Below are 102,625 nucleotides of genomic sequence, written 5' to 3'. Positions count from 1 at the left end.
GCGTCTTCCCGGGTGATCGGTAGGGGCCCCGCTCCCGGACCGCGTGCCCCTCCGGCGGATCCTCCGCCCAGGAGTCCTCGGCGATCGAACAGGTGCGGGGATGCGCCCCTTTCCGGGAGGTTACAGTCCCGGAAGTCGGTAGTTCTGTTCGAAAAATGTCGGTGCTCGTCCGTATTCTTTGGGTATGGCTACCGTCATGAAGCCCCCTGCCAGCCCGCTGACGACCGCCGAGATCGCCGCCCTCGCCCTGTCCCTGGCACACCTGGGCTCGGGCCCGCAGGCCGCCGCCGCCCGGCACGGCCTCCGCCACGCCTTCGAGCACCTCCAGCTCGACGACGACGTCACCGCCACCACCCTCGCCACGCTGACCGAGCCGCTCCCGGCCGCCGTCGCCGACCGGGCGCGGACCATCGCGAGCGCCATCACCTCCCGGCTCGTGATCCGCCTGCACTACCGCGACGTCTCCGGGCGGATCACCGTCCGCGACGTCGACCCCGTGACCTGCATGGTCCACCGCGAGCACTGGTATCTCGTGGGCATGTGCCGCATGCGCGGCGCGATCCGGGCCTTCCGGTTCGACCGCATCATCGCCACCGAGCCGACCTTCGTCCCCGCCCGGCCGCACCCGGCCGAGCGCTTCCTCCCCTTCCAGGGCAAGCGCGCGGCGTGACCCCGGCAAGCGGCGCGGCCCCTTGCGGGCCGCGTCCGCTGACGGACCGCGGTGCACCCCCCTGAGACGCCGGAACGCCGCCCCGCGAGCGCGAGGCGGCGTTCATCCGTGCGGGTCCACGGCCGTGCGGGTCCACGGCCGTGCGGGTCCACGGTCGTGCGGGTCCGCGGCGCGGGGCCGCCGCCCTGTTTCCGGAGACTCCGGCCGGGGTCAGCCGCCGCAGCAGCCGCCACCGCAGCAGCCGCCCCCACCACCGCCGGCGGGGCGGGGCGCGGCGGCGCCGCCGGTCACGGCGACCGTGGACAGCAGCCGGACGGTGTCCTCATGCCCCTCGGGGCAGGGCGCGGGCGCGCCGGACTCGGCCATCGGGCGCGACAACTCGAAGGTGGACCCGCAGGAACGGCAGCGGAAATCGTAACGAGGCATGCCATCAGATTACTCAGGCGGCCGGGTTCCTCCCACGTCCCGGAAGGGGCGCGGCCCGGTCGTCACGGGGGCGTCACGGCGTGCGGCGCGGTCACCCCGCTCACCCGAACGCGATCGAGGCGTAATCGGCGACCGGCCGGTAGCCGATCGCCTGGTAGACGGAGTTGGACACCTGGTTGGCCAGATCGGTGAAGAGCAGCACCTCGGCGGCGCCGGCGTCCTGCGCCGCGCCCGTCGCCGCGCGGGTGACGGCCTCGCCGTACCCCCGGCCGCGGAACTCCGGCGGCGTGTAGACCGGGCCGATCCGCGACATGGCGGCGATCGGCGCCGAGAAGGCCGCGCACGCGACGGGACGGCCGCGGTCCTCCCACAGGACCAGTTCCTCGCGGCCGATCCGGCTGGAGACCACCGGGGTCTGGTCCGCCGGCCGCGCGCCCATCGCCTCCAGGTGGAAGTCGGCGAACCAGGCCGCGAGCAGCTCCCGGTAGGCGGCGCCCGCCGTACGGGCGGCCCCGGGGACCGGGCGCCGGGGCGGGGTCACGGACTCCAGCCGGTGGAGGCGCTCGGGGACGCGCCGTGCCACCGGCCGCCACCAGGAGGCGGCGAACGCCTCCGCCTGCGCCAGCGGCCCGCTGACCTCGGGGACCGTCCGCTCGGCCTCGATCAGCGCGGTGGCGAGGGAGCGCACGGCGTGGACGGGGGCGTCCGGCACGATCAGCCCGCGCTGCGGTGTCTGGATCACCGCGGCGACCGTCTCACCGTCCTCCTCCAGCAGGCCCAGCAGCAGGTCACCGGTGTGGAGGCCTGCGCGGATGCCGCGCAGGACCGTGAGCGGGGCGGTGTTGCGGATCGGGTCGCGGAGCAGCCACGGCTCCGCCGCCCCGGCGAACACCTCGACATCGGAGATGAAGGTCCAGGCCATGCACCGATTGTGCCGACCCGGGCCCCGCCGGGGCGAGTGGATATCAGGCCGCGGTCTCCTCCAGGTAGGGCGCCCACTGGGGGTCGCCCACGACGTGCGCGCCGATCAGCCGCCAGTGGGCGCCGCGCGGCACCGCCGGGGCGACCTCGAGCGTCCACCCCAGCTCCTCCAGGAGCCGGTCGGCCTTGCGGTGGTTGCACGTCGTGCACGAGGCCACGCAGTTCTCCCACGTGTGGGGGCCGCCCCGCGAGCGGGGGATCACGTGGTCGATGGTCTCGGCCTTCTGACCGCAGTAGACGCACCGGTAGTCGTCCCGGCGCATCAGGGCGGTCCTGGTCAGCGGGATCCGCGACCGGTAGGGGATGCGGACATAACGGCGAAGCCTGATCACCGACGGCACGTCGACCGTGCGGCTCGCCGAACGGAGCACGGAGCCCCGCCCGTCGCGGTGCACGACGTCGGCCTTCTCCCGGAGCACCAGCACGACGGCGCGGTGCAGGGAGAGGGTGGTCAGCGGCTCGAAGGTGGCGTTGAGCAACAGGACCTGACGCATCAGCGGGCCTTCCCCGCGGTGCGTCGCGTCATCTCGTGGGGCACGTCGCGTGCCCCGGCTGGCGGCCCCTCTTGGGGCCCGGGCGCTTCCGTCACGTGGACCTCCGCCGGACGGCCCAGCGGATGGTCACCACGGCGCCGTCCTGGACCAAGTCTGACTTCTGTTTCGGCCTGCCCGCCACTGATAAATGACGGGAGGGGCTCCTGGTGCGTTTTATGCCCGCATTACCTGTTCTTCACTCCTCCGAAGCCCGTTCGGTAGCGCCCGGGGCGCAAGCCGTACCCCACCGTCCCGCCGGAGGTCGTAGGGTTCCTGCCATGACGCGACAGCCGTACCCGCCCGCCCGCCGTGACGACGTCGTCGATGAGCTGCACGGCACCCCCGTCCCCGACCCCTACCGCTGGCTGGAGGATCCCGACGCCCCGGAGACCGGCGAGTGGCTGGCCGCGCAGGAGAAGCTGCTGGCCGCGGAGCTGGGCGCGCTGCCGGGACGCGAGCGCTTCAAGACCCGGGTCGCCGAGCTGCTGAGGTCCGGCAGCGTCGGCGCCCCGGTCTGGCGGGGCGAGCGCTCCTTCTTCATGCGGCGCACCCCCGACCAGGAGCACGCGGTGCTCTACACGGTGGATCCCGGCGGCGCCGAGCGGGCGCTGCTCGACCCGATGGCGCTCGACCCGTCCGGGCTGACCACGCTCGACGCCTGGCAGCCCGACAAGGAGGGCCGCCTGCTCGCCTACCAGATCTCGGTGGGCGGCGACGAGGAGTCCAAGCTCTACGTGATCGACGTCGCCACCGGGGACCGGATCGAGGGGCCGATCGACCGGTGCCGCTACTCGCCCGTCGCCTGGCTGCCCGGCGGCGAGGCGTTCTACTACGTGCGCAGGCTGCCGCCCGCCGAGGTGCCCGAGGGTGAGGAGCAGTACCACCGCCGGATCTACCTGCACCGCGTCGGCGCCTCCACCTCCGAGGACGTGCTGATCTTCGGTGACGGCATGGAGAAGACCAACTACTACGGGGTCGGGGTCTCACGCGACGGCCGGTGGCTGTCCGTCTCCGCCTCCCGCGGCACGGCGCCCCGCAACGACCTGTGGGTCGCCGACCTGGAGGCCTCCTCCGCCGGAGCGCCGGAGCTCGTCGTCGTCCAGGAGGGCGTCGACGCCCAGACCTCCCTGCACTTCGGCCGGGACGGGCGGCTGTACGTCTTCACCGACCGAGACGCCCCCCGGGGCCGGGTCTGCGTGGCCGACCCCGCCACCCCGCAGGCCGAGCACTGGCGCGACCTGATCCCGCAGGACCCCGAGGCCGTGCTCTCCGACTACGCGATCCTCGACGACGTGGACCGCCCGGTCATGCTGGCCGGCTGGACCCGGCACGCGATCAGCGAGATCTCCGTGCACGACCTCGTCACCGGCGAGCGGATCGGCGAGGTGCCGACTCCGGGCCTGGGCACGATCGGCGGCATCAGCGAACGGCCCGAGGGCGGCCACGAGGCATGGTTCGGCTACACCGACAACACCACCCCGCCGACCGTGCAGCGCTACGACGCCCGCACCGGCGAGACCACCCTGTGGGCCGCCTCCCCGGGCGCCGTCGAGGTGCCCGCCGTCACCACCGAGCAGGTCGTCTACCGCTCGGCCGACGGCACCGAGGTCCACATGCTGGTGATCTCCCCGCCCGGCGCCGAGGGTCCCCGGCCCACGGTCCTGTACGGCTACGGCGGCTTCGGCATCTCGATGACCCCCGGCTACTCCGCCTCGATCCTGGCCTGGGTGGAGGCGGGCGGCACCTACGCCATCGCCCAGCTGCGCGGCGGGGGCGAGCAGGGTGAGGAGTGGCACCGGGCCGGGATGCTCGCCCACAAGCAGAACGTCTTCGACGACCTGCACGCGGCGGCCGAGCACCTGATCGCCGCCGGCGTCACCACCCCCGACCGGCTGGCCATCTCCGGCGGTTCCAACGGCGGCCTGCTGGTCGGCGCCGCCCTCACCCAGCGCCCCGACCTGTACGCCGCGGTGGTCTGCTCGGCCCCGCTGCTCGACATGGTCCGCTACGAGCTGTTCGGCCTCGGCGCGACCTGGAACGTCGAGTACGGCACGGCGGACAAGCCCGACGAGTTCGCCTGGCTCTGGTCCTACTCCCCGTACCACCACGTCCGGGAGGGCGTCTCCTATCCGGCGACGCTGTTCACCGTCTTCCAGTCGGACACCCGGGTGCACCCGCTGCACGCCTGGAAGATGTGCGCCGCCCTGCAGCACGCCCAGGCGGCCGACCGGCCGGTCCTGCTGCGCAACGAGGCCGAGACCGGTCACGGGGCCCGCGCGGTCAGCAAGACCGTCGACCTCGCCGCCGACCAGCTCACCTTCCTCGCCCACCACACCGGTCTGACCGTGTAGGCGTGCGCGGGGACGTGGGGCGCCGGACCGCCCGGGACGGCGGGAAACCGTCGGCGGGAGCGGTTACCGTCGGGGCATGGACGACACCCCGGCGACCGGCGGCCTGACGTTCGTCGCGGGCACGCCGGGAGCCGCCCTGCGGCCGTACGTCAGGCGGATGACGGCCTACACCGAGCGCCACGACGCACCGCTGGCGCGCCGGGAGCCGCCGTTCGCCGGCATCGTGGTGATCTTCGGCCTCGGCGCCCCGCTCGACCTGAGAGGTCCGGGCGGGGCGCGGCGGCTGGCCTCCTTCGTCGCCGGGCTCCACGACACCTACGTCGACACCCTCACGACCGGGACGGCCGAGAGCGTGCAGATCGACCTGACCCCGGCGGGGGCGCGGCGGCTGCTCGGGGTCCCGATGAGCGAGCTGGCCAACCGGGTGGTCTCCCTGGAGGAGGTGCTCGGCCCGTGGGCGGACGCCGCACTGGAGCGGCTGGCCCGGGCCGGCGACCCGCGCGGCCGCCTGGCGCTCCTGGACGGACTGCTCACCCGGCGGATCCACGCGGCCCCCGCCCCGGACCCCCGGGTCGGCTGGGCCTGGGACCGGCTCGTCGCCACCGGCGGTACGGCGGGCGTCACGGCGCTCGCCCGCGAGCTGGGCTGGAGCCACCGGCACCTGGTCGCCCGCTTCCACGACCAGATCGGGCTGGCGCCCAAGACCGCCGCCCGCGTGCTCCGCTTCGAGCGCGCCCTGGAGCGCCTGCGCGCCGGGGCCCGCCCCGCGGAGACCGCCGCGGCCTGCGGCTACTACGACCAGGCGCACATGAACCGCGACTTCCGGGCGATGGCCGGAGCCTGCCCGGGCGAGCTCCTGCGCTCCCTCGCGGAGGAGCCGTTCCCCGTCTGAGGGGCCGTTCCCCGTCTGAAGGGCCGGCGGGGTGATCCTCCCGCGGGCGCAGGTCAGATTCGTCCAAGACCTCCGCGTCCCCGCCGGGACACACTGCCGGTGACCATGAAGAGTGAGGAGGGACGACCATGCGAACGGTCTATCCGCTGGTCCGCTACCGCGACCCCGCCGCGGCGATCGAGTGGCTCGCCGAGGCGTTCGGCTTCGAGGCCGGAGAGGTCTCCACGGACGGCGAGGGCGTGATCGTGCACGCCGAGCTGACCGCCGGCACCGGAATGATCATGCTGGGCGCCGGCGAGCCGGGCGGACACGGGGTCTACGTGGCGGTCGACGAGCCGGACGCCCACCACGACCGGGCGGTGGCCGCCGGGGCCGTCGTCACCACGCCGCTGACGGACCGGCCGTACGGCTCCCGGGAGTACGCCTGCACGGATCCCGAGGGCTGCACCTGGTACTTCGGGACCTACCGGCCCTGACCCGCACCGGCTCCGCCCGCGGACCGGGGCCCGGACACGGCGGCGGGGAGCGGGCCTACCGAGGGAAGACGATCGTCTTGTGGCCGTCGAGCAGCACGCGCTGCTCGGCGTGCCACTTGACGGCCCGGGCCAGCACGAGGCACTCCACGTCCCGGCCGATGGCGACCAGGTCCTCCGGGGAGTGGCTGTGGTTGACCCGGGCGACCTCCTGCTCGATGATCGGCCCCTCGTCCAGGTGCGACGTCACGTAGTGGGCGGTGGCCCCGATCAGCTTCACCCCGCGGGCGTGCGCCTGGTGGTACGGCCGGGCGCCCTTGAACGACGGCAGGAACGAGTGGTGGATGTTGATCGCCCGCCCGGCCAGCTTCGCGCAGAGGTCCTCCGAGAGGATCTGCATGTAGCGGGCCAGCACCACCAGGTCCGCCTGGTAGTGCTCGACCAGCGTCAGGATCTCCGCCTCCTGCTTCGCCTTGGTCTCCGGCGTGACCGGCAGGTGGTGGTAGTCGACGCCGTGGGACTGGGTGAGCGGGCGCAGGTCGGGGTGGTTGGAGACGACCGCGACGATGTCGATGTCGAGCAGGCCGGAGCGGGCCCGGTGGAGCAGGTCGTTCAGGCAGTGGTCGAACTTGCTGACCATGATGAGCACCCGCGGCCTGACCGCCGTGTCGCGCAGCTGCGTCTCCATCCCGAACTCGGGGGCCAGCGCGGCGAGGGAGGCTCGCAGTTCGTCCCCGGGCACCGGGGCGGAGAACTGCACGCGCATGAAGAACCGCTTGCTGTCCGGGTCCCCGAACTGCTGGCTCTCGGTGATGTTGCACCCGTGCCCGGCGAGCAGCCCGGAGACGGCGGCGACGACACCGGGGCGGTCCGGGCAGGACAGCGTCAGGACGTACTCGGCAGCACTCATGGCTTCACACCTTCGAGGAGGTCGGATCGTACGGACGCCGCGAGCGGGTCCGGCGGGGTCGGCGAGATCGCAGCGCTCCTCTGCCCGGCCGGCGCAGGCTCGTCCCGGCGGTCGCGGGAACGAGGTTACCCCTGTTCGCCCGGGGAGTGATCCTCCCCCTCCCTCCGCTGGGAGACGTTGCCCCGCATATCGCCATGGGGCGCTATATTTCACCGGCTCCGGGTATCTCCTTTTGATGACGCATTACCCCCGGGATACGGACGGAGACGGTACGGACGAGAACACCGAGCCCCCGCGCGGAGCCCGCGCCGGAGAAGCCGGAGACGGCCACGGCTGACGCGGGGTGGGAACCGTGAGCCTGGCCGCGCTGACGGCGCTGGCCGCACTCTTCGCGATCATCACGGGGGTCAACGACGGCGGCGCGCTGCTGGCGACCGGCCTCAAGATCCCCAGCATCCGGCCGGTGACCGGCGTGCTCATGATGATGACCGCGGTCGCGCTGGTCCCCCTGGTGACCCACCAGGTCGCCACGACCTTCGCCACCCGGCTGACCACCGCGGAGGGCGCCGAGGGGCAGGTCATCATGTCCGTCGCGGTCCTGTCCGCGCTGCTCGTCGTCGTGGTCCTGAGCAACAGGGGCCGGCCCACCAGCCTGACCCTCGCCATCGTCGGCGCCCTGACCGGGGCCGGACTGGGCCTGGGCGTGCCGGTCTCCACCGAGGCCGTGCTGTTCGTCCTGGCCACGGCGCTGGCGGCGCCGTTCGTCGGGGCGCTGCTCGCGGTCCCGGTCCGCCACCTGCTGGCACTCCTGGGCAACGCCCGCCTGCTGAGACGGTGGCACCGGGCCGGGTTCACCCTGCAGTGCCTGGCCTACGCGGCCAACGACGGCCAGAAGATGCTGGCCGTCTTCATGCTCGCCCAGGGCTTCTCCGGCGCGCCCCTGCCCACCTGCGTCGCGATGGCGGCGATGTTCGGGGCCGGCGCCGTGTACGGCCTGCCGCGCGCCGGCCGTACGCTCAGCCGGGAGATCATCGCCTCGCGGCCGCTGCACGGAGTGACCGCCGAACTGGCCAGCGGCACCGCCGTGATCGGCTGCGCGGCGCTCGGCGCCCCGGTGAGCATGACCCAGACCATCGCCGGCGCCCTGATCGGCGCGGGCATGGCCGAGAGCGCCGGCCGGGTGCGCTGGCACGCCGCCGTGAAGATCGTTCTAGCCTGGATGCTGACGCTGCCGGTGAGCGGCCTGCTCGCCGCGGCGGGGGCACTCGTCGCCAGAGGAGTGATCGCTTGAAACGCCTGCGCCGGGTCCGGAACATGATGACCGGTCACATGGACAGCGTGCTCACCGAGGCGCTGATCGGGCAGCTGGAGGCGACCAAGGAGGGCGCCTGGCTGGCCATCGCGATGATCGGCGGCGAGACCCGCAGGGTCGACGCGCACGAGAGGATGCGCGAGATCGAGCACCGGGGCGACACCCAGCGCGCCCGCCTGGTGGAGGAGCTGTCCGGCGCGCTGATCACCCCGATCGACCGCGAGGACATGTTCCGCCTGTCCCGCTCGATCGACGACATCCTCGACTCCCTGCGCGACTTCGTCCGCGAGTCCCACCTCTACCGGGTCCGGGAGCAGCGGCGGTTCGCCCCCATGCTGGACCAGGTGATCTCCGGCATCGAGGCCCTGGAGACCGCGGTCTACGACCTCGCCTCCCGTCCCTCCGCGGTCCCCAGGGACGCCCTGGAGGTCAAGAAGGTCAGCGGCATCCTCCAGCGCATGTACCAGTACGAGATCGCGCGGATCTTCTCCGGGGAGATCACTTCCGAGACCATGAAGGAGCGCGAGCTGGTCCGCCGGCTGGAGGTCGTCGCCGCCGCCATCGGCGAGGCCGCCGACGCCATCGCCGACGGCGCGATGAAACGCTGAAGGGCGGTCTTCCCCGTGAGCGACTCCCCGGTGGACGACCGGCCCGCGGCGCGGGTGGTCTGCGTGGACGGGCGGGGCGGGATCCTGCTGCTGCGCTGGCGGGACTCGGTGAGCGGGCAGGTCTTCTGGGAGCCGCCGGGCGGCGGGATCGACCCGGGTGAGACGCCCTTCGAGGCCGCCCGCAGGGAGCTGGCCGAGGAGACCGGCCTGCCCGCGCGCGCGGTGCTGGAGCGCTGGCTTCCGGTGCGCCGGGACTTCACCTGGCTCGGTGTGCGCTACGTCAAGACTGAGCGGTTCTACCTGGCCAGGTTCGCCGGCACGCCCCGGGTGCGGCCCGGCGCGCTCACCGCCGAGGAGCACGGCGCCTACCTGGGCTCCGGCTGGTTCCCGCCCGCGGAGCTGGCCGGGCTGACCGACCCCGTGCAGCCACCGGAGCTGGCGGAGGTCGTCTCCCGGCTCGTGCTGCTGGGCTGACCGCCCCGCCCCACGTACCCGGGCGCGCAGGATCGTGCGGGCCGTGTGGACGGTGCGGACCGTACGGCGTCGTGCGGGCCGTGGACGGTGCGGACCCGCGCGGCGTCACAGTCCCGAACTCAGGCCTCTGGTCGCCCGGCCCAGTACGGCGGCGCCGCCGGGCAGTCCGGCGAGGCCGAACAGCCGGTTGCGCAGGGCGATCCGCCAGGCCCGGCGCGGGACCATCCAGTGTGCGGCGGCGCGCCCGCTCCTCTGTTTGGCCAGCACGAACGGGCGCATCCGCCGCTCGTAGCGGTCCAGCGCCGCCCCGACGCCGGCGCCGAGCAGCTCGACCGCCAGCGTGTGGGCCCCGCCCATCGCCATCGACGAGCCCTGGCCGGCCATGAGCGAGACCGCGTGGGCGGCGTCGCCGAGCAGGGTGACCCGTCCCCGGGTCCAGCCCGGCATCCGGATCTGGGCGACGTCGTCGTAGTAGGGGTCCCGGGGGCAGTGGGCCAGTATCCGGTCCACCAGCGCGCCCATCCCCCGGTACCGGCGCAGGATCTCCGCCCGGGCGTCGGCGGGCGGGGCCGCCTGAGGAGCGGCGTGGACGAGGAACGCCGCCAGCCGCCCGTCCCGTACCGGGTACAGTCCCGCCTGCCGGCCCGGTACCCCAACCAGTACGGCCCTGCGGCCCGTCTCCGCCGCCAGGACGGCGTCCTCGAGCAGGTAGGAGGCGGTGTGGTAGCCCAGCGAGTGCAGATAGCGGCGCTCCGGGCCGAAGACCAGCCGCCGGACCTCGGAGTGCAGGCCGTCGGCGCCGACCAGCAGGTCGGCCCGGTGGGCGGTCCCGTCGGTCAGCTCGACGTCCACCCCTGCGGGGGCGTCCCGGACCGCGGCGATGCCGGTGCCGTACCGGATCTCGGTGCCGGGGTCCAGCGCCGAGCGCAGGATCGTCTCCAGGTCCCCGCGCATGACACTCAGCACCCGGCCGCCGAGCAGCGCCCGGGCGGTCGCGTAGCGCAGCCCGGCGCGCCGCCTGCCGTGCCCGTCGGCGTAGACGAGCTCGTCGATGCCGGCCGCGACGGCGTGCAGCTCGGGGAGGACGCCCATCCGCTCGGCCACGTCGTAGCCCGCGCCGAAGAAATCGATCATGTATCCACCGCTGCGCGGCCCGGGCGCCTTCTCCAGGAGGACCACCTCGGCTCCGGCGCGCCGGAGCCACCACGCCAGGGTGAGACCGGCGATCCCGGCCCCGCAGACCGTGACCCTCATCGCGGTCCTCCTTCCCGGATGAACAGACCGTCCCGGTAGACGCTCATCACCTCTTCGGCCCACCGCGCCGCCCCCTCGGCCGAGAGGGGGTCGGCGCCGAGGACGCCGGTGAGCTGCTCCCGCAGGAGCAGCAGCATCAGGTCGCCCGCCACGACGAAGGCCGCCCGGACCTCCGGGTCGCGCCCCGGCGCCAGGACCCCGCGTGCGGCGAGCGCCTCCAGCGTCGCCCGGCCCGCCTCCAGCCACCGGCGGAACACCCGGTCACCGGCGGGGTCGCCGGACAGCAGCAGACGGCGCAGGTAGGCCGGCACGGGCGAGCCGGGTGGGAGCTCCCGCAGCAGCGCCTCCGCGAAGGAGGCCCCGTCGGCCGTGTCGAGCCCGCCCGCCGCCGCCCTGGCGAACAGCCCGTCGAAGACCGCGGCCACGTGCTCGTCCACCGCGGCGCGGAGCGCCTCCTTGGAACCGAAGTGGTGGATCACGAGGCCGGGTGAGACTCCGGCGGCCGCGGCGATCCGCCGGACGGTCACCGAGTCCGGGCCGTGGGCGGCGAACAGCTCCAGCGCCCGGTCCCGGATGACCGCCCTGGCGGTCCGGTCCTCATCCATTGAACGCATGTTCAGTATGCTAAACACTTGTTCAGTTCAGAGCAAGCTCTCAGCCGAAGGGCTACGGAGTCACGGGTGGCCGACCAGAGGAGAAAACATCACCTGGAAGGAGAAGAAGTCATCCAGAGGGAGAAAGATCTCTACCGGAGGGAGAGCGGGTACGGCCCCCTCAGACCGGGATCGTAGGGGAAGTTCCCCCCAGGGGGAAAGGAGCGCACTCCGGGAGAGGTTTTCTCCCCCGCTCCGCAGGTGGGGTCATCGCGCCCCGGCAGGTGACCGTCCGCCGACATGGCGAAGGCGCCCGTCCGGTGCGGGGCACGAGAGGCCCCGGACGGGCGCCCGGAGTGTTCCAGCCGATCTGCTGCGCTTCTTCACCCCTGGTGGGTGGCGCTGGCGGCACCACTCAGCCTGATGACGCCAGGCTTGTGCACGATGACCTTCCTCATCGCACCCCCTTGGAATCGCTGCGGAGAACAAGCATTTCAGGATTTCCGCGGACCGCAACGGGGAACGGCGGATCCGTGCCGCATCGGCATCACTGCGGCAGTGCGGACATCACACCCGTCAGATCCTTCTCGCCGTACAGCACGACGCAGCCGCCGCGCTCCTCCCTGCGGATCTCACGCCAGCCGTACTTGCGGTAGAGCTCGATCGCGGCGGGCTGGTTCAGGGTGGTGTCCCCGCGCAGCCGCGTGTAGCCCAGCTCGACCGCCCGCCCCTCCAGGGCCGCGACCATCCGGGCGCCGTACCCCCGCCGCTGGTGCTCCGGGTGGACCCGCAGGCGGCACATCTCGGCGGTCTCGTCGTCGACGCGGCGGAGCCCGCCCATCGAGACGACACGGCCGCCGGCCTCGCCCACCAGGAACTCCCCCCGGTCGGCGAGGTAGACCTCGTTGATCTTCGGGAAGTCGTCGTCGTACCAGACGCCGTCTCCCGGCGCGAGACCGACCTGGGCGAGGCAGATCTGGTGCAGCGCGCAGACCGCCTCGAGGTCGGACCAGCGGTAGCGCCTGATCCTGAAACGGTTCATGGACCCACCGGTGATTCCACCTTGGCCAGCGACGCGGTGCGCAGCACCTCCTGGTAGGTCTGGAGCCCGGCGTGGTCCGGCGCCTTGGCCGCGATGGCCTTGGCGACCTCGTTGGCGCGCTGCAGGACGATGTCCGTCCGGCAGCCCTCGCCGAGCCCCTGGATGGTGGCCGTGGCGATCGACACCGCCTCCTCGACGTCGCCCTCCATCAGCTTGCACCTGGCCCGGTCGAGCCTGATCAGCGTGGGGTCGAGCCAGTCGGACGGGCCGTACTTGGTGAGGGCCTGCTCCAGGATGAGGTCGGCCTCCATCGCCTGCCCCAGCCGGACCAGGGCGTCGCCCTGGTGGAAGTAGAGCTGGCGCTCGGTGTAGCCGAAGGCCGCGTCCTCCTTCTGCTCCGCGGTCATCTGGGAGAACGCCGCCCGGGCCCGGGAGAGCGCCTTCTTGGCCTGGTCGACCACGTCCTTCTTCCCCGCTCCGGAGAGCATCGCCAGCGCCCGGGCCTCGACGACCGGCGCCATGGCCTGGGCCGCGCACGGGGTCTGGCCCGCCAGGTCACCGCTCTTCTTGGCGAGGTTGAGCGCCTCGCGCGGGTCCCCGTAGTAGAGCGGGACCAGAGACTCGCGGGCCGTGACCCATGCCCGCAGCGCGCGGTCACCGGTCTCGTCCGCCGCCATCCTGCCCGTCCTGAAGAAGGAGCGGGCCATCCGGTGGTCGCCCAGATTGATCATGATCATGCCGCTGAGGCCGGCCAGCTGGGCCGCCATCCGGCAGAGCCGCTCCTGCAGGTCGACCGGCTGCCGCCGCTCCATCGCCTTGCGCACGGCGCTGAACTCCAGCAGCACGTCGCAGAGCAGGCGCAGGGGCGGCGTGTTCATGTACTGCCGGCCGAAGCCGACGGCGGCCTCCTCCCACTGGTCGAGCATCGCGGGTGAGACGGTCGCCGACACCAGAGTGTTGTCCATCCTCCGGCGTATGTTCTCCACCGATCCCAGCACCTGCCCGTCCAAGGCGACACTGCCGCCGGCCAGCAGGCCCAGAAGCGTTCTCCGCAGCACGTTCTCGTCCTCCTCGCCCCCGTCCACCGAGAGATCGCCGTCGACCTGCGGGGCCGACAGCTCACGCGGACCTGGGGAAGTATCGGGTTTCTCATCTTGGAGATCGCCTCGGACGACGCCGGACATCTTGTGGCCGTGGCCGCAGATGCACGGGCCCTCATATCCGAGAGCGACCGGTTCCACCCGGTAGACGGAACAGAGGTAGTGGAGATATTCGGGACCGGGCCGTTTCAGCCCGCTCTCGTAGGCGGACAGAAGCGTCTCCCCGATGCCTGGCGCCGGCTTCCCGTCGCGCTCGAACAGCGCCCGAACCTGTTCGATCACGTCGGCGAGCGCGATGCCGTGCGCGAGACGGTGTCCCTTGATCCGCGTGGTCCCGAACTGCGGACCGCACTTCTCGTGGATCTCCTCGGCGATCTGCGCCGAGCCCCGTCCCGTGGCCAGGCCTCGAGCCCGGATCCGCCGTGCCAGCTCTGTCTCTCTGTGCTGCCTGCCGGACATACCGGCCCCTCTCTCGTGACCAGCTGGGCGGGCTGGCGCACTCAACATGTCCTGACCGGTCCTCTCCCATTGACTCAGCGTGACGGCGTTGTCGCGCTGTGCCTACAGAGAATGATGGACCACCTTTGGCTCATCCGGAACCGACGTATAGAGCCGTTGGCTAAGGATCGTCTCCCCCCGGAATGCTTCTTTCAACCTACTTGGGAGAACCCCCACCCTGATCTTGGGTTTCGTGGCGTTGACCCTCGCGCCACTGTGAGACATCTTTGGCCAACCAGCACTGATTCGCCTGGCACGCGAACGTCGTTCGGTGCAGCCGGGTCATGGAGGAGGGGACTGAGGTGCAGGGAGACGACTTCGGGCACCTGGAGCGATTGGTGTCAGAACTGGACGCCCGCGGGCTGCACGCCCGGGTGGTGCGGAGCCGGACGGGCCGCGTGTTCGTCCGCGTGATCAACCCGAACGCGACCAGCCTGGCGGAGAACGTCACCTGCCGCGCCCAGACCACGGCCAGCCGTCCGGACTGGTACTACTGCTGGTCCTGGGGCGAGAGGATGCACACGGCGGACGACCCCGCCGGTGCCGCGACCAAGGTCGCACGCGTGCTCGCCGCGGTGGGAGAGTGACCACCGCGGTGGGCGGGCGCGGAGCGCAGCCGTGCCCGCCCACCGCGCCCGCCGCGGCCCGGCCGGGCCGGCGGGGTGACCGGTGCGGAGCGTCCTCGGACGCTGGTCACTCCGCCGGCCTCGGACTTCCGAGCCACCGCCCGGGTCCCCGGGCGGTGATCGGGGAGATCCCTCCCGCGTAGCGGAACGGGACACGCTTCCGGGTGCGTGCCCCGTTCCGTGCCGTACGTCACCGGAGCGTCCGGATCCGCCCCCCGCGGCCCCGGACCGGGCGCCCCCGTCTTCCCCGGCGATGTGACGGCGGCCGGTCGGATCGGCGATATTGGGATGTCGTTGACTTCCCCGTTACCGATCCGACCGATCCGGGAGGGATCCTCTCCGTGTTCCCGCAGACCCCTGCGCCCACCCCACTGCCGACGGCGACACCGACGCCGGCGGTGACACCCACCCCGGCGGTGACGCCCACGCCCACCCCGACGGTGACGCCCACGCCGACGCCGAGTCCCTCCCTGGACCCGACCGCCCTGATGGACCCGGCGACCGTCCTCAACGGGTTCAGCGGAGTCTGCACCGGCAAGAACGGCGAGGGCGACGTGGTCTGCGAGTTGCTGGCCTCCGTGCTGCCCGCCGAGAAATGGGCGCCCGTGATCGCCGGACTGATCACCATCGCGGTGATAATCGTCGTCGCGATGGTCCTGCGCAACATCGCCCACCGGCTCATCACCCGGGTGGTACGGCGCGCGTCCGCGGGCGGCGCATCGATCGCCGGGCGGCTGCGGGGCGGCAGGCAGACGGTGCAGCCGGAGGGGCTCGACGCCGTCGCCGCCGAGCGGCGCAGGCAGCGGGCCGAGACGATCGGCTCGGTGCTGCGGCCCGTCGCCACCATCGTCATCCTCGGCACCGCGGCCCTGACCGTCCTGGAACGCCTCTCCGTGCCGATCGCCCCCCTGCTGGCCAGCGTCAGCATCATCGGCGTGGCCCTCGGCTTCGGCGCCCAGGAGCTCGTCAAGGACTTCATCGCCGGCATGTTCATGCTCCTGGAGGACCAGTACGGCGTGGGCGACGTGATCGACGCGGGACCCGCCACCGGCACCGTCGAGGCCGTCACCCTGCGCATCACCCGCCTGCGCGACGCCGACGGACGGGTCTGGTACATCCGCAACGGCACCATCACCCGCGTCGGGAACGAGTCGCAGGGCTGGTCCCGCGCCACGGTGGACGTCCCGGTCGCCTACACCTCCGAGGTGCCGGCCGTGCGCGAACTGCTCGGCCAGGTGGCCGAGGAGATCTGGAACGACCCGGCCTTCCGCGACACCGTCATCGTCGAGGAGCCGCAGGTCTGGGGGATCGAGCAGATCTCCGACACGGCCGTCGTCTTCCGGATCAGCGCCAAGACGATCCCGTCCCGCCAGGCGGAGGTGGCCAGGGAGATCCGCCTCCGGGTGAAGAGCGCCCTGGACCGGGCCGAGATCACGATCGCCGGCTGACCCGGCCTCCCCGCGCCCGCCTGCCGGCCCGCGACCGCCACCGGCCCGCACGGTCCCATTCAGACCGGCAGGCGGTTCTCCCGGCCCGGAGCCGGTTCCCGCCGTGCGCGCCCGGAGCGGCCCTCCACCGCCCCGGGCGGGTGCGGGCCGGGTGCGGGCGGCCCCGGGCGGACGCACGCCCCGCCGCGGACCCTTTAGTCTGTGACCGTGTCAGGTACCACCGAGGAATCCCAGTCCTTCTTCGACGCGGTCGGCGGAGAGGAGACCTTCCGCCGCCTGGTCCACCGCTTCTACGAAGGTGTCGTCGACGACCCCCTGCTCTGGCCGATGTACCCCGCCGAGGACCTGGCGGGAGCCGAGGAGCGGCTGAGCCTGTTCCTGATGCAGTACTGGGGCGGGCCGAACACCTACAGCCAGCGGCGCGGCCACCCCCGGCTGCGCATGCGGCACAGCCCGTTCGTCATCGGCGCCGCCGAGCGGGACGCCTGGCTCCGGCACATGCACGAGGCCCTGCTCTCCCTCCAGCTCCCGCAGGAGTCGGCGGACCGCCTCTGGGACTACCTCGTCTACGCCGCGCACAGCATGGTCAACGCGCCCGACGCATGAACACCGCCGCACCGGGGCAGCCCATCTCCATGGAGATCCCCTGGTGGCGTGATGCCGTGGTGTACGAGATCTACGTCCGCAGCTTCGCCGACGCCTCGGGCGACGGCGTCGGCGACCTGGAGGGCGCCCGGCGGCGCCTGCCGTACCTCGCCGAGCTCGGGGTGGACGCGATCTGGCTGACCCCCTTCTACCCCTCCCCCATGGCGGACGGCGGCTACGACGTGGCCGACTACCGGGACGTGGACCCGCTCTTCGGCACCCTGGCCGACTTCGACGCGCTGGTCGCCGACGCCCACGCCCTCGGCCTGCGGGTGCTCGTGGACGTCGTGCCCAACCACAGCTCCTCGGCCCATCCGTGGTTCCAGGCGGCGCTGCGGGGCGAGGGGCGCGACCGCTACATCTTCGGGGACGGCGGCGACGCCCCGCCCAACAACTGGCAGTCGACCTTCAGCGGCCCGGCCTGGACGCGGCTGCCCGACGGGCAGTGGTACCTGCACCTGTTCGACTCCTCCCAGCCCGACTTCAACTGGCGCAACCCCGAGGTGCACGCCGAGTTCCTCGACGTCCTGCGCTTCTGGCTGGACCGGGGCGTGGACGGCTTCCGGATCGACGTGGCGATGGGCCTGTACAAGGCCGAGGGCCTGCCCGACCTGCCGCCCGACGACCAGTCGTTCAAGGCCGCCTCGCCCATCTGGGGGCGCCCGGAGGTCCACGAGGTCTACCGGCAGTGGCGCAAGCTGCTCGACTCCTATCCGGGCGAGCGGATCGCCGTCGGGGAGGTGTGGACCGACTCCGCCGAGGACCTCGCCCTCTACACCCGCCCGGACGAGCTCCACCAGAGCTTCAACTTCGCCTGGCTGGAGGCACCCTGGTCGGCCACGGCGTTCCGCAAGGTCATCGACGAGACCCTGGCCACCGGCGAGGCCCACACCTGGGTGCTCTCCAACCACGACGTGGTCCGGCACGTCACCCGCTACGGCGAGGGGCTGCCGCACTCCACCACCGGCCTCGCCCGGGCCCGCGCCGCGCTGCTGACCATGCTCGCCCTCCCCGGCTCGGCCTACCTCTACCAGGGGGAGGAGCTCGGGCTGCCGGAGGTGACGGACATCCCCGCCGAGGCCCGGCAGGACCCGATCTTCATCCGCTCGCAGGGCAGCCTCCCCGGCCGGGACGGCTGCCGGGTCCCCCTGCCCTGGTCGGGCACCGTCGCGCCGTACGGCTTCTCGCCCGAGGGCGTCACCCCGTGGCTCCCCCAGCCGGCCGACTGGGTCGCGCTGACCGCCGAGCGCCAGGCGAGCGACCCCGGATCGACGCTCGCCTTCTACCGGCAGGCCCTGCGGACCCGGCGGGCGCTGCGCGGCTCGCTCCCCGACCGCGTCGACTGGGTGGAGTCCCCCGCCGACGCTCTCGTCCTGCGGCGCGGCTCGCTGACGTGCGCGGTCAACTGCGGCACGGAGGCCGTTCCCCTCCCGCCGCACGAGCGGGTCCTGCTCGGCAGCGCCCCGGTGGACGGGCACCTGCTCCCGCCGGACACGGCCGTCTGGCTGCACACTCCCTGAAGCCGCCGGGAGGGTCGCAGGCCCCGGTCAGTTCGCGGACGTGACGTGCCTGACCAGGGTCTCGGCCTCCTCCGGGCCCAGCCCGATGCCGAAGACCTCCTCCAGTACGGCGTGCAGCTCCCCGGGCTTCAGCTCGTTCCCGTCGAGTTCGAGGCCCTGCAGCCGGTGGCGCTCGCCGGGGGTCGTCCGCTGGACGATCACGTGCCGGACGAACGGGGAGGCGGGGGCGGTGGAGGTGTAGTGGTTGGACACCTCGAAGTCCACGGGGTGGTGCACCTCCAGCCGGAAGGCGTACAGCTCGGCCCAGCCGTCCGGCCTGAGGGTGCTCAGCACCCACTCGTCGCCGGCCCTGCCGAGCCGCCAGCTCCACGGCCCCACCTGGGAGACCGCGCCGTCGGCGAACGGCAGCGGCTCCAGCAGCCCCTCCCCGCCGAACCCGACGTCGACCAGATGACGCGTGCCGCCGGCCTCGGCCAGCAGCATGGCGTGGGTGCGCGGCCGCCTGCGCTCGCCGAGCGGCCCGACCCTGGCCAGCAGCCGGGTCACCCGGTATCCGAGCCGCTCCAGCACCGCCGCGAAGAGCAGGTTGTGCTCGTAGCAGTAGCCTCCGCGCCGGCTCTCCACCAGCTTCGCCTGGATGCTGCCGATGTCGAGCCGTACACCCCGGTCCAGGAGCACGTCGAGGTTCTCGAAGGGGATCGCCGTCACATGGGCGCGGTGCAGCTCGCGCAGGCTCTCCACGGTGGGGGCGGCGGGGACCGGGCGGCCGATCCGCCGGAGGTAGGCGTCCAGGTCGAGGAGCCCGGCCCCCCACTCGGAGGCGGGGGTGTCAGAGGCGGGGGTGTTGTCCGTCATGCCCCCATCATGGTCGCCCGGGCGATCCCGTCGCGACCCGGTGTCCGGGTCCTACCGGCCCTCGACGAGGAACCGGCGCAGATAGGCGACCTCGTCCTCGCTCAGCCTGCGGGCGGCCGCCTTCGCCACGTCGTAGGCGACCATGACCGAGCGGGCCTGGACGAAGACCTGCTCGTCGTCGCGGACCTCGTAGCCGAGCGTGAAGCGCACCGGGCGGATCTCGCTGACCCAGATCTCCACCTGGACCGGGTCCGGCCGGAACATCAGGGGCCTGCGGTAGTCGATCTCGTGGCGTGCGACGACGAGCCCCTGGAACGGGGCGGCGATGCCCTCCCGGTGGGGGGTGAGGTGGAACAGCCCGATCCGGGCGTCCTCGAGGTAGTCGAAGAAACGCACGTTGTTGACGTGGCCCAGCACGTCGATGTCGGCGAACCTGACGGGCCGGGGGAAGACGTACCGCCGGCCGCGGTCGGTCTCGCTGGTGGTCTGTCCGAGCACACCGAGAACCGTAGCGCTCCCCGGGCCGCCGCCCTGCGGCGGGGTCCGGGGAGCGTGTGCGGAGCGGTTCAGTCGCGGGTGAGCTTGCGGTAGGTCACCCGGTGCGGGCGGGCGGCCTCGGCGCCCAGCCGCTCGATCTTGTTCTTCTCGTAGTCGGCGAAATTGCCCTCGAACCAGAACCAGTTCGAGCCCTCTTCCCAGGCCAGGATGTGGGTCGCGATGCGGTCGAGGAACCACCGGTCGTGCGAGGTGATGACCGCGCAGCCGGGAAAGTCGAGCAGCGCGTTCTCCAGGCTGGAGAGCGTCTCGGTGTCGAGGTCGTTGGTGGGCTCGTCGAGCAGGAGGACGTTGCCGCCCTGCTTGAGGGTGAGCGCGAGGTTGAGGCGGTTGCGCTCGCCGCCGGAGAGCACCCCGGCCTTCTTCTGCTGGTCCGGGCCTTTGAAGCCGAACGCCGCGATGTAGGCGCGGGACGGCATCTCGACGTTGCCGACCTTGATGTGGTCGAGGCCGTCGGAGACGACCTCCCAGACGTTCTTGCCCGGGTCGATGCCGCCCCGGCTCTGGTCGGCGTAGGAGATCTTGACCGTCTCGCCGACGACGATCTCTCCGCTGTCCGGCGTCTCGCCACCGGTGATCATCCGGAAGAGCGTGGTCTTGCCGACGCCGTTCGGGCCGATCACGCCGACGATGCCGTTGCGCGGCAGGTCGAAGGAGAGGTCGTCCATCAGCAGCCGGTCGCCGAAGCCCTTGGTGAGCTTCTCGGCGCGGATGACCGTGGTGCCCAGGCGGGGGCCCGGCGGGATCTGGATCTCCTCGAAGTCCAGCTTGCGGTGCTTGTCCGCCTCGGCCGCCATCTCCTCGTAGCGCTGCAGACGGGCCTTGCTCTTGGCCTGGCGGGCCTTGGGGTTGGAGCGCACCCACTGCAGCTCCTCCTCCAGGCGCTTGCGGCGCTTGGCGTCCTTCTGGCCCTCGACCTTCAGCCGGGAGGCCTTGGACTCCAGGTAGGTGGAGTAGTTGCCCTCGTAGGGGTAGCAGCGGCCGCGGTCGAGCTCCAGGATCCAGGTCGCCACGTTGTCCAGGAAGTAGCGGTCGTGGGTGACGGCCAGGACGGTCCCGGGGTACTTCTCCAGGTGCGACTCCAGCCAGTTGACGCTCTCGGCGTCCAGGTGGTTGGTGGGCTCGTCGAGCAGGAGCAGGTCGGGCTGCTCCAGCAGGAGCTTGCAGAGCGCGACCCGGCGGCGCTCGCCACCGGAGAGCTTGCTGACGTCGGCGTCCGGCGGCGGGCAGCGGAGCGCGTCCATCGCCTGCTCGAGCTGGCTGTCGAGGTCCCAGCCGTTGCGGTGGTCCAGGGCGTCCTGGAGCTTGCCCATCTCCGCGAGCAGCTCGTCGCTGTAGTCGGTGGCCATCAGCTCGGCGATCTCGTTGAATCGGTCGAGCATGGCCTTGGTCTCGGCGACGCCCTCCTCGACGTTGCCGAGCACGGTCTTGGATTCGTTGAGCGGGGGCTCCTGCTGGAGCATGCCGACGGTGAAGCCGGGCATGAGCCGGGCCTCGCCGTTGGACGGCTGCTCCAGGCCTGCCATCATCCGCAGCAGCGTCGACTTACCGGTGCCGTTGGGGCCCAGGACACCGATCTTCGCGCCCGGCAGGAACGACAGCGTCACGTCGTCGAGGACAACCTTGTCGCCATGCGCCTTGCGCACGCGCTGCAGTGTGTAGATGTACTCCGGCATGCCTTCTAGCTTAGGGCCTGCGGACCTCAGCTAGGGGCGGCCTCCTGCCCGGACGGCGGAGCGGTGGGGGGAACGGAGGCGGCCGGGAGGTAGACCCGGTCCCGGCCGAGCTCCTTGGCGTGGTAGAGGGCCAGGTCGGCCACGGCGAGCAGTTCGATCAGGTCGTTGCCGTGCACGGTCATGACCGCGATGCCGGCGGAGATCGTCACACTGATCATCTCACCGTCGACCGGGATCGCCATCCGCCCGATGCGGGAGCGCAGCCGCTCGGCGACCCGCCGGGCCTCGGTCACGTCGGCTCCGGGGAGCAGGACGACGAACTCCTCCCCGCCGAATCGGCCCACGACGTCGTAGTCGCGGAGCTGGCTGCGGAGCGTCGAGGCCACCCCGACGAGGACCTGGTCGCCGATCAGGTGACCGTAGGTGTCGTTGACCCGCTTGAAGTGGTCGATGTCGATGATCAGGAGTGCGAGGGGGTCGCCGGTGCGGCGGGCCCTGACGATCTCGGTGTCCGCCTCGCGCTGCCAGGCTGCGGCGTTGAGCAGGCCGGTCTTCGCGTCGGTGCGGGCCGCCGCCTGGAGTTGCGCGTGCAGCAGGCTCCGCTGGAGCAGCACCACCGGCGGCAGCGCCAGCACCAGCAGCGCCAGGCTGATCCCGCAGGTGATGGCCACGATGACGCCGAGGCAGAGCTCGACCACGTCGAGCGTCAGGCTCTCCCGGTCCCAGAGCACCTCGCGCCAGCCGCTGTCGGGGTTGGCCATGTGGGCGGCGACCGCGATCAGAGCGGTGTTGAGGACGGTGAACAGCACGGCGGCGCCGATCGCGACGGCGATCGGCCACGCCCGGCCGGTGCTCAGCTCGGCCGGGTCGCCGACGCCCAGATGGAACAGCGCCGAGGCCGCGCACCCGGAGAGCCCGATCGCGGCCGAACTGAACACCCTCCGGTAGACGACCGTCTCCCGCACCCGCTTCTGCAGCAGGATCTGGAGCGGGATCGGGGCCAGCAGCGCGTAGACCGGGGGCAGGAGCAGCGCGACGGGCAGCCACCAGGCGGAGAGCAGGTCGCGGGCGACGCCCGCGGGCATGCCGAGCCTGCGGGTCGCCTCGATGCAGACCGCCCCGCACGCCATCAGGGCGGCGAAGGCCAGCGTGTCGGACCAGCGGAAGACGCTGGCCGTGGCGGAGAATGCGATCGCGGCCACAGCCAGCGCCACGACCCCGCAGAGGTAGACGACCAGCGGGCGGCGCTGCCCCAGCAGGGGCCACCGACCGGCCAAGGTCGTCACGCCGTCGCGCGGCTTGACCGAGGTATGACTGGGCGCCACCATGCAGTCCCCCTCTTTGGCTAACGATGTGTAACACAATAATTGCGGAGTGTGCGCCGCGCGACGGGAACCGCTACCTTTGACGGAGCGAGCTGACATATCGGGTGGCTCGCGACGGATATCGCTCTCTCCGCTACCGGACCATGTGGGAAAGGAGCAGCCATGCTGCGGGGCGTGACCTGGACCTGACAGGTGCCTCGGCGTCCCTGACAGGTGCCTCGGCGTCTGAGACGAACCACGACCATCGGCCGTCTCCCCGGTTCCCCTCCCGCTCGCGGGTGAGGCACCGACCGCGTCCGGCCGGTGCCCCCTCTCCCCACCCCGCGACCCGTGTCCGGGACCTCCGGTGACGCGTGTCCGGGTCGGCTCAGGGGCGGTGCCCCGCCGTCAGGCCGCCATCCGCATCCCGGCCCGCCATGACCTGCCGCCCTTCGTCCCCGGGGCGGGCGTCCCGACGTCCTCTCCCTCGAGGTCCGCCGTCCCGTCCCCGCCCTCGGCGGCCCCGGCGTCCTCGATGCCCCCGATGCTCTCGGCGGCCCCGGTGCCCGCCTGGGCGGCGTCGCTCTCCGCACCGCCCCGCACGGTGCCCGCCGCGGTCGCCTCCGCGGAGGCCGCACCCCCCAGCGACCAGTCGAGCGTCTCGCGGTCGAGCTCGCTGCGCTCCTCCTCGCCCAGCAGCGGAGCGCTCCCGGCCCGCTGCGGTTTGCTGAAGCTCCCCAGCCCCCAGCGGAGGTCGTGCCCGAGCGCGCCCGCCTCCACCTCCGCCATGAACCGGCGCTCCCCCTCGTGGACGAACTCCCGGATGCGCAGCCTCCCCTGGACGACGACCGGCTGCCCCACCCGGACCGACTGGGCGACGTTGTCGGCGAGCCCCCGAAAGCACCGCACCCCGAAGTAGGTCGTCTCCCCGTTGCGCCACTGCTGGTTCTCGCGGTCGAAGTAACGGCCGGTCGACGCCACCTTGAGCGAGGTGACCCGCGACCCGTCGGGGAAGGTGTGCTGGCGCGGCGGGGCCGCCACGTTCCCGGTCAGCGTGACGTAGATGTCGTTCATCGTGCCTCCCATGAGAGCGGGCGGGCTGCCCGCGGTGTGAGAGACACAGTGGCCCGCGCCGCCTCCGGCGGGAGTCAGCGAACCCTGCTCTGTGGACGGCCGGGCGGCTTCCCGGCGGCCTGTGGACGGCCGCCGGAGGAGCCGGGAAGGGACAGGCCGCCTCCGGCCGTCCCGGGCGGAAGTCCCCGTCAGCCCCGCACGGCGCGCAGCGCCGCGTAGAACTCGTTGCAGCGGGCCAGCTCGCGCTCCACCGGCTCGATCACCATGCTCTCCGCCACCGCCGTGACCCTGCGGCGCATCTCGCGCTCCAGCCGCTCACGCTCGGCCGCCGCGCCCAGCACGACGATGTTGCGGCTGGCCACCGCCGTGAGCAGGCCCAGCCCGAGCACCGAGAGCATCATCAGCCCGACCCAGGGCAGCGAGGCCGCGTCCCCGAAGGCCTCCAGGCCGCCGGGGATCTCGCCCACCTCGAACACCCCGTACAGCAGGGCCGTGCCGACCCAGGCGACACCCGCGACGAAGAGCACGACCAGCAGGTACTGCCAGACTCGCAGCAGCCGCCACGAGGCCGGGACCCGGTCCAGGCGGGGCGCGACCTCCGTCAGCTCCTCGGACAGCACCTGCGGCAGCTGGGCCGAGCGGGAGCGCGCGGCGTCCCGCACCGCCTCCCGCCAGGACTCGTGCATGCCCGCGGTGAGCCCGTCGGACAGGGCCTGGACCGCGTTGTCCACCTCCGCCGGCTGCGCGCTCACCGAACCGCCGGTCAGACCGCGGATCTCGTCCTTGAGGTCGTTCAGGCGCAGGCTGGCGAGCGGGTCGGGGCGGAGCCTGGCGGCCCAGCGGGCGTACGGCCAGCCGACCCACTCGGCCGACCGCACGCCGTACACGTTCTCCATCGCCTCGCCGACGGCCGGGACGCCGACCGCGTCGCAGAGCGCGTCGGTCAGGCCGATCCTGCGGGCGTCGTCGACGGAGACGGCGCCCGGCGGGACCTCCTCGGGCGGCATGGCCTCCGTCAGGCGCCCGACCAGCCGCTCGAGGTCGGCCTCCAGCCGCTGGATGGCCGCCCGGCGCCTGGCCACGGTGTCGGCGAGCACGGCCCGCAGGTCGCCGACGCCCCGGCCGGTGGTCGCGGACGTCGGCACGATGACGGGGCTCTCGACACCCTCGCGGCGGAGCAGGTCTCCCAGGTCCGCGACGCACTCGGAGAGCTCCTCGGGGCTCAGCCGGTCGGCCTGGTTGAGCACGAAGACCGTCACCGCGTCGTGCCCGGCCAGCTCGGTCACGTAGCGGCGGTGGGTGGAGGCGTCGGCGTACTTCTGCGGGTCGAGCACCCAGACCACGAGATCGGCGACCTGGATCAGCCGGTCGGCCTCGTGGTCGGTGAGCGCCCGGATGGAGTCGTGGTCCGGCAGGTCGAGCAGGATCAGCCCGTGCAGCCCGCTCTCCCCCTTGTCGAGCGCGCTGGCCCGGGCGAAGCGGTGCCGCCACTGGATCTGCAGCCAGTCGAGCAGCGGCCCGGCGCCGTCCAGGCCCCAGACGCAGGCGTGGGTGCGCGCCGTGGTGGGGCGGCGTACGCCGGTGGGCGACAGCTCCAGGCCGGAGACCGCGTTGAACAGCGAGGACTTGCCGCTGCCCGTGCCTCCGGCGAGGGCGACCACCGTGTGCTCGGAGGAGAGCTTGAGACGGTCGCCTGCGCGCAGCAGCAGCTGGCCCGCCTCCGTGAGGGTCTTCGGATCGATCCGGCCCGATCCCAGCTCCACGATCCGGGCCACCGCGGCGAGACGGCCGCCGAGACCCTGCCGGGCCGGGGTCGTGCCGATGGTGCTGCTCATCGTCGCTCAGTGCTCCTCGTTCGACGCGCGGCCCGCGGCGCCGGCGGGACGGCGTCCCGGGCCGGGCCGTCCACCGTTCCTGGCGCGGGCACGGCGCTCCCTGCGCCCGCCACGCGGGGCTCGCTCCTCATCGGGCGACCTCAAGGTTGTACATGGCCTGGTAGAGGCGGGTGGCCGCGGACTCGTCGGGGACGCCGGCCCCGTCGAGGACCTGCGTGTAGCGCGAGATCTCGTCGTCGAACAGCGCCCCGATCCGGGCACGCAGGTCGCTGCGGGCCTTGGCGCTGATGTTGCGCAGGGACTCCGCGCCGAGCAGCGCGTGCAGCAGCCGCTGCGGCAGCGCGCTCTTGCCCGCGACCTCGACCTCGGCGGTGCCGTAGCCGAACAGGCCGATCGCGAAGATCATCGCCAGGGACTCGGCGTCGAACGAGACCAGCCTGGCCACCGACCGCTTGGTCACGCCCTCGGTGCGGATCAGCTCGACGAGGTGCTCCTGCCAGGCCGCCACGGTACGGCCGGCCCGGCGCGCGAACTCCTCGGAGGGGCGGCCGAGGCCCGGGGAGGCGGCCAGGGCCTGGCCCGCGGCGGAGCGGTGCCGCCAGCGCGAGACGGTCTCCTCCGCGGCGCGCTGGGCCGCGGAGACGACGACCGACTCCAGTCCGGTCCTGAGCGCGGCCTTCAGGGCGCTGAGCCGCTCGGGCCCCTGGTGGCTCGCCTTCCCGGCGAACCTGCCGGGCCTGCGCAGGCGCAGGGTGCGCATCAGGTCGCCCGAGCCGGTGAAATCCTGCCACCTGGCCATGACCTCGCCGCGCAGCAGCGAGCCGTTCCTGGTGGCCTCGTCGAGCTCGGCCAGCGCTCCGCCGTACGCGGCGTCCAGGTCGCCGCGGAGCTCGGTCCGCACGGCCAGCTGGGCCTCCAGCTGCTTGATCAGGGCGGGGACCCGGTTCCGGAAGCTGTCGAGCACCCCGGTCATGGTCTCCCGTACGGCCTGCACCCGCCGCCGCTCGTCCACCGAGAACTCGGTCAGCCAGAGCCTGAGCTCGGTGACCTCGTGGTCGGGGAGCATCCCGCCGACGGCCTTGCTCTCGTTGATGACGAAGCGGTCGACCTGGCCGAGGCCGTACTCGGTGAGCATGCGCACGAAGTGCTTCGCGACCACCTCGCGCGACCTGGGCGGGACCCGGGAGAGCACGATCGCCAGCCGGGCGCCGCGCTCCTTGGCCAGCCGGAGGAGCTTCCAGGCCGGGGCGTCGGCGTAGCGGGCGGCGGTGGTGACGAAGATCCACAGGTCGGCCGCGTCGAGCATGCGGTGGGCGATCTCGTGGTGCGTCTCCACGACCGAGTCGATGTCGGGGGTGTCGAGCAACGCCACGCCCGGGGGCAGGCGCTCGGTGGAGACCAGCACGATCCCGTCCGTCCCGGTCCCGGGGTCGGCGGCGTCCCGTCGTTCCAGGGCGCCGAGCGGGCCGCCCTCGGCGAACCACCCGTGGTCGTCGGGGTGGCAGGCGAGGACCGGGACGCCGGTGGTCGGCCGCCGGACGCCGGTGGCGCTGACGTCGGCGCCCGCCAGGGTGTTGAGGAGGGTCGACTTGCCCGCCCCGGTCGATCCCGCGATGACGATGAGCGCCGGCGCGGTGCTGACGCCGATCCGGGGGATCACGTAGTCGTCGAGCTGCGTCAGGAGCTCGTCCCTGGCCCGCCTGGCCTCCTCCGCTCCGGGCAGGTCGAGACCGAAGGCGAGGTCGGTGACGCTCTCCCGAAGCGCCGCCAGTGCGCCGGTCAGCGCCTCGGAGGCCTCCGGGGGCAGCTCCGCCTCCCGGGTCCGCTCCCCCGGCGCGGCCGCCCCGTTCCGGGAGACGGCGCCCGCCTCGTCTCCCTGCGGCTGTCCGCCCTCTCCTCGCTCCTCGGACTCCTCGCCGTCCGCGAGCCCGCCGTCCGCGGCGACGACCGGGACGTCCTCTCCGTCCTCTCCGTCCTCTTCGCTCTCCGCGGCCGCGGGGTCGTCCCCGCCCGCGCCGTCCACGTCTCCGGCCGCGGCACCGTCCGCCGTGGCCCATGAAAGACCGGGACCGTCCTCTGAGGCGTCCGTCCCAGGGAGTTCCCCGCCGGCGTCCGCCACGGCCGCCGGCTCTGCGGAGGCCTCGTCCTCCGAGGGCCCGGCCTCGGAGTTCTCACCCCCCGGGGCCTCACCCCCGGGGCTCTTGCTCTCATCCCCCGAGGCCTCGGCCCCGGTGCTCTCGTCCCCGGCGCCGGCCGGCTCCCCGTCGTCCCCGTCGTCCTCGGCGTCCCCGTCGTCCTCGGCGGAGTCCTCGGTGGAGTCCTCGGCGGAGCCGCTCCCGGCCCCCTGCTCGGGCGCGACGGCGGCGCCGGCCGTCTCGTCGGCGTCGAGGCCGATGGCCTGGAAGGTCAGCGTCCGCTCGCCGGGGGACTCGGCGTCCTCCGGGGCCCCGGCCGCCTCACCGCCGGCGTCGTCGCGCCGGTGAACGTCCTCGGGCGAGGACGTGGGCTTGTTGGCAGCCGATTTCACGGAACCCGCTCCGCTCGAACCATCTCGACCTCCTGGCCGACTTTCACGACGTCGCCGACGATCACGATCGCCGGTGGCCGGACCCCCGCCGCGGTCACGCGCTCCGCGACGGTGGACAGCGTGGCTCGGAGAGCTCGCTGGGTGGGAAGAGTACCGTCCTGTACCACCATTACGGGAGTTTCCGGCGAACGTCCTTCCCGGACGAGCGTCTCGGCGATCGCCTCGATCCGTTCGACGGCCATCATGAGGATCAGGGTTCCGGCCGACCTGGCCAGGCTCGGCCAGTCGACCGTGGACCTGGCGTCGCCGGGCGGGACGTGCACCGAGACCACGTGGAACTCCTGGCTGACCCCCCGGTGCGTGACCGGTACGCCCGCCGCGGCGGGCACCGCGACCGGGCTCGTGATGCCCGGGACGACGGTGACCGGGATGCCGGCGCGGGCGCAGGCGAGCATCTCCTCGCCTCCCCGGCCGAAGACGAACGGGTCTCCGCCCTTGAGGCGGACGACGAACTTGCCCTGCCTGGCGTGCTCCACCAGCAGCTCGTTGATCTTATCCTGGGCCAGGTAGCGCCCGTAGGGGATCTTCGCCGCGTCGATCAGCTCGACGTCCGGCGGGAGCTCGTCGAGCAGGGCCTGCGGGGCCAGCCGGTCGGCCACCACCACGTCGGCCTGGGAGAGCAACTGCCGTCCGCGGACCGTGATCAGGCCGGGGTCGCCGGGCCCTCCGCCGACCAGCGCGACGCCGACCGGCTTGGTACGGCTGCGCCGGGCGTCGACCGTGCCGTCGCGGAGCGCCTCCACCACGGCATCCCTGATCCCCGCGGCCCTCCTGGGGTCTCCGCCCGCGGTGACGGCCACGCCGATCTCACCGACCCGCCCGCTCGCGGGGGTCCAGGCGGCGGAGGCGTCCTTGTCGTCGGCGCGCACGCACCAGACGCGCTTGGCCTCGGCCTCGGCGGCCACCGCGGCGTTCACCGCAGGGTCGTCGGTGCAGGCCTGCACCAGCCAGGCCCCGTCCAGGTCGCCCACCTGGTACGGCCGGGCCTCCCAGGTCACGCGGCCGGCCGCGATGAGCTCGTCGAGGGCGTGGGTGACGCTCGTCGAGACGATGGTGACGAGAGCACCGGCGTCCAGCAGGGCCGGAACCCGCCGCTGGGCGACACGGCCTCCGCCCACGACGAGAACCCGCCGCCCGGAAAGACGCAGACCGAGCAGATAGGGCGACATGGCGACAGATCTCCCGTTTACGACGAATGGTGAAGCAGCGTGCGTTAGGAGGTAAACCTACCGGCTCTCGGTGCGTCGTTTGCTTCCAGCTTGTTAACAACGTTGACCTGCTCCCCGCCCCGAAAGAGACGGTAGGCGCGCCGTTGCTCCAGCGCGGCGGCCGTCCCCTGAGGGAGACCGGGTCGATGCCCGCTCTGGAGGCCGAGGCCTTCTGCGGACCTTCGGCGGAAAACCGGTGACCCCCTTCCGCGGACCGGCCGGAGCCGGTCCGCGGAAGGTCAGGCGTCCTTCTCGGTGACACCGGCCGAGTCGAAGGTGGCCACCTCGTGCATGACCCGGGCCGCCGCGCAGACCAGGGGGTGCGCGAGCAGCCCGCCGGTCCCCTCGCCCAGCCGCAGCTCCAGCTCGACCAGGGGGCGCAGGCCGAGGTGCGCGAGCGCCACCGCGTGGCCCGGCTCGGCCGAGCGGTGCCCGGCCACGCAGTGGTCCACCGCGTCCGGGGCCAGCGCCGCGGCGGCGAGGGCCGCCGATCCCGCGATCACGCCGTCCAGGATGACCGGCACCCGCAGCGCCGCCGCTCCCAGGACGAACCCGGCGATCGCGGCGTGCTCCAGGCCGCCGACCGCGGCGAGCGTCCTCAGCGCCGCCTCCGGACCGGCGCCGCCCGCCGTCCCCGCAGGGCCGTCGGACAGCCCGTTCACCCGCAGCGCCCGGCGGACGACCTCCACCTTCCTGGTGAGGGTCTCGTCGTCGACCCCGGTCCCCCTGCCGGTCACCTCGGCGGCGTCCCGGCCGGTGAAGGCGCAGATCAACGCGGCCGAGGCGGTGGTGTTGGCGATGCCCATGTCCCCGGTGACCAGGCAGCGGGCCCCCTGGCCCACGAGCCTGCGGGCCACCGCGATCCCCGCCTCCAGCGCGGACACGGCCTGCCGCCCGGTCATCGCCGGCCCCTGGGACAGGTCCGCGGTGCCGTACGCGACCTTGTCGACGACCAGGCCCGGCGCGGGCGGCAGGTCGGCGGCGACGCCGACGTCCACGACCGTCACGGCGGCGCCGACCTGGTTCGCGAAGGCGTTGGCCACGGCGCCGCCGGCCAGGAAGTTGGCCACCATCTGCCGGGTGACCTCCTGCGGCCAGGGGCTCACGCCCTGGGCGTGCACCCCGTGGTCGGCGGCGAAGATGGCCAGCGCGGCGGGCTCGGGGATCGGGGGCGGGCTGACGGCGGCGATCCCGGCGAGCCGTACGGCCACCTCCTCCAACGCGCCCAGGGCGCCGCGGGGCTTGGTCAGCCGGTCCTGGTGGGCGCGCGCCTCGGCGACGGCGTCCGGATCGGCGGGCCGGATCTCGGCGAGGGTCTGTTCGAGGGTCGTCATGTCCCTCAGTGTCCCTGAAAAATCTCCGGAAAGCTCAGCGGGGGCCGGCGCCGAGCGCCTCCTCGTAACGTTCGACGACCACGTCGGCCAGGCCGTCGCAGTCCCCGATGACCTCCGCGCAGCGCACGTCCAGCTCGGGGTGACCGGCGGCGTACGCCATGGCCTGGGCCCAGACCTTCTCCAGCAGGCCTCCGGCGAACATCAGGTAGGGCAGGACGATCACCCGCCGGGCCCCCAGCCGGCGGCAGCGCTCGATCCCTCCCGGGACGCCGGGCGGGGTGACGGAGGCGAAGGCGGTCTCCACGGTGAGGTACTCGGGGACGAACGTCTCCCAGAACAGCCGCGAGACACCGTGCACGTCGGCGTTGACCGTCGGGTCGGTGGAGCCGTCGCCGACCAGGACCACGGCGGTGTCGCCGGGCTCGACCCGCTCCGGCTCGTCGTCGAGCGGTCCGCCGGCGGGAGCTCCCGCGGGGACGAGACGGAGGCGGGGCACCTCGGCGGCCGCGTCCGCCAGCCGTTCGGCGAGCAGCGCGAGGATGCGGGGGTCGCGGCCCAGGGGGCGGCCGTGGTCGCAGTCGAGCGTCGGATGGCGCTCCTGCTCGCGGGCCATCGCCGCGGAGACCTCGGTGCCGATCCGCAGGTCTCCCGCCAGGCTCAGCGGGAGCACCACCAGGCGGTGGTGACCGCGTGCGACCAGCGAGGTGACCGAGTCGCTCAGACGCGGCCTGGCCCGGGTGACGAACCCCCCGGAGACGTCGGCGGCGACGCCGTCGAGACGGCAGCGGAGCCGGTGGACGAACCGGCCGAACTCGGCGGATGCGCCGTCGTCGAGCGAGCCCTGCCCGATGAGCAGCAGCGGCGGCTTCATGAAACAGGACTCCAATGACCTTGACCTGGAAATACGCAACGGCGATCGCCGAGGATAGTCCATGACGGCCCGCTCGGGACAGGTCACGGAGCGGTGATCTCCCCCAGATCGCGGCCGCCGCCGCGGTCGCCGTGGTCACGGTCTTCTCCGTCGTCACGGTGGCCGTCGCCGTCGTCACGGTCGTCGCCGTCGCGGTGGTCGGAGTACACGACGAAGACCGGTCCCGCGGCCGGGAGGCGGCGCGCTCCTCCGCTCCCGGGCACCAGCCGGGCCGACCGGATCTCCACGCCCTCGGCCCGGCGGCCGTGCCCGCGCAGGACGTCCAGCGCGGTGAACGCCTCTTCGGCCGCGGGGAGGGCGCAGACCAGGGAGCGGGGCCCCGCGGCCGCGCAGGCCGCGATCACCTCGGGGTCCGCGCCGCGGAGGAGGACGGCGTCCGGGGCGGCCAGCGGCTCCAGCGCGGCGGGCGCCCGCCCCCTGGCCAGGGCGACCTTCACCCCGTGCGCGAGGACGTTGCGGCGCAACCTGGCGCAGGCCTCCTCCTCGGACTCCACCGCGATCACGGCCGCGCCGAGCAGGGCGCACTCCACCGCCACCTCCCCGCCGCCCGCGCCGATGTCCCAGACCAGGTCACCGAGGCGGGGGCCGAGTCTGGCCAGCACGAACGCCCGGACCTCCGGGCTCAGCGCGCCGCCGGAGCCGCCACCGGGACCGGCGCCGGGGCCGTCGAAGTCCCGTGCCCAGCCGGCGGGGCCCGGCCGGGCCCCGGCCACCCACACGGGCCCGGCGGGGCCGCGGTGCAGCGGGTCCAGGACGAGCACCACGTCGGGGTTCTTCCACGGCCGCGTGGTGGCCTCCCCCATCCGGCTGTGCACGACCCGTTCGTCCGGGCCGCCGAGGTCCTCGCAGACGATCAGGGCGCGGGGGGTGGTGGGGGCCAGTTCCCTGGCGATCTCGGCGGGGCCGACCCCGGGGGAGACGAGCACGGCGACCTTGGGGTGGGCCCGGCAGGCGTTCGCCACCCGGTCGAGCCGGTCCCCCGTCACCACCAGGGCGTCCTCCCAGGACAGCCCGGCCCGGGCGAAGGCCCTCGTCACGAGGGAGGGCCCGGGGAGCACCTCGGGTGCCAGGCCGCGGGCGCGCAGCTCCGCGACCACGCCGAAGAACCCGGGATCGCCCTCGGCGAGCACGACCAGCCGGCCGCCGGACTCCCGGTGGGCGTCCACGGCCCGGCGGAGGGGGCCGCCGACCACCCTGGCCCGGCCCGGCAGCGGGCGCAGGCGCGCCAGGAGCCGGTCGGGTCCGGTGAGCAGCGTGGCCTCCTCCAGCCGGGTCCGTGCCCGTGCCGGAAGCTCCCGTCCGCCGACCCCGACAACTGTGATCATCGATGCTCACCGTCCTCGCCCTCCAGGGTGACGGCACGGCGCCCATCAGGCCAGTCCGGCTTTCCGGTGGGCTCTCCGGCGGGGCTCGCCGGTGCGGGGAGGGCGTCCCCGGGGGAGGCGCGTCCTCCCTCCCCCGCCGGGGAGGCGCCTGGCGGCGCACCGGCGCAGCCTGCATGTTTGCTCCGGACCGGCCGGGTATGGGTGTGGATTATCCGCAGCGTGAGAGGGGTGACTCCTGATGGAACGCGGCAGTGCCAAGCACGGTTCGCGACTGGACGAGCAGCAGAAGCACGAGACCGAGGGGATGACCCGTAGCGGAGGCACCACGCATGCCGAGGAGTGGAAGGAACCCGAGCCCATGCCCGCTTCCGGCGAGGGCGGTCTGTCGCGGTCCGCGTCCCGGCCGTCCGACCGCGAGCCGGGCGCCCCGGAGGGGATGACCTACGAGGACGTGGAGCGCCGGGGCAACCTGGCCAAGTGGATCAGCGGTACCGGCGTCTTCCCCGCCGACCGCGACACCCTGCTGGCCCGGGCCGAGGAGCAGGGCGCGCCGGACTCGGTGATCGCCGCCGTCCGGTCGCTGCCGAACGCGACCTTCACCAACATGGCCGACGTCGCGCAGGCGCTCGGATACGGCACGGAGGAGCTCGGGTCCGTCACGGACAAGAAGGATCAGGGATGAAACTGGACATGCTCCGGCCCCTGTACGAGCGGGAGGGGCCGTACGCATCGGCGTACCTCGACACCGACCGTGCCGTGGAGCAGGGCGGCGACCAGGTCGAGCTGCGCTGGAAGGCGCTCAGCGAACAGCTGGCGGACACCGACAAGCCGACCCTGGCGGTCATGGAGAAGCTGTTCACCGACGTGAACGCGGCCGCGCCGGGCCGTGCGGCGTTCGCCGCCGGGGGCGAGATCCTCTACACCGAGGCGCTGGCCGAGCCGCCCAGACGGGCGACCGCGCGCTGGTCCCCGCTCCCGCACGTCATGCCGCTGCTGGCCCAGCGGGGTGAGAACGTGCCGCACGTGCGGGTGATCATCGACCACCTGGGCGCGGACGTGGTCACGGTCGGTCCGGGCGCGCCCCGCCGTACGTCGGTGCAGGTGCAGGACTGGCCGCACCAGAAGACCGCGCAGGGCGGATGGTCCCAGCGGCACTACGAGAACAACGTGGAGGAGACCTGGGCGCGCAACGCCCGGGCGGTGGCCGAGGCGGTGGACGAGGAGGTCCGCCGGATCGGGGCCGTGCTGGTGGTCGTCGCGGGTGATCCGCAGTCCCGGCCGCTGCTGGTGGAGAAGCTCGGCAAGGAGGCCTCCGACCGGCTGGTCGTGGTGGACCACGGGAGCCGGGCCACGGGCAGTGACCCGTTCCCGTTCAACCAGGACGTGGAGTCCGCCATCGACTCCTGGCTGGAGGGGCGGCGCACGGAGCTGCTGGAGCGCTACCAGGAGGGCTCCACGAAGGAGCTGGCGGTCTCCGGCCTGTCCGCCGTGGCCTGCGCCCTGCGTGAGGGCCGGGTGGACACCGTGCTGATGGTCGACCGGCCGGACTCGGACGCCCTGGTGTGGATCGGCCCGGAGGGCGGCCAGCTGGCGGCGGAGCGCGAGGAGATGCAGGAGTGGGGCGTGGCCGAGCCGCGGCAGGACCGCGCGGACGCGGCGCTGGCCCGGGCGATCTCGGCGACCGACGCCGAGCTGTGGTTCGTCCCCGAGCTCGACGCTCCCGGCGAGATCGCCGCGGTGCTCCGCTTCTGAGCTCCGGCGGCGCTTCCGAGATCCTGCGACGCCGCCGCGTCTTCTGGACTCCGCTTCCGAGGCTTCCGAGGCTTCCGAGGCTTCCGAGTTCCTGCGACGCCGCCGCGCCTCCGGCCGCTCCCGTGCCCTCCTCACCGGCCGCTCCTCTCACAGGCCTCCGGCCGGTCCGGTCTCCTGACCTCCGGCCGGGCCGGGAGGGGGGACGGGGAGCGGCGGGATGACGGTGGGCGCGGCGTCGCCCGCCTCGAACGAAGGGGCGTCAAGCGACGGAGCGTCGGGCAACGTGGCGTCGAGCAACGTGGCGTCGAGCGGCGGTACGGGGAAACTCGGCGGGGTGACGGAGTCGGCGACGCGGCAGGAGGCCCCCGAGCAGGCGGTCAGGGCGTCGAGCTGGCGCTCGAACCGGGCGATCACCGACTTCGGCACCCTGGCGGCGAGGTTGCGCAGCTGGTAGGGGTCGGCGAGGAGGTCGTAGAGCTGGTATTCGCCGGTCTCGTAGCGGACGAAGGTGTGCCGGGCGGTGCGCATCGCCGTGTAGGCCGGGATCACCACCTGCCCTGTCGGCCTGGTGGGCCGGTGGAACTCGACCAGCACGTTCCGCCGCCAGGAGAGCGGGGTCCGGCCGCGCAGGAGCGGGAGCAGGGAGCGGCCCTCGACGAAGGCGGGGAGCCGGGCTCCGGCGAGCGCGGCGAAGGTCGGGGCGAGGTCCACGGTGGAGGCGACCTCGCGGACGGTGCGGCCGGGCCGGACGCCCGGCCCCCGCACGTACAGCGGCACCCGGATCGACTCGTCGAACGGGGTGGTCTTGCCCTGGGGTAGGCGGTGCTGACCCAGGTGGAAGCCGTTGTCGGAGCCGAAGAACAGATAGGTGTTCTCCAGTTTCCCGGCCGCGCGCAGGGTCCGGACCAGAGAGCCGACCAGGTCGTCCACGCCCAGCATGGCCCGGAGCCGGTCGCGGTACATCTCGTCGATCTCCGCCGTCCGCTCCGGGGTCAGCCTCTTGCGGCCGCGCAGCCACTCGGGCTCGGCGGAGACGTCCTCCTGGTCGAAGGAGGGGCTGCGCGGGGCCGTGTGTCCGGCGAAGGCGCCGGCGTGCCGGTGGGCGTGGTTGGCCGGCAGGTGCGGGGCGACCGGCGCGAGGTAGAGGAAGAACGGCTCGTCGCCCTGGGAGACGAACGCGTCGGCCTTCGCGCTGAGCACGTCGGTCAGGTAGTCCTCGGGCTCGTGGCCGTAGGCCCTGAGCCTGCCGTTCTCGTTGAGCGTGTAGCCGTACTCGTCGTACAGCCCGCGGACCGGGACCTGCCACTCGTCCCAGCCGCGGGGCACGTGCGTGGCCGGGACGGCGCCGCCCGGGTAGTGGTTGAGGTACTTGCCCATCAGGCCGGTGCGGTATCCGGCCCTCTTCATCCAGACCCCGATATTGGAGCGTTCCAGTCCTTTCCCGTGGAAGCGCTCGAACCCTCCTTCGGGTGCCGTGTTGGTCAGAACGCCATGGCTGTGGACGTACTGGGAACGCAGGATCGACGCCCGGGACGGGCAGCACCAGGAGTTCGGCACGAAGAACCGGTCGAAACCGGTACCCGAGCGGACGAACTCGTTCCAGATATTCGGAAACTTCTCCAGGTCTCCCACCCCCAGGTCGTCCACCAGGACGAACACGACGTTGGGCCGGGGCACCACCTCGGCCGCGGCCGGAAAAGCCGTGGACGCACCCAGGGTGAGCAGGGGAAACAAGCAAAGAGCCTTACGGACGGTGTTCAGCACAGTCTCACGTTTCCCCAAAGCCCCGCTCTCGACACCGGGCCTTTCGCCAAGTGAAATAGAACCTGTTCCAATACGAAGTCGTACCCGGACGGAAGGCGCGACCGTGAGCACCGATCTGAAGCTCGGCCTGAACCTCGGCTACTGGCAGCGCGACCCCCACGACGCGACCGCGCTCGTGCAGGCCGCCGAGCGCCTGGGCTACGACTCCGTCTGGACCGCCGAGGCCTACGGCAGCGACGCCTTCACCCCCCTCGCCTGGTACGGCGCGCGCACCTCCCGCATCAAACTGGGCACCTCGGTCGCGCAGATCTCCGCCAGGACCCCCGCGGCCACCGCGATGACCGCGATGACGCTCGACCACCTCACCGGCGGCCGGCTGCTGCTCGGCATCGGCGCCTCCGGCCCCCAGGTGGTCGAGGGCTGGTACGGCGCGCCGTTCGCCGGGCCGCTCGCCCGCACCCGCGAGTACGTGGAGGTCATGCGCCGGATCTGGCGCCGCGAGGGACCGGTGACCGCGGACGGCGAGCACTACCCGCTCCCGGCGCGGCCCGGGGACCACCCCGGGGTCACGGGCCTCGGCAAGCCGCTGAAGCTCATCACCCGCCCGCTCCGCCCGGACATCCCCCTCTACCTCGGCGCGGAGGGACCGCGGAACGTCGCCCTCGCCGCCGAGATCGCCGACGGCTGGCTCCCGCTGTTCGCCTTCCCCGAGAAGATCGAGCAGATGTACGGGCCGTCGCTGGCCGCCGCCCGGCCGGGATTCGACATCGCGGCCATGGTGATGACGGTGGTCACCGACGACGTGCGGGCGGCGCTGGACGGGGTGAAGACGATGCTCACCCTCTACATCGGCGGCATGGGGGCCCGCCACCGCAACTTCCACGCCGACATCATCGGCCGGATGGGCTACGCCGACGCCGCGGCGCGGGTCCAGGAGCTCTATCTGGCCGGGCGCCGGGACGAGGCGTTCACCGCGATCCCGGACGAACTGGCCGACGGCATCTCCCTGGTCGGCCCGCCCGGCCGGATCCGCGAGCGCCTGGAGCCGTGGCGCAAGAGCCCCGTGACCAGTCTGCTGGTCATGGGGCCGCTCGACGAGTCCTCCCTGCGCACGGTCCGCGACCTGGTCCTCGGCTGACGGCTCCGCGCACGGTCCGCGACCCGGTCCTCGGCCGACGGCCTCCCGGCCCGGTCCCCCGCCCGGCGTACGGCCCGGCGCCCGGCGCCCGGTCCGGTTCTCAGTCCGGGCACGGCGCCGGATTCTCGGTGACCGACCGGAGCACCGGGGCGCTGGCCGCCCCCGCCCCGATCACCCCGGCGAAGCCGAGGACCACGCACGCGAGCAGGATGGCCAGTCCCCTGGCGTTCACCCCGGTGATCGCGAACGGGAGCGCGCAGAACACGCCGACCGCGATGGAACCCCCGCCCATGACGGTCAGCGGGATGAGCGTCTCGGCCCGCCGGGCCCGGTCGAGGAGCCGTAGCGGGGTGCCCGCCAGATGGAGCAGCGCGTAGGTCTGCCGCCGGTCGAGGACCGAGGAGACGGCGGTGATCCCGGCGCTGACGGTGGCGACCAGGAACGAGACCGTCAGCACCACGACCGTCCCGGTGCCGATGTCCTCGATCAGCGTCAGGCCGAACCGGTCCTCGTCGGCGGCGGAGGTGGCGCTCCGGCCGGGGACCAGGCCGTCGAGCGCGGTGCGGGCCCGGTCGGCCTGCGCCGCGTCCGGGCGGGCGGGCGCCGTACCGCCGTCCGCCCGCGCGCCGTCCCCGGCACTCCCGGCGCCTTCACCGCCCCCGGCCTCCCGGGCGCTCCCGGCGCCTTCGGCGTCCCCTGCCTCCCGGGCGTCGCCGGCGGCCGTCCCGGTGCCGAGCGCGACGACGAGTGTGCGTTCCCTCCCCTCTCCGGCGACCTCGGTCCTGGCGCGCACGCCCGCCGCAGCCAGGCGTTCGCGCGCCTCCCCCGCCAGTTCCCCGGCCCGCTCCGCCGGGACCGTGATCCGCAGCCGTGTGGAGTCCGCCTCGCCGAGCAGGTCGGACGTCGGACTCAGCAGCAGCATGAAGCCCGCGACGAATCCGGTCAGGGCCACCCCGCTCACGGTCCGCCAGGCCGCCCTGGGATCGTCCACCAGCCGCCGTCCGGCCAGCAGCCGGGCGGGCCCGCGTGCCAGGCGCACGGTGACGCGGCCGATCACACCGACCACCCACGGCCCGGCCAGGTTGATCGCCAGGAAGGCCAGGCCCAGCACCCCCGCGATCACCCCGGCGCCGGCGCCCGCGCTGAGCGCGGGCACCGCGGCCAGTACGGCCAGCAGCGCGACGACCCGGACGAAGCGCATCGCCGGTGGTGTCTCCCGCCTCGCCACGCCGAGCGGGCTGACCACGACCCGGCGCAGGCCCGCGACCGCGGACAGGCCCACGAGGAGCGGCACCGTCGCCGGCACGGCGAGCGCGTAGGGCAGGCCCGGCCACAGGTCGGCGGCGAACCAGGGGCCGCCGCCGATCTCGATCCGGGTCAGGAGCGGGATCAGCAGGCCGTACAGGAGCGCGCCCGCGACCGCCCCGGCGGACGCGGTGATCATCGCCTCGGCGGCGGTCATCGCGACCACCTGGCCTCCGGTCGCGCCGACCAGCCGGAGCGCGGCCAGCCGCTGGTCCCGGCGGGCCACCGTGAGCCGGGCCGCCGCGCCCCCGAACACCAGCAGCGGCACGACCATCAGCACGGTGGCGATCAGCGCGAGCGCCTGGTAGCCCTGCGCGTCGAAGGACGGCTTCCCGGTGAAGTCCGAGATCCGCGTGGGCGCGACGCCCTCGCGCGGCCCGTCCGTCTCCCGCCCGTCCCGCCCGTCCCGCCCGGCGAGCACCGCGGCGTCCGGCGCCCATCCCCGCACGGCGACCAGCTCACCGGGGTGGACCAGCCCTTCGTCCCCGACCGTCCCTCCGCCCTTCCCGGCGAACCGGGCGGCCAGCTGGTCGTCCGGGAGCCTGTGGGCGAGCTCGGCCAGCGCCGGGGAGAGCCAGACCTCTCCCGGCGCGGGGAAGCGCTCCAGCCCCGGCGGCACAGGCGCGTCCGGGGTGAGCGCGGCGAGCTCCACGACGGTGATCCGCTCCTCGCGCACGTGGTCGGTGCGCACGGCCTGGACGGCGACGGCCTCCCCTCGCGCCGGGACCGGGTTGCGCCACGCCTCCCGGTCGCTCCGTCCCTGGAAGGCGAGGTTGACGGAGACCGCGAAGAGCAGCAGCGCGGTGGAGACCGCCACCGCCACCGCGGTCAGCGCCGCACCCAGCATGCTCCGGCGCCCGCCGCCGCGCAGCAGCCGCCAGCTGAGCCCCGGCAGCGTCCTCAGGGCCCCCAGGGTCCTTCCGGCCATCACGCGCCCACCCCGGTCAGGATCCGGCCGTCACGGACCTCGACCGTGCGGCCGCACCAGCGGGCCACCTGCACGTCGTGGGTGACGACCACCAGGGAGGCGTCGTTGCCCCGGGTCGCCTCCACCAGCAGGCGCATCGTGTCCTGGCCGGTGGCGTGGTCGAGCGCGCCGGTCGGCTCGTCGGCGAAGACCACCGCGGGCCGGGTGACCAGCGCGCGGGCGATCGCCACCCGCTGGGCCTGGCCGCCGGACAGCTCGCCGGGCCGCCTCCCCTCCAGCCCGGCCAGGCCGAGCGGGCCGAACCACTCCCGGGCCCGCCGTACGGCCTCGCCCCGGGACGTCCCGCCGAGCATCAGCGGCAGGGCGACGTTCTCGTCGGCGGGGAGCTCGGGCAGGAGCTGACCGAACTGGAAGACGAACCCGAACCGGCTGCGGCGCAGCGCGCTGCGCTCCCGCTCCCCCATCGTGTCGATGCGCTGCCCGAGCAGGCGCACCTCCCCCTCGTCCGGCTTCATGATCCCCGCCAGGCAGTGCAGCAGGGTCGACTTGCCCGACCCGCTCGGCCCCATGACGGCCACGGCCTCGCCGCGCCCGATCGCCAGTGCGGCGCCCGCCAGCGCCACGGCCGGTCCGAATCGCTTGACCAGGCCGGATCCTTCGAGAACAACAGTCATGCCGAGCACTCTCGCGGGCGGCGGGGAGCCGGCGGATCGGCCGGGGGTGCGATCCGGAGGGTCCGGGATCGACCGAAAGTCGGATCAGCCCGGAACCTGGCAGAATCAGCCGGGTGACGATTCGGGTGCTCATCGCCGACGACCAGGAGCTGGTGCGGACCGGCTTTCAGATGATCCTGGACGCCCAGCCGGACATGGAGGTCGTGGCGACCGCCGGGGACGGCGCCGAGGCGGTCGAGCAGGCCCGGCGCCTACGGCCCGACGTGTGCCTGCTCGACATCCGGATGCCCCGGCTGGACGGTCTGGAGGCCACCAAGATCCTGGCCGGGCCGGGCGTCCCCGACCCGATGCGGGTGGTCATCGTCACCACCTTCGACCTGGACGAGTACGTCTACGGGGCGCTGCGGTCCGGGGCGACCGGGTTCCTGCTCAAGGACAGCGGGCCGACGCTGCTGATCGAGGCCATCCGCGCCGCCGCCGCCGGGGACGCCCTGGTCTCCCCGTCGGTGACCGTGCGCCTTCTGGAGCACCTGGCCCACCCCCCGGCCGGCCGTTCCCGGCCGCCCGCCGAGCCGCTGACGGAGCGGGAGCTGGACGTGGTCCGGCTGGTGGCGCGGGGCCGGACCAACCAGGAGGTCGCCGCCGAGCTGTTCGTCTCGCTCTCGACGGTCAAGACCCACCTGGGGAGCATCCAGGCCAAGCTCGGGGCGAGGAACCGCGTGGAGATCGCCGCCTGGGCGTGGGAGTCCGGCGTGGTGAGTTGATTGGCGCGGCGGCAGGCGGGATAGAAGAAGGGCAAGCCCTTCAGCGCATGCCCGGGGGGAGATTCACATGCGCCCTGTCCCGCCGCCGAGCACGAGGTTCGCCTCGCTCGTCCACGCGGCCCTCGCCCTGCAGGTGACCGCGGTCGCCGCACTGACCGTGTTCGAGCAGGTGCGGGGCCGGCGGCTGGCCCGGGAGATCATGGCCCTCGGCGGCGATCCCCGCGCCCCCGGCGCGCAGGCCCTCGGCGGAGCGGTCACGACCTTCGCCGTCCTGGTCCTCGCCGTGGCCGTGACCACGGCCGTCGCGGCCGTCGCCTACCTGGCCTGGCTGGTGCGGGCCACGCGGAACGCCGGCGCCGCCTCCGGAGCCCCCGCCGCCTCCCGGACCCCCGCCGGCTCCCGTGCGCCCTCGGTGGCTCCGGTCGTGGCGGGCTGGCTCGTGCCGGGGCTCAACCTGGTCGCCCCGCCGGTGCTGCTGGACCGGGTCTGGCGCGACTCCCGCCCGCAGGCGGACCACCGCGGCCGCTGGCTGGCGCTGCTGGCCGCCTGGTGGCTGAGCTGCCTGGCCGCCCTCGTCCTGCTGCTCCGGCTCCCCTTCGTCCCCGGGGGCCCGGACCTGACCGGCATCGGCCCGGCCGAACTGGCCGCCGTGGCCGCGGCCGCCCTGCTGTGCGGGCTGACGGTCCGCAGGGTCACCCGGATCCAGACGGAGAGCGCCCTGCGGTTCCGGACGACGGCCGGGCGGTTCGACCCGGAGCTGCCGGGCCTGGCCTACCAGGGCTTCTGACCGCACGGCCCGCCCCGCCTTCCGCCCCGCCTTCCGCCCCGCCTCCTGTCCCGCCCTCCGCCCCGTCCCGGCCGCTCCCCTCACTGCCGCTCCCGCCTCGGGCCGAGCCCGCGCGGGGATCTCGGTACGCTGAGCTCCCCATATGACGGCATTTGCGGTTAGGTATCACGGTGAACAACCTCACTCCGGGCGAGCCCCTGCAGATCGGGCGATACCGCGTGCTCAGCCGGCTGGGCCGGGGCGGCATGGGCACCGTCTACCTCGGCGAGGCCCCCGACGGCCAGCGGGTCGCCCTCAAGGTGATCAACTCGGAGTACAGCCAGCACGAGCAGTTCCGGATGCGCTTCCGGCGGGAGGCCGACGCGGCCCTGCGGGTCCGCCGGTTCTGCACGGCGGCGGTGCTGGAGGCCGCGCTCGACGGGGACCAGCTCTACGTGGTGACCGAGTTCGTCCCCGGCCCGAACCTCGAGGAGGCCGTACGGTCGGGCGGCCCGCTCCGGGGCTCCAGCCTCGACGCGCTCGCGGTCGGCGTGGCCACCGCGCTGACCGCCATCCACGGGGCCGGGGTCGTGCACCGCGACCTCAAGCCGTCCAACGTGCTGCTCTCCCCGGTCGGGCCCCGGGTGATCGACTTCGGCATCGCCCGCGCCCTCGACACGCTCAGCGGCGTCACCGGGACCGGCGAGATCATCGGCACCCCCCGCTACATGGCCCCCGAGGTGCTGCGCGGCGAGCCGGTCTCCCCCGCGTGCGACGTGTTCTCCTGGGGCTGCCTGGTGGCGTTCGCGGCGAGCGGCCGGGCGCCGTTCGGCGGTGAGGCGCTGCACGCGGTGCTCTACCAGGTGCTCAACACCGAGCCGGTGCTGGAGGGCATGGAGCCGGGCCTGCGCGGGCTCGTGGCCCTCGCCATGGAGAAGGATCCGGCCCGCCGGCCCACCGCCCAGCAGCTTCTCGACCACATGGTCGGCCGGTCGGCCGCGCCCGAGCAGACCGCGCACTCGGTCCAGGCGGCCTGGCAGCAGAGCCCGCCCACGCTGCGGGAGACCGTCCCGTGGGGGGAGGCCGGGCCGCAGGAGCAGCCGGGCGCGCAGACCGGCTGGAACCGCCAGGACGCGCCCGCCGGACCGGGCGTGCACGGCGGCCGTACCGTTCCCGGCGGACGGCAGGGGCCGGTCGCGTATCCGGGGGCGCGTCCCGGGCAGCCGGGACCTGGTCAGCCGGGGACCGGCCGGCCCGGGCAGGCGGGCGCCGCCGCGGCGACGACCCGGCGCAGGAAGGTGATCGCCGGGGCCGCGGTCGCCGCCGTGGCCGCGGCCGCCCTCGGCGCAGGCGGCTACCTGGCGATGACGTCGGGCGGACCGCCGGACGACCTGCCCCTGCTCTACCAGGACGACTTCACCCAGAGCGGCACCGGCTGGAGCGGCGGCGCCTACGACGGCCAGACGTCCCGGTACGGCTACGCACCCGAGGGCTACTACGCCATGGACGTCGACGGGGACGACGCCGTCCGCCGGGAGACCGCCCCGATCCCCTTCGTGCCCGCACCGCCCACCCCCTCTCCCGGTTCCACGGCCAGCCCCACCCCCGTCACCCCCGCCCGGCTGCTCCTCGGCGTCACGGCCGGGGTGCGCGGCGGCAGCAGCGGCACGGGCGAGTACGGGCTGTTCTGCCGTGGCGAGGACGACATCAAGGCGACCCGGTACGAGTTCCTGCTCGACACCTCGGGCAGGGCCCGCATCCGCAGGACCGTGAAGAGCGCCGGAGGCGACCTCGCCGAGCCCGTCCAGCTGGATCTGGACAAGGGCAAGCCCGTCCGGATCCAGGCCGAGTGCTCGGGCGGCGCCGAGGGGGTCCGGCTCACCATGTGGGTCGACGGGACCGAGGTGCAGTCGGTCCTGGACGGCAACCCGCTGCCCAACGGCGAGGTGGGCATGATCGCCCGGGTCGGGGAGAAGAGCGGCGCCACGCTCAAGGCCTCGTTCGACAACTTCACGCTCCACGGCCCGGCCTCCGCCGGGCAGCCCTGAGCGGGTGAAGAGAATGACCGATCCGAGGCTGGGGAGGATCGAACCAGCCGTTCCAGCGAAGGAGTTGCCGCGATGCGCGCCATAGTCGTCTCCGCCACCGGCGGTCCCGAGGTCCTCGCCTACTCCGACTATCCGGACCCCGGCCTGAACCCGGGCGAGGTGCTGGTCGACGTCGCCGCCAGCGGGGTGAACTTCATCGACGTCTACCACCGGATGGGCCGCTACCCGCTCTCGCTGCCCTTCGTGCCCGGCAACGAGGGCGCCGGCACCGTCGCGGCGGTCGGCGAGGACGTCGAGGGCGTCTCCGTCGGCGACAAGGTGGCCTGGGCGAACGTGATGGGCAGCTACGCCGAGAAGGCCGTGGTCCCCGTCTCCCATCTCCTCATGGTCCCGGAGGGGGTGGAGGCCGAGCTGGCGGCGGCCGTCACGCTCCAGGGGCTCACCGCGCACTACCTGACCCACTCGGTGCACGAGGTCAGGCCCGGCGACGACGTGCTGGTGCACGCCGCGGCCGGGGGCATGGGCCTGCTGCTCGTCCAGATCGCCAAGCTCCGCGGCGCCCGGGTGATCGGCACGGTCTCCACCGAGGAGAAGGAGGATCTGGCCCGCCAGGCCGGCGCCGACGAGGTCCTGCGTTACAAGGGTTTCGCCGACGCGGTCCGCGACCTGACCGGTTCGGGCGTGCACGTCGTCTACGACGGGGTGGGGGCGACCACCTTCACCGAGAGCCTCGCCGCCCTGCGCCCGCGCGGCATGATGGCCCTGTACGGCCAGGCCAGCGGCCCGGTCCCGCCGATCGACCCCCAGGTCCTGGCCCAGGAGGGCTCGCTGTTCCTGACCCGCCCCAGCCTCGGCGCCTACATCGCGACCAAGGACGAGCTCGCCTGGCGGGCCTCCGACCTGTACGGCTGGCTGGCCTCCGGCAAGCTGCGGGTGCACGTCTCCCAGCGCTACCCGCTGGCCGAGGCGGCCCGGGCCCACGAGGACCTCGAGGCCCGCCGCACCACCGGCAAGCTCCTGCTGATCCCCTGACCGCTCCCGGCGCGGCCGCACCCGGCTCGGGACGGCCGCGCCCCCTCCCCGCACACGGCCGCCGCCCCCTCCCGTGAGGCGGCGGCCGGGCGCCCTCCCGGCGGCTCCCCGGCTCCCGCGGGTCCCGGTCTCCCCCGCGGGTCCCGGCTGCTCCGGGCCGGCGGGAGCGCCCGCGCCGCCGTACGTCACTCCGGTGCGTCCCGCTCCCCCAGCCCGACCGGGAACGCGTCGAAGTGCACGATGACGCGGGCGGTGCCCGGGGCGTCCTCGGGCCGGTCCTTCGCCTTCTCCCGGTGGGCGTCGACGACCCGGGCGACCTCCCGGACCAGGTCCGCCAGTTCCTCCCGGGTCAGGCGCAGGACGGCGCGCAGGTCCAGCGTGGCCTCGATCCACTCGCGCGGGGTGCTCCGCGACTCCTCCAGCCAGCGGCCGAGGTCCTCGCCACGCCTGCGGACGATGTCGGCGAGCACCAGCTCGGCGGCGTCCCTGGTGTCGGGGTCGCGGCGGAAGCGATCCCCGTCGAAGCCGAACGGACGGGCCCGCCACCAGCGCTCCTTCCCCTTGCCGCGCTCCGGGGCGTCCTCGATGAGGCCGTACCGGGCGAGGCTGCGCAGGTGGTAGCTCGTCGATCCGGTGCTCTCCCCGGTCCTGGCGGCGAGCTGCGTCGCCGTGGCGGGACCGTCGCGCTCCAGCAGCTCCAGCAGCCGGAGCCGTACGGGATGCGCGAGCCCTTTGAGCGACGAGGCGTCGAGTTCACGGCTCTTGTCATCCATCGTTTGCAGCCTTCTCTTTGCAAAGAATCATTTGCATACTTCCCTTTGCATACACGTTACCGGGAGCAGGCATGTCACGACGATCCTTCCGCCGGTTGTGGACCTCCTCGGCGCTGTCCAACACCGCCGACGGCGTCGTCGTCGTCGGCCTGCCGCTGCTGGCGGTCGCGCTGACCCGCTCGCCGTTCCTGGTCGCGCTCGTCAGCGCGGCGGCGACGCTCCCGTGGCTGCTGCTCTCACTGCACGCGGGTGCGCTGGCCGACCGGCACGACCGGCGGCGGATGATGATCGTGGCGGCCTGGGCGCGGGCGGGCGTGCTGGCCGCGCTCACCGCGGCGGCCTGGCTGGGCGCGCTGCACCTTCCGGTGCTGCTGGCCGGGGCGCTGCTGCTGGGGGCCGCCGAGGTCTTCGCCGACACCTCCGCGCAGTCCGCGGTGCCGATGACCGTGCCGCGCGAACGGCTCACCGGCGCCACCGGCAAGCTCGTCGCAGCGCAGACTGTCGGCAACAACTTCCTCGGCGCCCCGCTCGCGGGCGTCCTGGCCGGGATCGGCGCCGCCGTCACGCTCGGGGTGCCCGCCCTGCTGTACGCGGCGGCGGGCGGGGCCGCGCTCGGCATGCGCGGGCGCTTCCGCGTCGAGAACCCCTCCACCCGCCCGCTCCGCGCCGACATCGCCGAAGGACTGCGCCACCTGTGGAACCACCGCGTGCTGCGGAGCCTGGCCGTCTTCGCGGGCGTGCTCAACTTCGCCAACGACGCCTACTTCGCCGTCTTCGTGCTGTGGGTCGTCGGCGAGGAGTCCCGGGTGGGTCTCACCCCCGCCGGGTACGGCGTGCTCGCCGCGCTCCTGGCCGTGGGCGCGGTGGCGGGCTCGCTGGTGGCCGAGCGGCTGGCCCACCGGGCCGGGCAGGTCAGGACGGTGATCACCGTCAACCTGGTCAACGGCTCCCTGCTGCTGGTCCCCGTCCTGCTCCCCACCGTGGCCGCCGTCGCCGTCACCGCCGTGCTCCTCGGCCTGACCAACGGCGTCTCCAACACCATCCTCGTCTCGCTGCGGCAGCGGCTCGTCCCCGAAGCGCTGATGGGCCGCGTGCACGCGACCGTCCGCCTGATCGGCATGGGCTCCCGGCCGCTGGGCGCGGCGGCGGGCGGCCTCCTCAGCGCGGCGGCCGGGCTCCCCGCCGTGTTCTGTGCCGCCGCCGTGCTGTGCGTCCTGACCGTCCTGCTCGTCTCCCGCACCGTCACGACCCGGTCGGTCGCCGCCGCCGAGACCGAGGCCGCCGTCGGGCACGCCGTCGCGCCCTCTCCTGAGGCCTTCCCCGGCTCTTTCCCGGGGCAGTCGCGATGAGGGGCCTTGTCCGCACCGCTCAGGTCCGCCGCTCCGGCCCCAGAGGCTGGGCCGGCCAGTCGAGGAGGCGGGCGCCCAGCACGGCGGTCTCCAGAGTGAACCGCTGGGTGGCGTCGTCGGGCGAGAAACCGGTGAGGCGGCGGACGCGCTCCAGCCGGTAGGTCACCGCCCGGGTGCTGACACCGAGCCGGCGGGCGGCCGCCGCCTGGTTGCCCTGGACCGCGAAGACGGCCTCCAGCGTGTCGAGCAGCGGCCCTGGGCCGCCCCTGGCCGTCAGCAGCGGACTCAGCACGGTCGTGACCAGGTCGTCGATGGCCTCCCGGTCCCGCAGCAGGACGGGGAAGACCAGCAGGTCGGCCGCCTTGAGCACGGAGGCGCGCAGCCCCAGCCGGTCCCCCAGCTCGATCGCGTTTCCCGCCTCCCGATAGGAGGCGACCACGCCGCCGGGCCCTCGGTGCGCCCGTCCCACCCCGATCCGCCAGCCGGATTCGAAGGCCTGCCGCACGTGGTGGGCGAACTCCCCCGTCGCCGCGGTGAGGCTGCCCGGCGCGACGCAGACCAGCAGCCCGTCCCGGGCCGCCACCAGCACGTTGTGCGAGCCGAACCGTGCGGTCAGAGCCTCCTCGATCCGCCGCACCACCGGATCGCCGTCCCGCAACGCCCCGGCCTCCCCTCCGCCGGTCCTGCCGGCCCTCCCACCGGGCCGGTCGACGCCTCCGCCGGACCGGCCGTCCCTCGCGCGCACCGCACCGGACGCCTCCGGACCGAGACCGGCCTGCGCCGGGCCGGACGCCGCGGAGCCGCCCCCGCCGACGCCGGGCCGGGCGGGTGCGGCCGGACGGGCCACCGCCACCACGTAGGACTCCGCGAGCCGGAGACCGAAGTGCTCGGCGCGCTCGGCGAGCCGTTCGGCCCGCCCGTGGAGCAGGTCGTCCACGAACTCCCGGCGGGCCGCCTCCTCCTGCCGGATCGCCAGCCGCTGGGCGTCCTCGTAACCCTCCATCAGCGCGGAGACCGCCCGCCGCAGCGCGGTGAGCACGGACGAGGGGAGCGCGCCCGCGGAGCGCTCAGCCGGGCCGGAGCCGCCCGCCTTCTCCGGACCGGCCTGCTCGGCCATGGCCAGGGCGGCGTCGACCAGTTCCCGCAGCGGCAAGCCGATCTCGGCGGCCCGCGCCCCGGCCGCCCGGTAACCGCCGAGCACCTCCCTGCCGGGCAGCCTCCCCGTGGCGGCCGCCTCGCGCAGCGTCCGGAGGTGGCCGCCGAGCAGGCCGGCGGCCACCCCCGCGGCCTCGTCCATCAGATCCCCACGTCGCGCCGGTCGAACAGGAGCACCGCGGCGGCCAGCAGCACCGCGGTCGCTCCGGCCAGCACGAGATAGTCCCCCACGGGGAGGCCCTCGTAGAGCGGCCGGCCGTCCAAGTAGTAGTGGAACGGGGAGATCCAGCGCAGCCAGGAGATCGCGTCCACGTTCCTGCCCATGGTCTCCACGACGTAGCCGCCGACCGCGAGCGCCCCGACGACCGCCGTCGCCGCCCCTCTGCGGCCGGTGGCCGCGCCCACCGCCAGGGCGAGCGTGCCGAAGAACAGGCCGAGCAGGAAAGCGCCGGTGTGCGCCGCCAGGATCCTGCCCGCGGGGACGTCCATGTCGACCGCCGCCGCCAGGCCCCAGGCGAGCAGGAAGGTCGCCGCGGCGACGGCGAGCAGCCCGAGGGCCACGGCCGCGAAGCGCTCGGCCACCAGCCGCCTGCGGTCGACGGGGAGCGTGACGGTCAGCTCCAGCGTTCCGGACTCCTCCGGCCGGGCGATCGCCCGGTTGCCCAGGACCGCCGCGCAGCCGATGAACAGCATCGGCCCGAACAGCTGGTAGACGACGCTGTGGAGATATCCGAGCCCGGAGGTGAAGTCCTGGAGCCCGCCCAGCAGGTCGCGCAGCACGTCTGGATACTTGGCCAGGGCCTGCGCGCCGTAGATGTCCTGGTTCTCGGAGATGTTCGGATAGATCGACAGATAGAGCGCGAAGAACGCGCCGATGCCGACCGTCCAGCCGATCAGCGACCTGCGGTAGTCCCGCAGGCTCTTAGCCAGCAGCGCGGGCATGGCGTCCCTCCTCGTCGTTCTCGCTGTAGTACGCCAGGAAGATCTCTTCCAGGTCGGGTTCGGCGCTGGACAGGTGCACGACGGTGAACCGCGCCGCAGCCTTGATCAGCGCGTCGGGCCGGCCGTCGAGGGTGCAGCTCAGGCTCGCGCCGTTGATCCGCAGGTCCCGCACCCCGGGGAGGTCCTCGAACGCCTCGGCCGGCACCGGGGCGTCGAAGTGGAGCTCCAGGCGGCGCACCGCCTTCTCCTTCAGCGCCGCGACCTCCTCGACCGCGACCAGTCTCCCGGCGCGGACGATGCCCACCCGGTCGGCGACGTCCTCCACCTCGGCGAGCACGTGCGAGGACATCAGCACGGTCCGGCCCGAGGCGCGCACCTCACGGACCATCGCGAGGAACTCCTGCTGGACCAGCGGGTCGAGGCCGCCGGTCGGCTCGTCCAGGATCAGGAACTCCGGCTCGTGCATGAACGCCTGGATCAGGCCGACCTTCTGCTTGTTGCCCTTGGAGAGCTTGCCCATCGGCACCGACAGGTCGGCCTCCAGCCGCTCGGCGAGCTCCGTGATCCGGCCCGGGCGCACACCGCCGCGCACCCCGCCCAGGAAGGCGAGGTACTCGCCCGCCCGCTCCCGGCCCTCCAGAGCCAGCTCACCGGGGAGATACCCGATCCGCGCCCGCACCCGCGGGTCGCGCGGGTCCGTGCCCAGCACTCTCGCCCGGCCGCGGGTGGGCCGGATCACGTCGAGCAGGAGCCGGATGGTGGTGGTCTTGCCCGCGCCGTTCGGGCCGAGATAGCCGAACACCTCTCCGGGGAGGATCTCCAGGTCGAGATCCTCCAGCCCTCTGCGCCTGCCGTAGAACTTCGTCAGTCCTTCGGTCTTCACTACCGCTGTCATGCCTCAGATCGTGCCCTGCCGCCGCTGGCCGGACCATGACCGGTTCTTGACACTTGCCCCCGTCTTCGTTGCCCGGTTCCGGAACGCTCCGCCGCTCCGGAGCGCCCCGTGGCCTCCGTACGCCGCCGGGCGCACCGGAGCCGTGGACGCGCACCCCGGTTCCCCTGCGGTGACCGCCGCCGCCGGCGGCGTCAGCCGCGCAGGACCTTCCAGAGCACGGCGGGGCGCATGAGCGCCGACGGCGGGTCGTACAGGCCGCTCACCCGGCTGAAGGCCACCGCCACCTCCGGATCGCGCCCGGCGACCCGCTGCATCCGGCGCAGGTAGCCGTCGAGCAGGCGGCTGCCCGGGGTCCTGCGCTCCCCGGCCTCCCGCAGGGCCAGGTCGGCCCCGGTGGACATCCGCCAGGCGGGGTCGAGCACCGCGGCGGCGGCCGCGAAGTGGCGGCGGGCCAGATCGTCCGTGCCGTCGCGCAAGCAGTCGCGGAGCGCGAGCGCCCCCAGCGCGCCGATCGTCATGCCCTGGCCGTAGATCGGGTTGAAGTTGCAGACCGCGTCGCCGACGACCAGGAGCCCTTCGGGGAAGCGGTCCAGCCGTTCGTACCTGCGGCGCACGCTCGTCGGGACCCGCACCGTGCCGATCCCGCCCAGCGGCTCGCCCTGCCGTACCGCCCTGGCCACGTCGGCCGGGGCGGCCTCGTCGAGCCAGGAGAAGAAGCCCTCCGGGTCGTCCGGCGGGCGTACCCCGGCGCTCCCGCAGAGCGTCACCAACCACCGGTCGCCCTCCACCGCGCAGAGCGCGGCCCCCTTCAGGTGCCCCGGATGGGTGCCGATGATGATCATCCGGTCCCCGTTCAGGGCTTGGCCGGGGATACGGAGGTACCAGGTGGAGTAGGCGACCTCGACCCTGACCGTCTCCTCCTCCGGCCGGTCGAAGCCCATCTCGTCCAGCCAGGCGAGCGTGCGCCCGCCCCGGCCCATCGCGTCCACGACGAGGTCCGCGGCCAGCTCCCGTTCCCCGCCGGCGCCGGCGACCCTGACGCCGGCGACCCGGCCGGGTCCGGTCACGACCCCGGTGACCTGGGTGCGGTCGGCGACCGTCAGGCGGTCCAGCGCGCGCGCCCGCCGCCGGACGTGGTCCTCCAGGAACGGCCGGGTCGCGGAGACCCCCCGCGCCCCGGTGGGCGTCCGGGCGAACTCGTGACCCCCCATGATCATCCGTATGTCGGCGATCATCTCGTACGGCACCGCCCCGCCGGCCGCCATCTCCGCGGACAGGCCGGGGAAGAGCTCCTCGATGGCCTGCAGGCCGCGGGGGAGCAGGGCGTGCGCGTGGAATCCCTGGGGCACTCCCCTGCGGGGGCCGTCGCCGTCCAGCGGGTCGCGTTCGACCAGGGTCACCCGGTCGTAGAAATCCGTCAGGACCCGGGCCGCGAGCAGCCCGCCGATCCCGGCTCCGAGGACGACCGCGTGCTCTCCTGATCTTCGCGCCATGAGGCGCAATCTGCCGGAAAAGCCGGAAGATATCGAGACTTGACGGAAAGCAAGCGATCACTTATCGGGCTGCCCCGCCCAGGACCGGGCTACCAGTCCTGGGAGAGCCCGGACATGCGGCGGAGGTACTCGTCCTCGTCGATCTCACCGGCCGCGTAGCGCCGCCTCAGGATCTCCTTCGGATCCTCGGCGGCGAACCTTCGGCGCACCCGGGAGACATGGAACATGAGGGCGAGGCCGAGCACCACCGCGACGACCACCGCGATGACGAGGAGCACCACCGCGAGCCGGGCGATCACCGTTCACCGTCCATGCCCCCATTCTGCGAGAAATCCGGCGCCCCGTGCAGGGGGCCGCCGGGCGGGAGCAGCGGCAGACCCTCGGGGGCGCCGCCCTCCAGCAGCCGGAGCAGGGCCTCGGTGTCCACGTGCCGCTCGACGAGGTCACCGAGGGCGTCCAGGCGCTGCTCGCGCAGCGCGGCGAAGCAGGTGTCCGGCGCGGGCGTGAAGTCACGGCCGGAGGCGGCGGCCACCTCACGCAGGAACGCCCGGCGGAAGTCGTCGTTCTCCAGCGCCCCGTGCCAGGTCGTCCCCCAGGCGGTACCGGACCGGCAACCGTCCAGGAACGGCTCCGCCCCCTCGTCGGGCGTCACCACGCCGTGGTGGATCTCGTAGGCGGCCACGCGGCAGCCGTACGCCTCGCCCACCGGGCGGCCCAGCGTCTTGTCCGGAGCGAACTCCACCTCCGCGGGCAGCAGCCCGAGACCTTCCACCAGCCCGGCGCCCGACTCGACGTCGTCGCGGATGCTCCGGGCCAGCATCTGGTAGCCGCCGCAGACGCCCAGCACCACCCGGCCGCGCAACGCCTCGGCCAAGCCGCGGGCCCGCAGCCACGCCAGGTCGGAGACCGTGGCGCGGGAGCCCGGCAGCACCACCAGATCGGCGTCGTCCAGCTCGGCGGGGGACGTCACGAAGCGCACCACCACCCCCGGCTCGGCCGCCAGCGCGTCCACGTCGGTGAAGTTGGAGATGCGCGGCAGCCGGACCACCGCCACCCGCAGCGTCTGCCTGCCGTACGGCGTGCGCGCCGCGGCCGTCGGCCGGCCGTCCAGGGCCAGGGAGTCCTCGACGTCGAGCCAGAGGCCGTCCAGCCACGGCAGCACCCCGTACACCTCGCGGCCGGTCAGCTTCCTGAGCATGTCGAGGCCCGGCTCGAGGAGCTCGCCCGCCCCCCGGAACTTGTTGATCACGAATCCGGCGACGAGCGCCTGGTCGGCGGGCTCCAGCAGCGCCACCGTCCCGTAGAGCGAGGCGAAGACCCCGCCCCGGTCGATGTCCCCGACCACGACGACCGGCAGGTCCGCGGCCCGCGCCAGGCCCATGTTGGCGATGTCGCCGCGGCGCAGGTTGATCTCCGCGGGACTGCCCGCCCCCTCGCAGACCACCACGTCGTAGCGGTCCCGCAGCCGCGCCAGCGCCCCGACCGCGATCTCCCGGAGGTGGTCCTTGACCTGCCAGTACTCCATCGCGTCGACGTCGGCGAGCGGCCGGCCCATGACCACCACCTGGCTGCGCCGGTCGCTGCCCGGCTTGAGCAGGATCGGGTTCATGTCCGCGCTCGGCTCCAGCCCGCACGCGGCGGCCTGCACCGCCTGGGCCCGGCCGATCTCCGCGCCGTCGGCGGTGACGAAGGAGTTGAGCGACATGTTCTGCGCCTTGAACGGCGCGACCTTGACCCCCCGCCTCGCCAGCCACCGGCAGATCCCGGCGGTGACGACGCTCTTGCCCGCGTCGGAGGTCGTCCCGGCGACCAGCAGCGCGCCTCTCATCCCCTGTGCCCGCCCTTCCCTCCGGCCGCCGTCCCCGGCGCCGGGCTCCGCCGTACTCCGCCCGGGATCGCCTCCCGCACCGGGCGGAGTACGGCACCGCCGCCTCCCTCCCGGCCCGGGAACGCCCCGGCACGGCCGCGCGGCGCCGTATCCCGTCCTCCTCCCGGACCGGAACCGTGCCGGCCCGGGACCATGCCGATCCGGGACCGTGCCGGCCCGGTCGCGCGGCGCCGCGGCCCGTCCGGCGCGGCGGTCACCCGCGCAGCGCGACGAGGACGGCGATCCCCGCAGCGGCGAACCCTACCGCGCGCGCCAGCCGTACCGAGCGTCGGATGTCCGCGGCCGACGGCCTGGGCCCGTCGCCCATCTCCGGCCGGTGCTCGGTGCGGGTCCCGTAGACGTTCACGCCACCGAGCGTGACGTCGAGCGCACCGGCGAACGCCGCCTCGCACCGGCCCGCGTTGGGGCTGGGGTGGCGGTGGCCGTCCCTGCCCAGCACGGCCGCCGCCCGCCGGGCCGAGCCGCCCACGAGCGGGGCACCGAGGGCCGCGAGCAGCCCGGTGAGGCGGGCCGGTACGGCGTTGGCGACGTCGTCGAGCCGGGCCGCGGCCCAGCCGAACCGCTCGTAGCGGGCGTTGCGGTGCCCGACCATCGCGTCCAGGGTGTTGACCGCCCGGTAGGCGAGCAGGCCGGGGACCCCGGCCACCGCCCCCCACACCAGCGGCGCCACCACGGCGTCGGAGGTGTTCTCCGCGACCGACTCGACCGTGGCGCGGGCCAGCCCGGCCTCCTCCAGGTGGGACGGGTCCCGCCCGCACAGGTGCGGTAGCCGCCCCCGCGCCCCGGCGAGGTCGCCGGCCTCCAGGAAGTCCGCCATGGCCGCCCCCTCCCGGCCGAGCGTGGTCCCGCCCAGCACCGCCCAGGTGGCCGCGGCGCTCACCGCGCCCCGCGCCCACGGGTTGCGCGACCGGGAGGCGGCGGCGCCGAGCAGCGCGACGGAGCCGACGCAGAGGACGACGTGGACGGCGCCGGCGGCGCGGGTGTCGCCGTACGTCCGGCGCTCCAGCGCGGCGGCGGCCGTGCCGAACAGCGCGACGGGGTGGCCGCGGCGCGGGTCGGCGAAGACCGCGTCGAGCGCGACCCCGGCGAGCATGCCGAGCGCGTGGGCCTTCCCGCCGAGGGGCGCGCTCCCCACGGGCTTCACGGTCTTCAGGAATCTACTGGTCTTCACGGTCTTCACGGTCTTCACGGTCTTCACGGTCTTCGCGGGCACGGCCGTCTTCCTGGACGAGATGGGCACTTGCTAGACGAGGTGGACGTGGAGGTCGTCCTGGTGGGCGTCGAGCCAGGCGGCCGCCCGGCGGATGCGCTCCCCCGCGCCCTCGGCCCACATCCGGGCCCAGCCGCCGCCGGTGGCGGCTCTGGCCCGCATGATGACGTAGGACCGGCTGAAGCGGAGCCGGGCCAGGTCGAGGAGACGGCGGCGGTCACGGGACGGCAGGCCGTACGCGTCGCAGAACAGGCGCAGCCGCGGCCCTGCCCGCAGGTCCCGCTGGATAGGGTCGAGATCCATCGGGTCGGCGAGGGGCGCCCAGTGGCGCAGAGCGGTCACCACGTCGAACAGCCGGGTCGTCGGCCGGGCCAGGTCGAAGTCGATGAGCGCGTACGGCCGGCCGTCGCGGAAGAGCACGTTGTCGAGATTGACGTCGCAGTGGCCGACCAGTTCGGGGGGCCGGTCGTCGTTGGACCCGTCCTCCCAGAGCGCGTCACGGGGCGGCCGGAAGGTCGCGGCGGCGTCGTGAAAGCGCCGCAGCAGCCCGGCCAGGGCGGCCAGGGCCTCGTCCGTCACCGCGTACGGCGGGAGCGGGCGGATCCCGGACTCGCCCTCGAGATAGGTGAGGACCTCCCGCCCCCGCTCGTCGATGCCCAGCACCCGGGGCGCCCCGTCGAACCCCGCGGCCTCCAGGTGCCGCAGCAGCGCGTGCACGGACGGCGTGGACGGCCGGGTGGGCCTGCGCACGGTGTCGCCGACGCGCACCACCCCTTCCGTCACATCACCGCCCAGCAGGGGGATCTCCGCGCGGGACGTGGCGACGAACATGGCAATTGAGCCTAGACCTGTCCATCCGGTGATCGCGCCTGTTCCCTCCTGTTTCCGGCCGGGTTCCGTCCTGTTTCCGACCCGGCCGGTGACCCGGTCGCACTCCCGCGGGGCGGGTCCCGGACGGCCGGAGACACTCCCGCCGGGCAGGCCGGTCCCTCTGGAGGAGTGCCGCCCCCGCCGCCGTTCCCCCCGTCCGGAGCCGCTCTCCCCTCCCGGGGCGCACCGCCCGGACAGTGCTCCGGCGCTCCCCGGAGGGTGATCTTCACGACACGGTGAGAAAACCGATGCATGGGCACTCGCCGGATCATGCACAATTAGGCAGGAGCGCCCTTAGCTCAGCTGGATAGAGCACCGGACTTCTAATCCGACGGTCGCAGGTTCGAATCCTGCAGGGCGCGCTTTTGATCATGGTCTGACCTGCGAAAACTCGGAGGACAGACCTGTACCGCTTCAAAATCCATCACGTAGGGCTTGAGCTGGGCGTTCTCCGGAACGGCTACGCGGCTCGGTGGTACTCGTTGATCAGCCCGCCGAGCACCTTCCGGCGTTCGACCCGGCCTTCCATCGGCACAACAGCCTGCCCGTCATGATCGGGTGGCCGCTGCGCACGGGACTGGTGCGGCCGATGCCCGCTGTAATGAGCGGCATACTCGCTCAGCACCGACCGCAGATGCCGTTCGCTGTAGATCAGCATGCGGTCGGTGCACTCGGCCCGTACGGTGCGCACCCACCGCTCGGCATAGCAGTTGGCCCGCGGTGTGCGCGGCGGAGTCTTGACCACCGTCACGCCCGCGCCGGCGAAGACCTCATCGAAGACATCAGTGAACTTGGCATCTCGGTCGCGGATGAGGAAGCGAAACGAGCCGATCCGGGTCCCCAGGTCCATGAGCAGATTGCGGGCCTGCTGAGCCGTCCAGGCTCCGGTCGGATGGGCGGTCAACCCGAGGATGTGCACGCGCCGGGTGGCCACTTCCATGACGAACAGCACGTACAGACGCTTCAAGAAGACCGTGTCGACGTGGAAGAAGTCGACGGCCAGCAGCCCTTGTGCCTGGGTGCGCAGGAACGTTCGCCAGGAGGTGTCGACGTTTCGGGGAGCCGGGCCGAAGCGCCTGCCTCGCAGGATCCGGCGTACGGTCGCCTCGCTGACCTGGTAGCCGAGCCGGACCAGTTCACCATGCACCCGGCGATATCCCCAGACCGGGTTCTCCCGCGCCAGGCGCACCACCAGGTCCCGGATCTCCTTGCTCGTCCTCGGCCGTCCGGACCGGTGCGGATACGTCCACCGATCTCGGACCAGGCGGCGGTGCCAGGCCAGCAGGGTGCCCGGCGTCACCAGCCGGTGAGCCCGCGCTGCGGGTGGTAAAAGCCGTGCCAGCGCGGCCAAGATCGCCCGATCGGCCCAGTCCGGCTTCGGCCGGGTGGCTTGCCTCCGCAGTACCGCCACCTCATGCCGCAACACCATGATCTCGGCGTCCTTCGCCGCCTCGCCTCGGCTCAGCAGCACCAACCAGCCGAACAACCGAATCGTGATCAGATACAGGAGACGGAGAGACACGAGAACCGATCTTGCCCGTACCACCGCATCAGGTCGATCCGCAGGTCAAGCACCCTGCGACAACTTTTGAAGCGGTACAGGTGCGGCTTCGGGTGGCTGTCCCACCGTCGCGTGTTTTTCCTGGTCAGCCGTCTGGTCATCATGGTCACGGCGGCCCCGTTCAGGTGTGCCTCGCTGTGCTCGGGCTTGCGTTCGTGTTATTCCGCTGCCGTGATTATCCCGATGGCGGTCGCGGTCACTGTGGCGCCGGGCCACCTCAAGAGGCAGGGACCGACGGAAGAGGGCCCAGATCGCGGATGACCCCGGCCAAGGCCCGGATGGGCTCGCTCTCAGCCTCGCTCCGCCACACCAGCGCGTACGACAGCGGCTCCATATCGGTGACCGGCAGGTAGGCGATGTCCGGCCGTACCCAGTAGCGGATGACGTGGGCGGGGAAGAGCACGACAAGCCCGCCCATGCTGGCGAGGGTCATGGCCTCTTCCGCGTCCCGCACCACGGGACCGCGCTCGATCTGACGGCCTCGCCGGGTAAGCCGTGGGGCGTAGGCGTCGTACCAGTAGCCGGGCCCGGTGTCGGCGTGCGGGTGTTGGAAGTCGGAGACCATCTCCAGCGAGACCGACGCGCGCGGGGCGAGCTGGTGGTCGGTGGCGACGGCCAGCACGCGCTGCTCGGCGAACACGACCGGCCCCACGGTGAGGTCGGGTTCGTCGACGGGGAGCCAGCTCACCAGGACGTCGATGTCTCCGCGCCGCAGCGCGGGAAAGGCTTCGCCCACCTGGGCGCTGTGGACGCGCAGCTTCCACAGCGGGTGGCGCAGGCGAAAGACGTCCCAGTAGGGGCGCAGGTCGTGGGCGTTGAGCGGGAGCATGCCGACCCGCAGGATGCCGGTGATGCCCTGGCCGGCGAGCTGGGCGCGTTCCATGCTGTCCTTCAGCCCGGCATACAGCGGCCGGAGGTCGTCCCGGAGCTGCCGCCCGACCTGTGTCAGCCGAACCGTGCGGTTGTTGCGCTCGAACAGCGGAGCGCCGACCTGCCGTTCCTGCTTCTGGATCGCCTGGGTGACGCGAGCGGGTGACAGACACAGCCGGGTGGCGGTGCGGCCGAAGTGCAGTTCCTCGGTCAGGGTCAGGAAGATCTCGATGTCCCGCAGTTCCACGCCTGACCTGCTCCGTTCACTCCCACTGAAGGTGATCTTTCGAGGTTCGTCGTTGTTCTGGGTGTTCACCGTACTTGATCCTCGATGCGTACGATTCGCCTGGTCGAGGGAGCACGTGGATGGACGTCCTGGTTTGCGGTGCCGGCATCGCCGGGGCTGCACTGGCGTACTGGCTGCGCCACCACGGGTTCACCCCGACCGTGGTGGAGCGCGCCCCGCGGGTGCGCGCGGGCGGGTATGCGGCGGGCCTGCGCGGCGAGGCGCTGGACGTGCTGGACCGGATGGCCCTGCTGGAGCGGGCCGAAGCGCTGGACCTGCGGCTGGGTGATACGGCGATGGCGGACGAGTGCGCCGCGCTGCCCGTGGCGGTCCGTGCGGGCGATCTGGAGATCCTCGGGGACGACCTGGCCGGCCTGCTATACCAGGCCACCCGCCGGGATGTCGAGTATGTCTTCGGCGACTCGATCGCCACACTGGAGCAGACGGTCGGCGACGTGCGGGTCACCTTCGACCGGGGCCGACCGCGGCGCTTCGACCTGGTGGCCGACGCTGACGGGCTGTATTCACGGACCCGCTCGCTGGTTTTCGGGCCGCCCGAGCGCTTTGTCCGGAACCTGGGCCTCTACACGGCGGTCTTCGGCCTGCCCGGCCATTTCGGCGCCGAAGACGGCGGCCGGGTCCACCGCGTACTGGGCAAGGCGGCCGCGGTGCCCGGCACCCGCGACGGCGCCCGAGCCCGGTGTGCGGCGCCGGCCTCGGGCCGCGGCGCCTCCCAGGCGTTGATCAGCGCCTACATCCTGGCCGGCGAGCTGGCCGCCGGCGGCGGCCACGCGCGGGCGTTCGCCGCCTACGAGCGGGAGATGCGCGGCTTCGTCGCCGAGCACCAGCACCTGGGGCGCGAAGGCGCCGACCAGTTCTTCCTGAGCACACCTCCGCAGGAGGGGCTCGATCGCACGACGGCGGCCCGCCCGCACGTGATGCGGCTGAAGGACTATGTCCCCGGCTTCGCCGCGGAGCGGCCTTCACCCGGCCGGGCCGCCCGCTGACCTGGCGCTGCCGTGTCAGCGGCGGCGTCAGGGCGGCGACGGCCCGATGTCGGGCCATTCGCGAGGGTGAATGCACGAACGCCGGATCTGAACGGAACCGGCGGACCAATCATGACGACAAGGAGATAAGGATCATGGCAATCGGCGGAAACGGCTTCTCCGAGCAAGGGCTGCGCAGGCTGCGTGAGGTGCTGGCACGGCATGTCGACTCGGGGAAGATCCCCGGCTTGGTGGCCCTGGTCAGCCGCGGCGGCCAGACCCACGTGGAGACGCTGGGCACGATGCGGCACGACGGCGGCGCGCCGATGCGCCGCGACACGATCTTCCGGATGGCCTCCACCTCCAAGCCGGTCTCGATCGCGGCGGCGATGGTGCTGCTGGACGAGTGCCGACTGCGGCTGGACGACGTGGTCGACCCGTGGCTGCCCGAGCTGGCCGACCGGCAGGTGCTCAAGAGCATCAACGCCGAGCTGGACGCTATCGTGCCGGCGCGCCGCCCGGTCACCGTCCGCGACGTGCTGACCTCCACCTTCGGCCTGGGCATGGACATGACCGCGCTGGGCACCCCGATCCTGAACGCCATCTTCGAGCGGGGGCTCACCCCGAACCTGCCGACCGAGGTTCCGGAGCAGGACGAGTGGATGCGCCGCCTGGGCGAACTGCCCCTGATGCACCAGCCCGGCGAGCAGTGGCAGTACCAGATCAGCAGCGACCTGGTCGGCGTGCTGGTGTCCCGGGTGACCGGCCAGAGCTTCGAGGACTTCCTGCGCGAGCGCATCTTCGAGCCCCTGGGCATGAAGGACACCGGCTTCCACGTACCCGCCGACCAGATCGACCGGCTGCCCACCCTGTACGCCCCCGACCCCGCCACGGGCGAGTTCCTCGCGTGGGACGAACCCGAGGGCGGCAGGTGGAGCAAGCCCCCGGCATTCCAGGGCGGCGGTGGCGGCCTGGTCTCCACCGCCGACGACTACCACGCCTACTTCCGGATGCTACTCAACGGTGGGGTTCACGAGGGCCGGCGGATCCTGTCGCGGCCGGCGGTGGAACTGATGACCACCAACCGGCTCACCCCGGAGCAGAACGCCGCCCGTACCGCGCTGGCCCGCAACGCCGTGCACATCTCCTTCGGCCAGGGCCAGCAGGGCGGCTGGGGCCTGGGCATGGCGGTGCGCACCTACCGCGGCGACTACGCCCCGATCGGCCAGTTCGGCTGGGACGGCGGCAGCGGCACCTCCGCCTACGCCGACCCGGCCAACCAGCTCACCGGCATCCTGCTCTGCCAGCTCGGCTACAGCGTGCCCAACCCCGCCCACCTGATGAGCGACTTCTGGACCACCGTCTACCAGGCTCTCGAAGACTGATGCGAGGAGTGAGTGTCATGCGTGTCTGGTTCATTACGGGCGCGTCCAGGGGACTGGGCAGGGCGTTCGCGGAGGCTGCGCTGAGCAGGGGAGATCGCGTCGTGGCCGCGGCCCGCGACATGGCGCCGCTGGAGGGCCTGCGGGCCCGCCATCCCGACACCCTGGCGTGCGTTCCGCTCGACGTCTCCAACCGCGCCGCGGTGCACGAGGGTGTGGATCGGGCGGTGGCCGCGTTCGGCAGACTCGACATCGTGATCAACAACGCCGGCGCGATGTTGTACGGCATGGTTGAAGAGGCCACGGAGACCCAGATCCGAGCCCACTTCGACGTCAACGTCCTCGGGCAGATCTGGGTCACCCAGGCCGTGCTGCCCCACCTGCGCGCCCAGGGCTCGGGCCACATCCTCCTGGTGACGACGATGGGCACGGGCGGCGGGATGGCCTCGGCCGGCCTGTACGCGGCCGGCAAATCGGCCATCGACTCCCTCGGCCAGGCGCTGGCCATGGAGGTCGAACCCTTCGGCGTCAAGGTCACCATCGTCCAGCCGGGCGGCTACGACACCGGCCTGTTCACGATCGGCACGACGGCCACCACGCCCGACCCGGCGTACGACCCGCTGCGGGCGAAGCTGACCGAGATGTGGGGCGACGAAGCTGCTCCCGACCCGAGCACGGCCGCGCCGGTCGTCATGCGGCTCGTGGACCTGCCCGACCCGCCCCTGCGGCTGATCGTCGGCAGCCGGTCCTTCGATCTGGTTCAGCAGATGAACCAGGCCAGGGCCGAAGAATACCGCGCCTGGGAACACCTCAGCCGCCTGGCACCCGGCTGACAGCTCCGTCCCGATTCGCGCGTTCCGACGCGACGAACGACACGATCGAAAGGTCATAGATGATAAAGCACCACGATGCCGCACGGCCCGCGGAAGAAGACCTGCGAGAAGAGCGGCCGGCGGGGGACGCCGACGTGATCGTCGTGGGGGCCGGTCCGACGGGTTTTATGCTGGCCGCCGAGCTGCGCCTGGCCGGAGTGCGGCCGCTGGTCCTGGAACGACAGCCGCGCCCCCGCGACACCCCGAAGGCCGGGGGTCTGGGCGGGCAGATCCTGGAGCTGCTGCGCTACCGGGGCTTGCTGGAACGTTTCGAAGCGGCCTGCACCGGCCCTGCGCCGGCTCCCCGGTTCCCGTTCGGCGGCGTGCACCTGGATTTCACCCAGCTGCCGGATCCCCCGATGCGCGCCCTGCCGCTGCCGCAGCAACTACTCGAGCGGCTGCTCGGCGAACGCGCAGGCGAACTCGGCGTCGACCTCCGGCGAGGACACGAGGTGACCGGGGTAAGCCAGGGCGACGACGCGGTCACCGTGGACGTGCGCGGCCCGGACGGCCCTTACCGGACGAGCGCGCGGTACCTCGTGGGGTGCGACGGCGCGCACAGCCGCATCCGTGACTGGGCTGGCATTCCGTTCCCCGGCACCACCTATCCCGAGGTCAACCGCCTGGCCCAGGTCACCCTGCCCCACACGGTCACCGTTCTGGGCAACGGCGATCTCGGCGTCCCCGGCTTCGGCAGGATCCGCGCCGGTTTCACCCGCACGAACCATGGCCTGCTCGGCGTCGGCTCCTCACCCGGCACCCAGTCCGTCTCCCTCTACACCATCGAGGACGAGAGCACCGAGTACGACGACGACGTCCCCATGACCCTGGCCGAGTTGCAGGACAGCGTCCACCGCGTGCTCGGCGCACACCTGCCCCTGGCCGGATCGACCCGGTTGTCCCGGTTCACCTTCAAGGCCCACCAGGCCGAGCGATACCGTGCCGGTCGCATCCTGCTCGCCGGCGACGCGGCGCATCTGTTCCCCGCCACCGGAGTGGCGCTCAACGCCGGCATGCTGGACGCGGTCAACCTGGCCTGGAAGCTGGCCGCCGACCTCCACGGCACGGCCCCGGCCGGCCTGCTGGACACCTACCACACCGAACGTCACCTGGCCGGCGCCCGCACCCTGCTGCACACCCGAGCGCAGGTAGCCCTGCGGCGCGGGCACGACGCGGCCGCCGAAGCACTCCGCGACGTCTTCACCGAACTGCTCACCGACGAGCAGCCGCTACGCCGGATGGGAGCCCTCGTCGCCGGCACCGACATCCGCTACCCGATGCCCGGCTCCCACCTCCACCCGCTGACCGGCACCTTCGCCCCCGACCTCACCCTGCACACCGACCAGGGCGTCACCAGCATCGCCGACCTCCTGCACGCCGCCCGGCCCGTCCTCCTCGACCTGGCCGACCGCCCAGAGCTCCGCCAGATCGCCCGGGACTGGCGGCATCTCCTCAACCTCCACACCGCCAAGACCGACGATCGGCCGGCTGACGCGCTGCTGATCCGCCCGGACGGCCACGTCGCCTGGGCCGCCGACCTCGACGAATCCACAGACAGCGCCATGCCCACGCTGCGCGAGGCACTCTCCGCATGGTTCGGAACGCCTTGAAACAGGGTCGCGTCCTCGGAGCGGTGTAAAAGCTCGACGAGGTAGGTGCCGTGGGCTGATCTTAGGCGGCTGTCGTTTCGGGTGTCGAGTCGGTGGTCGGGACGGTGGCCGGACGGAGCCGGCTGGGCGGGGCCAGCAGGGCCCGGCGCAGGTCCTGCAGAGTGCGCAGCCCTTTGGATGTCATGGTGAAGCCGCGCCAGCCGCGGGCGGCCCGGTCGAGTACCGCCCAGACCAGGCTGACGCAGGAGGTCTCGCCGGGGAAGCGGCCGATGACCTTGACCCGGCGGCGGGTCTCGCCGAAGGTCCGCTCGATGAAGTTGGAGTGGCGGATGCGCTTGTGATGCTCGATCGGGAAGCGCAGGTAGGTCGTCAGCGAGGCGCGGTCGGCCAGCAGGCTCTTGCCGCCGCCGGGTAGCGCGCTCCAGGCCTCGGCGAAGGCGTCGATGCGGGCTTGGATGCAGGCGACCAGGTCTGGGCCCGGTTCGAACTCCCTGCCGTCCTGCTGCAGGCCGCTGGTGTCGAAGATGTCCCCGAAGGCGGCCTTGACGGTGGCCTGGTCGCCGGCGCTGACCTTCGACAGCACGTTGCGGCATTTATGGATCACGCAGCGCTGACGCAGGGAGGCCGGGAAGACCTGCTCGGCGGCGGTGATGAGGCCGGGGCGCCGTCGGAGACGACCAGCAGCGGCGGGCGCAGACCGCGTGCGGCCAGGTCGGTCAGGAAGTCGTGCCAGGCATCGGTGGACTCGGCGGCGGGCGGTGCCAAGCCGATGACGACGGGCTTGCCACCGGTGGTGATGCCCCAGGCGGCCAGGACCGGCTCGGCGCGCTGCCCGTCGTGCATCGTGAAGTGCGAGGCGTCCAGGAACAGGTAGTCCAGCTCGATGCCGGACAGGTCGCGCCGGCACCAGGTGTCGTACTCGGTGACGTGGCCTGGCAGATCGCCGGCACCGTCGACTTCGACAGCGCCGCCTCCGGGCCGAGGGCGTCGGCCAGGGCGCCCTCGACGTCGCGGACCGACAGGCCGCGCACGAACGAGGCGATGACCAGCGTCTCCAGCGCGTTGGTGCGCGTCACCCCGGTGCCGAACAGGCGGGAGGCGAACGCCTCGGTGGTGTTGCGCAGCTTCGGGCGGGCGATGGTGACCGGGCCGGTGGTGGTCTTGATGGTGGTCGGGCAGTGCCCGCCCGAGGTGGCCGGGCCGTGCGGCCTGCCGGCCGTCTTCGGCGGCGGTGGCGGCGCGCTGGTAGCGGGCGCGGCCGAGGAAGGCGTCCGCCTCGGCCGCGACGGCGGTCTGGATGATCAGGCGGGCACCGAGACGGGCGACGTCCTCGATGACCTCGATCAGGTCGCGGCCCTCGACGAACAGGGCGTCGATCTCGGCGCGGATGGCTTGGACGGGCGGTCGTGTGCGTGCCACGCGCGTAGGTCCTTGCGTAGTGCGAACTTTGGTCGGTTCAGCACGGCAACCTACGCTCGTTCTCTTTTACACCGCATCTCGGACGCGACCCTCGGCACGGAGCCGGCGTTGACCACAGCACCCGGCCGGACCATCCTGTACCGGGACCCGCTCCACCAGGCGGCGGGTGAGGTCGAGCAGGTGCGGCAGGCGCAGCACCCGGCCACCGCCGCCGGGTGGCGGGACATGCAACGGCTCCGTCCAGCGGGACGGAATCGAGCCGAACCCGTAGAGGGCGCCGGTGACCGCGGCGACGGTGTCGGTATCCCCGCCCAGGTCGACCGCGGCATGGAGTACCTCCTCGAAGGCAGAGGTGGTGCGCAGCGCCCACACCGCCGACCCCGGGCAAGGCCAGAAGGCGCCGTTGAACTCGGTCGCCAGGTCGGGGTGCCAGTGCAGGTCCAGGACGACGGCATACCGCTCCCGGTGCTCCGGATCGACGACGGCGAGGATCTCCGGCAGGGCCGCCAGCGGGTCGACACCGTCCAGAGCGAGACGCAGCAGCTCATGGAAGATCGCGGTGCCCTCCCACGCCGCTGGGTCGCCGTGGGTGAGCGCGGCCAAACGGCGACCGGCCTGCATCGTGGCCGCCCGCCCATCACGGGCGAAGTACACCGCCGAGCCGACGACCGCACCGGCGGCACGCTCCAGACGATCCATGACGGCAGACTACGAACCGGGAGAACCCTCGTTCCATCCCTTTTCCGTCGGCCGCAACCCCCCGTAATGCCGGTGGTCCCGATCGCGCGTGCTCGCGGCGTGCTCGCATGTCCCGGAACGCGCCGTCAGGGTCCGCCACGACTCGTCACCGGATCCGGGCGGAGTGCGGACGAAACGCCACCGAACGGCATCCGGGAACCCTGATCACCGCACCGGGCAACCGCCTTCTAATCCGACGGTCGCAGGTTCGAATCCTGCAGGGCGCGCTTTTGATCATGGCCTGACCTGCGGAAACTCGGAGGGCAGGCCTCTTCTGGAATGAAGTTCCGGCCCCTGCGTGCTCCTGGCGTGCTCGCGTGCACGCACCATGATCAAAGCGGGCTCGCAACTCCGCTCTCACCGGCCATTCAACCAGCGCGACCGCTCGACAGCATCAAGGCAGAAAGCAAGGCGGACGCACCGTCAAACAGGCGCGTGAGCTGCTGGGAGTTCTCCGGAGCGGCTACGCTGCTCGGTGGTGCTCGTTGATCATCCCGCCGAGCACCTTCCGGCGTTCGATCCCTCCTTTCAGAAGTACGACGGTCCGCTCATCATGATCGGGTGGCTGCTGCGCGCGGGACTGATGCGGCCGGTGGCCGTTGTTCGGTGAACTTGGTGTCTCGGTCGCGGATGAGGAAGCGGAAGGATCCGGCCCGGTCACCGGGTCCATGAGTAGGTTGCGGGCCTGTTGGGCCGTTCAGGCGCCGGTCGGGTGGGCGGTCACGCCGAGGATGTGCACGCGCCGGGTGGCTATTTCCATCACGAACAGCACGTACAGACGCTTCAGAGAAATCGTGTCGATGTGGAAGAAGTCGACGAGTGACAGCCCTTTCGCCGGGGTGCGCAGGAACGTTCGCCAGGAGGTGTCGGCGTCTCGGGGCACCGGGCCGATGCGCCGGTCCTGCAGGATCCGCCGCACGGTCGCTTCGCTCACGCGGTAGCCGAGTCCGACCAGCTCGCCGTGCACCCGGCGATGGTTCTCCCGCGCCAGGCGCAGCACCAGGGCCCGAAGCTCCTTGCTCATCCTCGGGCGGCCGGACCGGCTCGGATATGTCCACCGGCGTCGGACCAGACGCCGATGCCAGGCCAGTAAGGTATCCGGCGTCACCAGCCGCTGAGCCCGCAACCCGGGCGGCAGGAGTCGTGCCAGCGCGGACAGGAGTGCTCGATCGGCCCAGTCCGGCTTCGGTCGGGTGACCTGACGCCGTAACACCGCCACCTCATGTCGCAGCACCATGATCCCGGCGTCCTTGGCCGCCTCGCTCCGGCCCGGCAACACCAGCCAGCCGAATACCCGGATCATGAGTAGGCAAAGGAGATGGAGAGGCACGAGAACCGATCTTGCCCGTACCGCCGCATCAGGTCGATCCTCAGATCAAGCACCCTGCGACGACTTTTGAAGCGGTACACGCTCCCCTCTCAAGGAGCGGCACAAGAATCCAGGAATCCACCTTCACAGGACCCGGGGCAGACCATGGCCTCCGCGAAACCCGGCGCGTTTCACTCCGGCGCGGCTACCCGGCCCGGCGGGCGGGAACTGCGATGGCACGGCCGCTGGAGCGGCGAAACACACGGAACAGGCAGGCCGGTCGCAGGAGGGCGGACGGAGGATCGATGAGATTGGCCACGCGCAGGAAACGCCGGCCGAGTTCGGCGTCGTGCTCCGCTGCACGGTGAAACCGCTCCAGGTAGGCGTTGATCATCTTGATTTTGAGTGTTCGCCGTCCACGGACTCCTGGCAGCCGCAGGTCACCGCTGACCACGATGTCCCAGGGCCCGTCGACGACCCGGGCGATCGACCGGAACAACTCCCCTGCAGGCCTCTCCCGACCGGCCCATTCACCCAGCTTCAACGCCTCCACCGCGGCCACGCTCATCCCCTGACCATAGATCGGGTTGAAGGCGCACACCGCGTCGCCGATGACCGCCAGACCCCGGGGGAAACGGGGCAGCCGCTCATAACGCCGCCGCACGCTGGCCGGCGTGCGGTGATGGCGTCCTTCCTCCAGCGGCTCAGCGGAGGAGACCAGCTCGTGGATGTCCGGCGCCGGCAGCGACTTTGCATAGGTGACAAAACCCTCATAGTCGGACGGCGGATTATCACCGTACCCCCCAACGGTAACGATCCATCGATCATTCTCCATGGCCAGCGCTACTCCGGCACGAGGGATCGCCCGGGTGGCGGCCATGATGACCACCGGATCCCCGGCGAGGTCACCGGCACGCCGGCGAAGCACCCAGGTGGTATAGGTCAAATCGATTTCGACTCGTTCCTCCTCAGGCGCAGGAAAACCGAGTTCGCTCAGCCAGGCGGGAGTGCGCGATCCCCTGCCCGACGCGTCGACGACCAGGTCAGCACTGATCGTTTCGTCGGAGACGAGCCGGACACCGGTGACCCGATCACCGCTGTGGGTGAGGCCGAAGACCTGACTTCCGCCGATCACAGACACTCCGGGAAGTGCAGCGACCCGTCGCCGGATCTGACCTTCCAGGAGGAGACGGCTGACCAGGAGCCCGGGCATGCCACCAGGTGCCGGCGCGAGGCGGCGTCCCTCGTTGATCCATCGGCAGTCGGCCTGCAGATCTCCGCCGAACGCCCCACGAGCCGTCAATTCGGCGGTGAGACCGGGCAGCAGTAACTCCATGACCTCCAGGCCCCGCGCCAGGAGCCCGTGGGCGTGTTTACTCTGCGCCGTGCCGCGGCGGTGAACATCCTCCTCGGGCAATTCGTCCCGCTCCAACACGGTGACCCGCTCCGCGAGCCCGCTGAGCGCGGCGGCGGCCAGAAGCCCGGACACACTGGCCCCGATGATGACGACGTGCTTCACGGTCTCTCCGAGGGAGTGGGGGAATTCCTGTCTCAGGATGGCTCGGCCCCCGGCGGCTTCGCACCCTTGAGCTTGCTGTCCCACTCCCGGGCTCGTTCTGGACCCGCTCCATAAGGCGCCGGGTGAGGTCGAGCAGGTGCGGCAGGCGCAGGATCCGGCCGCCCCGCCGGGTAGCGGCACGTGCAGCGGCTCCGTGCAGCGGACCGGGATCGCGCCGAGCCCGTACACGGCGCCGGCCAGGCCGCCCGTGACCGCGGCCACGGTCTCGGTGCCCCCGCCCGGATCGACCGCGGCGCGCAGCGCCTCCTCGAAGGCGGAGGTGGTGCGCACCGCCCACACCGCCGACCCCAGGCAGGGCCAGACCGCGCCGTTGAACTCGGTCGCCCGGCCGGGGTGCCAGGCGGGGTCCGGGGCAAGGCGCACCAGCTCGTGGAAGACCGCGGTGCCCTCCCCCGCCGCAGGATCACCGTGGGTGAGCGCGGCCAGACGGCGACCGGCCCCCATCGTGGCCGCCCGTCACGGGCGGAGTACACCGCCGAGGTCGTCGCCCGCATCAGCGCGCCGTTGCCGGCCGCGCGATGACCGCTGCGGTAGTGGGCATCAGCGGCCTGATCCCACGGTAGGCCGCGGCTCAGCACGTCCCGGTCTGCAACCCGATGTCCTTGGGGCGCCGGCCGCCCACCGCAGGAAGCGGGCGAAGACGTCCGGCAGGTCCAGGCCGCCGCGCTCCAGCAACGACTCGGCCGCGTGCACGGCCATCTGCGTGTCGTCGGCGGCCTCCCCCGCCTCCCAGCCGCCACCCCCGCGCATCTCCCCACCGGCACCCGGCACCGGGAACCGCGCGGAGAACACCCCCGCCGGGCCGAACTCGAACGGGGCCCCGAGAGCGTCGCCCACCGCCGAGCCGACGACCGCACCGGCGGCACGCTCCAGACGATCCATGACGGCAGGCTACGGACCAGGGAAACCCTGGTTCATCCCTTTTCCGCCCGCCGTACCCCACCGTGATGCCGGCGGCCCCGATCACGCGTGCTCGCGGCGTGCTCGCATGTCCCGGAACGCACCGTCAGGACCCGCCACGACCCGCCATCGGGTCCGGGCGGAGCGCGGACGAAACGCCACCAACCGACATGCGGAAACCCCGATCACCACCATGGATAACCGCCTTCTAATCCGACGGTCGCAGGTTCGAATCCTGCAGGGCGCGCTTTCGATCATGGACTGACCTGCGAGAACTCGGAGGACAGGCCTCTTTGCGGAATGAAGTTCCGGTCCCTGCGTGCTCGTGGCGTGCTGACCCCGATGGTGTCCGAGAACACGACCATCGTGGCATGACGATCCAGAAACGCGACTCCACAGAACCTCGGGCAGCCCAACAGCCTCCTCGAAACCCGGATCGGTTCGATAGCCCGGACGTGAGGGCATGAGAGCCGAGGCGGGACACCGATGGGTCAGGACACCGGATGGGGTGGGCTTCCCCTCCGCTTCCGCACCGCAGGCGACCTCCCCTCAGGGCCGGCCGCATTCCGCAGGGCAGAACCCGGCCTCGGGGTAGCGTGATGACGGCCCCTCCAGCAGGGACTGCCGCCGTGACTTCAGGTGCTGGTCGAGGAAGGCCGCCACGTACGTGCGAGTGAGCTCGGCGGAGCGCGCCGCGGGCAGGACGACCCGGGAGGGCCTGATGCCGAGGGCGTCCGCCAGCAGCGGCAGGTCGGTGAAGGAATGGTGTTCGGCACGCGACAGCACGAGCCAGCGTTTCCACCCGGTCAGCAGCTTCCAGTCGCGGTCCCAGGAGGTGTCGCGGCCTCCGGGGACGTGCTGCGGCGCACCCAGGAACATGAACGGCCGGGAGAAGCCGCTCCTGGGGATCCGGGCGTAAGTGGTGCCGTCCATGTCGATCCCGGCGCGTACGCGGGGGTCCTCCACCATGGTCGCCAGGGCGGCGGCACCGCCGATCGACTGACCTGCCATCGCGATCCGGGAGCGGTCGATCACCTTGGAGCCGTCCCACTCCGATGGCAACCGGTCGAGGACGAAGGAGACGTCGGCCGCCCGCCCCTGGACCACACCTGCGCCGAAACCCGGGTCGGTGTCGCTGTCACAGGCGAGGCATTCGGCGACCCGCCCGCCGGCGAGGGTCGTGGCGTAGCTCTCGTAGGGGTGGTCGATCCCGGCCACGACGTACCCGCGGCTGGCCAGGTCCTCGGCCAGGGACGTGAGCGTGCTCACCGGCTTGGTGAAGCCGGGAGAGAGCACCACCAGCGGGAGCCCCCGCCCCGCGGGGTCGGCGTCTTCGAGGGCGTTCGTCCGGGTCCTGCTCAGCGTGTCGTACGGCACGCCGGCGATCCTCGAGCGTTTCAGGAAGAGCTCCGACTCCTTCGCCGTCATGTACGGCGCGCGCCGCCCGTCCCGCTGCCCGGTCGGATACCACAGGGTGACCTTGAGCTCTCTGGCACCGGCGTCGGGGTTCCAGGGGTCGGGGCGGGAGGTGTCCTTCAGGTACAGGGCGGTGGTGCCGACCGGGTGGGCACCGGTGGGGGCGGGCAGGGTGGCGGGGCCGGTCGGCGTGGCCGACGGGACGGCGGACCGGGGCGGTGCGGGTGCGGAGCAGGCGGACGCGGCGAGGACGGCCAGTCCCGCGGCGACCACCAGGAGCTGTCTCACGGAGAAGTCCATTCACTGGTGCGGTCACGTGTGCAGCAGGGCCAGGGCCTTGGCCAGGGCGGGGTCGCGCCCGGCGGCCGCGTCCTTCGGGGTCAGGGGCACGTGGTGGTCGGGCGGCACGCCGATCCGGTCGATCACCTCCCGGCCGGGTCCCAGGTGGTGCCTGGTGGGGAAGGCCAGCAGGGTGTTGTTGGCGAGCAGGTACGACTGCGCCGGGCCGGAGATCATCCCGGCGGTCCTGGTGCCGACCAGCCGGCCGGCGCGCAGGTCCTTGACCGCGGCGATGAAGTGCTCGCAGGCCGAGGCGCAGCCGCGGTCGGTGAGCACCACCAGCGGCAGGCCGAGCAGCTCGACGGTGTCGTCGGTCCACGCGGTCTCGCACCTGCCGTCCGCGGTGCACTGGTAGGCGGTGGCCTTGCCGTGGACGAAGGCGCTCACCAGCCGGGTCGCCTCCGAAGGGCTGCCGCCGCCGTTGCCGCGCAGGTCCAGCACGAGGCCGGACAGCGTCCGGCCGGTGCGCAGCCGGGAGACGGCTCTGAAGACCCTGTCGGCGGAGTCGGAGGAGAACCCGCGCAGCCGTACGTAGGCGATGTCGTCGTCCAACAGCTGCGACTGCACCACCCGCAGGGCGGCCGGGTCCTGCGGGTAGAGGCCGGGTGTGAGCGTGACGGTCCAGCGGCGGCCGGTGCTCTGCCGCAGCAGCCGCAGCCGGACCGGGCGAGCCTGCGGGTACCGCGGGTAGAGGGCGGCGATCGCGGGGGTGGCCTCGCCGTCGGCGAAGGGCGCCGATCCGTTGACCGATTCGATGATGTCGCCGGGGCGCAGGCCGGCGGCCTGCGCGGCGCCGCCCTGCACGGTGGTGACGAACAGCGGGGGGAGAGCGGTGCCGAGGGCGCCGGTCACCTGCAGGTCGGTGACGTTCGCCTGGAGGCCCAGGCCGTAGCCGTCGCCGTCGTAGGAGTCGGGCGGCCTTTTGATGTCGTGCGCCCAGCGGGCGTGGTCGTCGCCGAGGGCGGCCACGACGGCCTCGAGGGTGACGACGGCCAGCTTGCCGCCCAGGTCGGGGACCTGGGCGGTGATCTTGCGGTAGGCGGCCTCGAAGGCGGCCCAGTCGGCTTTGCGGTCACCGGTCAGCGCCGGCATGGTGGCCTCGGGCACGTCGCGCCCGTTGCGGTTGAGCTCCTGTGTCAGGGCGGTGAACCCGGCGGTCAGCAGCGTGCGGGCGTCGAGCGTGGCGCCGCTGTAGTAGGTGCCGAGGATGCAGAAGTACGCCTGCTCGATGACGTCGATCGTGGTGGGCGTCTCCGCCCCGAGGGCCCCCGAGGGCCGTGCGCAGGCCGTACCGGCCGCCGTGCCCGCCTCGACGCGCGGCGGCCTCGGCGTCGTACAGGCCGCCGCCATCAGGAGGACGAGCCCGGCGGCCACGGTCCTGACGGCGGTCATGCGCCCTCCTCCGCCGGTCGCCCGGCCGGGGGTGCCGTGTCCGCCGACGGCCTCGGTCGGCCCGGTCATGACAGCCGCCTGCGGATCCACCAGAAGCAGAACCACGTGAGGCCGGCCGTGAGCAGGGCGTAGATCCCGGTCTCGATCCACTGGAAGGGCCAGAAGCGTTCGAGGGGCTGGTAGGTCGCCTGTTGCCGGTAGCCGAGCCGGTTGACCTCGGCTATGCACGTGCCGAAGCCCGATGCTCCCGCTGTCGGCGCGCAGGGTCCCGACGTCGTGGAGACCTCCTTGATGGCGCCGGGGGCGTCGTTCTCGGCGATCGTGCGTCCGGACGGATCGAGGATGCCGGTGGAGAGGACCCAGGCACCCGCATGGCCGGGAACGGCCGGTCTCAGGCGGATCGTCATTGACTCGCCTTCACCTCCGCCTTCCTCCCGGTCGATGCTGATGCCGTCCACGTTCGCCTGGACGAGTTCGAAGGTTCCCGTGACCGGGGGCATCAGGTGAGGGCGGACCAGCATCGGCATGGCGAGCTGGATCGCGACGAACGCGGCCAGGGTGAGGGCCATGGCAGGCAGCGTACGGCGCACCAACATGCCCACGCTCACGCCCAGGACGAAGGCGAAGGCCGCATACCCCATCGGGGCGATGCCGCGCGCGCCGAACACCAGGGGGGCCATCAGGGCCAGGTCCTCCGGAGCCGACTTGTCCAGGGGGTCGGACCACCAGGTCACCATGAGGCCGCACAGGCCGGCGGCGGCCACGGCCGCCAGGCCGGTGAGCCCGAGCTTGACCGCCAGCCAGCGGCCGCGGGTGACGCTCTGGTTCCACACCAGCAGGTGCGTGTCCGCCTCCAGTTCGCGGGTGATCATCGGCGCCCCCCAGAAGAGTCCGATCAGCGCCGGCAGGAGCAGCACGATGAGGCTGGCGGCCATGAAGGGAGAATCGTGCGCGCCGAAGAACCGGTCGAAGAAGCGGCCGCAGGTGTCGTCCTGGACACAGGAGGTGATCCCGGCGGAGTAGCCGGAGGCCAGGTCCGGGCCGGTGAGGGCCAGCACGGCGGCGAGGACGACGAGTACGGTGGCCAGCATCGCGGCCGAGCCGCGGAGCTGGCGCCAGGTCAGCCAGATCATCGCTGCACCTCCAGGGCGACTCGCCGGTTGTCGGCGACGGGCTTGTCCATGTAGGCCAGGACGAGGTCCTCCAGGTCGAGCCGGCTGACCGTCCAGGCGGGGTCGTGGATCGGAGCGTCGGTGCGGACCACGTACGTGCTCTGCCGGTCGGTGTGGCGCGCGGAGATGACGTGCTGGTCGGCGGGGAGCCTGCCGGGGTCGCGGCGCGGGCCTGTGAGCCGGTGATGGGTGGCCAGCAGCGTGTCGATCTCCCCGGCGACCTGGACGCGCGAGTCGACGAGGACGATCAGGTAGTCGCAGATCCGTTCCAGGTCGGAGACGAGGTGGGAGGAGAGCACGACGCTGAACGCGTGCTCGGCGGTGGCCTCCATCAGTCCCTGCAGGAACTCGCGGCGGGCCAGCGGGTCGAGCGCGGCGACCGGCTCGTCCAGGATCAGCAGCTCGGGCCGCTTGGCCAGGCCCAGGGTCAGGGCGAGCTGGGCGCGCTGGCCGCCGGACAGCCTGCCCGCCCGGTGGGCGGGGTCGAGGCCGAGCCGCGCGATGCGCTCCTGTGCCATGCCGTCGTCCCAGCGGGGGTTGAGCCGTGCTCCCAGCCGCAGGTGGTCGGCGACGGTCAGCCCCGCGTAGACGGGGGCGTCCTGGGCGACGAAGCCGACCCTGGCCAGCTGCGCGGGCGTGCTCCCCGGCCGGCCGCCGAGCACGGTGATGCCGCCGGCCGTCGGTTCGAGCTGGCCGGCGGCCAGCTTCAGCAGCGTGGTCTTGCCGGCTCCGTTGGGGCCCACCAGCCCGACGACGTGGCCCGCCGGGATGTCGACGGTGCACTCGCGCAGCGCCCAGCGCCTGCCGTACCTCTTGCCCAGCCCCCGGGCCTGCAGGGCAGCGGTCGTGGGATCCCCTCCGGGGCCCTCACGACCGAGGGTGCCGTGCTCATTGGTGCCCTCGCTTCGCTCGGTCATGAGGTCTCCTCCGGAGCCCCCATGACCCAGGGTGCTGTGCTCATTGGTGCCCTCGCTTCGCTCGGTCATGAGGTCTCCTCCGGAGCCCCCATGACCCAGGGTGCCGTGCTCATTGGTGCCCTCGCTTCGCTCGGTCACGCGATGTCCTCCTGAGCGGTGGTCCGAAAGGTGGTCATGAACAGGGCCTCGATGCTCTCGTCGTCGAGGCCGGCCCGGCGGGCCTTGGCCAGCCAGCGCTGCAGTTCCAGCCTGAGCGGGCCGTGCGCGGCCAGCGAGGTGTCGGTGAGCGTCTTCGTCACGAACGTCCCCACCCCCGGCCGGGCGGCGACCAGGCCCTCGTGTTCGAGCTCCCGATAGGCCTTCAGGACGGTGTTGGGGTTGATCGCCAGTTGCGCCACGGTCTCCTTGACGGTCGGGAGCCGGTCGCCCTCACACAGCAGGCCGAGCCGGAGCGCGTGCCGCACCTGCTGGACCAGTTGCAGGTACGGCGAGACCCCGGACTTCGCATCCAGATGGAACTCGATCACCGGTATCTCCATTTATCTAGCTTCCTAGCACATTAGATATTTACATATATGGAGCCGGTCGAGAAGCCCCTTACGGGAAGTTCGCCTCACACCTTGCGGGAAGGGGGCGTCGCTGGACGTGATCCGTCTCCTGGCCGGGCAGGGAGCGACAGGACGAGGGATGCCACGGGACATTCCGTCACCGAGGGGTCCCGTACCGCTCTCCACGTCGGGCCGTTCGAGGCGGGCGCCGAGCACACCGCGGCGCCGGGTCGCCAGGTCGCCAGGTCGCCGGTGATCTGATCACGCGTGCTCGCGGCGTGCTCGCATGCCTCGGAACACGCCGCCCGGACCCGCCACGACCCATCACCGGATCCGGGCGGAGTACGGACGAAACACCACCGAACGGCACGCGGAAACCCTGATCACCGCATCGGACAACCGCCTTCTAATCCGACGGTCGCAGGTTCGAATCCTGCAGGGCGCGCAACCAGGACCAGGTCATTCGCCGTCTGACCTGGTCTTCTGCATGTGATCACTCCTCCTCCCCTGCCGCCGCAGGCAGCCGGATGCAGCCGCATGCCGCCCGTGGCGGAACACACGCGCAATGCCCACGGCTCCGTTCGCCCAGGTAGACCGCAGGATTTTGCACACTCCCGCGCCACTCCACGCCCGGACACGACGAAGGGCCCCGGTGTGCTCCGGAACCCTCCATACCCGCCCCTGGCCACCACGCCGCGGACTCCTCTATGCCGCACCGCCGGTCTCGCCGCCGAGATGCGCGTCCGCGGCTTCCACGACCCTGGCAGCCCGGTCACGAAGCTCCTCATCGGTCGGCGGCTCCCCGCGCAGCGCCTCCCAGTCATCGATGAGAAGCATGAGCTCCATGATCTCCTCCGGATGTCCGCATGCGCTCATCGACTCGACGATGAGGAAGTCCGCCCCCCGCGGGACCGGCAGGGAGCCCTCCGCGATGCCCTGCGCCACGTCACGAGCGACCGCCCAGGGATCACGCCGGACATCGATCGGCGGGAAGCCGGCCTCGGTCAACATCTGGCGGACCAGCGACTCCACCTCGGACATCGGCCCGATGGAGAGCGCCTGTCCGGCCAACTCCTGGACCGCGGGCGTGTCGAGGCCCGCTTCCAGGAGATCACAGGCCAGCCATCCGGCGTCCGGAACGGTTCCCTGCAGAGGCCGCTCGTGGAGAAGGTCACCCCTCAACTCCGCGAGACGGCTCCGAAGACCGGCGGAGAGTTCCACCCCTGCAGTATCCCGCGCCAGGCCGTTCACGCCGTGAGTGCTCCCTCTATCCCCTGGTTGGCCGCCTCGTGCTGGCCATCGATGCGCTTGGCGTAGACCTTGAGCATCACGTCCACCCCATGTGAACCGATCCGGGGCAGACCAGGTTTGTGCTTTGCCGATAGAGCGGCATGACCGCACACCCCCGTGAGCGTAGGGAAGGCCCTGCTGGAAACAGGATGGTGAAAAGGCTGTCACCAGAGCGGACGGAAGCACCGACATGACCACGACGACAGGAGACAGTCATGGAGGATGAATCAACGGACCGCAGCGGGCCGACGCCGTCGGGCTCCGGCTGCTGCGGGGCGAGGTCGGTCTCGTCGCCGTCGGCGGGGGTCGGCCCCGCCGATGCACCGGGCTTGCCCACGGCCGTCGACCGGGCCACCTTCCAGGCCGAGCTGGACAGGCTGCGGGCTCGGGAGAAGGCGCACACCCGGGAAGGCGACGCGATCGCCGCGGCCCGACGGCGCCTGCCCATGGTCGAGGTGGACGCCGGAACCACGCTGATCGGACCCGACGGGCCGGCCACTCTGCTCGACGCGTTCGAGGGGCGCCGGCAGCTCATCGCCTACTACTTCATGTGGTATCCCGGGAACCCCGCAGCCGAGCAGTGCGAAGGCTGCACGTGGTGCAACACCCAGGTCGCGGAGCTGTCCTACCTTCATTCCCGCGACATCACCTACGCGGTCTTCTGCCAGGGGCCCTACGACGAAAGCCGCCGCTACCGCGACTTCATGGGCTGGCAGATACCGTGGTACTCGGCGCAGGACTCCCTGGACACACTCCTCGTCGGACGCCACCTCGGCATGATGTACCTCGTGTGCTACGTACGGGACCACGACCGGGTCTTCGAAACCTACTGGACGACCCTCCGCGGCGTAGAGGAGATGGACTACAGCTACGCGCTCATGGACCTCACCGTGTACGGACGCCAGGAGACGCAGGAGGATTCGCCTCCTGGCTGGCCGCAGCCGCGGCGGGTCGACGACGACTCCAACCTGCGGACCAACGGACGCCCCATCGCCCAGTGGTCGCGCATCGAAGCCGGCCGCTCCGACGACCTCACCGTCCGGCCCTTTCTTTCCGAGGCCGAGGAATCCGGAGACGACCTCAGGCCCCGGCTTGATGGGTGAAGACGGGCAACCGTTGGGCGGCCTTCGCCTGCCGCCGATGCACCGGCACCGGGCGAGCCCGGCCCAGGGCGGCCGTCCGCTCCGCAAGCCGTCGACCGGACTCAGACCGCGCGGCTCGCCGTTCGCCGTTCGCCGTTCGCCGTTCGCCGTTCGCCGTTCGCCGTTCGCCGTTCGCCGACATGATCGTCTGGGCGGTGTCCTCAGGGAGTATCGGCATGCTGATCGACCTGAACGGAGGAACCGGCCGTCCGGCCAGACCTCGGCACCTCGCCTTGGACGAACCCCGCCAAGGAGACCTACGAGGCGACTTCGCCGCGGCCGACAGCCACGTACCTACGGCGAGGCATCCAAACACCACGATCGTCAGCACCATGGCCAGAGCCAGGGCCAAGGACGGGTCGGACAACGACTCCACCGCCTTCTGACTCAGCACGAGCAGGAAGAGAAAGATCCCCTTCGGTAATTGCGCCCATCCATAGCGGCGAGGGTCACGGTGATCACGCCAGCGAGTGGGAAGCAGCCGTGGCAGCTGTCTTGTTACCAGCACGTGGATGCCGAGCACCGCGCGCAGGCTTCCGATCCCTAGCACAAGGGGTCTTCCCCTTGGACGTGGACACCTTGGGACCTGCTGGACCATGGAACGGTTCGGGGAGAGGAGTCCTCGGTGGGGACGTTCACGTATCCTGCGGAGTTCCGGACCGGTGCCGTGGCGCTGGGCCACCTCAGCCCGGTCGAGTTCGAGAAGAGATCAACTAGGCTGGAAGTCGCCGCGTGGCAACCGATGTCCGCGTTCAGGGTGTAAGTCCCCCGGCACCTACCCATGGAACCTTGCGTCGAAGAGGACCGGCGGTTCTGACCCCGGTCCACAGGCTGCGATTCACCGGCATGCGCATAAGCACAGGGGATCATTCCGAATGAAGCAACTCGTTGATCGGTGGGGTACGGCGCGCACATCGATGGCGGCTCTGACCATAGCGGCCGTGCTGGGTGGAGCGGCGTTCAATCTGCTGGAGGACGAACCGGGCCGAGAGATGATGGATTGCGCCCGGTTCAGCCGGGTCGTCCTGGTGGGATTCGCCGTCGCGCACCCTGATTACAGCGTGGAATCCGGCAACTCCTTCCCCCACGAGTGTCTACCGGACCCAGAGCTCGATGACGAAATTCCGTCATTCGACGGATCCCTGGAAGTCTCCATAGGACCTCGCATGGCAGGCACGCTTCCCAGGGAGCAGCCCTCTCTATCAATAGAATTCCGACAGGACCCGTCAGGAGAGATTCGCTTCCCCGAGCCCGATCCATGGTACCTGACGGAAATAATGACCTCACCTGAGAGCCGGGACGCGAAGAGCGAGAACCTCCTTACGCTGGACACATTGAAGGGAATGGACTGGCGAAGGCACCGCGTCCACGCATTCGTCGCCCTAAAGAATCCACTGAACGAAGAGGAGGTCAACGAAATACACGCCATCGGGCTCAACGAGATGTTGCTCCTCTCACCCGGCGGAGGCGAAAAGCCCTTCGGATGGCCCTACTCGTTCCCCGGCGTCATCGGTGGATTCGACGTCTCCGGAGGACAAGCAAGCACTTCCAGGGTGAATGAATTCAGGCGGTGGGTGTCGCTGCTGAAGGCCGAGGACGGGCCTGCCCTGAAAGGGCTCGGGCTTGATTTGATGGAACTTCAAGACCGCGCCGAAGAAGGACTCGTACACGGCTTCACCGTCATCAACACTCCAGAAGCGGTGAAGCGCATGGCGAAGAATCCGAAAGTCCGCTCGGTAAGCGTGATCGACGTCATCCCGGAAAATCGGCAGTGATCCTCCCTCTGAACACCCGACCACATGTCGCCGGACTGTTCCTATGAGACGTCAAGGCGGCGCGCCGCCGCGCCCCGGCCCAGCGCCGCGGACCCCGGCCGCGCGGAGGCGACCGGGGCCGAAAGCCGAACGGTGGCTTCGGTCGTGGCCTGCGGGCCGTTCGGCTCCGGGGCGTTCAGCCGCCGATGCCGTCCAGCTCGGTCAAGTCCTCACGGGAGAGGGAGAGTCCCGCACCGGCGACGTTCTCGTGCAGGTGCGCCGTCGATGACGTGCCGGGGATGAGCAGAATGTTCGGTGATCGCTGCAGCAGCCAGGCCAGCGCGACGGACATCCGCGTCGCCTTCAATCGAGCGGCGACCGCCGAGAGCGCCGAGGACTGAAGCGGAGTGAAGCCTCCGAGGGGGAAGAAGGGCACGTATGCGACGCCGTCGGCGGCGAGCCGGTCGATGAGCTTGTCGTCATGGCGGTGGGCGAGGTTGTACATGTTCTGCACGCACACGATCGGCGCGATGCTCTGCGCCTCGGCGACTTGCTCCTCGGTGGCGTTGCTGACCCCGAGGTGGCGGATCAGGCCCTGCTGCCGGAGCTCCACGAGCGTCTCGAACGCCTCGGCGAGCGAGCCGGGCCGGGGACCTCCGGCGTCGCCGAGCCGGAGGTTGACCAGGTCGAGTACGTCGAGCCCGAGGGACCTGAGGTTGTCGTGGACCTGGCGGCGCAGGTCTTCGGGTCGCCGGGCCGTAGGCCAGCCGCCCTGTTCGTCGCGGGTCGCGCCCACCTTGGTCACGATGTGCAGCGACTCCGGATAGGGGTGCAGCGCCTCACGGATCAGCTCGTTGGTGACCCGCGGCCCGTAGGCGTCGCTGGTGTCGATGTGGGTGATACCGAGGTCGACCGCTTCACGCAGAACGGCCAGGGCGCCTTCGCGGTCGGCGGGTGGCCCCATGACCCCAGGGCCGGCCAGTTGCATGGCACCGTAACCGAACCGGGTGACGGTCAGATCACCCAGAGTCCAGGTGCCGCCGGGAAGAGAGCGGGAGGGTGTGCTCATCTTGTCGCCTTTCGTCATGAACTGGGGGTGGCGCCTGCCGCCTCCCTGCATCAGCATTGGAGAGAAACTCCCTGCCGGGAAGTAGGCACTTTGAAGTGCGTAACCCACCCATCGGTGAGAGGTTCGATCAGTGACGACGATGAAGGCGGCCCAGAAGAGGGCTCAGGCCAAGGTGGAGTACAACGCGTTCCTCGCGGGGTGCCCCAGCCGGCAGTTGCTCGACCGGATATCGGACAAGTGGGTCGTCCTGATCCTGTGTGCGCTGGGCGGCGACGACGACTCCGGCCGACCCGGTGCGGCGCACGCAGACGCTCCGAGGGCGATGCGTTACTCCGAGATCTCCCGTCTTCTGGCCGGGATCAGCCAGAAGATGCTGACCCAGACGCTGCGGTCGCTGGAGCACGATGGTCTGCTCACCCGTACCGTGACGCCGACCGTCCCTGTCACCGTCTCCTATGAGCTGACCGACCTCGGCCTCTCCCTCCACCACATGACGCGCGGGCTCAGAGACTGGGCGCAGACGCACATGGCCGAGGTCCTCGCGAACCGCGAGAACCACGACGCCCGCACCTCCTGACGGCTCACACCACTGGCCCCAGGGCAGGTGACGGCTCAGCACGTCCTCGGTCCGCAGCCCGATGCCCTGCGGTCGTCGGCCGCCCACCGCCGAGCCGACGGCCGCACCGACCGCACCGGCCACACAGTCCAGCCGGTCCAGCCGGTCCAGCCGGTCCACGGCGGCGGGCCGCCGATGATGCCGATGGTGAGGAGAACCGCGTCGGAGCGGCGAACCGCGCCGGCCGTACCACCGGCATCACCGCGACGGTGCCTGCGAAGCCATGACCGCGTCTCTCTGCCTCGGAAGTAACGACTCCATACCGCCGGCGGGACGTTCCAGACATGGCTGCCCTACGTAGAGTTCTACACATGCCGGTGGATCCGCGGATGACCATGCAGGTCCAGGCGATCCTGCGCGTGTTCCTCAGCGATCCCGCGCAGCGGCGCTACGGACTGGAGCTGTGCGAGGCGACCGAGCTGCCCAGCGGTACGGTCCACCCCGTCCTGGCCCGGCTGGAGCGGATCGGCTGGCTCGACGGCCACTGGGAGGAGCCCGGCGCGCACGCCGACGCGGGCCGCCCCCGCCGCCGTTACTACACGATCACTCCTGACGGCGCGGAGAAGAGCCGGGACGCGATCGCCCGGACATACGCCTCCCGCCACCGGTCCGCCCCGGAGTGGCTCCACCGGCCTGGTCCGGCGGGAGGCGCGTCATGACCGGGAACGCCGGAACCGCTCACCGCCTCGGACCGCTCCTGCGCGTCCTGCCGCCCTCCCTTCCTCGCGGAACCGCCTAGGATCAGCGGAACGACCGCCCCCGCCGTACGGGCCAGCGCCCGGATCCTGCTGGTCAACCGCGACGACCGGCTCCTGCTGTTCCGCCTCCGCGCCTCAGGCGACCTGTCCACCTCCCACTTCTGGGCCATACCCGGCGGCGGCGACGACGGCGAGACCCTCCCCCAGGCCGCGGCACACGAACTGTCCGAGGAGACCGGCCACGCCATCGCTCCACAGCGGCTCGGCCCGGTGGTGGCCGTCTCCTCCGGTCCCGCCCGATTCGGAGACCTCCCCGCCGGACCGGTGGCCCTGCCCTGGCGCCCGGCCTCCGACCACTGAGGCCCCGAGCCCCCGAGTCCCCGAGTCCTCGCGGTGACCGGCATCGCGTACTCGTGACGTGCTCGTACGCCCCGGAACACGGCATTGACGCGGGTGGAGCGGCGAGGCACCCGCCGAAGCGCCGGAAGCTCGCCCCCGTCGGCCACCGCACCGACCGCGACGACGCTTTCGTCCGCCTCATCGACCGCGTACGCGGCCAGGGCCGGAGTCCCCTGCTGGACCGGATCGATCCGTACGGAAGCCCGGTCCTGACGTCGGCCGAGATGCCGCGGTTCCTCGACGAACCGGGCCGGCGCCGCGCCCTCACCCCGGCTCCGGAGGAGCTCCGTGTGCTCCAGGAGTTCGAGGCCCTCGCCAGGCGATGCGCCGCCGATCCGGCTACCGGCGCCGGAGCAGCACCGCCCAGACCGCAGCCACGACGGCCAACACCAGGACGACGAGAATCAGCACCTCGAACCAGCCCAAACCGAACACAGACGTCCCTCCGCAGCCGCGACCATTGGACTCACGGTGGTCCTCCGCGCGATCCCGGTCAAGCCCCTTCGCCTCCGGCGGGGGCGCTCCGGCTCCGGGACGATCGCCGAGGACGTGCTCGTCTCCGTCGATGGCCGGGGCAGTGCCGCTCGGGTCGCGTCCGCGAAGGTTGGGAGACGAGCCGGGTGCCCGCCGACAGCGGCAGGACGATCTCTTCGGTGACGCCCAGCAGGCCGTTGGCCTCGACGATGAGCACCCAGCCACCGACGGCGACGGCGCCGGAGGCCCGCGAACGATGAGAACCGGTGCAGGAATACCGGAGCAGCTCGTCGAGCGGCATGCGCGAGCAGTCCTCGACCTGGACGCCGAGCCGGGTCACCGGCTCCTCGGGCGTCAGGTCGCGGACATAGGTGAGGCAGTAGGCGTCCGTCAGCTCGGGGAAGCGCTCGCGGGAGAACCAGGAGTAGTCGTCAGGAGTCGCGATCACCCGTCATGCTCGCAGCACCCGCCGACACGGAATGACCGCAGGACTCCGACCGGTGGTGGTCAGCGGGGCCCCTCGCCCGTCCCGCCGAGCGCGGCGGGGTCCTGGTAGCGGAGCAGGACGACGCCGTTGCCGAAGGTCCGGGTCTCGGCGAGCCGGAGACCGCGCCTGGCCTCGGACGGCTGGAACAGCGGCCTGCCCCGTCCGAGGACGACCGGGTGGACGTACAGCCAGTACTCGTCGATCAGACCGAGACGCATGAAGGTGGCGGCGAGTTCGGCGCCACCGAGCGCCAGATCTCCGCCGGGCTCCGCCTTGAGCTCCAGGATCTCCTCGGTGACGACGTCCCGGACCACGGTGGTGTTCCAGTCGGCCTTCTCCAAGGTCCGGGAGAAGACGAACTTCGGCATGTCCCGCCAGATGCGGGCGAACTCGATCATCGGCCGGGTGCTCGCGGGGTCGGTGTCGGCCGTCGGCCAGAACCCGGCCATCAGCTCGTAGCTGCGGCGCCCGTCCATGAAGGCGCCCATCGCGCCGAGCCGCTCGTTGAAGTGGTCGTGCAGTTCGTCGTCGACCAGGTGCCAGTCCAGCTCGTGGTCCGGCCCCTCGAAGAAGCCGTCGAGGGACACCGACATCATGAAAACGATCTTTCGCACCGTGCTCTCCTCCGAAGTTCGCCAGGGGCGGGCCCGCTGATCGCGCCACTCACCCTCCGTCCCCGACCGCCGGATTCCGAGGAGTCGGGAACGGACGCCTCCGCTTCGTCGATATCACTCGGGTCCGACAGTCCCCTGTTCCTCTTCCGCGGAGTATCGTCCGGCCATGGCCGATGATCCGCTGGAGTCGCTGCGCCGGCTCTGTCTCGCGCTCCCCGAGACCACCGAACGGCTCAGCCACGGCGAGCCGACCTGGTTCGTCCGCGGCAGGAAGGCGTTCGTCATGTACGCCGACCATCACCACGACGACCGGCTCGCCTTCTGGTGCGCGGCCCCTCCCGGCGTCCAGGAGGCCCTGGTGGCCGAGAGCCCCGAGCGCTTCTTCCGCCCTCCCTACGTCGGCCACCGCGGCTGGCTCGGCGTCCACCTCGACGTCCCCCAGGACTGGGCCGAGATCGCCGAGATCGTCACCGACGCCTACCGGAGCGTCGCGCCCAAGAGCCTGGTCGCCCTTCTGACATGAGCGCCGGTCGCGCCCATCCGGGGAGTACGGCCTGCGCCGGCGATCTCATACCGGCCGGGTGAGCCTGGCGAAGGAGAGCACGACCACCGTCGGCAGCAGCCGGCCCAGCAGTCCGGCCGTGTTCAGAAGCGTCGACACCAGTGATCCCCCGAGCTGCGCGTCTCGGGCATCAGGTCGTCCGCCGGCCCAGCGAGAGCAGCGGGACGACGGTGTCCACGGTGTGGAACAGCGGGTCGAAACGGTGTGGAACAGCGGGTCGAAGCAGCGCACCTGCCCGTCCCCGCACGGGTCGGTGGCCCGCAGTGTCTGCTGGACCCCGGGAGGCAGCGTCATGGCGCCCACGAGGACGAGCAGGGCGCCGAGCGGCCACAGCACCCTGCCCGGCCGGTACCCGCAGCCGACGGTGAGCCCGTAGAGCAGGTCCGGCGCGTCTCCGATACGGCGGCGCGGTGAGCGCGCCCGCCCGGCGCCGGCGTCCTCTGGCCTGCCGGCGCTGCTCGATGAGCAGGTGCTCGGCCTCCACCGGGTGACCGTGCTGGCGGAACACCCTGGCCGCCTGCTCGTAGGGGCCGGCGTCCGGGACCACCGGCGGGTGGATCCTCGCGGAGGGCTCCGCCGGAATCGGCGGGCGGGCGGAGAAGGGCACGGACGCTCGTCCTGCCGCGCTCGCCTCCCTCCTGATGTCCGGGTCTCGTCCCAGATCGCCCCGGACCCCCGGCCTTCACCATCAACGCCGGATTCCATTCCGGATCATTGCGAATCCCCGCCCTTACCATTGCGGGATGACGACGCACACGGCCGCGCAGTTGAGTGTCACGGCGATGATCGACGACCTCCGGTCGCTCGTCGGAGTCGAGTCCCCCTCGCTCGATCGCGACGCCCTGACGGAGTCCGCGAAGACCGTCGCCGCGGTCATCGAGAGCCGCCTGGGCGGGCAGGCCGTCCTCGTCGAGAGCGCGAGCGGGCCGCACGTCCGCTGGTCGGGTGGGGGTGAGCCCCAGGTGCTGATCCTGGGGCACCACGACACGGTGTTCCCCCTCGGCACCCTGGCCCGCCGCCCGTTCAGGGTCGAGGACGGGCGGGCGACCGGCCCGGGGGTGTTCGACATGCTGGGCGGCCTGGTGCAGGCCGTCCACGGCCTCGCGACGCTCGAGGACCGGTCGGGCGTCGAGATCCTGGTGACCGCGGACGAGGAGGTCGGTTCTCACTCCTCTCGCGCGCTCATCGAGGAACTGGCGCTCGCCTGCCGCGCGGTGCTGGTGCTCGAGGGCGCCGCGGACGGCGGAGGGCTGAAGACCGGGCGCAAGGGCTGCGGCACGTTCGAGGTCCTGATCACCGGCCGCGCGTCGCATGCCGGTCTGGAGCCCGAGGCCGGGGTCAACGCCCTGGTGGAGGCGGCACACCAGGTGCTGGAGATCGCGGCGCTGGACCGGCCGGAGGCCGGCACGACGGTCACTCCGACCGTCATGACCGCGGGCACCGCGAGCAACGTCGTTCCCGCGCAGGCGACCATCACCGTTGACGTGCGCGTCGAGTCGGCCGGCGAGAAGGAACGCGTCGAGTCGGCCTTCGCCGCGCTGACGCCGCGCCTCGACGGGGCGGTCGTCACGGTGCGGGGAGGCATCCACCGGCCGCCGATGCCCGGGTCGGCGGCCGCGGAGCTGTTCGCGCTCGCGCAGCGGCTGCTTCCGGGCGTCGAAGGCAGGAAGGTCGGCGGCGGCAGCGACGGCAACTTCACGGGCGCGCTGGGCGTGCCGACCCTCGACGGCCTGGGCGCGGTCGGGGGCGGCGCCCACTCCGACCACGAGTACATCCTGGTCGACGTCATGGCCGAGCGGGCGGACCTCGTCGCGGGCCTGGTGAGGGAGATCCGCGGCCGGCGGTGAGGCCCTGCGGTTCCCGGCGGCCGTCAGACCGGCGCCTCGACGTCCAGGGCCGTACGCCGCCGCAGGAGCACCCCGGCGCCGGCCGCGGTGAAGAACATCAGCACGCCGTACACGGCGGCCGGGATGGCGATCTCGGTGCTGCCCAGCAGGCTGATGGCCACGGTGATGGCCAGGGTGCTGTTGTGGATGCCGATCTCCATGCAGGAGGCGACGGCCTGGCGGGGCCCCACCCCCGCCAGGCGGGGCACCCAGTAGCCGACGGTGAGGCTGAGCACGCTGAACAGCAGGGTGATCAGGCCGACCGAGGCGATGTAGCCACCGAGGTTCGCCGCCTCCTTGACGATCGCCCCGACGATCACGGCCAGCAGGATCACCGCGGACAGGATCTTGACGGGCTTCTCCATCCGGGCGGCGAAGGCCTCGAACCCGGCCCTGACCGCCATGCCGATCGCGACGGGGATCAGGATGATCAGGAAGACCTTCGCGGTCTCGTCGAACTGCAGGCCGAGCCGGCCGCTCCCGCCCTGGAAGTGGGCGATGGCCAGATTCGTGACCAGCGGCAGCGTGAAGACGGCGAGGACGGAGTTGATCGCGGTCAGGGTCACGTTGAGCGCGACGTCGCCGCCGAACAGGTGGCTGTAGAGGTTGGCGCTGGTGCCGCCGGGCGAGGCCGCCAGCAGCATCATGCCGACGGCGAGACCCGGCGCCAGGCCGAAGGCGAGCACGAGCCCGAAGCAGACCAGCGGCAGCACGACGATCTGGCAGAGGAGGGCGAGGAAGGCGGCCTTCGGGTAGACGACCACGCGGCGGAAGTCCGCGACGGTGAGCCCCAGGCCGAGGCCGAACATGATGACGGCGAGGGCGGCGGGCAGAAAGACACTGGTCAGGGCAGAGTCCACGGGTGATCCTTACCGCTCGGGGGGGTGACCGACAGAATCTCCGCCGGAGTCCGCGCTGTCCATAGCCCGCCGGTGCTCCGTTGCCGATTCGATGCGGTCTCCGGCGCCCGCGCCCCGCTACGCGCCCGGCGGCTCCCGCCCGGCCGGACCCCGCTCCGCTCCCGGCGGCTCCTGTCCGGGACGGCGGCCATGTGACTTCCAGCGACGGCGGCGGGGTCTCGCATCTCACCGGGCGGATCCCCGCACGGAACAGGACAGACCTTGACAGGGCTTGTGGCCGGACCAATACTCATGCCCGCCTTAAAACGTTACAAAACGCAACCCCCATCACGGTGTGTCAACGCTGACACCCGGCGTTCTTCCGGAGGTCCCCGCATGCGGCGACCGTGGGCGGGAACGGCCGGGTTCCTCACGCTCCTCGGCACATCCGTCCTGCCCGCACCGTCGGCGGCCGCGGAGCACGGCCGCCCCGCCGTCTCCGCGGCGGCGTCCGCCTCCGCCCCGGCCAAGACCGTCTTCGTCCCGGAGCGCTGGGCCAGGACCGGCGAGGTGCCGTGGGTGAAGGAGCGGACGAAGGAGTCGGCCAACTTCATCCTGCTCTGGGGCGACCGGTCGGGCACCGATCCGGAGAACGCGCCCGCGCAGTACCGGTTCGACCCCGACGGCGTGCTCGGCCAGCTGGAGAAGCTCTACTCCTTCCACGTCGACACCATGAGGTTCACGCCGGAGACCGGCCTGCCGGCGCAGCACAAGATCATCGTGGTCGTCACCACGACCTGGTCCGACGCGCCGCTCGACGCGTGGGCGACGGGCGGTTCGACCGACGGCAGGGTCGGCGTCATCAACATCGCCCCCGGGGCCGCGCAGCCCGGCTCCTGGGGCCTGGCCCACGAGCCGGCCCGCGTGTTCCAGAACTACACGTTCCCCGGCAGGCCCGGCTACGGGTTCACCCACGCGAGCGCCGGGACGTTCTGGGAGGCGAGCGCCGAGTTCATGGCCATGCAGGTCTACCCCAGGACGGCCGCGGGCGACCTCACCCGGTTCATCCGCACCGAGAACCTCGCCTACAGCAGCAGCCGTCACCACTACGGCGCCTGGATGCTCCTGCAGTACATCAAGGACCGCGACCAGTACATCAAGGACCGCGACGGCCTGGCCATGTTCAACCGCATCTGGAACGAGGCGCGGGCGGGCGAGCACCCGCTGGAGGTGTACCGCCGGATCGCGGGCATCGACCAGGCGGAGCTCAACCGGCGCGTCGGGGAGTACGCCCAGCACAACGTCACCTGGGACTACTCCAACCGGGCGGACTTCATGCCGTTCGTCAACCGCCTGTATCCGTTCGTCACGGCCTACAACGGCGTGGCGGTGGAGGGCACCCCAACGGCGGCGGCCGGGTGGACGACCGGGCCGATGTGGCCGCCACCGCCTACGTCGGCCCCCGGGCCGCCGTGTACGGCAATGCCACGGTGACCGGGAACGCCCGCATCGAGGATCTGGCCTGGGTCAACAGCGGCGCCACCGTCGGCGGCGACGCCGTGGTGAAGGGCAACGCCCTCGTCCAGAGCGGGGCCAGGCTCAGCGGCGGCGTGGTCGTCGGCGGAGACGCCGAACCCGCCCAGGCCTGCGCTTCCGGGACGTACCTGATGTTCGACCCGGGTCGCGGCTGCGACGGACGCGCCGGCGAGGCGGACGTGAACCCGCCCCACCCGGTCTTCGGCGACGACGACCTCGCCTTCAGCGGCGGCTCCACGTCCAAGCCCACGCCCACGCCGACGTCCGGCGGCGGTTCCACGCCGGTCAACCTGGCCACGGCCGCGAAGGCCTCGGCCTCGTACACCTCGCCGTGGGAGAGCGTCGCGGCGATCAACGACGGCCACGACTCCGATCCGCGCTGGGGCACCTGGCCCCGGACCGGGACTCAGTGGGCCGAGCCGGCCTGGCCGTCGACTCAGACGGTCAAGTCGGCGCAGGTCCGCTTCTTCGACGACGGCGGAGGGGTGCGCGTCCCCGCCTCGTGGAAGCTGCAGTACTGGAACGGCAGGAAGTACACCGGCGTCTCCGGTGCGAGCGGCTACGGGATCAGGGCCGGCGCCTACAACACGGTGGCGTTCGAAGCCGTCAGGACCACCAGGCTCCGGGTCGTGCTGAGGAGCGGCCAGGCCTCGGTCGGGCTGACGGAGGTCCGCGCGTTCGGCTGACGGAGCGTCCCCGCCCCTGCCGGAGACCGAATGGATGCGGTCTCCGGCAGGGGTGGGGACCGCATGCGGTCCAGGGCGGCGCACCGCCCTGGACCGCCGCGTGCGCCCGTGCGGCCCGGAGCCCCGGCCGGCGGAAGAGCCCGGCCGGGGCTCCGGGCTCCGGTGCGCTCAGCCGCGGGTGGCGGGCGGCCAGCCGTGGCCCCAGCCGCCCTGGACCATCGTCTGGAACGCCCATCCGTCCGCGGTCCGCACCAGGAGGTCGGCGTAGCGCATCGACTGGGCCCGCCCCTCCACCGTGACCGTGGCCTCCGTCTCCACGAGCACGAGGTTGGGGGTGAGGAAACGCGGGGTCCGCACGGACGTCATCTCCATGCCCGCCGTTCCGCCCCCCATGACCTCGGTCATCGCCCGCACGAACTCCTCGCGGTCCCACTGGCGGACGGCGCCGAAGCCGCCGGGCACGTCGGTGGCCAGGTTGAGCGGGAAGACCGCCAGGCCGGCGATCTCCTCTACGGCGCCCCGCGCGGCCAAGGCGTCGTACTCGGCGAACCAGGCGTCGATGCTCGCGAGGTCCTCGGTGCTCGGCTCGAACGTCCCGTTCCGCGCTTCGTCCTGTGTCATCGGGCTCCTTCCCGCGATTTTCCGTACGTCGTACGGTACAGCATACGGAACAGTTCGGGGCAGGCCAGGTATTCCCTCCGGCGGGTGATCGGTACGCTCGCGGCGGGGAAAGGGGGACGCCGATGCTTTTCGCCGTCGCGGCGGCGTTCGGGCTCACCTGGTGGCTCGGGCTGTACGTGCTCGTGCGGGATCCGCGGGGGCGCGGGCCCCGGCGGGCCGGGCTGGGCCTGCTGGCGTACGGCTCGGCGCTGGCCGCAGGGCAGGTGCGCGCGGCGGCGGGAGGGCCCGAGGCGCTGGCCGCGGCGGAGACCGTGCTGAGCCACCTGCCGGTGCTGCTGTGGACGGGGGCCGTGCTGACCCTGGTCCCCGGCGGCGAGCGCCTGGAGAGAGCATGGTCACGGGGTCTCGTCCCCGCCGGCCTGGGGGCGATCGCGTGGCTGGTGGCCGCCGGCTGGGGAGCGGAGGCGGGCGCCGCGGCGCGGGTGGCGACCGGGGTTCTGCTCCTGGCCCCGCTGGCCGGGGCGCTGGTGCTGCTGGTCCGGGCCAGGCCACCGCGGGTGGGCCGGCTCGCGGTGGTCGCCACTCTGTTCTTCACGCTGGGCGCGGCGCTGCTGGTCCTCCCTTCTCCCGGCCCGGCCGGCCTGCTCACCGTGCTGCTCCTCGACGTGGACATGGCCATGCTGGGCGTGGCCATCGCGATGTCCAGCGCGTTCCAGGCGGGCGAGGCGCTCTGGCGCGACATGCTCCGCTCCCTGCTGGCGGCGGCGGTCGTGATGCTGGCGTCGGGCGGCCAGGTGGCGCTGGCCGTCGTCCTCGGCGGGCCCACCCCCGCGCTGGCCGCCCTGCTCTTCGGCGTGGTCGCGGTGGCCGTCACCGTGCAGACACTGGCCGGCCCGGTGCACCGGGCGCTGGACCGGATCGCCTTCCCCGGCGATCCGGAGATCCGCCGGGAACGCGCCGAACTGCTCGGCTCCTCCGAGGCGCTGCCCCGCCGCGAGGCGGGCCCGCCCCCGGTGGACGAGGCGGAGTTCGCCCGGCTGACGCGGCGCGCCCTGGCCGGCTACGGCGACCTGGGCAAGCTCTCCAGCAGCCCGCTGGCGAACCTGCCGGTGATCGACGAGAGGGTCACCGGGGACAGCCCCCTGGAGCGGGCGGCCGAGCTGCGGACCCTGCTGCTGGAGAGCATCCGGCGGCTCAAGCCCCGCGACGGCGAGTTCGGCACCAGCGAGGAGTGGCGTTTCTACAACGTCCTCTACTTCCCCTACGTCCGGGGACTGCGGCCGTACCGGAGAGGGGCCCGGCGCGACGGGCTCGACCCCGTGGACCGGCAGGCGTTCGACTGGTTCCTGCGCGAGGTTCCCGAACGTACGCTCTACAACTGGCAGAACGCGGCGGCCAAACTCGTCGCCGACGACCTCCGCGGAGAGAACTGGCAGTGAATGGCAGTGCCATGTCTGCAGTTGGCAGCGGGTGGGGCGGTGTGCTGAGGGGGCGTCGGAAGCCGACGCGTTCCGCTTCGTCAAGGAGACACCGATGACCGCCGCAACCGCCGTCGCCCGCCGTCCCGCCCTGCTCCCCCGCGCGCTGTGGGCCGACGCGATCCTCACCGGTGGGTTCGCGGCCGGGCTGGCCGTCGCCGCGGGCCCGCTCGCCGGCCTGCTCGACCTGCCCGAGCCGCTGCTGCGCTGGGCCGGGATCGTCCTGCTGCCGTTCACCGCGTTCCTCGTCTACCTGGTGACCCGCCCGGCTCCTCCCCGGCGGGGCGTGCAGGCGGTGATCGCCGTCAACGCGCTGTGGGCCGTCGACAGCCTCGCCCTGCTGTTCACCGGCTGGGTCGACCCCAACCCGCTGGGCGTCGCCTTCGTCGCCGGCCAGGCCCTGCTGGTCGCCGCCTTCGCCGAGTTCCAGTTCATGGGGCTGCGCCGGAGCTGACCCCCGGTCCGCACCGGCTCTGAAAGCCCCGAAGTTCCGAAAGCCCTGAAAGCCCCGAAGACCCCGCCGCGCGGAGCCCCGGCTCCGCGCGGCGGGATCCTCCCGTCCGGGCCCGCGCCCCGGGGAAAGCCGCCCGGGGCCCCTGCTCGACGATCACTCGACGATGCCCGCGCGGAACGCCGCGATGGCCAGTTGCACACGGTTGGTGGCGGACAGCTTCTCGAACAGGTGGGTGACGTGGCTCTTCACCGTCGCCTCGCTCATGTGCAGGCGGGCGGCGATGTCGGCGTTGGCGTGGCCCAGGCCGATCTCGACCAGCACCTGCCGCTCCCGTTCGGTCAGGCTCCGGAGCCGCTCCAGGGCGGCGCGGCGACGGCGCGTGCGGTCCTCCGCGGTGAGGCGGTCGATGAGCTGCCGGGTGACCCCGGGCGAGAGCATCGCGTCGCCCGCCGCGGCGAGCCGTACGGCGCGCAGCAGGTCCTGCGGCGGGGTGTCCTTGAGCAGGAACCCCGTGGCCCCCGCCTCCAGGGCCCGGAAGACGGTGTCGTCGGCGTCGAAGGTGGTCAGGACGATCACCGCGGGCGGGCGCGGGCGGGCGCGGATCGCCGCGGTGGCGGCCAGGCCGTCGAGGCCGGGCATGCGGACGTCCATGAGGACCACGTCCGGCCGGTCGCGGGTGACCGCCTCGAGCGCGGTCCGCCCGTCGGCGGCCTCGCCGACGACGGCCATGTCGCCGGCCGTCTCGAGGATCATGCGCAGGCCGGCGCGGACGAGGGCCTCGTCGTCCGCGAGCAGGACAGAGATCATGGCGCGTGCTCCGCGGAGGTCTCGCCGGCGGGCGCCGGCACGCCGTCCCGCCCGTCGTGGTCCAGCCGGGGGAGGCGGACGCGCAGCCGCCAGCCGCCGTCCCCGCGCGGGCCGCTGCGCAGGGTCCCGCCCACCAGCCGGACCCGTTCGGCCAGGCCGACCAGGCCCGTGCCCGACCCGGGCAGATCCGCCGGCGCGCCGCTCGGCGGCGCGTTGTCCACGGTGACGGTCACGCCTCCGTCCTCGCCGGGCTCCACCGAGACGGTGACCGGCGCGCCCGGCGCGTGCTTGCGGGCGTTGGTCAGGCCTTCCCGGACGATCCGGTGGACGACCCGGGCCGTGGCCGGCGGCAGCGGACCGGCGCGGTCGCGCAGCTCGGCGCGCTGCCCGGCCTGCTCCGCGTCCCGCACCAGCGGCTCCAGACCGGCGGACGGCCCGTCCCCGTCCGGGGACGCACCGGGGTCGGGCAGGCCCGGCTCCTCCCGCAGCACGCCGAGCACATAGCGCAGTTCCCGCAATGCCTCGCGGGCGGTGACGCGGATGAGCGCCGCCCCCTGCTCGATCCGGGCGGGGTCCCCTGCCGCGTTCCCCCCGGCGTTCCCCGCCGCGTTCCCCCCGGCGTTCCCCCTGGCGTTCCCCGCGGCGGCGAGTTCCAGCGCACCGGCGTGCAGGGCGATGAGCGACACCTTGTGCGCCAGGACGTCGTGCATCTCCCGCGCGATCCGGGTGCGTTCGGCGGAGCGGGCCCGCTCGTCGCGGAGGCGCCGCTCGGCCTCGGCGCTCTCGGCCCGCTCGCGCAGGGACGCGGTCAGCGCCCGCCGGGTGGCCGTGTGCACGCCGACGGCCGTCACCGCCGCGGCCGCGACGGCCGCCTGGACCGCGCCCTCCAGCGTCGGCCGACCCTCCTCGATCCACGACCATCCGGCGAATCCGGCCCAGCCGGTGAGCGCGAGCGCCGCCACCTGGCGGCGGGGGGCGTACGAGGCGCCCGAGTACAGGCCGACGAACAGGGGGCCCGGATTGCCCGACAGCGCGTACGCCGCCGCTCCGGCCACCGTCGCCGGCCACCAGCGCCGCCTGCGCCACAGCTGGGCCAGGCTGCCCGCCGCACCCGCCACCGCGATCACCGGCGGGGGCGGCGCCGCCCAGCGCGCCTTCACCGCGAAGCCGGTCAGGAGCAGGCACCCCAGCACCAGGGCGGCGTCCATGGCCCGCGGGCCGGTCAGGAGGGCCCGCAGGCGGTCCGCCACCACGCCCGGCGACCGGAGGGCCTCCGTGTCCGCAGCCTCTTTCATGCTCGCAGCTTAGGGACCGGGCGGCGCCGCGCCCATCCGCCTTTCGTCGCCGGGGCGGGCTCCCGCCCTCCGACTTTCGTCGGAGCACGGCCTCGCCCGCGGGCCGATGCGGAGCACCGCCCCGGATCGCGACCCTTGACGGCGTCCCCTTCCCCCGAGCCACCTCCAGGAGCCGACCATGCGCAACCGGCCGTTCCGCCCCACCCGAAGATCGATCACGGGCCTTCTCGCGGCCTGCCTCGCCCTGCCCGTCCTCGCCGGTCCGGCGGCGCCCGCGGCCCTGGCGGCCCGCCCGGAGCGGGCCGCGTCGTCCCCGGTCCCGTTCTCCCCGGTCGCGTCGTCCGCCCCGGCCGCCTGCGCGGCCCCCGTCCCGAGGGCGGCGCTGGCCGGTTTCTTCGACGAGGCGGTGCCCGCCCGCCTCGCCCGCGACCGGGTGCCCGGCGCGGTGGTGTCGGTGGTCTCCGGCGGCAGGACCGTCTTCACCGGGGGCTACGGCCTGGCCGACGTCCGGCGGAAGGTCGCGTTCGACCCCGGCCGCTCCCTGGTCCGGATCGGGTCGATCACCAAACTGTTCACCTGGACGGCCGTGATGCAGCAGGTCGAGGCCGGCCGCCTCGACCTGGACGCCGACGTGAACCGCTATCTGAAGGCGTTCCGCGTCCCGGCCTCCCATCCGGAGCCGGTGACGCTGCGGACCCTGATGAACCACACCGCGGGCTTCGAGGAGCGCGTGATCGGCAGCGGGGCGCGCACCGCGGCCGACGTGCCGCCGCTCGGCGAGTACCTCGCCGGCCACCTGCCGGCCCGGGTACGGCCGCCGGGCGAGATCTCCGCCTATTCCAACCACGGCGCCGCGCTCGCCGGCCACATCGTCGCCCAGGTCTCCGGAGAGCCCTACGACGCCTACGTCCGCCGCCACCTCCTCGAACCGCTCGGCATGACACGCAGCACCGCGACCGAGCCGGTGCCCGCCTCCCTCGCCCCCGACCTCGCCCTCAGCTACGACTCCGACGCCGATCCCCCGCGGGCCGTCCCCTTCGACTTCGACCCGATGCCTCCCGACGGCTCGATCAGCGCCACCGCCGGGGACATGGCCAACTTCATGATCGCGCACCTGAACGGCGGGCGATTCGGCGACGCGACCGTCCTCGGCCCGGAGACCGCGGCGCGGATGCACCGGCGCTCCTTCTCCGCCGACCCCCGCCTGGGCGGGTACGCGCACGGGTTCATGGACCGCGTCATGGGCGGCCACCGGGTCCTGATGCACGACGGCAGCTGGGAGGGCTTCCGGAGCGTCCTGATCCTGGTGCCCGGGTGCGACCTGGGGATGTTCCTGTCGGTCAACGGCACCGGCGGCGTCGAGACGGCGGGCGAGCTGACCCGCATGTTCCTCGGCCGCTTCGCCCCGCCTCCGGCGGCCGCCGGAGACGTCCCGGAGCGGGCCCCCGCCTCCCCGGCCGCCGAGGCCGCCCCCCGGGAGGGCTTCTACGCGCCGGCCCGGCACAACGCCTCGACGATCGAGAAGATCGTGCTCCTGCTCGGCCCGTCCCGGCTGCGGGTGGAGGGCGACGGCACCGTCCGCTTCAAGGGTCGGGAGTGGACGCCCCGGGGCCGCGGCCTGTACGCCTCGGCGGACGGCGACCACCTGGTGGCCGTCGCGGGAGGGGACGGCCGGCGCTACGTGGCCACCGACGGTCCCGCCTACCGGCTGATGACCGCCGCGGAGGGTCCCGTCCTCAACCTGGCGGTCCTGGCCGGCTTCGCCGTCACGGCCCTGAGCGCGCTCGCCGTTCCGGCGGCCGCGGTGTGGCGCCGGGCGCGCCGGCGGCCCGCCCCCTCTGCGGCCTGGCGGTCGGCGCGCGCGCTGGCCGGCGGGGCCGCCCTGCTGGGGCTCGGGTTCCTGGTGCTCCTGGCGGTCCGGGTCCTCGGCGACACGGGGGACTTCCTGTACGGCCTGCCGGCGGACATGCGGGTCCTGCTCGGCGTGCCCCTCGTCGTGCTCGCCATGGCGGCCGCGGCGGCCGTGTGCACGGTGAAGGGCTGGAGGGGCTCCGGCGCCGGCTCCGGATCCGGCCTGGCCGCGCGGGTGCACCAGGTGACCCTGTTCGCGGGCCTGACGGCGCTGGCCTGGTTCCTGTGGCAGTGGAACCTCATCGGCTGGCGGTTCTGACCGGTTCTGACCACGGGCGGCTCCGCGGCGTGGCGCCCCGAGGCCGCGCCACGGGCGGCACCACGGCGCGGGGGCCCGGCACCACGGCGTGGGAGCCGTGGCGCCGCCCGTGGCCTCCCCTCTGCTACGGGTGCTCGTCGGTCCAGCCCGCCTCGAGGACGGTGTCGGTGTTCCACACCGTCCCCGGCTCCAGTCCGGCCTGCAGGCCGCCCGGCTCGACGACCACGCTCTCGCGTGCCAGCGCGCGGCCGGACCGCTCGTCGATGATCAGCCGCATCTGCACCACGCCCCTGTCGGTGTCACCCGGCTTGGGGTGCGAGGTGTCCGCGATGGCGATCGCCGTGCCCGTGCGCCCGGCGGCGTCGGTGACCTGGCCGAGCGAGGTGACCGACGGCAGCTCCGCCAGCATCCGGAAGGCCGCCGCGCGCACCTCCGGGCTCACCGGCATGCTCATGATCAGCCCCTCGGTCACCCGGAACAGCCAGGCGTCCTCCCCCATGGGGACGTCGGCCTCGGTGTCCTTGCCCTCGTAGAAACGGAGCAGGTCGGCCCTGAGCGCCTCCGGGTCGGTCGGCAGGCTCCGCAGGTCGGCCATGGTGACGTTGCGGCCGAGCCAGAAGATCTCCTTGCTCTCCGTGCGACCGGTGAGCGGCTTCCCGGGCCTCTCCCCGATCGGGATCCTCTTGCGGCCCGCGAAGGTCAGCTCGCGCGGCGAACCCGCCTTCTCCCAGGCCGCCCGGTCGGCGCCGGTCGCCGGCTTGATCGCCACGGTACGGGTGGAGCCCCACTGCTCCCTCGCGCCCACCCAGCTCTCGCTCTCCTGCTCGATGGAGATCACGAAGCCCTCGTCGACCGGCTGGAGGGTGCGGGAGCGGCTGGAGACGTGCCAGTAGTCGCCGGTGGCAGCGGGCCGGCGCTCCGCGCTGGTCGCGGCCACGAGCAGCACCTCCTTCGCCGAGAGGGCGACCGGCCGCGTCACCGTGCCCGATGCCGCCGGGGACACGACGGGCGCCGGCCCGCGGGCCGTACCGCCGACCAGCACGACCGCGGTCACGGCCGCCGCCGCGCCCGCCAGGCCCAGGCCCCAGGCCATCGGCTTCCCGCCGCGCCGCGGCACCTGCCTGGGCTGGGCGAAGGCGTGGGCCAGCTCGGCCTGACGGGTCCGCGGGTCGACCGGACCGCCGGCCAGATGGGCCGGGCGGGCGGCACGCAGCTCTTCCATGGCGTTCACGACAACTCCTCCACGAGTCGGGGCTGGGACGACACCGGCGATTCGAGCGCGGCCCGCAGGCGTTTCCTGGCCCGGTGCAGCCTGACCCGGAAGGCGGGCACCGAGCAGCCGAGCACCTTGGCGGCGTCTCCCGGGCTCAGGCCCTGCCAGGCGACGAGGACGAGGATCTCCCGCTCGTCCGGGGTGAGCCCGGCCATGGCCCTGAGGACGCCCAGGCGCTCGGCCACGTGGTCGGCCACGTCACCGGTGACCCACTCGCGCATCTCACGCCGGATCCCCTCCCGCCTGGCCTCGGCCCTGACGCTGTCGCGCAGCACGTTGCGCGCCACGCCCAGCAGCCACGGCAGGGCGTTCTGCGGCATCTGGTCGAACCTGCGCCAGGCGATGGCGAACGTCTCGCTCACCACCTCGTCGGCCACCTGCCGACCGGCGCGGCTGACCACGTAGGCCCAGACCCGTTGTCGGCATTCGTCATAGATGGTGGTGAAGCGCTCTCGATCGCTCGTCACCGCCCCAACCCCTCACGTGTCCCGGAAACCGCTGACGGGAGGAAGTGGTCCGGGATCCTCAGAAATTACAAGGCATCGCAAGGCGTCGCCGGAAGGTCTGACGGAGACCGGTACGCCGCGGCGGCCGCCCTCCGCGCACGGCGCCGGCCCGCCGTACCGGGCTCAGCGGGTGACCGGCGGCGGCGGCGACGGCCCGGCCTGCGCCGAGAAGACGCCCTCCCGGCGGATCGTCTGCCAGGGCAGGTGCGCCCCGAGCAGGGCGGTCACCACCGACTGGATGACCACCAGGTACATGAGCTGCCGGTAGAACAGCTGCTGCAGGGGGAGCACCCACAGCACGGAGACCGGCTCGCGGTCCAGCCGCAGCGCGTACCAGCCGCCGAACGCCTGGAGCAGCCCGAAGCCCGTCCAGACGGCCACCGCCGGCAGCGGCTCGCCCGTCACCGCGCCGTAGGCGGCCATGACGTCCACGACCGGCGCGAGCAGCGGCAGCGCCACGTGGAAGAGGGCCAGATAGCCCAGGCACCGGCGGCCGAACGGGCCCGGTTCCACGACCGCCCGGCGGTGCTTCCACATCGCCTGCAGCGTGCCGTAGCACCACCGGTAACGCTGGCGCCACATCTGCCGGAGCGAGGCGGGCGCCTCGGTCCAGGCGAGCGCGTCCTCGGCGTAGACCACCCGCCAGCCGTCCCGGCACATCGCCATGGTCAGGTCGGTGTCCTCGGCCAGGGTGTCGCCGCTCAGCCCTCCGGCCGCCCGCAGCGCCGAGCGCCGGAAGGCGCCGATCGCCCCCGGCACGGTCGGCATGCACGCCAGCAGGTCGAAGGCGCGGCGGTCGAGGTTGAAGCCGATGACGTACTCGATGTGCTGCCAGCGTCCGATCACGCCGCCCCGGTTGCCCACCTTGGTGTTCCCGCTGACCGCGCCCACCGCCGGGTCGGCGAGCGGCCGGACGAGGTTCCCGATGGTGGCGGGCTCGAAGACCGTGTCGCCGTCCACCATGACGATGATCTCGTGTGAGGCGTGCGCGATACCGGTGTTGAGCGCGGCGGCCTTGCCCCCGTTGCGCTGCCGGATCAGCCGCACCCGCGGCAGGCCGAGCGCGGAGACGACGGCGGCGGTGCGGTCGCGGGATCCGTCGTCGACGACGATGACCTCCAGCGCTCCCGGGTGGTCGGTGTCCACCAGCGAGCGCACGGTGGCCTCGATCCCGGCCTCCTCGTTGTAGGCGGGGACGATCACGGTGACGCCGGGCGGCCTGCCCCACGCCGGTGCGCGCCGGGTGGCTCTTCCGCGGCCCCGCGCACGGCGGGCGTGCTCGCGGGCCAGGACGAGGAAGGCCACCAGCCGCAGCAGGGTGAGCGCCGCGGCGACGGCCATGACCCACGACATCGCCGCGGTGAAGACGGCGGCTCCGCGCTGGGCGAGGATCAGCCCGGAGCCGACGAAGCGGTCCGTCTGCCCGGCCGGGGTGTGGGCCCCGGGCACGCCGAGCGCGGACGTGAGCGTCGTCACCCGGTACCCGTGCCCGGCGAGTCCGGTGAGCAGCAGGTCCACCTCGCCGGCCGTCCGGCGGGGGTCGTCTCCGGAGCCGCGCACCGTGACCACCGCGCCCCGGCGGGAGGAGGCCAGGCGGGCGATCCGCCTGCTTCCCTCACCGGCCGGATCCGCGGCGTCCAGGTCGCTGAGCGCCAGGAGGTAGCCCTCGGCGCTCATGGACCGCAGCGCCCGCAGCCGGGCGCCGGTGACGGCGGCAGGTGAGGAGGAGTACGGCGGGCGGGCCAGGCGCGTGTACACGCCGGCGGCCCCGGCCAGTGCCTTCTGGGTCAGCGACAGCTCCAGCCGGAGCCGCCAGGCGGGCACGGCGGCGAGGTCGGCGTGCGCGTAGGTGTGGTTGCCGATCTCGTGCCCCTCGGAGACGATCCGCCGGACCAGCTCGGGGTTCTCCGCGATCCTGGCACCGACCGTGAAGAAGGTCGCCCTGACGCCGTGCTCGGCGAGCACGTCGAGGACCTGCGGCGTCCACCGCGGGTCCGGGCCGTTCTCGAAGGTGAGCGCCACCGTGCGGGCCGGGAGGCGGGTGCCGGCCCGCACGTCGCCCGGCCGGCCGAACACGGGTCCGCCGCGCCGTACCCGGTCGAGTTCGGCGGAGGACCGGTCCGGCGGCGGAGGGGGAGCGGCCCGCGGCCCGCCCGTCGCGCCGGCGGCGTACGCGTCGAGCGTCAGCGCCCCCGCCGTCAGGATCATGACGGCCGCGATCAGGAGCCAGTGCCCTCGCGGATCGCCCCGTCGCCGGCGTCGCCGCCGGGGCGCGGCCCGCCTTCCGCCGGCGACGCGGCCGGGCCTGGACCTCCCGGGGCCGGCCGCGCGCCCGGGCGGCGGGGCGGCGGAGGGCGGGGCGGCGGGACCGGACGGCGGCACCCGCGTCTGCGGCGCTCCGCGCGGGATCACTCTCCCGTCCCCGGGTCCGTACCGGCGCCCTGGTGGCCCTGGCCGGAGGGGGCCCCGTCCGGCGACCCGGCGGGGTCGGGGCCGGAAGTGGGCCCGGCCGGCTCGGCGGAGGGCTCGGCGGGCTCGGCCAGCCCCTCCTCCACCGGCTCCCGGGAGGGGGGCGCGGAGCCGGTGGAGGAGGTCCGCCCGGACGGCGAGGCGGACCGGGCGGGGCGCGCCGGCGAGGTCGCCGCCCGGGTCCGCGGGGAGGCCGTGTTCCGCGGGGAGGCGGTGGCCTGCGGGGAGGTCTGCGGGGTCCGGGAGACCTCCCGTACCGGGCGGCTCCGGGCGGGCGTCCGCGCGGCGCCGGGCCGGGAGGTGCGCCGCGCCGTCCGTGCGGGCTCGTCCGGAGTGGGGCGGACGGCGGAGCGTGTGGGGGATCCCCCGGGCCAGTCGGCCGCCGGCAGCGGGGTCGGCGCGAACAGCCCGCTCACCACGGACGCCACCAGGGCGAATCCGAGCGTGCCGAGGACGACTCCCGTCACCGCCAGCAACCGCCTGCGCCGGCCGGTGCCGTCGACGAACACGGCGGCACCGGAGGGCGGATACCTATCGTTCACGGGCGGAGAGCCTAGTGACGCCAGGTGACAATATGGATCATGGGGCTCGGAGCGCTCAGCGGCGCCCGATCGAGCCGATCCAGCTCTCCGTGAGGACGTCCAGCATCTCCTCGCGCCCGACGCCCCAGGTCCCCGGTCCCCACTGGCGCGCGACGTGGTCGAGCTCGGTGATGGCGAGGACGCCGCGGAAGTGGCGGGTGCCGGGCGGGAACCGGTCGGCGCGGTCGAGCCCCTCCTTGACGTCGCCGATGGCCTCGTTCAGCCACTCGTCGAGGAGCGCGCGGATCTCGGCGTCGACGGCCGCGGCCGCGAAGGCGGTCGTGGCGTAGGGGCGGATCGCGTCCCACCGCTCCGAGGTCGCCGCGAGCCAGGCGCGGATCCGCTCCCGCGAGCCGTCCTCGACCACGGCGACCAGCTCACGCTCGGTCGAGCCGTGCTCGGCGGAGGGGAGCCGGCCGAGCGTGACGTTGAGCCGCTCCGAGAGGAGGGCCTTCATCAGATCGGCCTTGGAGGGGAAGTACGCGTAGAAGGTCACCCGCGTCGTCCCCGCCGCCGACGCGATGTCGTCGACCTTCGTCGCCGCGTACCCCTTCGACACGAACAGGTCCAGGCCGGCGTCGAGCAGGAGCTTGCGCGTCATCTCCCTCTGTGCCGCACGAAGGGTCGCCATGCCCGCCAGCATAGGGCACCGCGGCCGCGTTCCGCTCTCGCCGATCGCTCTGAGTACGTGCTGATCAAAGTGTTGATTCGATGTCAAATGATATGACACCTTGCACACCCGAGAGGTGATCGCGCTCACACCGAGGTGGCCGATCCCGAGCGGCCGGAACCGACCCGCCCGGCACGCTCGCTGGATCAAGGGCACCGACAACGGGATCATGGACGAGCCCACCGTCACCATCTTCGTCGAGGGCACCCGCGAGAACGTCACCGGAGGAGCAGCATGAGCAGGGCACGGATCTTCGCCTCGCCGGACGAGGCGGTGAGCGTCGTCAAGGACGGCGACACCGTCCTGGTGGGCGGCTTCGGCCTCGCCGGCATGCCGTTCGACCTGATCGACGCCCTGATCAGGCACGGCGCGGGCGACCTCACCATCGTGTCCAACAACGCCGGCAACGGTGACGTGGGCCTGGCCGCCCTGCTGAAGGCCGGCCGGGTGCGGAGGATCCTGTGCTCCTTCCCCCGGCAGGCCGACTCCTACGTCTTCGACGGCCTCTACCGCCGCGGGAAGATCGAGCTCGAGGTCGTCCCGCAGGGCACCCTCGCCGAGCGGATGCGGGCCGCCGGGGCGGGCATCGGGGCGTTCTACTGCCCGACGGGCGTCGGCACGCCGCTCGCCGAGGGCAAGGAGACCCGCACGATCGACGGGCGCGACCACGTCCTGGAGTACCCGATCAGGGGTGACGTCGCCCTGATCTCCGCGTACGTCGCCGACACGATGGGCAACCTCGTCTACCGCAAGACCGCCCGGAACTTCGGCCCGGTGATGGCCACGGCCGCCACGACGACCGTCGTCCAGGTCGCGTCGATCGTGGACGCGGGACGGCTCGACCCCGAGGCCGTCGTCACGCCGGGCATCTACGTCGACCGCGTGGTCCGGGTCGAGCCGCGCCACTACACCGTGCGGGGGGCCCGCTGATGCCGCTCGATCCCGACCGGCTCGCCGCCCGCATCGCGCGGGACATCGAGCCGGGCAGTTACGTCAACCTCGGCATCGGCCGGCCCACCAAGGTCGCCGACCACCTCCCGGCCGAGCTCGGCGTCGTCCTGCACACCGAGAACGGCATGCTGGGCATGGGCCCGGCGGCCGCCGGCGACGAGATCGACCCCGACCTCACCAACGCCGGCAAGGTGCCCGTCACCGAGCTGCCCGGGG

The 102,625-nt window shown here is 72.8% G+C and carries 95 protein-coding genes, 1 tRNA gene and 1 pseudogene; 41 read left to right on the top strand and 56 right to left on the bottom strand.

What is annotated here, in order from left to right; genetic code table 11:
• Positions 1-184 precede the first annotated feature (184 nt).
• Positions 185-670 carry a helix-turn-helix transcriptional regulator gene (locus tag ACFOWE_RS29925; RefSeq protein WP_377293735.1) on the top strand — a complete coding sequence of 162 codons (486 nt, stop codon included), beginning with the start codon at positions 185-187 and terminating at the stop codon, positions 668-670.
• A 210-nt stretch (positions 671-880) separates the two neighbouring features.
• On the opposite strand, the gene ACFOWE_RS29920 is transcribed toward ACFOWE_RS29925, so the two are convergent.
• The 3 genes from ACFOWE_RS29920 to ACFOWE_RS29910 all read right to left on the bottom strand — a co-directional run bounded on the left by ACFOWE_RS29920 (position 881) and on the right by ACFOWE_RS29910 (position 2,571).
• On the bottom strand, positions 881-1,096 hold the full coding sequence (locus tag ACFOWE_RS29920) for an FmdB family zinc ribbon protein (protein WP_377293733.1): 216 nt from the start codon (positions 1,094-1,096) through the stop codon (positions 881-883).
• A gap of 100 nt (positions 1,097-1,196) precedes the next feature.
• Positions 1,197-2,018: a GNAT family N-acetyltransferase gene (locus tag ACFOWE_RS29915; protein WP_377293731.1), complete on the bottom strand. Its 822-nt coding sequence runs from the start codon at positions 2,016-2,018 to the stop codon at positions 1,197-1,199.
• A 43-nt stretch (positions 2,019-2,061) separates the two neighbouring features.
• Positions 2,062-2,571, bottom strand: coding sequence for an HNH endonuclease (locus ACFOWE_RS29910; protein WP_377293729.1), 510 nt, complete (start codon positions 2,569-2,571; stop codon positions 2,062-2,064).
• A 317-nt stretch (positions 2,572-2,888) separates the two neighbouring features.
• Between ACFOWE_RS29910 and ACFOWE_RS29905 the strand changes: the two genes are divergently transcribed.
• The 3 genes from ACFOWE_RS29905 to ACFOWE_RS29895 all read left to right on the top strand — a co-directional run bounded on the left by ACFOWE_RS29905 (position 2,889) and on the right by ACFOWE_RS29895 (position 6,329).
• Positions 2,889-4,961: a prolyl oligopeptidase family serine peptidase gene (locus ACFOWE_RS29905; RefSeq protein WP_377293727.1), complete on the top strand. Its 2,073-nt coding sequence runs from the start codon at positions 2,889-2,891 to the stop codon at positions 4,959-4,961.
• A gap of 76 nt (positions 4,962-5,037) precedes the next feature.
• On the top strand, positions 5,038-5,853 hold the full coding sequence (locus ACFOWE_RS29900; protein WP_377293725.1) for a helix-turn-helix domain-containing protein: 816 nt from the start codon (positions 5,038-5,040) through the stop codon (positions 5,851-5,853).
• 128 nt (positions 5,854-5,981) lie between these two features.
• Entirely contained in the window at positions 5,982-6,329 is a 348-nt protein-coding gene (locus tag ACFOWE_RS29895) for a VOC family protein (RefSeq protein WP_377293723.1), read from the top strand.
• Between the two features lie 55 nt (positions 6,330-6,384).
• Here ACFOWE_RS29895 and purU read toward each other — a convergent pair whose 3' ends face one another.
• Positions 6,385-7,236 (bottom strand): formyltetrahydrofolate deformylase, encoded by an 852-nt coding sequence (gene purU / locus ACFOWE_RS29890; RefSeq protein WP_377293721.1) that lies wholly within the window; start codon positions 7,234-7,236, stop codon positions 6,385-6,387.
• 352 nt (positions 7,237-7,588) lie between these two features.
• On the opposite strand from purU, the gene ACFOWE_RS29885 reads away from it, so the two are divergent.
• From ACFOWE_RS29885 to ACFOWE_RS29875, 3 genes are read left to right on the top strand one after another with little or no spacing between them, the layout of a single operon-like run.
• Positions 7,589-8,527 (top strand): inorganic phosphate transporter, encoded by a 939-nt coding sequence (locus ACFOWE_RS29885; protein WP_377293719.1) that lies wholly within the window; start codon positions 7,589-7,591, stop codon positions 8,525-8,527.
• Positions 8,524-9,156, top strand: coding sequence for a DUF47 domain-containing protein (locus tag ACFOWE_RS29880; RefSeq protein ID WP_377293717.1), 633 nt, complete (start codon positions 8,524-8,526; stop codon positions 9,154-9,156). Before ACFOWE_RS29885 ends, ACFOWE_RS29880 begins: the two co-directional genes overlap by 4 nt.
• A 15-nt stretch (positions 9,157-9,171) precedes the next feature.
• Positions 9,172-9,630, top strand: coding sequence for an NUDIX hydrolase (locus ACFOWE_RS29875; protein ID WP_377293715.1), 459 nt, complete (start codon positions 9,172-9,174; stop codon positions 9,628-9,630).
• 105 nt (positions 9,631-9,735) lie between these two features.
• Here the strand turns inward: ACFOWE_RS29875 and ACFOWE_RS29870 are convergent, their stop codons facing one another.
• The 4 genes from ACFOWE_RS29870 to ACFOWE_RS29855 form a co-directional block, all read right to left on the bottom strand.
• Positions 9,736-10,884: an FAD-dependent oxidoreductase gene (locus tag ACFOWE_RS29870; RefSeq protein WP_377293713.1), complete on the bottom strand. Its 1,149-nt coding sequence runs from the start codon at positions 10,882-10,884 to the stop codon at positions 9,736-9,738.
• Entirely contained in the window at positions 10,881-11,498 is a 618-nt protein-coding gene (locus ACFOWE_RS29865; protein WP_377293711.1) for a TetR/AcrR family transcriptional regulator, read from the bottom strand. Before ACFOWE_RS29865 ends, ACFOWE_RS29870 begins: the two co-directional genes overlap by 4 nt.
• A gap of 526 nt (positions 11,499-12,024) precedes the next feature.
• Positions 12,025-12,519, bottom strand: coding sequence for a GNAT family N-acetyltransferase (locus tag ACFOWE_RS29860; RefSeq protein WP_377293709.1), 495 nt, complete (start codon positions 12,517-12,519; stop codon positions 12,025-12,027).
• A complete protein-coding gene (locus ACFOWE_RS29855) occupies positions 12,516-14,078 on the bottom strand; it encodes an XRE family transcriptional regulator (RefSeq protein ID WP_377293707.1) in 1,563 nt (520 codons plus the stop codon). Before ACFOWE_RS29855 ends, ACFOWE_RS29860 begins: the two co-directional genes overlap by 4 nt.
• Positions 14,079-14,419: 341 nt before the next feature.
• Between ACFOWE_RS29855 and ACFOWE_RS29850 the strand changes: the two genes are divergently transcribed.
• The 4 genes from ACFOWE_RS29850 (at position 14,420) to ACFOWE_RS29835 (ending at position 18,356) form a co-directional block, all read left to right on the top strand.
• Positions 14,420-14,704, top strand: a complete 285-nt coding sequence (locus ACFOWE_RS29850) for a hypothetical protein (RefSeq protein WP_377293705.1) — start codon at positions 14,420-14,422, stop codon at positions 14,702-14,704.
• Positions 14,705-15,141: 437 nt separating this feature from the next.
• The gene (locus ACFOWE_RS29845) at positions 15,142-16,191 is read left to right on the top strand and encodes a mechanosensitive ion channel family protein (protein WP_377293703.1); all 1,050 of its coding nucleotides are present in this window, start codon (positions 15,142-15,144) and stop codon (positions 16,189-16,191) included.
• 207 nt (positions 16,192-16,398) lie between these two features.
• Positions 16,399-16,797, top strand: a complete 399-nt coding sequence (locus ACFOWE_RS29840) for a globin (protein ID WP_377293701.1) — start codon at positions 16,399-16,401, stop codon at positions 16,795-16,797.
• On the top strand, positions 16,794-18,356 hold the full coding sequence (locus tag ACFOWE_RS29835) for a glycoside hydrolase family 13 protein (RefSeq protein WP_377293699.1): 1,563 nt from the start codon (positions 16,794-16,796) through the stop codon (positions 18,354-18,356). The genes ACFOWE_RS29840 and ACFOWE_RS29835 overlap by 4 nt, the downstream gene beginning before the upstream one ends.
• Positions 18,357-18,383: 27 nt before the next feature.
• On the opposite strand, the gene ACFOWE_RS29830 is transcribed toward ACFOWE_RS29835, so the two are convergent.
• The 11 genes from ACFOWE_RS29830 to cbiE all read right to left on the bottom strand — a co-directional run bounded on the left by ACFOWE_RS29830 (position 18,384) and on the right by cbiE (position 33,040).
• Positions 18,384-19,211, bottom strand: a complete 828-nt coding sequence (locus ACFOWE_RS29830; protein WP_377293698.1) for an arylamine N-acetyltransferase family protein — start codon at positions 19,209-19,211, stop codon at positions 18,384-18,386.
• A 51-nt stretch (positions 19,212-19,262) separates the two neighbouring features.
• The gene (locus ACFOWE_RS29825) at positions 19,263-19,709 is read right to left on the bottom strand and encodes an acyl-CoA thioesterase (protein WP_377293696.1); all 447 of its coding nucleotides are present in this window, start codon (positions 19,707-19,709) and stop codon (positions 19,263-19,265) included.
• A gap of 68 nt (positions 19,710-19,777) precedes the next feature.
• Positions 19,778-21,442: an energy-dependent translational throttle protein EttA gene (ettA, locus tag ACFOWE_RS29820; protein WP_377293694.1), complete on the bottom strand. Its 1,665-nt coding sequence runs from the start codon at positions 21,440-21,442 to the stop codon at positions 19,778-19,780.
• A 26-nt stretch (positions 21,443-21,468) separates the two neighbouring features.
• Complete coding sequence (locus ACFOWE_RS29815; protein ID WP_377293692.1) at positions 21,469-22,770, bottom strand: GGDEF domain-containing protein; 1,302 nt, start codon at positions 22,768-22,770, stop codon at positions 21,469-21,471.
• Between the two features lie 384 nt (positions 22,771-23,154).
• Positions 23,155-23,820, bottom strand: coding sequence for a single-stranded DNA-binding protein (locus ACFOWE_RS29810; RefSeq protein ID WP_377293690.1), 666 nt, complete (start codon positions 23,818-23,820; stop codon positions 23,155-23,157).
• A 188-nt stretch (positions 23,821-24,008) separates the two neighbouring features.
• Positions 24,009-25,655 carry a YfjP family GTPase gene (locus tag ACFOWE_RS29805; RefSeq protein ID WP_377293688.1) on the bottom strand — a complete coding sequence of 549 codons (1,647 nt, stop codon included), beginning with the start codon at positions 25,653-25,655 and terminating at the stop codon, positions 24,009-24,011.
• 127 nt (positions 25,656-25,782) lie between these two features.
• Positions 25,783-28,182: a GTPase gene (locus tag ACFOWE_RS29800; RefSeq protein ID WP_377293686.1), complete on the bottom strand. Its 2,400-nt coding sequence runs from the start codon at positions 28,180-28,182 to the stop codon at positions 25,783-25,785.
• On the bottom strand, positions 28,179-29,411 hold the full coding sequence (gene cobA / locus ACFOWE_RS29795) for a uroporphyrinogen-III C-methyltransferase (RefSeq protein WP_377293684.1): 1,233 nt from the start codon (positions 29,409-29,411) through the stop codon (positions 28,179-28,181). Before cobA ends, ACFOWE_RS29800 begins: the two co-directional genes overlap by 4 nt.
• 278 nt (positions 29,412-29,689) lie before the next feature.
• Positions 29,690-30,784, bottom strand: coding sequence for a nicotinate-nucleotide--dimethylbenzimidazole phosphoribosyltransferase (gene cobT, locus ACFOWE_RS29790; protein ID WP_377293682.1), 1,095 nt, complete (start codon positions 30,782-30,784; stop codon positions 29,690-29,692).
• 34 nt (positions 30,785-30,818) lie between these two features.
• A complete protein-coding gene (locus ACFOWE_RS29785; protein ID WP_377293680.1) occupies positions 30,819-31,655 on the bottom strand; it encodes a sirohydrochlorin chelatase in 837 nt (278 codons plus the stop codon).
• 83 nt (positions 31,656-31,738) lie between these two features.
• Positions 31,739-33,040, bottom strand: a complete 1,302-nt coding sequence (gene cbiE, locus ACFOWE_RS29780) for a precorrin-6y C5,15-methyltransferase (decarboxylating) subunit CbiE (protein ID WP_377293678.1) — start codon at positions 33,038-33,040, stop codon at positions 31,739-31,741.
• A 238-nt stretch (positions 33,041-33,278) separates the two neighbouring features.
• On the opposite strand from cbiE, the gene ACFOWE_RS29775 reads away from it, so the two are divergent.
• Both ACFOWE_RS29775 and ACFOWE_RS29770 read left to right on the top strand, forming a co-directional pair.
• Complete coding sequence (locus tag ACFOWE_RS29775) at positions 33,279-33,722, top strand: DUF2795 domain-containing protein (protein ID WP_377293676.1); 444 nt, start codon at positions 33,279-33,281, stop codon at positions 33,720-33,722.
• On the top strand, positions 33,719-34,792 hold the full coding sequence (locus ACFOWE_RS29770; protein ID WP_377293674.1) for a baeRF2 domain-containing protein: 1,074 nt from the start codon (positions 33,719-33,721) through the stop codon (positions 34,790-34,792). The genes ACFOWE_RS29775 and ACFOWE_RS29770 overlap by 4 nt, the downstream gene beginning before the upstream one ends.
• Before the next feature lie 147 nt (positions 34,793-34,939).
• On the opposite strand, the gene ACFOWE_RS29765 is transcribed toward ACFOWE_RS29770, so the two are convergent.
• Complete coding sequence (locus tag ACFOWE_RS29765; protein WP_377293672.1) at positions 34,940-36,526, bottom strand: sulfatase family protein; 1,587 nt, start codon at positions 36,524-36,526, stop codon at positions 34,940-34,942.
• Positions 36,527-36,659: 133 nt separating this feature from the next.
• Here ACFOWE_RS29765 and ACFOWE_RS29760 point away from each other — a divergent pair, with 133 nt between their 5' ends.
• On the top strand, positions 36,660-37,694 hold the full coding sequence (locus ACFOWE_RS29760) for an LLM class F420-dependent oxidoreductase (protein WP_377293670.1): 1,035 nt from the start codon (positions 36,660-36,662) through the stop codon (positions 37,692-37,694).
• 100 nt (positions 37,695-37,794) lie between these two features.
• Here the strand turns inward: ACFOWE_RS29760 and ACFOWE_RS29755 are convergent, their stop codons facing one another.
• Complete coding sequence (locus ACFOWE_RS29755) at positions 37,795-39,927, bottom strand: ABC transporter permease (protein ID WP_377293668.1); 2,133 nt, start codon at positions 39,925-39,927, stop codon at positions 37,795-37,797.
• Complete coding sequence (locus tag ACFOWE_RS29750; protein WP_377293666.1) at positions 39,927-40,601, bottom strand: ABC transporter ATP-binding protein; 675 nt, start codon at positions 40,599-40,601, stop codon at positions 39,927-39,929. The genes ACFOWE_RS29755 and ACFOWE_RS29750 overlap by 1 nt, the downstream gene beginning before the upstream one ends.
• Positions 40,602-40,714: 113 nt before the next feature.
• Between ACFOWE_RS29750 and ACFOWE_RS29745 the strand changes: the two genes are divergently transcribed.
• From ACFOWE_RS29745 to ACFOWE_RS29730, 4 genes are all read left to right on the top strand, one after another.
• Positions 40,715-41,365 carry a response regulator transcription factor gene (locus ACFOWE_RS29745; RefSeq protein ID WP_377293664.1) on the top strand — a complete coding sequence of 217 codons (651 nt, stop codon included), beginning with the start codon at positions 40,715-40,717 and terminating at the stop codon, positions 41,363-41,365.
• Between the two features lie 67 nt (positions 41,366-41,432).
• The gene (locus ACFOWE_RS29740; protein ID WP_377293662.1) at positions 41,433-42,152 is read left to right on the top strand and encodes a DUF4328 domain-containing protein; all 720 of its coding nucleotides are present in this window, start codon (positions 41,433-41,435) and stop codon (positions 42,150-42,152) included.
• Between the two features lie 170 nt (positions 42,153-42,322).
• Positions 42,323-44,179, top strand: a complete 1,857-nt coding sequence (locus tag ACFOWE_RS29735) for a serine/threonine-protein kinase (protein WP_377293660.1) — start codon at positions 42,323-42,325, stop codon at positions 44,177-44,179.
• Positions 44,180-44,251: 72 nt separating this feature from the next.
• Complete coding sequence (locus tag ACFOWE_RS29730; protein WP_377293658.1) at positions 44,252-45,211, top strand: quinone oxidoreductase family protein; 960 nt, start codon at positions 44,252-44,254, stop codon at positions 45,209-45,211.
• Between the two features lie 185 nt (positions 45,212-45,396).
• Here the strand turns inward: ACFOWE_RS29730 and ACFOWE_RS29725 are convergent, their stop codons facing one another.
• Complete coding sequence (locus tag ACFOWE_RS29725; RefSeq protein WP_377293656.1) at positions 45,397-45,984, bottom strand: helix-turn-helix domain-containing protein; 588 nt, start codon at positions 45,982-45,984, stop codon at positions 45,397-45,399.
• 71 nt (positions 45,985-46,055) lie between these two features.
• On the opposite strand from ACFOWE_RS29725, the gene ACFOWE_RS29720 reads away from it, so the two are divergent.
• Positions 46,056-47,333, top strand: a complete 1,278-nt coding sequence (locus ACFOWE_RS29720; protein WP_377293654.1) for an MFS transporter — start codon at positions 46,056-46,058, stop codon at positions 47,331-47,333.
• A 19-nt stretch (positions 47,334-47,352) separates the two neighbouring features.
• Here ACFOWE_RS29720 and ACFOWE_RS29715 read toward each other — a convergent pair whose 3' ends face one another.
• The 8 genes from ACFOWE_RS29715 to ACFOWE_RS29680 form a co-directional block, all read right to left on the bottom strand.
• The gene (locus tag ACFOWE_RS29715; protein ID WP_377293652.1) at positions 47,353-48,630 is read right to left on the bottom strand and encodes a PucR family transcriptional regulator; all 1,278 of its coding nucleotides are present in this window, start codon (positions 48,628-48,630) and stop codon (positions 47,353-47,355) included.
• The gene (locus tag ACFOWE_RS29710; RefSeq protein WP_377293650.1) at positions 48,630-49,430 is read right to left on the bottom strand and encodes an ABC transporter permease subunit; all 801 of its coding nucleotides are present in this window, start codon (positions 49,428-49,430) and stop codon (positions 48,630-48,632) included. Before ACFOWE_RS29710 ends, ACFOWE_RS29715 begins: the two co-directional genes overlap by 1 nt.
• Positions 49,411-50,325 (bottom strand): ABC transporter ATP-binding protein, encoded by a 915-nt coding sequence (locus ACFOWE_RS29705; protein WP_377293648.1) that lies wholly within the window; start codon positions 50,323-50,325, stop codon positions 49,411-49,413. The genes ACFOWE_RS29710 and ACFOWE_RS29705 overlap by 20 nt, the downstream gene beginning before the upstream one ends.
• A gap of 191 nt (positions 50,326-50,516) precedes the next feature.
• Entirely contained in the window at positions 50,517-51,818 is a 1,302-nt protein-coding gene (locus tag ACFOWE_RS29700; RefSeq protein WP_377293646.1) for an FAD-dependent oxidoreductase, read from the bottom strand.
• Positions 51,819-51,907: 89 nt separating this feature from the next.
• Complete coding sequence (locus ACFOWE_RS29695) at positions 51,908-52,117, bottom strand: SHOCT domain-containing protein (protein WP_377293644.1); 210 nt, start codon at positions 52,115-52,117, stop codon at positions 51,908-51,910.
• On the bottom strand, positions 52,114-53,646 hold the full coding sequence (locus ACFOWE_RS29690) for a cobyric acid synthase (RefSeq protein ID WP_377293642.1): 1,533 nt from the start codon (positions 53,644-53,646) through the stop codon (positions 52,114-52,116). The genes ACFOWE_RS29695 and ACFOWE_RS29690 overlap by 4 nt, the downstream gene beginning before the upstream one ends.
• A gap of 253 nt (positions 53,647-53,899) precedes the next feature.
• Entirely contained in the window at positions 53,900-54,841 is a 942-nt protein-coding gene (locus tag ACFOWE_RS29685; RefSeq protein WP_377293821.1) for a cobalamin biosynthesis protein, read from the bottom strand.
• A gap of 108 nt (positions 54,842-54,949) precedes the next feature.
• Positions 54,950-55,747, bottom strand: a complete 798-nt coding sequence (locus ACFOWE_RS29680; RefSeq protein WP_377293640.1) for a phosphotransferase — start codon at positions 55,745-55,747, stop codon at positions 54,950-54,952.
• A gap of 327 nt (positions 55,748-56,074) precedes the next feature.
• Here ACFOWE_RS29680 and ACFOWE_RS29675 point away from each other — a divergent pair.
• Positions 56,075-56,148: transfer RNA gene (locus tag ACFOWE_RS29675), tRNA-Arg, on the top strand.
• Between the two features lie 98 nt (positions 56,149-56,246).
• Here the strand turns inward: ACFOWE_RS29675 and ACFOWE_RS29670 are convergent.
• Entirely contained in the window at positions 56,247-57,308 is a 1,062-nt protein-coding gene (locus ACFOWE_RS29670; protein ID WP_377293638.1) for an integrase core domain-containing protein, read from the bottom strand.
• 256 nt (positions 57,309-57,564) lie between these two features.
• Positions 57,565-58,464 (bottom strand): LysR family transcriptional regulator, encoded by a 900-nt coding sequence (locus tag ACFOWE_RS29665; RefSeq protein WP_377293636.1) that lies wholly within the window; start codon positions 58,462-58,464, stop codon positions 57,565-57,567.
• Between the two features lie 119 nt (positions 58,465-58,583).
• Here ACFOWE_RS29665 and ACFOWE_RS29660 point away from each other — a divergent pair, with 119 nt between their 5' ends.
• The 4 genes from ACFOWE_RS29660 to ACFOWE_RS29645 all read left to right on the top strand — a co-directional run bounded on the left by ACFOWE_RS29660 (position 58,584) and on the right by ACFOWE_RS29645 (position 63,353).
• Positions 58,584-59,510 (top strand): FAD-dependent monooxygenase, encoded by a 927-nt coding sequence (locus ACFOWE_RS29660; protein ID WP_377293634.1) that lies wholly within the window; start codon positions 58,584-58,586, stop codon positions 59,508-59,510.
• Positions 59,511-59,644: 134 nt separating this feature from the next.
• Entirely contained in the window at positions 59,645-60,874 is a 1,230-nt protein-coding gene (locus tag ACFOWE_RS29655) for a serine hydrolase domain-containing protein (protein WP_377293632.1), read from the top strand.
• Between the two features lie 17 nt (positions 60,875-60,891).
• Entirely contained in the window at positions 60,892-61,704 is an 813-nt protein-coding gene (locus ACFOWE_RS29650) for an SDR family NAD(P)-dependent oxidoreductase (protein WP_377293630.1), read from the top strand.
• A gap of 134 nt (positions 61,705-61,838) precedes the next feature.
• The gene (locus ACFOWE_RS29645) at positions 61,839-63,353 is read left to right on the top strand and encodes an FAD-dependent monooxygenase (RefSeq protein WP_377293628.1); all 1,515 of its coding nucleotides are present in this window, start codon (positions 61,839-61,841) and stop codon (positions 63,351-63,353) included.
• Positions 63,354-63,414: 61 nt separating this feature from the next.
• On the opposite strand, the pseudogene ACFOWE_RS33925 reads toward ACFOWE_RS29645, so the two are convergent.
• Positions 63,415-64,772, bottom strand: a pseudogene (locus tag ACFOWE_RS33925) (IS256 family transposase).
• A 66-nt stretch (positions 64,773-64,838) separates the two neighbouring features.
• Positions 64,839-65,471 (bottom strand): ADP-ribosylglycohydrolase family protein, encoded by a 633-nt coding sequence (locus ACFOWE_RS29625; protein ID WP_377293624.1) that lies wholly within the window; start codon positions 65,469-65,471, stop codon positions 64,839-64,841.
• A 517-nt stretch (positions 65,472-65,988) separates the two neighbouring features.
• Between ACFOWE_RS29625 and ACFOWE_RS29620 the strand changes: the two genes are divergently transcribed.
• Positions 65,989-66,120 (top strand): hypothetical protein, encoded by a 132-nt coding sequence (locus ACFOWE_RS29620; RefSeq protein ID WP_377293622.1) that lies wholly within the window; start codon positions 65,989-65,991, stop codon positions 66,118-66,120.
• Positions 66,121-66,207: 87 nt separating this feature from the next.
• On the opposite strand, the gene ACFOWE_RS29615 is transcribed toward ACFOWE_RS29620, so the two are convergent.
• From ACFOWE_RS29615 to ACFOWE_RS29575, 9 genes are all read right to left on the bottom strand, one after another.
• Positions 66,208-66,813 carry a hypothetical protein gene (locus ACFOWE_RS29615; RefSeq protein WP_377293620.1) on the bottom strand — a complete coding sequence of 202 codons (606 nt, stop codon included), beginning with the start codon at positions 66,811-66,813 and terminating at the stop codon, positions 66,208-66,210.
• Between the two features lie 211 nt (positions 66,814-67,024).
• Complete coding sequence (locus ACFOWE_RS29610) at positions 67,025-68,842, bottom strand: ADP-ribosylglycohydrolase family protein (protein ID WP_377293618.1); 1,818 nt, start codon at positions 68,840-68,842, stop codon at positions 67,025-67,027.
• A gap of 96 nt (positions 68,843-68,938) precedes the next feature.
• Positions 68,939-69,280 carry an ADP-ribosylglycohydrolase family protein gene (locus tag ACFOWE_RS29605; RefSeq protein WP_377293616.1) on the bottom strand — a complete coding sequence of 114 codons (342 nt, stop codon included), beginning with the start codon at positions 69,278-69,280 and terminating at the stop codon, positions 68,939-68,941.
• 567 nt (positions 69,281-69,847) lie between these two features.
• On the bottom strand, positions 69,848-71,002 hold the full coding sequence (locus tag ACFOWE_RS29600) for an alpha/beta hydrolase family protein (protein WP_377293614.1): 1,155 nt from the start codon (positions 71,000-71,002) through the stop codon (positions 69,848-69,850).
• Positions 71,003-71,026: 24 nt separating this feature from the next.
• The gene (locus ACFOWE_RS29595) at positions 71,027-72,445 is read right to left on the bottom strand and encodes a S41 family peptidase (RefSeq protein WP_377293612.1); all 1,419 of its coding nucleotides are present in this window, start codon (positions 72,443-72,445) and stop codon (positions 71,027-71,029) included.
• Between the two features lie 65 nt (positions 72,446-72,510).
• Complete coding sequence (locus ACFOWE_RS29590) at positions 72,511-73,578, bottom strand: ABC transporter permease (protein WP_377293610.1); 1,068 nt, start codon at positions 73,576-73,578, stop codon at positions 72,511-72,513.
• The gene (locus ACFOWE_RS29585) at positions 73,575-74,534 is read right to left on the bottom strand and encodes an ABC transporter ATP-binding protein (RefSeq protein WP_377293609.1); all 960 of its coding nucleotides are present in this window, start codon (positions 74,532-74,534) and stop codon (positions 73,575-73,577) included. The genes ACFOWE_RS29590 and ACFOWE_RS29585 overlap by 4 nt, the downstream gene beginning before the upstream one ends.
• A 134-nt stretch (positions 74,535-74,668) precedes the next feature.
• Positions 74,669-75,061: a GntR family transcriptional regulator gene (locus ACFOWE_RS29580; RefSeq protein WP_377293607.1), complete on the bottom strand. Its 393-nt coding sequence runs from the start codon at positions 75,059-75,061 to the stop codon at positions 74,669-74,671.
• 726 nt (positions 75,062-75,787) lie between these two features.
• Positions 75,788-76,303: a hypothetical protein gene (locus tag ACFOWE_RS29575; RefSeq protein ID WP_377293605.1), complete on the bottom strand. Its 516-nt coding sequence runs from the start codon at positions 76,301-76,303 to the stop codon at positions 75,788-75,790.
• 284 nt (positions 76,304-76,587) lie between these two features.
• Here ACFOWE_RS29575 and ACFOWE_RS29570 point away from each other — a divergent pair, with 284 nt between their 5' ends.
• From ACFOWE_RS29570 to ACFOWE_RS29560, 3 genes are all read left to right on the top strand, one after another.
• Positions 76,588-77,475 carry a DUF899 family protein gene (locus ACFOWE_RS29570; RefSeq protein ID WP_377293603.1) on the top strand — a complete coding sequence of 296 codons (888 nt, stop codon included), beginning with the start codon at positions 76,588-76,590 and terminating at the stop codon, positions 77,473-77,475.
• A 215-nt stretch (positions 77,476-77,690) separates the two neighbouring features.
• Positions 77,691-77,900 (top strand): hypothetical protein, encoded by a 210-nt coding sequence (locus ACFOWE_RS29565; RefSeq protein ID WP_377293601.1) that lies wholly within the window; start codon positions 77,691-77,693, stop codon positions 77,898-77,900.
• A 489-nt stretch (positions 77,901-78,389) separates the two neighbouring features.
• Positions 78,390-79,289, top strand: a complete 900-nt coding sequence (locus tag ACFOWE_RS29560) for a hypothetical protein (protein WP_377293599.1) — start codon at positions 78,390-78,392, stop codon at positions 79,287-79,289.
• Positions 79,290-79,464: 175 nt separating this feature from the next.
• Here the strand turns inward: ACFOWE_RS29560 and ACFOWE_RS29555 are convergent, their stop codons facing one another.
• Positions 79,465-80,394, bottom strand: a complete 930-nt coding sequence (locus tag ACFOWE_RS29555) for an aldo/keto reductase family oxidoreductase (RefSeq protein WP_449301232.1) — start codon at positions 80,392-80,394, stop codon at positions 79,465-79,467.
• 82 nt (positions 80,395-80,476) lie between these two features.
• On the opposite strand from ACFOWE_RS29555, the gene ACFOWE_RS29550 reads away from it, so the two are divergent.
• The 3 genes from ACFOWE_RS29550 (at position 80,477) to ACFOWE_RS29540 (ending at position 82,011) form a co-directional block, all read left to right on the top strand.
• Entirely contained in the window at positions 80,477-80,914 is a 438-nt protein-coding gene (locus ACFOWE_RS29550; protein ID WP_449301233.1) for a winged helix-turn-helix transcriptional regulator, read from the top strand.
• 350 nt (positions 80,915-81,264) lie between these two features.
• Positions 81,265-81,612 carry a PadR family transcriptional regulator gene (locus ACFOWE_RS29545; RefSeq protein WP_377293597.1) on the top strand — a complete coding sequence of 116 codons (348 nt, stop codon included), beginning with the start codon at positions 81,265-81,267 and terminating at the stop codon, positions 81,610-81,612.
• Positions 81,613-81,693: 81 nt separating this feature from the next.
• Positions 81,694-82,011 carry an NUDIX domain-containing protein gene (locus ACFOWE_RS29540; RefSeq protein ID WP_377293815.1) on the top strand — a complete coding sequence of 106 codons (318 nt, stop codon included), beginning with the start codon at positions 81,694-81,696 and terminating at the stop codon, positions 82,009-82,011.
• A gap of 532 nt (positions 82,012-82,543) precedes the next feature.
• Here ACFOWE_RS29540 and ACFOWE_RS29535 read toward each other — a convergent pair.
• Positions 82,544-82,972, bottom strand: a complete 429-nt coding sequence (locus ACFOWE_RS29535; protein WP_377293595.1) for a DUF6461 domain-containing protein — start codon at positions 82,970-82,972, stop codon at positions 82,544-82,546.
• A gap of 59 nt (positions 82,973-83,031) precedes the next feature.
• Entirely contained in the window at positions 83,032-83,625 is a 594-nt protein-coding gene (locus ACFOWE_RS29530) for a dihydrofolate reductase family protein (RefSeq protein ID WP_377293593.1), read from the bottom strand.
• Positions 83,626-83,791: 166 nt separating this feature from the next.
• On the opposite strand from ACFOWE_RS29530, the gene ACFOWE_RS29525 reads away from it, so the two are divergent.
• Positions 83,792-84,148 carry an MmcQ/YjbR family DNA-binding protein gene (locus tag ACFOWE_RS29525; RefSeq protein WP_377293591.1) on the top strand — a complete coding sequence of 119 codons (357 nt, stop codon included), beginning with the start codon at positions 83,792-83,794 and terminating at the stop codon, positions 84,146-84,148.
• A gap of 782 nt (positions 84,149-84,930) precedes the next feature.
• Positions 84,931-86,034 carry a M20 family metallopeptidase gene (locus tag ACFOWE_RS29520; protein WP_377293589.1) on the top strand — a complete coding sequence of 368 codons (1,104 nt, stop codon included), beginning with the start codon at positions 84,931-84,933 and terminating at the stop codon, positions 86,032-86,034.
• A 23-nt stretch (positions 86,035-86,057) separates the two neighbouring features.
• On the opposite strand, the gene ACFOWE_RS29515 is transcribed toward ACFOWE_RS29520, so the two are convergent.
• Entirely contained in the window at positions 86,058-86,933 is an 876-nt protein-coding gene (locus ACFOWE_RS29515; RefSeq protein WP_377293587.1) for a bile acid:sodium symporter family protein, read from the bottom strand.
• A 375-nt stretch (positions 86,934-87,308) separates the two neighbouring features.
• On the opposite strand from ACFOWE_RS29515, the gene ACFOWE_RS29510 reads away from it, so the two are divergent.
• A complete protein-coding gene (locus tag ACFOWE_RS29510) occupies positions 87,309-88,406 on the top strand; it encodes a DUF6055 domain-containing protein (RefSeq protein ID WP_377293585.1) in 1,098 nt (365 codons plus the stop codon).
• Positions 88,403-89,134: a hypothetical protein gene (locus ACFOWE_RS29505; protein ID WP_377293584.1), complete on the top strand. Its 732-nt coding sequence runs from the start codon at positions 88,403-88,405 to the stop codon at positions 89,132-89,134. Before ACFOWE_RS29510 ends, ACFOWE_RS29505 begins: the two co-directional genes overlap by 4 nt.
• Before the next feature lie 168 nt (positions 89,135-89,302).
• Here the strand turns inward: ACFOWE_RS29505 and ACFOWE_RS29500 are convergent, their stop codons facing one another.
• Positions 89,303-89,755, bottom strand: coding sequence for a nuclear transport factor 2 family protein (locus tag ACFOWE_RS29500; RefSeq protein ID WP_377293582.1), 453 nt, complete (start codon positions 89,753-89,755; stop codon positions 89,303-89,305).
• Between the two features lie 122 nt (positions 89,756-89,877).
• On the opposite strand from ACFOWE_RS29500, the gene ACFOWE_RS29495 reads away from it, so the two are divergent.
• Together ACFOWE_RS29495 and ACFOWE_RS29490 are read left to right on the top strand one after the other, a co-directional pair.
• Positions 89,878-91,194: a hypothetical protein gene (locus tag ACFOWE_RS29495; RefSeq protein ID WP_377293580.1), complete on the top strand. Its 1,317-nt coding sequence runs from the start codon at positions 89,878-89,880 to the stop codon at positions 91,192-91,194.
• A gap of 94 nt (positions 91,195-91,288) precedes the next feature.
• Positions 91,289-91,687: a hypothetical protein gene (locus ACFOWE_RS29490; RefSeq protein ID WP_377293578.1), complete on the top strand. Its 399-nt coding sequence runs from the start codon at positions 91,289-91,291 to the stop codon at positions 91,685-91,687.
• 153 nt (positions 91,688-91,840) lie between these two features.
• On the opposite strand, the gene ACFOWE_RS29485 is transcribed toward ACFOWE_RS29490, so the two are convergent.
• Positions 91,841-92,494, bottom strand: a complete 654-nt coding sequence (locus ACFOWE_RS29485) for a response regulator (protein WP_377293576.1) — start codon at positions 92,492-92,494, stop codon at positions 91,841-91,843.
• The gene (locus tag ACFOWE_RS29480; protein WP_377293574.1) at positions 92,491-93,789 is read right to left on the bottom strand and encodes a sensor histidine kinase; all 1,299 of its coding nucleotides are present in this window, start codon (positions 93,787-93,789) and stop codon (positions 92,491-92,493) included. The genes ACFOWE_RS29485 and ACFOWE_RS29480 overlap by 4 nt, the downstream gene beginning before the upstream one ends.
• 178 nt (positions 93,790-93,967) lie before the next feature.
• Here ACFOWE_RS29480 and ACFOWE_RS29475 point away from each other — a divergent pair, with 178 nt between their 5' ends.
• On the top strand, positions 93,968-95,959 hold the full coding sequence (locus ACFOWE_RS29475) for a serine hydrolase domain-containing protein (RefSeq protein WP_377293572.1): 1,992 nt from the start codon (positions 93,968-93,970) through the stop codon (positions 95,957-95,959).
• Between the two features lie 124 nt (positions 95,960-96,083).
• Here the strand turns inward: ACFOWE_RS29475 and ACFOWE_RS29470 are convergent, their stop codons facing one another.
• From ACFOWE_RS29470 to ACFOWE_RS29450, 5 genes are all read right to left on the bottom strand, one after another.
• Positions 96,084-97,181, bottom strand: coding sequence for a CU044_5270 family protein (locus ACFOWE_RS29470; RefSeq protein ID WP_377293813.1), 1,098 nt, complete (start codon positions 97,179-97,181; stop codon positions 96,084-96,086).
• Between the two features lie 5 nt (positions 97,182-97,186).
• Positions 97,187-97,699 (bottom strand): RNA polymerase sigma factor, encoded by a 513-nt coding sequence (locus ACFOWE_RS29465; protein ID WP_377293570.1) that lies wholly within the window; start codon positions 97,697-97,699, stop codon positions 97,187-97,189.
• Between the two features lie 162 nt (positions 97,700-97,861).
• A complete protein-coding gene (locus ACFOWE_RS29460) occupies positions 97,862-99,946 on the bottom strand; it encodes a bifunctional polysaccharide deacetylase/glycosyltransferase family 2 protein (RefSeq protein WP_377293568.1) in 2,085 nt (694 codons plus the stop codon).
• Positions 99,947-100,146: 200 nt separating this feature from the next.
• Positions 100,147-100,749: a hypothetical protein gene (locus ACFOWE_RS29455; protein ID WP_377293566.1), complete on the bottom strand. Its 603-nt coding sequence runs from the start codon at positions 100,747-100,749 to the stop codon at positions 100,147-100,149.
• 55 nt (positions 100,750-100,804) lie between these two features.
• Positions 100,805-101,419, bottom strand: coding sequence for a TetR/AcrR family transcriptional regulator (locus ACFOWE_RS29450; RefSeq protein WP_377293564.1), 615 nt, complete (start codon positions 101,417-101,419; stop codon positions 100,805-100,807).
• 100 nt (positions 101,420-101,519) lie between these two features.
• Between ACFOWE_RS29450 and ACFOWE_RS29445 the strand changes: the two genes are divergently transcribed.
• The 3 genes from ACFOWE_RS29445 to ACFOWE_RS29435 form a co-directional block, all read left to right on the top strand.
• Positions 101,520-101,696, top strand: coding sequence for a hypothetical protein (locus ACFOWE_RS29445; protein WP_377293562.1), 177 nt, complete (start codon positions 101,520-101,522; stop codon positions 101,694-101,696).
• The gene (locus ACFOWE_RS29440) at positions 101,693-102,388 is read left to right on the top strand and encodes a 3-oxoacid CoA-transferase subunit A (RefSeq protein ID WP_377293560.1); all 696 of its coding nucleotides are present in this window, start codon (positions 101,693-101,695) and stop codon (positions 102,386-102,388) included. Before ACFOWE_RS29445 ends, ACFOWE_RS29440 begins: the two co-directional genes overlap by 4 nt.
• A partial coding sequence (locus ACFOWE_RS29435; RefSeq protein WP_377293558.1) for a CoA-transferase occupies positions 102,388-102,625 on the top strand: 238 nt, incomplete at its 3' end. The genes ACFOWE_RS29440 and ACFOWE_RS29435, both read left to right, overlap by 1 nt.

It is taken from the genome of Planomonospora corallina, from assembly GCF_042650625.1.
GTDB lineage: Bacteria > Actinomycetota > Actinomycetes > Streptosporangiales > Streptosporangiaceae > Planomonospora_B > Planomonospora_B corallina.
The sequence above is the reverse complement of the archived record's forward strand: the minus strand, read 5'-3'. Positions and strand labels throughout refer to the sequence as shown.

Bases quoted from the DNA above. Each gene is read 5' to 3' on its own strand.
- ettA (WP_377293694.1), bottom strand. From the start codon at position 21,442: ATGCCGGAGTACATCTACACACTGCAGCGCGTGCGCAAGGCGCATGGC.
- ACFOWE_RS29550 (WP_449301233.1), top strand. From the start codon at position 80,477: ATGAAGGCGGCCCAGAAGAGGGCTCAGGCCAAGGTGGAGTACAACGCG.
- ACFOWE_RS29715 (WP_377293652.1), bottom strand. From the start codon at position 48,630: ATGGACGAGGCCGCGGGGGTGGCCGCCGGCCTGCTCGGCGGCCACCTC.
- ACFOWE_RS29565 (WP_377293601.1), top strand. From the start codon at position 77,691: ATGCTGATCGACCTGAACGGAGGAACCGGCCGTCCGGCCAGACCTCGG.
- ACFOWE_RS29560 (WP_377293599.1), top strand. From the start codon at position 78,390: ATGAAGCAACTCGTTGATCGGTGGGGTACGGCGCGCACATCGATGGCG.
- ACFOWE_RS29830 (WP_377293698.1), bottom strand. From the start codon at position 19,211: ATGACGGACAACACCCCCGCCTCTGACACCCCCGCCTCCGAGTGGGGG.
- ACFOWE_RS29440 (WP_377293560.1), top strand. From the start codon at position 101,693: ATGAGCAGGGCACGGATCTTCGCCTCGCCGGACGAGGCGGTGAGCGTC.
- ACFOWE_RS29895 (WP_377293723.1), top strand. From the start codon at position 5,982: ATGCGAACGGTCTATCCGCTGGTCCGCTACCGCGACCCCGCCGCGGCG.
- ACFOWE_RS29650 (WP_377293630.1), top strand. From the start codon at position 60,892: ATGCGTGTCTGGTTCATTACGGGCGCGTCCAGGGGACTGGGCAGGGCG.
- ACFOWE_RS29460 (WP_377293568.1), bottom strand. From the start codon at position 99,946: ATGATCCTGACGGCGGGGGCGCTGACGCTCGACGCGTACGCCGCCGGC.
- ACFOWE_RS29510 (WP_377293585.1), top strand. From the start codon at position 87,309: ATGCGGCGACCGTGGGCGGGAACGGCCGGGTTCCTCACGCTCCTCGGC.
- ACFOWE_RS29740 (WP_377293662.1), top strand. From the start codon at position 41,433: ATGCGCCCTGTCCCGCCGCCGAGCACGAGGTTCGCCTCGCTCGTCCAC.
- ACFOWE_RS29660 (WP_377293634.1), top strand. From the start codon at position 58,584: ATGGACGTCCTGGTTTGCGGTGCCGGCATCGCCGGGGCTGCACTGGCG.
- ACFOWE_RS29865 (WP_377293711.1), bottom strand. From the start codon at position 11,498: ATGCGTTCAATGGATGAGGACCGGACCGCCAGGGCGGTCATCCGGGAC.
- ACFOWE_RS29495 (WP_377293580.1), top strand. From the start codon at position 89,878: ATGCTTTTCGCCGTCGCGGCGGCGTTCGGGCTCACCTGGTGGCTCGGG.
- ACFOWE_RS29625 (WP_377293624.1), bottom strand. From the start codon at position 65,471: ATGGATCGTCTGGAGCGTGCCGCCGGTGCGGTCGTCGGCTCGGCGGTG.
- ACFOWE_RS29490 (WP_377293578.1), top strand. From the start codon at position 91,289: ATGACCGCCGCAACCGCCGTCGCCCGCCGTCCCGCCCTGCTCCCCCGC.
- ACFOWE_RS29545 (WP_377293597.1), top strand. From the start codon at position 81,265: ATGCCGGTGGATCCGCGGATGACCATGCAGGTCCAGGCGATCCTGCGC.
- ACFOWE_RS29730 (WP_377293658.1), top strand. From the start codon at position 44,252: ATGCGCGCCATAGTCGTCTCCGCCACCGGCGGTCCCGAGGTCCTCGCC.
- ACFOWE_RS29450 (WP_377293564.1), bottom strand. From the start codon at position 101,419: ATGGCGACCCTTCGTGCGGCACAGAGGGAGATGACGCGCAAGCTCCTG.
- ACFOWE_RS29480 (WP_377293574.1), bottom strand. From the start codon at position 93,789: ATGAAAGAGGCTGCGGACACGGAGGCCCTCCGGTCGCCGGGCGTGGTG.
- cbiE (WP_377293678.1), bottom strand. From the start codon at position 33,040: ATGATCACAGTTGTCGGGGTCGGCGGACGGGAGCTTCCGGCACGGGCA.
- ACFOWE_RS29610 (WP_377293618.1), bottom strand. From the start codon at position 68,842: ATGGGGGCCGGTCGCCGTCTGGCCGCGCTCACCCACGGTGATCCTGCG.
- ACFOWE_RS29775 (WP_377293676.1), top strand. From the start codon at position 33,279: ATGGAACGCGGCAGTGCCAAGCACGGTTCGCGACTGGACGAGCAGCAG.
- cobT (WP_377293682.1), bottom strand. From the start codon at position 30,784: ATGACGACCCTCGAACAGACCCTCGCCGAGATCCGGCCCGCCGATCCG.
- ACFOWE_RS29805 (WP_377293688.1), bottom strand. From the start codon at position 25,655: ATGAGCAGCACCATCGGCACGACCCCGGCCCGGCAGGGTCTCGGCGGC.
- ACFOWE_RS29900 (WP_377293725.1), top strand. From the start codon at position 5,038: ATGGACGACACCCCGGCGACCGGCGGCCTGACGTTCGTCGCGGGCACG.
- ACFOWE_RS29655 (WP_377293632.1), top strand. From the start codon at position 59,645: ATGGCAATCGGCGGAAACGGCTTCTCCGAGCAAGGGCTGCGCAGGCTG.
- ACFOWE_RS29605 (WP_377293616.1), bottom strand. From the start codon at position 69,280: ATGGATCGTCTGGAGCGTGCCGCCGGTGCGGTCGTCGGCTCGGCGGTG.
- ACFOWE_RS29570 (WP_377293603.1), top strand. From the start codon at position 76,588: ATGGAGGATGAATCAACGGACCGCAGCGGGCCGACGCCGTCGGGCTCC.
- ACFOWE_RS29590 (WP_377293610.1), bottom strand. From the start codon at position 73,578: ATGATCTGGCTGACCTGGCGCCAGCTCCGCGGCTCGGCCGCGATGCTG.
- ACFOWE_RS29500 (WP_377293582.1), bottom strand. From the start codon at position 89,755: ATGACACAGGACGAAGCGCGGAACGGGACGTTCGAGCCGAGCACCGAG.
- ACFOWE_RS29700 (WP_377293646.1), bottom strand. From the start codon at position 51,818: ATGGCGCGAAGATCAGGAGAGCACGCGGTCGTCCTCGGAGCCGGGATC.
- ACFOWE_RS29810 (WP_377293690.1), bottom strand. From the start codon at position 23,820: ATGAACGACATCTACGTCACGCTGACCGGGAACGTGGCGGCCCCGCCG.
- ACFOWE_RS29690 (WP_377293642.1), bottom strand. From the start codon at position 53,646: ATGAGAGGCGCGCTGCTGGTCGCCGGGACGACCTCCGACGCGGGCAAG.
- ACFOWE_RS29725 (WP_377293656.1), bottom strand. From the start codon at position 45,984: ATGGATGACAAGAGCCGTGAACTCGACGCCTCGTCGCTCAAAGGGCTC.
- purU (WP_377293721.1), bottom strand. From the start codon at position 7,236: ATGAGTGCTGCCGAGTACGTCCTGACGCTGTCCTGCCCGGACCGCCCC.
- ACFOWE_RS29855 (WP_377293707.1), bottom strand. From the start codon at position 14,078: ATGTCCGGCAGGCAGCACAGAGAGACAGAGCTGGCACGGCGGATCCGG.
- ACFOWE_RS29910 (WP_377293729.1), bottom strand. From the start codon at position 2,571: ATGCGTCAGGTCCTGTTGCTCAACGCCACCTTCGAGCCGCTGACCACC.
- ACFOWE_RS29860 (WP_377293709.1), bottom strand. From the start codon at position 12,519: ATGAACCGTTTCAGGATCAGGCGCTACCGCTGGTCCGACCTCGAGGCG.
- ACFOWE_RS29870 (WP_377293713.1), bottom strand. From the start codon at position 10,884: ATGAGGGTCACGGTCTGCGGGGCCGGGATCGCCGGTCTCACCCTGGCG.
- ACFOWE_RS29785 (WP_377293680.1), bottom strand. From the start codon at position 31,655: ATGAAGCCGCCGCTGCTGCTCATCGGGCAGGGCTCGCTCGACGACGGC.
- ACFOWE_RS29750 (WP_377293666.1), bottom strand. From the start codon at position 40,601: ATGACTGTTGTTCTCGAAGGATCCGGCCTGGTCAAGCGATTCGGACCG.
- ACFOWE_RS29770 (WP_377293674.1), top strand. From the start codon at position 33,719: ATGAAACTGGACATGCTCCGGCCCCTGTACGAGCGGGAGGGGCCGTAC.
- cobA (WP_377293684.1), bottom strand. From the start codon at position 29,411: ATGTCGCCCTATCTGCTCGGTCTGCGTCTTTCCGGGCGGCGGGTTCTC.
- ACFOWE_RS29555 (WP_449301232.1), bottom strand. From the start codon at position 80,394: ATGCTGATGCAGGGAGGCGGCAGGCGCCACCCCCAGTTCATGACGAAA.
- ACFOWE_RS29525 (WP_377293591.1), top strand. From the start codon at position 83,792: ATGGCCGATGATCCGCTGGAGTCGCTGCGCCGGCTCTGTCTCGCGCTC.
- ACFOWE_RS29815 (WP_377293692.1), bottom strand. From the start codon at position 22,770: ATGGTGGCGCCCAGTCATACCTCGGTCAAGCCGCGCGACGGCGTGACG.
- ACFOWE_RS29470 (WP_377293813.1), bottom strand. From the start codon at position 97,181: ATGGAAGAGCTGCGTGCCGCCCGCCCGGCCCATCTGGCCGGCGGTCCG.
- ACFOWE_RS29595 (WP_377293612.1), bottom strand. From the start codon at position 72,445: ATGACCGCCGTCAGGACCGTGGCCGCCGGGCTCGTCCTCCTGATGGCG.
- ACFOWE_RS29485 (WP_377293576.1), bottom strand. From the start codon at position 92,494: ATGATCTCTGTCCTGCTCGCGGACGACGAGGCCCTCGTCCGCGCCGGC.
- ACFOWE_RS29925 (WP_377293735.1), top strand. From the start codon at position 185: ATGGCTACCGTCATGAAGCCCCCTGCCAGCCCGCTGACGACCGCCGAG.
- ACFOWE_RS29835 (WP_377293699.1), top strand. From the start codon at position 16,794: ATGAACACCGCCGCACCGGGGCAGCCCATCTCCATGGAGATCCCCTGG.
- ACFOWE_RS29705 (WP_377293648.1), bottom strand. From the start codon at position 50,325: ATGACAGCGGTAGTGAAGACCGAAGGACTGACGAAGTTCTACGGCAGG.
- ACFOWE_RS29615 (WP_377293620.1), bottom strand. From the start codon at position 66,813: ATGATCCGGGTATTCGGCTGGCTGGTGTTGCCGGGCCGGAGCGAGGCG.
- ACFOWE_RS29710 (WP_377293650.1), bottom strand. From the start codon at position 49,430: ATGCCCGCGCTGCTGGCTAAGAGCCTGCGGGACTACCGCAGGTCGCTG.
- ACFOWE_RS29680 (WP_377293640.1), bottom strand. From the start codon at position 55,747: ATGTTCGTCGCCACGTCCCGCGCGGAGATCCCCCTGCTGGGCGGTGAT.
- ACFOWE_RS29920 (WP_377293733.1), bottom strand. From the start codon at position 1,096: ATGCCTCGTTACGATTTCCGCTGCCGTTCCTGCGGGTCCACCTTCGAG.
- ACFOWE_RS29755 (WP_377293668.1), bottom strand. From the start codon at position 39,927: ATGGCCGGAAGGACCCTGGGGGCCCTGAGGACGCTGCCGGGGCTCAGC.
- ACFOWE_RS29720 (WP_377293654.1), top strand. From the start codon at position 46,056: ATGTCACGACGATCCTTCCGCCGGTTGTGGACCTCCTCGGCGCTGTCC.
- ACFOWE_RS29905 (WP_377293727.1), top strand. From the start codon at position 2,889: ATGACGCGACAGCCGTACCCGCCCGCCCGCCGTGACGACGTCGTCGAT.
- ACFOWE_RS29520 (WP_377293589.1), top strand. From the start codon at position 84,931: ATGACGACGCACACGGCCGCGCAGTTGAGTGTCACGGCGATGATCGAC.
- ACFOWE_RS29475 (WP_377293572.1), top strand. From the start codon at position 93,968: ATGCGCAACCGGCCGTTCCGCCCCACCCGAAGATCGATCACGGGCCTT.
- ACFOWE_RS29915 (WP_377293731.1), bottom strand. From the start codon at position 2,018: ATGGCCTGGACCTTCATCTCCGATGTCGAGGTGTTCGCCGGGGCGGCG.
- ACFOWE_RS29585 (WP_377293609.1), bottom strand. From the start codon at position 74,534: ATGACCGAGCGAAGCGAGGGCACCAATGAGCACGGCACCCTCGGTCGT.